The following is a 115,343-nucleotide window of genomic DNA, read 5'->3' on the forward strand; positions in this document are numbered from 1 at the left end:
TTCATGAAAAATACTAAATAAAATAACTATATATTTATAGTCAAAAAAGGTTGAGTTTATAAGATTTTAGAGAGATAATACGCCACCTTAAATGAGGATGCTTATAAAAACGGGCTCATATAGCTCAGTCGGTAGAGCACTTGCTTGGTAAGTAAGAGGTCACCGGTTCAAGTCCGGTTATGAGCTCCAATTTAAATTAATAATTTCAGAGAGGCAGAAAAATGGCTAGAGAAAAATTCGAAAGAACCTTACCACATGTGAATGTGGGAACAGTCGGTCACGTAGACCATGGTAAAACAACGCTTACAGCTGCATTAACAAAAGTAGCTGCAGAAGTTTTCGGCGGCGATGCTGTAGATTTTGCAAATATTGATAACGCACCTGAAGAAAGAGAAAGAGGTATTACTATTGCTACTTCTCACGTGGAGTATGTATCAACTGCTCGTCACTATGCTCACGTTGATTGTCCAGGTCACGCCGATTATGTCAAAAACATGATTACAGGTGCTGCACAAATGGATGGTGCTATATTGGTAGTTAGTGCTGCAGATGGCCCAATGCCTCAAACAAGAGAACATATTCTGCTTGCAAGACAAGTTGGTGTTCCATACATTGTTGTTTACATGAATAAAGCAGATCAAGTAGATGATGCAGAGCTTCAAGAACTCGTAGAAATGGAAATTAGAGAACTACTAAACGAATACGATTTTCCTGGTGACGATACACCTATCATCGTTGGAAGTGCTCTTAAAGCATTAGAAGGAGATACTTCAGAAATTGGTGTGCCTTCGGTTCAAAAACTTATTGAAACACTAGACACTTATGTACCAGAACCAGAAAGGCCTGTGGATGGAGCATTTTTAATGCCAATTGAGGACGTATTTACAATCTCTGGAAGAGGAACAGTTGTTACAGGAAGAATCGAGACTGGTATAGTAAATACTGGTGATCCATTAGAGATTGTGGGTATTAAAGATACAACAGAAACAACATGTACCGGTGTTGAAATGTTCAGAAAATCACTCGACGAAGGTCGTGCCGGTGAAAATTGTGGTATTTTGTTAAGAGGCGTTGAAAGAGAGGCTGTTGAAAGAGGTCAAGTCTTATCAAAACCAAAATCAATTTCACCTCATACAAAATTTGAAGCAGAAATATATGTCTTAAGCAAAGATGAAGGTGGAAGACATACACCATTTATGAATAACTACAGACCTCAGTTCTACTTTAGAACTACTGATGTCACTGGAGCATGTGAGCTACCAAGTGGCGTAGAAATGGTCATGCCAGGTGACAACATAAAAATGAATGTTGAGCTAATTGCTCCAATTGCTATGGATGAAGGACTTAAGTTTGCAATTAGAGAAGGTGGAAGAACAGTTGGTGCTGGTGTAGTATCAAAAATTATTGAGTAAAAATTGACTAAATAGCCGAGGCCAAAGTGTCTCGGCTTGCTTGTCTGTAGAGAATATGAAAATTAGTTTTAGGCCAGTAGCTCAATTGGTAGAGTACCGGTCTCCAAAACCGGGGGTTGTGGGTTCGAGACCCTCCTGGCCTGCCAAGTTTAACTTGCTGGCAAAATAGGAATTATATGGCTAAAGAATCTGGTTCAAATACATTAGATACTCTTAAATGGGTATTTGCTTTAGCAATTTTCGGTTTAGCTGTATTTGGAAATAGTTATTTTGTAGAGGTTGCTTTTTTATATAGAGTTATTGGTGTTTTAATCTTATTTGTATTTGGTCTTGTAATATTAGCTGCAACGAACTTTGGTTCAAATTCCATAAAATTAATAAAAGAATCTAGAACTGAACTTAGAAGAGTTGTTTGGCCTACTAGAATGGAAACTACTCAAACTTTTTTGGTAGTCTTTGTTTCAATTATATTATTATGCTTATTTTTTTGGGGTCTTGAAACGCTTTTGAGTTTTTTAACAAGACTAATATTAGGGTAAATTTATGGAGTGGTATGTAATACAAGCTTATTCGGGCTATGAGCAAAAAGTAAAAGTTGCTCTAGAAGAAAAAATAGCTTTAAACAATCTTTCAGATAAATTTGGAGAGATACTTATACCTACCGAACAAATAGTTGAGTTAAAAGGTGGAGCGAAAAAAACTACCGAAAGGAAGTTTTTTCCAGGTTATATATTAATACAAATGATTCTTGAAGATGATTCTTGGCAGCTTGTTCAATCAACTCCGAGAGTATCTGGTTTTGTTGGAGGTACTAGAGAAAAGCCTCTCCCAATTTCTGAATCCGATGTTAATAACATTATTAATAGAATTGAAGTTGGTGAAGATGCTCCTGCTCCAAAAACAATTTATGAACCAGGTGAAGTTATCAGAGTATGCGACGGTCCCTTTAATGATTTTAATGGAGTAGTTGAACATGTTGACTATGAACGAAATATGGTTAAAGTGTCTGTTCAAATTTTAGGTAGAGCAACACCAGTAGATCTAGAATTTATGCAAATAGAGAAAACATAATGGCAAAAAAGTTAGCAAATGTTTTGAAATTACAAATACCGGCTGGAGGTGCTAACCCCAGTCCTCCTGTAGGGCCAGCGCTTGGCCAAGTTGGCGTAAACATTATGGATTTTTGTAACGCTTTTAACAATGAAACTCAAGAAGCTGAAAAAGGAATACCTTTACCTGTTGTCATAAATGTTTATGAAGATAAATCTTTTGACTTTGTTGTAAAAACTCCACCCGCAGCAGTACTTATAAGAAAAACTCTTGGTATTGAAAAAGGTAGTGGCGAGCCTAACAAGGAAAAAGTAGGTAAATTGAATAGAGCACAATTAGAAGATATTGCTAAACAAAAAGGGCCCGATCTTAATTCAAATGATATTGATGCAGCAGTTAAAATTATTGCAGGAACTGCAAGAAGTATGGGTGTTGAGGTTGACCTATGAGCAAAATGACAAAGAAACAAAAAATAATTGTGGATAAAGTAGATCCAGAAAAAATTTATTCACTCGAAGAGGCAATGGAAATTATGCAATCTGTAAAATCTAAAAATTTTGAAGAATCTCTTGATATTGCAATAAGGCTTGGAGTAGATCCAAATAAATCTGATCAAAATGTTAGAGGAGCAGTAACACTACCAAATAGTCTTGGTAAAGATGTTAATGTTGCAGTTTTTGCTGATGGGGATCAAGCTAATGCTGCAAAAGAAGCAGGGGCAGAACATATTGGTATGGAAGATTTAGCTGACAAATTTAAGAAAGAAGAGATTCAAGCAGATGTAGTGATTGCAACAAATGCTGCCATGAAAGTGGTTGGAAAATTAGGACAAGTATTAGGGCCTAAAGGGCTTATGCCAAATCCTAAAGTTGGAACTGTTACTGATGATGTTGCTGTTGCAGTTATGAATGCTAAAGCAGGTCAAGTCAGATTTAGAACAGATAAAAATGGAATAATTCATGGAAGTATTGGCAAGGTATCTTTTGACAAAGATAAGATAAAAGCAAATGCATCTGTTTTATTAGAAGAAATAAAAAAATTAAAACCAGCGTCTGCTAAAGGAATTTTCATAGGCAGTATTGCTCTAAGCAGTACAATGGGGCCAGGAATTAAGGTAAATTCTGCAGATTTGCTATAAGTTTTAGCTTTGTAAGAAATTACAAAGCTAGATAGTTGCGTTTACGCAGCCGTCAAAGACCGTAGGTGTTGAGAGACTTAATTTCCTACGCAGGTGGTGTTCAAATTGTAATTTTACAATTTGTCACCGAATAGCCGAAAGGCTTAATAAGGAGAATTGCTGTGGCGTTGTCAAAGAGTGAAAAGGAAAAGATAGTTGGAGAAGTCAAAGAAGTTGCATCTAATGCATCATCTCTTGTTATATCCGACGCTAGAGGTCTGAAAGTTTCGGAGTTATCTGAAATCAGAACCAAGGCAAGCGAATCTGGTATCCATATTCAGGTTATAAAAAACTCTCTTGCCAAATTGGCATTTGAGGGAACTGATTTTGGATGCTCAGATGAAGTATTGTTTGGACCGTCTTTATTTGCTTTTTCTTTTGATGAACCAGGTGCAGCAGCGAAGTTGCTTAAAACCTATGCTAAGAATTTTGATGAATTAGAAATTAAAGCATTAGTTGTTGAAGGGCAATTGCTTGACGGGGGCCAGATAGATATCTTAGCTACCTTGCCTTCTAAAGAAGAGGCTTACGGTCTCATCGCTAATGTACTCCAAGCTCCAATTTCTAAATTTGCAACTTTATTAAATGAAGTTCCAAGTAAGTTAGCAAGAGTTTTATCAGCAGTTCGTGACAAAAAAGAGGCGTCAGCCTAAATTATAAGGAGAATAAGAAATGGCAACTAGTAAAGATGATATCCTAAAATCAATTGAAGAAATGTCGGTAATGGAACTTGTCGATTTGATTTCAGCAATTGAAGAAAAATTTGGAGTGACAGCAGCAGCAGCAGTTGCAGCCGCACCTGCAGCAGCAGGAGCTGGTGATGCACCCGCTGAAGAAGAAAAAGATGCTTTTGATGTTGTATTATCGGCAGCTGGAGATCAGAAAGTACAAGTTATTAAAGCTGTAAGAGCTATAACAGGTCTCGGATTGAAAGAAGCAAAAGATATGGTTGATGGAGCACCTTCTACTTTGAAAGAAGGCGTTGCAAAAGATGATGCCGAAGCAATGCTTACTCAATTAACTGAAGCCGGAGCTACAGCAGAACTAAAATAATAATTAAACACATATAAATAAGGGCGCATTTATGTCATACAGCTACACTGAAAAGAAAAGGATAAGAAAGAATTTTGGTACTTTTGCTAAAGTTATGGATTTACCAAATCTTATCGAGACTCAAACAAATTCTTATTCTGATTTTCTTCAAGCTGATATTGCGTCTGATGCAAGAAAAAAACAAGGATTGGAAGAGGTATTTCAATCCTTGTTTCCAATTAAAAGCGTATCAGGTAATGCTGCTCTTGAGTATGTATCTTATGAGCTAGGTAAAAATACTTATGATGTGCAAGAATGTCTTATTCAAGGTCTTTCTTACTCAGCACCTTTAAGAATCAAAGTTAAATTGGTCTTATATGATAGAGAAACTAATTTTAAAGAAGTTAAAGATATAAAAGAAGGTGAAGTATTTATGGGAGAGGTTCCTTTAATGACAGATGATGCTTCATTTGTTATTAACGGAACGGAGAGAGTTGTTGTATCTCAACTTCATAGATCACCAGGTGTTTTCTACGACCATGATAAGGGTAAAACTCATTCTTCCGGTAAAGTACTTTATTCTGCAAGAATAATTCCTTATAGAGGCTCATGGTTGGATTTTGAATTTGATCCAAAAGATATTTTATTTTCAAGAATTGATAGAAGAAGAAAAATCCCTGCAACCATAATGTTGCGTGCCCTTGATATGGGAACTGAAGAAATTTTGTCTGAATTTTATGATGAAGATTTATTCACGATAGATAAAGATTCCGTTAAATTAAAATTAATACCTGAAAGACTTAGAGGCGAAACTCTCTCAGTTGATATAAAAGTTAAAAATAAAATATATGTTCAAGCTGGAAAAAGAATAACAGCAAGACATATTAAGGAACTTACTAATTCTAAGGCAACTGAGATTTCACTTTCTGATGAATACCTTTTGGGCAAAGTATTATCAAAAGATATCTTTGATAAAGAAACAGGAGAGGTTCTTTTTTCTGCTAATACTGAGATAGATACTGAAATATTAACTACTTTTAAAGAAAAAGATATTAATGAAATCAATTGTTTATATATAAATGAATTAGATAAAGGTCCTTATATTTCAAATACTTTAAGAGCAGACCCTACCTCTAATAGGCTTGAGGCTCTTGTTGAAATATACAGAATGATGAGGCCTGGCGAACCACCAACAAAAGATTCTGCTGAAACGCTATTTACAAATTTATTTTTTAATGAAGAGAGATACGACTTATCAGAAGTTGGAAGAATGAAGTTCAATAGAAGACTCAAACTTAATTCTCAAAAAGATCAACCTCATGTTCTTGATAAAGAAGATATTATCGAAGTAATGAAAGGTATTGTAAATATTAGGGATGGTCACGATATAGTTGATGATATTGATCATTTAGGTAATAGAAGAGTTAGATCTGTTGGAGAAATGACTGCAAACCAGTTTAGAGTAGGATTAATAAGAGTAGAAAGAGCAGTTAGAGAAAGACTAAGTATGGCTGAGGCCGATGAACTAGGTCCACAAGATCTTATAAATGCAAAACCAGTAACAGCAGCAATCAAAGAGTTTTTTGGATCAAGTCAACTTTCACAATTCATGGATCAGAATAATCCTCTCTCTGAAATCACTCATAAAAGAAGAGTATCTGCTCTTGGGCCAGGAGGACTTACTAGGGAGAGAGCTGGTTTTGAAGTAAGGGATGTTCACCCAACACATTATGGAAGAGTATGTCCAATTGAAACACCAGAAGGTCCCAACATTGGATTAATTAATTCTTTTGCTTCCTATTCAAGAACAAATCAATACGGGTTCATAGAAACTCCCTATAGAAAAGTTGTAAATGGAAAAGTTACTGATGAAATTATTTATTTGTCTGCAATTGATGAAGCTGAGCATGTTATTGCACAAGCAAATGTGATGCTAGACAAAAATAATAGATTTATTGATGATCTGGTTGCTGTTCGTCATGCAAGTGAATTTGAGCTTATGTCGCCTGATAGAATTGACTTGATGGATGTTTCACCTCAACAAGTTGTTTCTATTGCTGCTTCTCTAATACCATTTTTAGAACACGATGATGCTAATAGAGCATTGATGGGCTCAAACATGCAACGACAAGCAGTACCAGTTTTAAGATCTGAAAAACCTTTAGTTGGAACTGGATTAGAGTCTGTTGTTGCAAGAGATTCAGGAGTGTGCATTGTAGCTAAAAATCCTGGCGTAGTAGAAAACGTTGATGCATCAAGAATTGTTGTTAGGGTTACTGACAAGAAATCAAAGTCTGCTTCTGATGTCTACAGCTTAATAAAATATACAAGATCGAATCAAAATACATGCATTAATCAGAAGCCTATAGTTAAAATTGGAGATGTTGTAAAAAAAGGTGATGTCCTTGCAGATGGACCATCTATTGATAATGGTGAATTAGCTTTAGGGCAAAATATTAGAATAGCCTTCATGCCCTGGAATGGCTATAACTTTGAAGACTCTATTCTAATTTCAGAGAAAGTTGCAAGAGAAGATAGATTTACTTCTATTCATATCCAAGAAATTGTTTGTGTTGCTAGAGATACAAAGCTTGGATCAGAGGAGATTACTGCAGATATTCCAAATGTTGGGGAAGGCTCTTTAAATAAATTAGATGAATGTGGAATAGTTTATGTAGGTGCAGAAGTAGAACCAGGAGATATATTAGTTGGAAAAATAACTCCAAAAGGCGAAACTCAACTTTCTCCTGAAGAAAAACTACTTCGAGCAATATTTGGCGAAAAAGCATCTGATGTCAAAGACACATCTCAAAGATCTAGTTCAAAAGGAACAGTTATTGGAGTGGAAGTATTCACTAGAGATGGAGTTGAAAAAGATGACAGAACTCAAGCAATTGAGCAAGATCATCTAGATCAATCAAAAAAAGATGCTGATGATGAATCTGCTGTAATAGAACATGCTACTAAATCAAGAATGCTAGAAATTCTTAAAGACTCAAAAGTTTTAAAAGGAAATGATCTAAAAAAGGGTGAGCTATTAACAAGAGAAAAATTAGAGTCCATAAAACTAAATGATATTTTTTCAATCAGAGTAAGCTCAGATTCAATAAATGCAACTATAGAAGATACTGAAAAAACATATAAGGAATATATCAAAGATATTAAAGAAAGATTTGAGGAAAAAAAGGCGAAGATTATTAGAGGCCATGATTTAGCACCCGGAGTAATAAAAATAGTTAAAGTCTATCTTGCTATCAAAAGAAGGATTCAGCCTGGAGATAAAATGGCAGGCCGTCATGGTAATAAAGGTGTTATTTCCGAAATTATGCCTGTTGAAGATATGCCTTATGACACAGATGGAAATCCAGTCGATATTGTTTTAAACCCTTTAGGTGTCCCATCTAGAATGAATGTGGGCCAAGTATTAGAAACTCATATGGGTTCAGCGGCAAAAGGCATTGGTTTGAAAATTGATCAAATGCTCAAAGCTAATGCAAAGCCTGCAGAGCTAAAAGATTATTTAGATAAGCTATACAATAAAAATGCAGCAAATAAAGAAGATATAAGCTCTTTTTCTAACAACGAAATTATGGAATTAGCAAATAATTTGACTGACGGACTGCCTATAGCAACTCCAGTTTTTGATGGGGCTAAAGAAAGTGAGGTCAAGGGTCTACTTAAATTAGCTGATCTTCCTGAATCAGGTCAGATTACACTTTACGATGGTAGAACCGGAACTAAATTTGAAAGACCGGTTACTGTTGGTTATATGTATATGATTAAGCTCAATCATTTAGTTGATGACAAAATGCACTCAAGATCAACAGGATCATATAGTTTAGTCACTCAACAACCATTAGGCGGTAAAGCACAATTTGGAGGACAGCGTTTCGGTGAGATGGAGGTTTGGGCTCTCGAGGCTTATGGAGCATCTTATACATTACAAGAAATGTTGACAGTTAAATCTGATGATGTTTCCGGTAGAACAAAAATGTATAAAAATATTGTTGATGGAAGTTACGAAATGGATGCAAATGTTCCTGAATCCTTTAACGTTCTTAGCAAAGAGATTAAATCTTTAGCTATAAATATTGAACTAGATTCTGAAAATTAGGAGATAAAATTGAGAGATTTATTAAATACATTAAAACAAGGACAAGAGGATTTCACTACTATTTCTGCAGGATTAGCTTCTCCTCAAGTCATTAAGTCATGGTCTTTTGGTGAAGTAAAAAAACCAGAAACAATTAACTATAGAACCTTCAAACCAGAAAGAGATGGCTTATTTTGTGCAAAAATATTTGGTCCAATTAAGGACTACGAATGTATTTGTGGTAAATACAAAAGAATGAAGCACAGAGGAGTAGTTTGTGAAAAATGTGGTGTAGAAGTAACTTTAGCTAAAGTAAGAAGAGAAAGAATGGGGCATATTGATCTAGCTGCTCCGGTTGCTCATATATGGTTTCTTAAATCTTTACCCTCAAGAATAGGTCTTCTACTTAACACAACCTTGAGAGAAATCGAGAGAGTTCTTTATTTTGAAAGTTACATTGTTACAGATCCTGGCCTTACTGAATTAGAAAAAGGACAAATACTTACAGAAGAGGAGTGGGTTGAAAAATATGAAGAATACGGAGATGAGTTTTCAGCAGGAATGGGTGCAGAAGCAGTTCAAATTTTGTTAGAAGAATTAGATGTAAATGAAGAAATAAGAATCATAAGAGAAGAAATACCTAAAACTAATTCTGAAACAAAGCTTAAAAAACTTTCAAAAAGGTTGAAACTTTTAGAAGCATTTAATGATTCAGGTAATAAGCCTGAGTGGATGGTCATGAATGTTTTGCCAGTACTTCCTCCAGATTTGAGACCACTTGTACCTCTTGAGGGAGGGCGTTTTGCCACCTCAGATCTGAATGATTTATATAGAAGGGTAATAAACAGAAATAACAGATTAAAAAGATTACTCGAACTAAGTGCACCTGAAATTATTGTTAGAAATGAAAAAAGAATGCTGCAAGAATCTGTAGATGCTTTACTAGACAACGGAAGAAGAGGCAGAGTCATAACAGGTACCAACAAAAGACCACTTAAATCTCTCGCAGATATGATTAAAGGTAAAGGTGGAAGATTCAGACAAAACTTATTAGGAAAACGTGTTGATTATTCAGGTAGATCTGTAATTGTATCAGGACCAAATCTTAAACTTCATCAGTGCGGCTTACCAAAAAAAATGGCATTGGAATTATTTAAACCATTTGTTTATGGAAAACTTGAACAAAGAGAACTAGCCACTACTATTAAGGCAGCTAAAAAATTAGTCGAAAGAGAAACTCCAGAGGTTTGGGAAGTTCTAGAGGATGTTATAAGAGAACACCCAGTCATTTTAAACAGAGCACCAACCTTGCACAGACTTGGTCTTCAAGCATTTGAACCAAAGTTAATTGAAGGAAAGGCAATTCAACTTCATCCTCTTGTTTGTGTAGCATTTAATGCTGATTTCGATGGCGATCAAATGGCCGTGCACGTGCCTCTAACCCTAGAAGCTCAACTAGAAGCCAGAGCGCTTATGATGTCTACGAACAATATTTTATCTCCAGCTGACGGCTCTCCAATAATTAACCCGACTCAAGATGTGGTGTTAGGTTTATATTACATGACAAGAGAAAATGTTAGTGCTATAGGGGAAGGGAGAGTATTTAGCAATCCTGATGAAGTTCTAAGGGCATATGAAACTGAAACCCTTGAGATCCATTCTTCAATTAAAGTGCGTATTAAAGAAAATGAAAATGAAAGTAAGATTTATAATACAACAGTTGGTAGAACATTAATTTGGAGAATTACTCCATCTGAGGTTGGATTTGAGAATATTAATCAGATTTTAACAAAAAAACTTGTTTCAAAATTAGTTGATATCTCCTACAGAAAAGCTGGATTAAAAAAGACAGTAATTTTTGCAGATCAACTAATGTATTTAGGTTTTGATTTTTCAACAAGATCAGGATCTTCAATTGGTGTTAATGATTTTGTAATTCCCGAAGAGAAAGCAAAAATAATTGATGATTCTGAAAAAGAAGTAAAAGCAATTGAAAAGCAATTTGATTCGGGTCTCGTTACCAGAGGTGAGAGGTATAATAAAGTTATTGATATATGGTCCAGAGCAAATGAACAAATTGCCAAGGCTATGATGGAAAAAATAAGCGTTGAAACCGTTGAAACTCCAGATGGTAAAAACGAAGAGCAATCATCTTTTAATTCTGTTTACATTTATGCTGATTCTGGTGCAAGGGGCTCTCCAGCTCAAATCAGACAACTGTCAGGAATGAGAGGATTAATGTCAAAACCTGATGGTTCAATTATTGAGACGCCTATAACAGCAAATTTTAGAGAAGGTTTGTCTGTACTTCAATATTTCATTTCTACTCACGGAGCAAGAAAAGGATTAGCGGACACTGCTTTAAAGACTGCTAACTCTGGATACCTCACCAGAAGATTATGTGATGTTTCTATGGATTCTGTGATAAACATTGAAGATTGTGGTACAAAAGAATCAATCACAGTTACTTCAATTATTGATGGTGGAGAAATTATTCAAGGCTTAACTGATAGAATTTTAGGAAGAGTAATTGCAGAGCCAATTTTTGATAGCGAGGGTAAAGAAATTTTCCCTGTAAATACGATGCTTGATGAAGAAGCTGTTGATGTAATTGAATCTTTAAATTTGTCGTCACTTAAAGTTAGATCACCTATGACTTGTGAAGCATCAATTGGCGTTTGTGCCAAATGTTATGGAAGAGATTTGGCTAGAGGACATTTAGTTCACAGAGGTGAAGCTGTTGGTGTTGTAGCAGCACAATCAATCGGAGAACCTGGCACCCAGTTAACTATGAGAACTTTTCATATAGGCGGTGCAGCGTCTAGTTCTTCTGAAGAAAACGCGATTTTCAACAAGAATTCAGGGAATGTTTCATATTCCGATGATATTAAAACTGTAACTAATAAGGATAAACTTGAAGTTGTTGTTTCAAGAAATGCTATGTGTACTATTACAGACGTAAATGGAAAAATAACAGAGCAATATAAAGTTCCTTACGGAGCAACCTTAGAAGTTAAAAATAATCAAGAACTTAGTGAGAGCATAAGAATTGCATCATGGGATCCGTACACAAGACCAATTGTTGGTGAAACGTCTGGAAAAGTTAAATTTTCTGATATTGAGGATGGTGTCACTGTCAGAGAGCAGATGGATGATCTAACAGGGCTATCGAGCATCGAAGTCATAGAAGTATCTGATAGACCTTCAGCTGGAAGAGAGCTAGTCCCAACAATATCTATAGTGGATTCTAAAAATAAACCAGTTCTAATTGGTGAGTTTAAAGTACCAGCCACATATACTTTGCCAGCAGGAGCGCTTGTAAATCTCAGAGATGGTCAGAAATTAACTGCAGGTGAAATAATCGCAAGGATGCCGCTGGTTGCATCAAAAACAAAAGATATAACAGGAGGCTTGCCAAGAGTTGCTGATCTATTTGAGGCAAGAAAACCTAAAGATGCCGCAGTTTTATCTGAGGAGACTGGAATTATTTCCTTTGGTAAAGAAACAAAAGGAAAAATTAGACTGGTCATATCACCAGAGGGAGCAACCAAGAAAACTCAAAATACAGAAATGTTAATACCTAAACATAGAACATTATCAGTATTTGAAGGCGAAAGAATCTCAAAAGGAGATATCATTTCTGATGGTCCTCTAAGTCCTCATGATATATTGCGCTTGAAAGGAATTCCTGAACTTACAAATTTTATTGTCAACGAGATTCAAGATGTTTACAGATTACAGGGTGTATCTATAAACGATAAGCATATAGAAACAATCTTAAGACAAATGTTGAGAAAAGCATTAATAATAGACGGTGGTGATACCAAGTTTATTCAAGGTGATCAAGTGAGTTATGCTGAATTGGTAGAAGAAAATGAAAAAGCTAATGCTGATGGTAAAACACCAGCAGAATATGAGAGGGTGCTATTAGGAATTACTAAAGCATCTTTAGCAACAGATTCTTTTATTTCAGCAGCCTCGTTCCAAGAAACTACAAGAGTTTTAACAGAAGCAGCAGTTACTGGGAAAAAAGATCAGTTACGAGGATTGAAAGAAAATGTTGTTGTTGGCAGATTGATCCCAGCTGGAACTGGTATGGATTTCCACGACAAATTGAAGAATAAAAAACAGAATGACATTGAAGAACAGACTTTATCTGCAGAAGATATTGAAGCAGCACTAAGACAGGAGCTTCAAGAAAATGATGAATAGTATTGACCATACACTGTCTGCTATATAAAATCGCGACCAGAGTAATAAAATTATGGCAACAGTTAATCAATTATTAAAAAAATCAAGAAAGCCTAAGGTTAAAAAAACTGATGTTCCGGCTCTTAATGCCTGTCCACAAAGAAGAGGTGTTTGTACAAGGGTTTATACAACAACTCCAAAAAAACCAAACTCGGCTCTAAGAAAAGTTTGTAGAGTAAGGCTTACAAGTGGTTTTGAAGTAACTTCTTATATAGGTGGAGAAGGTCATAATTTACAAGAGCATTCACTTGTCTTAATTAGGGGTGGAAGAGTTAAGGATTTGCCTGGAGTGAGATATCACACTGTCAGAGGAACATTAGATACCTCAGGTGTAGCTAATAGGAAACAAAGAAGATCTAAATACGGTGCAAAAAAAGGTAAGTAATTATGCCAAGAAGAAGAAGTCCTGAAAAAAGAAAAGTATTACCTGATCCAAAATTTAATGATGTTATTCTTGCAAAGTTCATGAATAATCTCATGAAGAATGGAAAAAAATCTACAGCTGAAAAAATAGTCTATGGTGCTTTTGATCAGATCACTAAAACTACTAAAGATGATCCATTAATGATTTTTATGAAGGCATTAGAAGAAGTAAGCCCTTTTGTTGAAGTAAAATCAAGAAGAGTAGGTGGAGCAAATTACCAAGTCCCGATTGAAATAAGACCATCACGAAGACAAGCTTTAGCTATGAGGTGGATTGTTGAAGCTGCAAGAAAAAGAAGTGAAAAATCAATGGATTTAAGATTAGCAGGGGAACTTCAAGATGCTTCTCAGAAAAAAGGATCTGCCTTTAGAAAAAGAGAAGATGTTCATAAAATGGCTGAAGCAAACAAAGCTTTCTCTCATTTTAGATTTTAATTTTTACCTATAAATTATGGCAAGAGAAATTGTTTTAAATAAATATCGTAATGTTGGTATATGCGCTCACGTTGATGCAGGAAAAACAACGACAACTGAAAGAGTTCTTTTCTACACAGGATTGTCACACAAAATAGGCGAAGTTCATGATGGTGCTGCAGTTATGGATTGGATGGAACAAGAACAGGAAAGAGGTATTACAATTACATCAGCCGCAACAACTTGTTTTTGGAGTGGGATGGAACAACAATTCCCACAGCACAGAATTAATATTATTGATACACCAGGTCACGTCGATTTTACTATTGAAGTTGAAAGATCTCTGAGAGTTCTTGATGGAGCAGTTGTTGTATTTTGTGGAACCTCTGGTGTTGAACCCCAGTCTGAGACAGTTTGGAGACAAGCAAATAGATATGAAGTTCCAAGAATAGTTTTTGTAAATAAAATGGATAGAGCCGGCGCAAATTTTGATAAGGTTGTTGATCAAATTAAGGATAGACTAGGCGCCAACATTGTCCCAATTCAATATAACATCGGTGCCGAAGAAGATTTTAAAGGTGTAGTAGATCTTATTAATATGAGAGCAATATATTGGAATGAAGATGATAAAGGCCTCACTTTTGATTCAAAAGACGTTCCTGAAGAACTTATGGATAGATGTTCTAAGTTAAGAGAAGAGATGGTTGAGGCTGCTGCAGAAGCAAACGAAGAATTAATGGATGCTTATCTTGAGTCTGGTGAATTAACATTAGACCAAATAAAAAAAGGACTTAGAATTAGATCTCTTTCAAATGAAATTATTGTTGCGCTTTGCGGTTCTGCCTTCAAAAATAAAGGTGTACAGGCGATGCTAGATGCTGTTGTTGATTTCCTTCCAGCTCCGGATGAAGTTAAGGCTATAAAGGGTGTTATACCAAATAATAATCAGGAAGAAGAAGTTGAAGATGAAAGAATATCATCTGATGAAGAGCCCTTTTCAGCACTTGCTTTTAAAATTGCAACAGATCCTTTTGTTGGTACTCTAACATTTATAAGAGTTTATTCAGGAGTTCTTTCGGTTGGTGATGCTGTAATTAATTCAACTAAATCAAAAAAAGAAAGAGTAGGACGAATGGTTCAAATGCACTCTAATAATAGAGAAGAAATTAAAGAAGTTCGAGCTGGAGATATAGCTGCATGTATTGGTCTTAAAGATATAACTACTGGCGACACTCTGTCAGATTCAAATAAACAAATTGTTCTCGAAAGGATGGATTTTCCAGAACCTGTCATATCAGTAGCGGTAGAGCCAAAATCAAAACCTGATCAGGAAAAAATGTCATTAGCCCTTGGTAAGCTTGCACAAGAGGACCCATCATTTAGAGTTCAAAGCGATGAAGAGTCTGGTCAAACTATCATATCAGGAATGGGGGAGCTTCATCTTGATGTTCTTGTAGACAGAATGAAAAGAGAGTTTTCAGTTGAAGCTAATATAGGTAAACCACAAGTTGCATACAGAGAAACTATCAAAGAAACCGTAGATGTCGAGGGAAAATTTGTTAGACAAAGTGGCGGAAAAGGACAATATGGACATGTTTGGCTAAAATTGGAGCCACTTGGTTTAGATGATGAGTATGAATTTGTAGATAAAATTGTGGGAGGAGTTATTCCTAAAGAATATATTCCAGCTGTTAATAAAGGTATACAAGAACAGATGCAGAATGGAGTAATCGCAGGATATCCTTTGTTAGCATTAAGAGCTACTTTGTATGATGGATCATTCCATGATGTTGATTCAAATGAAATGGCTTTTAAGATTGCAGGCTCAATGGCTTTAAAAGATGGTGCAAACAAGGCAAAACCTGCTCTTCTTGAGCCAATAATGAAAGTTGTAGTTGTAACACCAGAAGAACACATGGGAGACGTTGTTGGAGATTTGAATAGAAGAAGAGGCATAATTTTGGGTATGGACGATATTACTTCTGGTAAAGAAGTTTCTTCAGAAGTCCCACTTGCTGAAATGTTTGGATACGCAACTGATTTAAGGTCACAAACTCAAGGAAGAGCTACTTTTACCATGGAATTTAACAAGTACGGCGAAGTTCCAAATAACATAGCCGAACAATTAAAAACGTCGTAAATTTTATTTTATAAATCTTCTCATTTAAAGTTGACAGTTCACCTCTAAGAGGCTTAGAATACGCCACATTTTGCGTTTTGCACTATGTAAAAAATTGGTAAAAAATAGGATTAAAATGGAAAATCAATCGATAAGAATAAGACTTAAAGCTTTTGATTACAGATTGATTGATGCTTCGGCAAAATTAATAGTAGAAACTGTAAAAAAAACAGGTGCTGTTATTAATGGACCAATTCCTCTGCCAGTAAAAAAAGAAAGGACAACAGTTTTAATATCTCCGCATAAAGATAAAGATGCTCGAGATCAATATGAGATTGTTACTTATAAAAGACTTATGGATATAATTAAACCTACTGATAAAACAGTTGATGCGCTTATGAAGTTAGATTTATCTTCCGGAGTAGACGTACAAATTAGCTTAGGTTAGTCCATATTAACGCATAAAGCGGCCATAGAGGGTTACAAGCCCCGTATTTAGGAGAGAAAATTGAGCATAGGCTTAATAGGAACAAAATCAGGAATGTCTCGTCTTTTTCTAGAAGATGGAGATTCAATTGCAGTAACTGCTGTTTCTGTCTGTGGAAACTTCATAGCAGACATAAAGACCCATGAAAAAAATGGCTATGATTCTATTGTAATTTCTAAAACAAAAAAATCTAATAGTATTAACAAACCAAAAAAAGAATATTTTAAAAAAGTGAATCTTCAACCCGGTTCATTATTAGAATTTAAAGTTTCGTCAGATGAAATTACAGATGATATAAAAATTGGTAAACATCTTACCGCTGAGTTATTTGAAATTGGTCAATATGTAGACGTCACAGGAACCTCAAAAGGTAAAGGTTATGCAGGTGTGATAAAAAGACATAATTTTTCTATGCAGGATGCCACCCATGGCAATTCATTATCACATAGAGCACATGGTTCAATTGGCCAATGTCAAACTCCAGGAAGAGTATGGAAAGGCAAAAAAATGTCAGGGCATATGGGTAATGAAAGAAAAACAGTGCAAAGTTTAAAAATAGTTGATTTAGATGTTGCAAATAATGTTTTATATATCAAAGGAGCAGTACCTGGTTTTAATGGTTCAGAATTAAAAATAAAACCAGCACTTAAAAAATAATGAAAATAGAACTCCTATCTACAAAAAAAAATACAGGAATAGATATTTCTGACTCTATCTTTGGTAAAGACTTTAATGAATCTTTAGTGCATCAAGCTGTAGTTAGTTTTATGGCAGGATCTAGACAAGGTTCTGCAAAACAGAAAACTAGATCTGAAGTCAGAGGCGGAGGAAAGAAACCATATAGGCAAAAAGGAACAGGTAGAGCAAGAGCTGGAACAATTAGAAGTCCAATATGGAGGGGTGGAGGTGTTACTTTTGCATCGAGACCGAGGGACTATAGTAAAAAGATCAATAAAAAAATGTATAGAGCTGCAATCAGATCAATATTTTCTGAGTTGCTTCGCCAAGAGAAGCTAGTTGGGATTGAGAAACCTGTTTTAGAAAAACCAAAAACAAAAGAGATAGCCAATTTATTAAAGCAATTCTCTCTAACAAAAGTTTTGATAATCACGGAAGAGCCAGATATTAATTTATATCTATCAGCTAGAAATATTCCAAATGTAGATGTAATTTCTGTAAGAGAAATAAATCCAGTTATATTATTAAAATCAAATAAAGTTGCAGTTACTGCTGATGCTCTAAAACAAATTGAGGAATGGATTAATGGATAACGAAAAATTATATACATTAATTAAAACTCCATTGGTAACTGAAAAAACATCAAGATTGGGTGAAGCTTTGAAGCAAATAGTGTTTAAGGTTGATATATCGGCAAATAAAAGAGAAATAAGAAAAGCAGTTGAAATGATGTTTAAAGTCGAAGTAATTAAAGTAACAACTTCTATTGTAAAAGGTAAAACAAAAAGAAATAGGTTTGGTATTTATAAAAGATCTAATTACAAAAAAGCCTTTGTCTCAATTAGTGAAAATTCTGACATTCAGTTTGAGGGAATTAACTAAAAATGGCTATTATAAAAGCAAAACCAACTAGTCCAGGAAGAAGAGGTGTCATATCTATCAAAACTGATTTGCATAAAGGCAAACCAGAAAAATCTCTTATACAGTCTAAATCTAAAAATGGTGGAAGAAATAACAATGGAAGAATTACAGTAAGACATAAGGGAGGCGGACACAAAAAGCATTATCGTATAATTGATTTTAAAAGAGATAAATTAGACATTCCTGCTGTTGTTGAAAGAATAGAATATGATCCAAATAGGTCAGCTCATATAGCTTTATTATTGTATAAAGACGGAGAAAGACGATATATCATTTCTCCTTCTAAATTAAAGATCGGTGATGAAATCATTTCATCTGATAATTGTGAAATTAAAACAGGTAATTCAATGAAATTGAAAGATATACCTCTTGGAACAAATATTCATTGTGTTGAGCTAAAACCTCTCAAGGGAGCTCAAATTGCACGAAGTGCTGGTACATCTGCAAGATTAATTGCTAAGGAAGGCATTTATGCAACACTTCGTCTTCAGTCAGGCGAGACTAGAAAGGTTCTTTGGGAATGCCGTGCAACATTGGGAACGGTTTCTAATCAGGAAAATAATCTTAAATCATTAGGAAAAGCTGGTGCAAAAAGATGGAGAGGTGTTAGACCAACAGTTAGAGGAGTGGCTATGAATCCGGTAGACCATCCTCATGGAGGTGGTGAAGGAAGAACTTCAGGAGGCAGACATCCTTCAACGCCATGGGGAACACCAACTAAAGGCTATAAAACAAGAAAAAATCCAAGAACTGACGAGCTGATTATAAGAAGAAGGACTAAAAGGAAATAAATTATGCCAAGATCATTAAAAAAAGGACCATTCATAGATATTTCTCTTGAAGAAAAGGTTGAGGCAGCTGTTTCTGCAAATGATAAAAGACCAATAAAAACATGGTCAAGAAGATCTATGATAAATCCTTCAATGGTTGGTTTAACTATAGCAGTTCATAACGGAAGACAGCATGTTCCTGTTTATATTAACGAAGATATGGTTGGACATAAATTAGGAGAATTTGCTATTACAAGAACATTTAAAATGCATTCTGGAGATAGGAAGGTTAAATAATGGATACTAGAGCATATTTGAAAGGTACAAGACTATCTCCTCAGAAGGCAGGGCTGGTTGCTAATGCTATTAGAGGAAAATCTATTCAAGAGGCTATGGATTTTCTTGATTTTAATAAGCAAAAAGGCTCATCTGTTATAAAAAAACTGCTCGAATCTGCGATTGCAAACGCCGAAAATAATAATAAATCTGACATTGATTTACTTTCAGTAAAATCAATAATTGTAAATCAAGGAATGAGACTTAAGCGTATGAAGCCAAGAGCAAGAGGAAGAGCTGACAGAATAATTAAGCCAACTTGCCATATAGAAATAATTCTAAGTGAAGGTACAAAATAATGGGACAAAAAGTTAATCCAAATGGTTTTAGATTAGGTGTTTCTTTGAAACAGAATGCTAATTGGTATTCAAAGGGTAAAGACTTTTCAAAAAATTTAATTCAGGATCTTAAAGTTAGAGAATATTTTAAGAAGAAACTCAAGAATTCTTCTATTAGTAAAATTGAACTTGAGAGATCTGCAGAGAATTTTGTAGTTTCAATACATACAGCAAGACCTGGAATTATTATTGGAAAGAGAGGCGAGGAAATTGAAAATCTAAAAAAAGCTGTTGAAAAAATTGTAAAAAAACCAACTCAAATCAATATTAAAGAGGTTAAAAAACCTGACTTAGATGCTCAAATTTTAGCAGAGGGGGTTGCCCAACAGCTTGAAAAAAGAGTTATGTTCAGGAGAGCTATGAAAAGAACTGTTCAAAGTGCTTTAAGGCAAAGTGCAAAAGGCGTGCGTATTGAAGTTTCAGGAAGATTGAATGGTGCTGAAATAGCAAGAACAGAATGGTATAGAGAAGGCAGAGTTCCTTTGCATACATTAAGAGCTGACATTGATTATGGAACAGCAGAAGCATTAACAACATATGGAATTATTGGTGTCAAGGTTTGGGTTTATAAGGGTGAAATAACTGAAGATCCATATAAAGTAGATTTGGGAGCTAGTTAATATAATGTTACAACCAAAACAAACAAAATTTAGAAAAATGCATAAGGGCAGAAATCGCGGCCTTGCTCAAAACGGAAATACAGTTGCATTTGGTAGGTTTGGTTTAGTGGCTTCTGACAGAGGAAGAATAACTGCAAGACAAATTGAATCTGCAAGGCGAGCAATGACGAGACATATTAAAAGAGGAGGAAATATCTGGATAAGAATATTTCCAGACAAACCAATTACTAAAAAACCACTTGAAGTACGTATGGGTAAAGGCAAAGGTAATGTTGAGTATTGGGTTGCCCTTGTTCAACCTGGAAAAGTAATGTTTGAGATGGCTGGTGTTGAAGAAGATTTAGCTAGAGAGGCTTTCAAATTAGCAGCAGCAAAGCTTCCAATAAAAACACATTTTATAAGTAAGGATGTATAAATGAACAAAGAGATTACAGACTTAAGAAAGAAAAATGTTGATCAACTCAATGCTGAATTACAAGCATCAAGAGAATCACAATTTTCTTTAAGAATGAAACATAAAACTGGACAATTAAATGAAACTAATCAGATTGGTCTTTTAAGAAAAAAAATTGCACGAATAAAGACTCTTTTGAATGAAATCAAGGACAACAAGTAATGAAAAATACAAATCCAAGAACATTAAGTGGAATAGTTACAAGCAACAAAGCAGATAAAACTATTACTGTAAAAATTGAAAGGAAAGTGAAACATCCTTTATATGGAAAAGTTATGAAAAGAGCAACTAAGGTTCACGCTCATGATGAATTAAATAGTGCTTCCGAAGGCGATTTTGTAACTGTAAAAGAGTGTGCACCTTTTTCAAAAACTAAAACTTGGATTTTAGTTAGCGAAGAAGAACATAAAATGGGGTCTGAATAATGATACAAATGCAATCGCTTTTAAAAATTGCTGATAACAGTGGTGCGAGAAGCGTCATGTGTATAAAGGTATTAGGCGGATCTAAAAGAAGATATGCAAATATTGGTGACGTAATCAAGGTTGCCATAAGAGAAGCTATTCCTACTGGCAAAGTTAAAAAAGGACAAGTTGTTGACGCCCTTATAGTTAGAACAAAGAAAGGAGTAAGAAGACGGGATGGATCATTAATTAAATTTGATGAGAATGCTGCAGTTCTTATTAATAATCAAAAAGCACCAATTGGAACAAGGGTCTTTGGACCAGTTACAAGAGAGTTAAGAGATGGCAAACACATGAAGATTTTGTCATTAGCTCCTGAGGTTATATAGAATGAAAGAGAAATTTAGTTACAATTCAAAATTAAAAACTGGTGACGAAGTGATTGTCGTTTCTGGTAAAGATCTGGGAAAAAAAGGAACACTTAGAAAGATTATTAAAGGTAAAAATCGTGCATTTGTTACTGGAATTAATATGGTAAAAAAACATACTAAGCCCAATCCTGATATGGGAGTAACTGGCGGCGTGGTTGAACAAGAGGCCGCTATTCATCTTTCAAACCTTGCGATTTGGAATTCAAATAAAAAAGCCAAAGACAAAATTATGTACTCTACAAATAGCGATGGTAAAAAAATAAGATTATATAAATCTGATAGTAAAGAGATTAAATAAATGCCAAATTTAAAAGAAAAATATACAAACGAATTAAGAGCACCTCTTCAAGAAAAGCTTGGCATACAAAATGTTATGGCTCTCCCAAAATTAACAAAAGTTGTTATTAATATGGGTGTTGGTGAAGCTGCCAATGACAAAAAATATCTTGAATCAGCAGTTCAAAATTTAACTGCGATCTCTGGTCAAAAACCAGTAATCACTAAAGCAAGAAAATCAGTTGCTAGTTTCAAAATTAGAGAGGGTTGGCCAATTGGATGCAAGGTTACTCTGCGTGGTAACAAGATGTACGAATTTATGGAAAGATTGATTAATATTGCTATACCTAGAGAAAGAGATTTTAGAGGCCTAAATTCTAAATCCTTTGATAATCAAGGAAATTATTCTTTTGGCATTAAAGAGCAAATTATTTTTCCCGAAATTAAATACGATAATATAGACACAATAAGAGGTATGGATGTATGTATTAATACATCTGCAAAAAACAAAAACGAAGCTAAAGCGTTACTGGAAGTTTTAGAGTTCCCGTTTAAGAAATAGGAAAGAAAAATGGCAAAAAAATCAATGATAGCAAGAGAAGTAAAAAGAATTAAGACAGTTGCAAAATATGCAGAGAAAAGAGCTAGTCTTAAGTTGGCAATGAATGATATGAATCTTTCATCGGAAGAAAGATATGAAGCTTCAGTAAAATTTCATTCTTTACCTAGAAATGCCAGTCCATCAAGAGTTGTAAGAAGATGTCAATTAACTGGAAGACCGCATGCAGTTTATAGAAAATTTGGTTTAAGTAGAATCAAATTACGTGAAGCTGCAATGAGAGGCGATATTCCAGGATTAGTAAAATCAAGTTGGTAATATTATGAGTTTTCAAGATCCAATATCAGATTGTTTAACCAGAATTCGCAACGGTTTAATGCGCGGAAAAGAGCATGTTCACGTTCCTCACTCCAAGTTAAAATTTGAACTAATTAACTTACTTAAAAACGAGGGATACCTTAAGGGCTGCGAAAAAATAGATATTGGTGGCAAGTTAAATATACAAGTTGATCTTAAATACTATAACAATTTGCCAGCAATAAAAAATATTAAAAGAATTAGTAAACCAAGTTTAAGAAAATATTCATCATCTTCTCAATTAGATTTAGTCAAAAATGGTTTAGGTGCATATATAGTGTCTACAAACCAAGGATTAATGACTGACCATCAAGCAAGAGAAAAAAATATTGGTGGTGAAATTTTGTGTGAGGTATTTTAATGTCAAGAGTAGCAAAAAATCCAGTTCAAATACCCGACGGCGTTAGTGTTTCATATGAGAGCAATATTGTTAATGTTAAAGGTAAAAATGGTGAAATGAATTTAAGCATGCCAGAATCTGTTGAGATAGAAATTAATGAAAGTTTAATTCAAGTAAAATACGATGAATCAAGTCAACAATCTGTTGCTTTAGCTGGCACAACGAGAGCCAATATAAATAATATGGTCATTGGTGTATCAGATGGCTTTGAAAAAAAACTAGAGCTCAAGGGCGTCGGTTATAGAGCCAAGGCTTCAGGACAATTACTAGAATTAACTCTTGGATTTTCTCATCCAGTTAAGTATCAACTACCTGAGGATGTAAAAGTCGAAACTCCATCTCAAACTGAAGTAGTTTTAAAGAGCTTTAATAAACAAATTCTAGGTCAGGCAGCAGCTGAAATCAGATCATTTAGACCTCCAGAGCCTTACAAGGGTAAAGGGGTTAGATATTCAGATGAAAACGTGAGAAGAAAAGAGGCTAAAAAAGCAGCAGGAGCTTAAATATGAGTATTAAAAATAATTCAAGATTAAGAAGAGCAAAGAAGAATCGAATGAATATTAAAAATCAAGATACCCCCAGGCTATCTGTTTATCGATCTTCAAAACATTTTTACGCTCAAGTATTTAATAGCCTTGGAGATAAGGTATTAGCTTCAGCATCAACAACGGAAAAAGATTTTGAAACAAAATCAAATAATGTTGAAAGTGCCGAAGCAGTTGGAAAAAAAATAGCAGAGCGAGCTCTTGAAAATGGTCTTAAAAAAGTTGTTTTTGATAGATCGGGATACAAATATCATGGACGAATTAAAGCCCTGGCAGATTCAGCTAGACAAGCAGGGCTGGAGTTTTAAATTATGAATGAAAAAAATAATATAGTTGATCAACAAGTTGATGCTCTTGAAGAAAAATTAGTTCAAGTTAATAGAGTTGCAAAAGTTGTAAAAGGGGGAAGAATTTTTGGCTTTACTGCCCTCACAGTTGTGGGCGATGGAAATGGAAGAGTTGGTTTTGGAAGAGGTAAAGCAAAAGAAGTCCCAATAGCAATTCAAAAAGCAATGGAAAATGCTAGAAGAAGCATGGTAGAAGTTGAACTTAACAATACTACTCTATGGTATCCAATTAAAGCAAAACATGGTTCATCTAATGTATACATGCAGCCTGCTGCTGAGGGAACAGGTATTATTGCAGGTGGTGCTATGAGAGCGGTTTTAGAATTAGCAGGCGTTCAAAATGTTTTAGCCAAATGTTACGGATCTACTAATCCAGTAAACGTAGTTAGAGCAACCATAAATGCTCTAAAAGATATGGAATCTCCTGAAACAGTTTCATTAAGACGAGGCAAAAAAATAGAGCAAACAGTAGCATGAATAAGAGCAAATTATTAAAAATTAAACTTATTAAAAGCGGAATTGGCAGAATGAACAAACATAAGTTGTGCATTAAAGGCCTAGGATTTAGAAAGCTAAATCAAGTTGTAAGCATTGAAGATACTTCAAGCAATAGAGGCATGGTTAATAAAATTAGAGACATGATAGAAATTTTGGATAATTAAAATGAGTACTAAACAAGAAAATATTTTAGCTTTGAATTCACTTTCCAGTGAAGCTACCAAAAAATCCAGAAAAAGGGTTGGGAGAGGAATTGGCTCCGGCTTTGGAAAAACTTCTGGAAGAGGACACAAAGGACAAAAATCTAGAAGTGGAGGCAATATTAGGGCAGGTTTTGAAGGAGGCCAAATGCCACTTCAAATGAGACTACCAAAATTTGGTTTCTCATCTAGAGTTAATAATAAGCTCAAAGAAATTAACTTAAAACATCTAGACGGCATAAAAAAAATAAGCCTCGAGACATTAAAGGAAAATAAAATTATTTCTAAAACAACAAATAAGGTAAAAATATTTGGAGCTTTTGATTTAACTTCAAAAATAGAAGTTGAAGGAATCAAAGTTTCTAAAGGCGCAAAAAAGTCTATTGAAAAAGCAGGTGGAAAAGTTATTGAGCTTAATGAAATGAAGAACACTTTAAAAGAAGAAAAAAAAGAGGATGATAAATAATAATGGCTGATAAGGGTAGTAGCATGAGTGACCTCTGGAAAAGATTGCGATTTGTATTGTTCGCTATTTTGATCTACAGAATTGGAACTCACATACCTATCCCCGGTATTGATCCAGATAGACTTGCTGCTTTATTTGAACAGAACCAAGGAACTATTCTCGATATGTTTAATTTGTTCTCAGGCGGTGCCTTAGAGAGAATGAGTATTTTTGCTTTAAATGTTATTCCTTATATTTCGTCTGCAATTATTATGCAGTTATTTTCTAACTCTATTCCTTATTTACAAGAGCTCAAGAAAGATGGTCAAGCAGGAAGAAATACAATCACTCAATATACAAGATATGGAACAGCATTATTAGCTTTTATTCAGGCTTCCGCTTTGGCCGTGACATTGTCTAGCAGTGGCTTAGCATACAATCCTGGAGCATCATTTTTTATATCTGCAGTTTTTTCAGTTGTTGCAGGTACCATGTTTTTAATGTGGCTTGGAGAACAAGTATCTGAAAGAGGTATTGGAAACGGAATTTCAATTATCATAGCAACAAGCATACTTACTGGTATTCCTGGGGCTATTGGCCAAGCTCTTGAGCAATCTAGACAAGGTGATTTAAATATCTTGTTGCTCATCGGAATTGGAATATTAGCAATGGTTGTTATAGCAGTTGTTGTATTCATAGAAAGGGGCCAAAGAAGAATTACTGTTAATTACGCTCAAAGACAACAAGGTAGAAAATTAATGCAAGCTCAAACTAGTCATTTGCCTTTTAAGGTTAATATGGCAGGTGTTATTCCAGCAATCTTTGCAAGCACCTTTTTACTATTTCCTGCATCCTTAACAACCTGGTTTGGACAAAGCGATACTACTGGTATAGTAAATTCAATATCCTTGGCTTTAGATCCAGGCCAACCCCTTTATATATTAGTGTTTTCAGCCTTAATTATTTCTTTTTGTTTTATTTGGCTTGCCTTAACATTTAATACGCGAGAAGTTTCAGATAATTTAAAACGTTCCGGAGCATATATTGCAGGAATCAGACCAGGAGAACAAACAGCGAGTTATATTGACACAGTTTTAGCGAGGCTAACTGTTTTTGGAGCAATTTATTTAACATTAATATGCTTATTGCCTCTTGCTTTAATAAATTTTGCAGGTGTTTCTTTTTATTTTGGTGGAACTTCTGTTCTAATTATCGTTGTTGTTTTAATGGACTTTATGGCACAAGTTCAGTCGCATATGATGTCAACACAATATGCATCATTAATGAAGAAGGTAAATCTAAAAAATTATAAGAGATAATAATGAAAGTAAAAGCATCAGTTAAAAAAATCTGCAGAAATTGCAAAATTGTAAGGCGCAACGGTGTTTTATTTGTTATTTGTAGCGCTGATCCTAAACATAAACAAAGGCAAGGATAATAATTATGGCAAGAATATCAGGTGTAAATATTCCAGAGAACAAGCATGTAGAAATCTCGTTAACACATATATTTGGCATTGGAAGAAAAACAGCACAGGAAGTATGTAAAAAGTTAAATATTGATTACACAAGAAAGATTTCAGATCTTACAGAGGATGAAGTTGAAAAAATTAGAACTGCTTTATCAGAATATATTTTGGAAGGTGATTTAAGAAGAAATATAAGTACAAACATTAAGAGACTTATGGATTTAGGTAGCTACAGAGGAATAAGACATAGAAGGAAACTACCAACAAGAGGTCAGAATACAAAGAATAATGCAAGAACTAGAAAAGGCCCTAAAAAGCCAATGAGAGGGTAAATAATGGCAGGTAAAAAAACTAAAAAGATTGTTACAGATGGTGTGGCACATATTCATTCATCATTTAATAACACAATAGTTACCATCACTGATAAAGAAGGCAATACAGTTTGTTGGGCAACATCAGGCGGATCTGGTTTTAAAGGTTCAAGAAAAAGTACTCCTTTTGCTGCACAAATTGCTGCAGAAAAAGCTGGAAATGCTGCAAAAGAGTTTGGGATGATTAATCTTGATGTAAAAGTCAAAGGGCCAGGAGGAGGAAGAGAATCGGCTATTAGATCTCTAAATTCTTGTGGTTTGAAAATTAAAAGCATAACAGATGTGACGCCTTTACCTCATAATGGCTGTCGTCCATCTAAAAAAAGAAGGGTATAAGGAGATATAATGGCTAGATATAGAGGACCATCATTAAGGCTTTCAAGAAGAGAAGGCACTGACTTATTGTTAAAAAGTGGCATAAGAGCTATTGAATCTAAATGTAATATGGATTCCCCTCCAGGAGCTCAAGGTGGAAGAAGAGGCAGATTGTCAGATTACGGACTTCAGCTAAGAGAAAAACAAAAAGTAAGAAGGATGTACGGCGTACTTGAAAAACAGTTTAGAAACTATTATAAAAAAGCAGCTTCATCAAAAGGTAATACTGGTGAAAATTTGTTAAGTTTTTTAGAAAAAAGACTTGATAATGTCGTTTACAGAATGGGTTTTGGATCAACTAGAGCTGAAGCTAGACAAATGGTAACTCACAAAGCTTTTTCCATTAATGGAAATACGGTTAATATCCCATCTTATCAAGTTCAAGCAGGAGACGAAATAGAGGTAAGAGAGAGTAAAAAAGGGCATTTACGAATTCAATCAGCATTAAAAATAGCTTCAACGCGAGAAGCTTGTGATTGGATTGAGGTAGATGAGAAAAATTTAAAAGGTGTATTTAAATCTGTTCCTGATAGAACTGATTTAAGTTCAGAAATTAACGAAAATCTTATTGTTGAGCTTTACTCAAAATAATTAACTAAAAAAGGCGGATAAATATATGCAAACATCAGTAATAGATCTTTTAGTACCAACTGAAATACAAGTAGATGATATATCACCAAACTTGTCGAAAGTAACTCTTGAGCCACTTGAGAGAGGTTTTGGCCATACGCTTGGTAATGCATTAAGAAGAATTTTATTGTCATCAATGCCTGGAGCAGCTGTGACAGATGTAGTAATAGATGGAATATCTCATGAATATAGTACAATCGAAGGAATTAGAGAGGATGTAATAGATATTCTTTTAAACATTAAAGATATGCCAGTTAACTTAATCGAAGGCAATACAGCTGAAATTTCACTTGATATTACCGGTCCCTGTGATGTAACAGCTTCTTCGTTTGAGGTGCCTGGTAACGTTGAATTAGTAAATCAAGATTTTCACATAGCTACTATAGTAGATAAGGTAAATTTAAAGATGACATTAACTGTGAAAACTGGAAGAGGTTATGAGCCAGCTGATCTTAGAGATGATGAAGATAGAGTTGTTGGTGGTTTAAAAGTTGATGCATCCTTCAGCCCTGTAAGACGTGTTTCATACACTGTAGATAACGCAAGATTTGAAAAAAGAACAGACCTTGACAAACTTTTAATTGAGCTTGAAACAGATGGAACTCTTGATCCTAAGATGGCCATTGAACACGCAGCGACAATCATTCAACAACAATTAGGAGCATTTGTTGATCTTGATGCTATTGCTGAACAAGAGGCTAAAAAAGATCAGAATGATTTCGATCCATTATTATTAAGATCAATTGAAGAACTAGAATTAACTGTTCGATCAACAAATTGCCTAAAAGCAGAAAGTATTTTTCTCATTGGAGACTTAATACATAGATCAGAATTTGATTTACTTAAAACGCCTAATTTAGGAAAAAAATCCTTAAATGAAATTAAAGATGTCCTGGCATCAAAAAACTTATCATTAGGTATGAATGTTGAAAACTGGCCACCAGTGGTATAAAAAATGAGACACAAAAAATCAGGAAGAAAATTAAATAGAAATTCTTCGCATAGAAAAGCCTTATTTAAAAACCTAGCGATTGCATTAATAGAAAGAGAGATTATCAAAACAACTCTTCCAAAAGCTAAGGAGCTTAGAAAGTTTATTGAACCTTTAGTAACTCTTGGTAAAGATGATTCAGTCGCACATAGAAGAATCGCATTTAATCGTTTAAGATCTGATGATGCTGTTGGAAAATTATTTACAGTAATTTCCGTTAATGCAAAAGATAGGAATGGAGGCTATACGAGGATTATTAAAGCAGGCTTTAGACCAGGAGATAAAGCAGATATGGCGTTCATTGAATTTGTAGATAGAAAATCTGATGAAGAATCAGATGTTGAAAAGGATTCTGCTGCTTAATTAAGGATTTTCTTTAGAAATTGTCCTGTATAAGATTTCTTGATTTTTGAAATTTCCTCTGGACTTCCACAAGCCACTGTATCGCCTCCGTCTGTTCCACCCTCCGGCCCTAAATCAATAATCCAATCAGCTGTTTTAATTACATCAAGATTGTGCTCAATAACAATAACTGTATTGCCTTGATTTTTAAGCCTTTCTAAGACTTTCAATAATAACTCTATGTCAGCAAAATGAAGACCAGTTGTTGGTTCGTCTAGAATAAATAATGTTTTACCAGTACTTCTTTTGGATAATTCTTTAGCTAATTTAATTCTTTGAGCTTCACCACCAGATAATGTTATTGCAGATTGCCCAAGAGTTATATAGCCTAATCCGACATCATTCAATGTATCGAGCTTTTTTTTGATAGCTGGTATAGCTTTGAAGAAATCTAAAGCTTCCTCAACAGTCATATTTAATATGTCACTTATATTTTTATCTTTGTATTTAACTTCTAGTGTTTGTTCGTTATACCTGTGACCTTTACAAACCTCACAAGTCACATAAACATCTGCTAAAAAATGCATTTCAACTTTTGTAACGCCATCTCCCTGACAAGCCTCACATCTTCCTCCCTTTACATTAAAACTAAATCTTCCTGGCTTATAGCCTCTTGATTTTGCTTCAACAGTTTGAGATAACAAATCTCTTATATGCGTAAACAAACCAGTATAGGTAGCAGGGTTTGATCTAGGTGTTCTTCCAATAGGAGATTGATCTATGCTAATAACTTTGTCTAAAAAATCTAGTCCTTCAATCTTTTCACACTTTACTTCTTTATTTAATTTAGCTTTATTTAAAATAAAAGAACTCATTGGAAGTAATGTTTGATTAATTAATGATGACTTTCCTGAACCAGATACCCCAGTAACGCAGGTTAATAAACCAATTGGTATATCTACAGATATGTTTTTAAGATTATTTTCATAAGAATTAATTATTTTTATTTGTTTACTTGATGGAGATAGTCTTTTTTTTGGGATATTAATTTTCTTCATACCATTTAGGTATTTAGCAGTTAAAGAATTATGATTATTAAGAATACTTTCAAGGTTTCCTTCTGCACAGATTTCACCACCATGTCTACCTGCTCCAGGTCCTATATCAATGATATGATCTGCACATCTTATAGCTTCTTCGTCATGCTCAACGACAATAACTGTATTTCCAAGATTTTTGAGATTTTTTAATGTTCTAATTAGTTTTTCATTATCCCTTTGATGAAGTCCAATGGATGGTTCATCAAGAACATATGTAACACCTACTAACCCTGAACCAATTTGACTGGCAAGTCTTATTCTTTGTGCCTCACCACCTGACAATGTGTCAGCACTTCTTTCTAATGTTAAATAACTCAAACCAACATCTTCAAGAAAAGTTAATCTATCTTTAATTTCTTTCAAGATTTTTTCAGCAATCTTCTTCTTTGATCCTTTTAAATTTAAATTTATTATAAAATTTAATGCGTCATTAATTTTCATATTTGTTATTGAATGTATTTGCATTTTGTTAATGAAAACATTTCTAGATTGTTTATTTAATCTAGATCCGTCACAATCGTTACAAGAACTTTGTGACATAAGTTTAGATAATTCGTCTCTTATAAAATCAGAATCTGTTTCTTTAAATCTTCTTTCAGTGCTTGGAATTATTCCTTCAAATTTATGCTTTCGAATTATTCTACTCCCACTTCTAAACCTATGCGAGAAATCAATTTTTTCATCAGACCCCCATAAAATTATGTCTTTTATATTTTGTGGATAATCCTTCCATTTAGTTGTAAGTGAAAAATTATAATGAGCAGACAAACATCTTAACTGGTAGTAATAGAATCTATTCCTTCTAGTCCATCCTTTTATTGCGCCATTAGATATAGAGACTTCGTGATCTTGTATTAATCTGTTTTCATTAAAAAATTGTATGACACCTAAACCATCGCATTTTGAACATGCTCCAAAAGGATTATTAAATGAAAACATTCTTGGTTCTAATTCTGGAACAGCATAACCACATTTAGAACATGAATAATTAGATGAGTACAATTTAGTTTTTCCACTATCAATAGATTCAACTTCTACAAGTCCATCAGCTAACAAAAGAGATGTTTCAATAGATTCAGATAGCCTAGATCTATTTTCATCATCTTTTTTAATTACTAATCTATCCACTACAGCAGCAATTTCGTGTTTTTTATTCTTTTCGAGGTCAGGAAATTCTTCAATGGGATAGATAACTCCATTTACCTTCACACGAACATAACCACTCTTCATTAAATCTTCGTATATTGCAAGATGCTCACCTTTTTTACCTCTAACTATTGGAGAAAGAACCATAATTTTTGAACCTTCTTTCATCTTTAGGATTTCGTCAGAAATTTCAGAAACAGTTTTAGCTTTAAGTTCCTCTTTATGATCAGGACAAATTGGAGTGCCTATTCTTGCAAATAACAATCTTAAATAATCGTAGATTTCTGTTACTGTCCCGACAGTTGATCTTGGATTATGAGAAGTTGACTTTTGCTCGATTGAAATAGCAGGAGAGAGACCTTCAATTTGATCAACATCAGGTTTTTCCATAAGGGACAGAAACTGTCTAGCATAAGTAGAAAGTGATTCTACATATCTTCTCTGACCTTCCGCATAAAGTGTATCAAAAGCCAGTGATGATTTTCCTGATCCAGAAAGACCTGTTATGACAACTATTTTATTTCTAGGTATCTCAAGACTAATATTTTTTAGATTATGAGTCCTTGCACCTTTTATAGTAATATTATTCATGAGAATTTAAAAATTATCCGTGATGAAAAAATTAAATTAGGTTAAACTTTTACTTATTATAAGAGGTAATTATGAGCAGAGGAGTAAATAAAGTTATTTTAGTTGGAAATTTAGGTCAAAAACCTGAAATGCGCTATACGGCAACACAATCAGCAGTTGCAAATCTGTCTATAGCCACAACAGAATCATGGAAAGATAAAGAAAGTGGTGAAATGAGAGACAAAACAGAATGGCATAGAGTAGTATATTTTGGAAAACTTGCAGAAATTGTTGAGAAATATTTAGATAAAGGCTCAAGTGTCTATATTGAAGGAAAATTGCAGACTAGAAAATGGCAAGATAAATCTGGAGCTGATAGATGGACTACAGAAATTGTAGGTAATGAGCTTACAATGCTTGGTTCAAGGCCATCAAACAATGCACAAGCTCAAACTGAATCGGAAGCTCCTTTTTCAGATGAATCAAGCGCAGAATTAACTGACGACGATATTCCTTTTTAGTATTTATTAAGTATTAAACTAGCGTTAGTTCCCCCAAATCCAAATGAATTGCTCATAATTGAATTTAGTTTTTGATCAACCGCTTCAGTGATTACATTTATATCTTTTGCTTCATCACATAAATCATGAATATTTATTGATGGCGCTATAAAACCCTCTCTTAACATCATTATCGAAAAAATAGTCTCATGCACGCCTGTAGCTCCAAGAGAATGCCCAGTCATAGACTTTGTTGAACTGATTGAAGGAATTTTTTGTTTAAAAACATCCTTTATGGCATTTAGCTCAGCAATATCACCTACAGGAGTACTAGTGCCATGCGTATTTATATAATCAATATCTGAATCTAAATTTTTTAATGCGCCTTCCATACATCTTTTTGCGCCTTCGCCGGATGGAGCAACCATGTCATAACCATCAGAAGTAGCAAAATAACCTTCAAGTTTAGCAAGAATATTCGCACCTCTTTTTTTTGCAAATTCTTCACTCTCAAGCACAACTATCCCTGCACCACCAGATATTACAAAACCATCTCTTTTTTTATCATACGGCCTAGATGCAGATGTTGGACTATTATTAAAGTTAGATGATAGAGCTCCCATCGCATCAAAGAGACTAGATGAACTCCAATGCTCGTCTTCACCTCCACCAGCTAAAACGATGTCTTGTTGACCTGATTTTATTAATTCTGCTGCATGCCCAATACAATGAGCGCTTGTTGCACACGCAGATGAAATCGAATAATTTATTCCCTTTAATTTCAATGCCGTTCCGAGAATTGCTGAAATAGAGCTCCCCATACTTTTTGTAACTGCATATGGACCAATTCTTTTTGGACCTTTTTCTCTTGCAATATCTGCAGTTTGAACCATTACTCGAGTTGAAGCACCTCCAGAACCCGCAACAATACCGACTTTAGGAGAACTTATATCCTCTTCATCCAAACCTGCCATTTCTAGCGCATCAAGTGCAGCCAAATATGAATAAGCTGAACCTTCACCCATAAATCTTAATAGTTTCCTATCTATAAAATCAGATAATTCAATACTTATTGATCCAGCAACTTGGCTTCTAAACCCCATTTTAGAATAAGTTTCATTTTTTGTAATACCAGATTTACCAGCTTGTAGATTTTTGAGAACTTCACTATATGTATTACCTATACAAGATCTTATTCCCATTCCAGTTATTACAATATTTTTCATTAAAAATTACTAGGATCTTTAAAAAGCCCAACTTTTAAATTTTCAGCTGTATAAACTTCTTTTCCATCTACAAACATCTTACCATCAGCAAGTCCGACAATTGCACCTCTTGAAAATACTCTTTTTATATCGAGCTCATATTTTACAAGTTTTGAGGTTGGAAGAACTTGACCAAAGAACTTTACTTTTTCAGCACCAAGGGCCCTGCCTATTCCAGGTAATCCAGACCATAACAAATAAAAACCAAGTAATTGCCACATAGCATCTAAGCCAAGACAACCTGGCATAACAGGATCTTCTTTAAAGTGGCATTTAAAAAACCATAACTCAGGATCAATATTTAAAGATGCTATTATTTTTCCTTTTTCGTAATTTCCTGATGAAGAATTTATCTCAGATATTTCATCAAACATTAACATTTGATCAGAAGGCAATCTACCATCACCATCTTTTGTGAATAATTTTCCATCCGAACAATTTATAAGTTCATCTTTTGTATATTTTTTTTGTGGAAGGAAATTCATTTATCTCTTAATATAGCTAGCTCAAGCAATTCTAACATTTCTTTTCTTATTTTATTGTCTTCAAGTTTTTTGATGTAAAAATTTGCGTTTTTGTAATGTTCATTAAGTAGCTTTTTTGTTTCAACAATACCATTCAAGGAATCTATAAGTTTATAAGATTTAGATTTATTAATGCTTTTGTTGCCTAAAAAACTCCTTAAAGTTTTTTTTTGTTGAAAATTTGCATTTTTATATGCAAAGTAAAATGGATAAGTAATTTTACTTTCTTTTATATCTTGAAATGATGGTTTGCCAAGTTTTTTTTCATTAATTTGATAATCAAGCAAGTCATCTTTAATTTGAAAAATTATACCTATGTACTTGGCAGACTTAGAGATTTGTTTTGTGTATTTTAAATTTGAATCAATTAAATATGCAGCACTTTTTGCTGCTGCTTCAAATAATCTTCCGGTCTTGTAATAACTAATTTTTAATAAGTCATCTAGCTTAATTTTAATATTATTTATGGCATCTAACTGGATTAACTCTCCTTTTGAAATATCATTAGTTGCAAAAGACAACTCTTCTAAAAGTTTTAAATTTTTAATTTTTACCATTAATATAAATGCTTTTGAATATATAAAATCACCAATAAGCACCCCATGTGAATTAGACCATAAATTGTTTATAGATTTTTGACCTCTTCTGATACTGGACTCATCTATAACATCATCATGAACAAGAGTTGCAGAATGAAGAAGTTCAATAACTGCAGCTAGAGCGATTCTTTTTTTATAATTTTGTTTATTTGCTTTTAAAGAGGATGATATTAAAGATAGTTTTGATCTTATTTGCTTACCACTGGTTTTAAAAACATGACCATATAGTTTAGAAATAGATTTGTCTTTAATAACTTCATTTTTTATCAATAACTTGACTTCTTTAAGTTCATTTTTTAGATTATTTTTAATTCTCATAGATAATTATTTTTTAAAGCAAAATTATACATAACTATTGATAAATTCTTCATTAAAGCGTATATTTTGCCACCTTTAGGTAACTTTATTATGTATGCAGTTATAGAATCAGGCGGAAAACAACACAAAGTCGAAAAAGGTATGAAATTATCCGTTGATCTTTTGCAGGATGAGCCTGGAAAAAAGATTATTTTTGATAATGTTCTTCTTTATGTAGATGGCGATAATGTTGAAATAGGGCAACCTTATTTGTCTAATGTAAAAGTCTCTGCAGAAATAATTGATAAGATTAAGGCAAAAAAAATATCTATATTACGTTTTAGAAGAAGAAAACATAGTATGAGAAAAATTGGCCATAGAGCTAAATATTCTCAAATTGAAATAAAAGATATCAAAGTGAGTTAATAATGGCACATAAAAAAGCAGGTGGTTCCAGTAAAAATGGTAGAGATTCTAACTCTAAAAGGCTAGGCGTTAAAAGATTTGGTGGACAAGTAGTTAAGGCTGGAGAAATATTAATACGCCAAAGAGGAACTAACACTCATCCTGGCATTAATGTTGGCATTGGCAAAGACGATACTCTTTTTGCAAAAGCAGCTGGTGTTGTAGAGTTTTCCTACAAAGGCCCTAAAAGCAGAAAAACCGCAAACGTAATTCCTCAATAAGTATTAGATCATGAATTATATCGACGAGGCCTTTCTCGAAGTTAGGGCTGGTAGTGGTGGCTCTGGTGCATCCAGTTTTAGAAGAGAAAAATATATACCTTTTGGTGGTCCTGATGGTGGAGATGGTGGTAAAGGCGGAGATGTATTTTTTAAAGCAAATGAAAATAAAAATACACTTGTAGATTTTCAAAATAAGAAATTATTTGAAGCTAAAAATGGAAAATCTGGGTCTGGAAAAAATAAATCTGGTTCCGCAGGCAGTGATTTAATTATCGAAGTTCCTCTTGGTACTGTTATTTATGATGAGGAGTTACAAGAAGAGCTTTTAGATTGTTGTGATAAAGATAAGACCTACTTGATTGCCAAAGGAGGGGATGGAGGTCAGGGCAATGCAAGATTCAAGACAAGCACTAATCAAGCACCAAGAAAATTTATGAAAGGATTTGAAGGTGAAAAAAGAGTTTTAAGACTAGAATTAAGATCATTAGCTAATGTTGGCTTAGTTGGTTTTCCAAATGCAGGTAAATCAACTTTCTTGAGAAAAGTTTCTTCTGCAAAGCCTAAAATAGGTAATTATCCTTTTACAACACTAAGACCAAATCTAGGTACTGTTAAAACAAGTTACTCAAGTTTTGTTATTGCTGATATTCCTGGATTAATTGAAGGAGCGTCAGAGGGAGCAGGTTTGGGTATAAAATTTCTTCAGCACATCTCGAGAACGGGATTATTATTAATATTTATTGATTTATCGCCAGATGTGGAAAATAATCCAATAAATCAAATAAAGCTTTTAAAGAAAGAATTGAGCCTGTATAAGAATGATCTTACTCAAAAAGAGATGTGGGTTGTACTAAATAAAGAAGATATTTCAGATAAAAAATCCATAGCAAAGTTCGAAGATGAAATTAAAAATAAATTTAATTTTTCAAAAAAACAAATTTATTCAATTTCTTCCCTAACAGGCAATGGTGTTGATAAATTAATTTCTGCCCTTGCTAAGAAAGTATAGAAAAATTTAAGAAAAAGCTTTTAAGGCCTTTATTAGTTTGCTTTTTGTTCGTGCAGCAGCGTTTTTATGAATAACTTTTTTTGAAGCTGAAATATCTAGAATTTTTTCTGCTTTTTGTATTAATTCTTTTGCTTTCGAGGAATCTTTTGTTTCAATACTTGTTCTTGCAGCTTTTATTGCTGTTCTAACAACAGATCTCTGAGCATGCCTTAATTTGTATTTTTGAGCATTTTGTTTAGCTCTTTTAATTGCTTGTTTTGAGTTTGCCATATTATATATATTCTTTAAGAGTGCGTAGTTTAATAATGAAATCACGATATGTCCATTATTATTTATATGGTGGAGGCGGCGGGAATTGAACCCGCGTCCATTAATCCTTCAGCCTAACTTCTACATGCATAGCTCACTCAATTGGCTTTTTAACGTTTTCGACCCGAGGAGCAGGGTGAAAAAGCGAGCTTGATTTAGTTTAACCAAACTGTGTCCAAGCAACACAGCTTGGCTAGACTATGTGTTTTGCCGATGCTTCGAACCATAGTCAAATCTGGCATCGGTTAGCATTAAGCTGCTAAAGCGTAGTTGTCGTTATTTGCAACTAAATTTTTTGTAGTATGTTTTACAAGAATTACCACAATCTTGGCATGCGTTTCGGAGTCCAGTAGAAATGTCGAACCCTATTCGCCCCCATTGGGGCATGAATTATACAATATTACTTGAAATTTTTAGAAGAATAACTATTGTTTCTTGAATTTTTTAAAATTCTTCCCTGATCTCTCTCCCAGTCTCTTTTTTTAATATCTTGCCTTTGATCACGAATTTTCTTTCCTTTTCCTGAAGCAATATCACACTTTATAAGATTATCTTTCCAGTAAATTGAGGTCATAATAACTGTTAAACCTTTTTCATTCTTTTGTTTTTGTAATTGAGCAATTTCTCTTTTTTTTAGAAGAAGCTTTCTGGTTCTTAGTGGATCTATATTTGCCTCTATTAACGAAGCTGGGGGATCAATTTTTATACCAAATAACCATGCTTCATTATTTTTGAAGTTTACATAACTATTTTTAACATCAATTTTTCCATTTCTTAGAGATTTTACTTCCCAACCCTCCAAAACTATGCCTGCTTGAAAGAATTCACCTAGAATATAGTTTCTAGATGCTGTTTTATTCTTTACAATTAATTCAGATTTTTCATTTGTCATACTTTATTATGTATTTTGATAAATTAAGTGCAATGATTTTTTTTATAATAAATTGAATATAACTAATATAAAATCGACATATGGTTACATAGGTTTTATTCCGTTTGCTTTTTTTTCTGTAATGCCTTGGATTGTTGGAGGAGAAATAAGTAAAACCTTTATAATCATTCAGCTGAGCTATGGAGCAATAATAATCTCTTTCCTAGGTGGATTCGCATGGGGCTGGAGAGATAATCAAAAAAATCAAAAAATTAACTTATCTCTTGGAATCGGATTTAGCCTAGCAGGCTGCTTAATTCTATTATTAATTTTTTTAAAAATGATACTAATCTCATTAATCATCTCAATAATAGCTTTTTATAGTTTTTATATTTTTGAAAAGTCTACTGAAGATTTTAAAAAAAAAGATATTGATTATCAGAAATTTAGAAAAATTTTAACTTTACTTGTATGCATATCTTTTCTAATATCTTCATGGTATTGGATCAACCCATATAGCTACCCTTACTTATAAAATAATGGAAAAAAAACTCAAATCTCACGGTGCATGGATTGGAAAATGGACTTTTATTCTTGCTGCTACCGGTTCTGCGGTTGGATTAGGTAATATTTGGGGATTTCCATATAAAGCTGGTACTAATGGGGGAGGCGCTTTTGTCCTAATTTATCTATTATGTATTGTCATTATCGGTATCCCAATTATGATAAGTGAGATTATTATTGGAAGAAGGGCAGGAAATAGTCCAATAAATGCAATGAAAAAAACTGCGTTAGATTCCAATACTAGTTCCTTATGGAGATTTGTTGGTTGGAGTGGGATAACTGCTGGAATTCTAATTCTATCTTTTTATAGTGTAATCGCAGGAATATGCCTTAACTATATTTTTATTTCAGCATTACCATCACAAATTTTAAGTTCTTCAGATCAGTTTGGTGAAGTGATAGCATCACCTATTAACCTTTTATTTTGGCATACAATTTTTATATTCCTAACTTTTCTTATAGTCTCAGCAGGTGTAAAGAATGGTATTGGCAGAATGGTTAAAATTTTAATGCCAATGCTTGGATTCCTTTTAATTTTTATGGTGATTTATTCAATGATTAATGGCGCGTTTATAAAAACTTTAGATTTTTTATTCGCTCCAGATTTTTCAAATGTAACTTCTGAAACTTTTCTAAGTGCCATGGGCCAGGCTTTTTTTAGTTTAAGTCTTGGAATGGGCTCCATAATGGCATACGGGGCTTATATGCCAAAAGATCAAAAGGTAGTAGAAACCTCATTTACGGTAGCCTCATTAGATACTTTAGTTGCAATGTTGGCAGGTCTAGCAATATTTCCAATTATCTTTGCTTTCAATCTTGAACCCAACAGCGGGCCTGGTCTTGTTTTCGTATCAATGCTTTCTGCTTTTCAGCAAATGCAATTCGGTCAAATTATTGGACCTTTCTTTTTTATATTATTATCAATTGCTGCCTTGAGTTCTTCAATTTCTTTACTGGAGCCAGGTGTTGCATATTTGTCTGAAGAAGGTTTTTTATCAAGAAAACGTTCAGCGCTTGGTATTTCTTTCTTTGCATGGACCTTAGGAATAGGGACAGTGCTCAGTTTTAATTTACTTTCTGATTTTAATTTAACACCTGGTAGAAATTTTCTTGATTCTATGGATTTTATTTCGAATCAAATTTTACTTCCTCTTGGAGGAATGTTAATTGCAATTTTTGTTGGCTGGTTCATGAATCACAATTTAATTTCAAATGAGATAGGGCATATAAATTTTTATATTTACAGACTTTGGAAATTTTTCATAAAATTTATTGCTCCAATTAGTGTAGCGTCAATATTTATTTCTCAAATTCTATAAAGTGTTAAGAAAAATTAGTTTTTCAAAAACAATAAATGAAAACTTTTCAAAAGTTTACGAACAAGTAGCAAATTTTGAAAATTATTATTTGTATATTCCTGGATGCTCAAGCTCTCGATTAATTGAAAAGAATGATGATTTTGAAATTGGGGAGCTAGAATTCAGTTTTATGTTAAAAAGTTACTCAATTAAATCTAAAAACATTTTACTTGATAGAGTTATTAATATCGAACAGATCGAAGGCCCCTTTGATTTATTTAATTGTAAATGGATCCTTTATCAAGTTGATGATGATTTAACGGAAATAACTTTTGAATCAGACTTTAAGCTTCCTTTCCTTTTAAATAAGCTAGTATCGGACGAATTATTAAATATTTTTCTTGAAAAAGCTTTAGAAGCATTCATAAAAAGGCTATCTAATGATAAATAAAGCTAGTCCTCTTTAGAAGAGTTAGTATCTTCAACAATCCAATTATTCAGCAGATCATCAGAATCAAAAAATAACGTGAGTTTTTTTTGACCTAATAATTTTTCACCAATTTGGATTGAGTTATAGTAATTCCACTGTGATTTATGAAACGGATCTTTTATTACAGGAGTACCCAATATAAATTGAACTTGATCTTTAGTTAAACCTTGTTGTAATTGATTAAGATCTTCTTCTTCATATATGTTACCTTGGATTATCGGAACTTTGTATGGGGCAAAATATGAACAAGAGCTCAATAATACTATAAAAGTAGCAATAAATATTTTCTTTGAATATTGTTTCATAATTTAGATCAATTATACTTTGTCATGAGTATTTTATCCTATAAAGATATATGCTTGTGTTTAAAATAGGTTTTATAATTTTTATTATTAAGAAAAATGTTGAATCAAAACGACGAACTTAAAAAAGCAGGGCTTAAAGCTACTCTTCCTAGAATAAAAATTATGCAAGTTTTAGCTTCAACTTCATATCAAGATGTTCATTTTAGTGCTGAAGATATCTATAAAGAGCTTCTAAAAATGGAGGAGGATATTGGCCTTGCAACTGTATATAGGGTCCTTACACAGTTCGAGTCGGCTGGTATAGTTAAAAAGCATCATTTTGAAGATAGTAGAGCAGTATATGAAATTATTTCTGATGAGCATCATGATCATATGGTCTGTGTTGATACTGGTGATGTTCTTGAATTTAATGATGAAATTATAGAAAACCAGCAAAAAGAAATAGCAAGAAAAGCTGGATACGAGATTGTTGACCATAGCATGATACTTTATGTAAAAAAAATTAATACGTAAATTCCTTGCACTTGAACTAAAAAATTAAATCCTTATATACCTAACCAATTGGGATTAATTATGTCAAAAAAGAAGAATACTAAAATTTCAAACAAAGATTTGAATAAAGAGACTATTTCAAAAGCTGAAGATCAAGCAATTAATAACTTAGATGATAGTATAGGCACGCCCTCATATGAGGAGCTTATAGAGATTAATGAGGGCTTAGAAAAATCTATTTTGAGATATAAAGCAGACTTAGACAATGCACTCAAAAGAACTATTTCGGAAGTTGATAAAGCTCACAAATATGGCATAGAAAAACTACTTTTTGAACTGCTACCTGTTATTGATAATCTTGAAAATGCTCTTGAAAATTCAAGTGAAGATGATAAAGAAGGCATTAAATTAACATTAAAGTCTTTTGAGTCTGCTCTTGATAAATTTGGAATGATACCCATTTATCCAGAAGATGAGTCTTTTAATCCAGAAAAGCATGAAGCAGTTTCAATGGAAAAAGATAAAAAAAAGAAAGATGGGGAAATAGGAAATATCTTTCAAAGAGGCTGGGAATTAAACGGAAGAGTTATTAGACCAGCTAGAGTGACAGTTATAAAAAATTAGAGGAATAAAATGTCAAAAATAATAGGAATAGATTTAGGAACAACCAACAGTTGCGTTGCGGTCATTGAGGGTCAGCAGCAAAAAGTAATTGAAAATTCTGAGGGCGGTAGAACCACACCCTCAGTAGTAGCTTACTCAGACAATGATGAAGTTTTAGTAGGATTACCTGCTAAAAGGCAAGCTGTTACAAATCCAGAGAATACTCTATATGCAATTAAAAGACTTATAGGGAGAACTTTTGATGATGATGTTGTTAAAAAAGATGCCGATATGGTTCCTTATAAGATCGTTAAAGCTGATAACGGTGATGCTTGGGTAGAGGCATCCAACAAAAAATTAGCACCTCCACAAATTGCTGCAGAAATTCTAAAGAAAATGAAAAAAACTGCAGAAGACTACTTAGGTCATGATATAAAAGAGGCAGTCATTACTGTTCCAGCTTATTTTAATGATTCACAAAGACAGGCTACCAAAGATGCCGGAAAAATAGCAGGACTTGAAGTTAAAAGAATTATCAACGAACCAACTGCAGCTGCACTGGCTTATGGACTTGATAAAAATAAAGGCGATTCTACTATCGCAGTATATGACTTGGGCGGTGGAACTTTTGATATATCAATAATAGAGATCTCAGATGTTGATGGTGAGCACCAATTTGAAGTTCTTTCAACTAATGGAGATACTTTCTTAGGAGGCGAAGATTTTGATTTAAGGCTAATAGACTACTTTGTTGATAAATTTAAAGAAGAATCTGGTTTCGATTTAAAAAGTGATCCCCTTGCTCTTCAAAGACTTAAGGAAGCAGCTGAAAAAGCTAAAATTGAATTATCATCATCTGAACAAACGGAAGTGAATCTTCCATACATTACTGCTGATAGTAGTGGCCCAAAACATTTTGTTCATAAAATAACTAGAGCAAAACTAGAATCTCTTGTTGAAGACTTGGTTGATAAAAGTCTCGAACCTCTTAAGCTAGCTCTTAAAGATGCAAAAATTTCAAAATCAGATATCTCTGAAGTTTTATTAGTTGGTGGCCAAACAAGAATGCCATTAGTTCAAAAGAAAGTTACAGAATTTTTTGGAAAGGAGCCTCGAAAAGACCTAAATCCTGATGAAGCTGTTGCAGTAGGAGCTGCCATTCAAGGATCAGTACTATCTGGGGATACTACAGATGTATTACTACTAGACGTAACACCTCTCACACTTGGAATTGAGACATTAGGAGGCGTTGCTACACCTTTGATTGAGAAAAATACAACTATACCTACCCAAAAATCTCAGATTTTTTCAACAGCAGAAGACAACCAAACAGCTGTCACAGTTCATGTTATTCAAGGTGAAAGAACTCAAGCTGCTCAAAATAAATCTCTTGGACAGTTCAATTTAACTGATTTGCCACCTGCAAGTAGAGGTACACCACAAATTGAAGTGTCCTTTGATCTTGATGCTAATGGGATTTTAAACGTATCTGCTAAAGATAAAAATACAGGTAAGGAGCAATCTATTGTCATTAAAGCTTCCAGTGGATTATCTGATGAAGATATTGAGAAAATGGTTAAAGATGCTGAAGCAAATGCTGAAGATGATAAAAAATTTGAAGAGTTGGTTAAAAATAAAAACAATGCTGATATGCTTGTACATGCTACAAGAAAAACTGTTGAGGAGTCTGGCGATAAGCTTACAGAAGATGAGAAATCTGAGATAGAGAAGTCAGTTGTTAGTTTAGAGGAAGCAATTTCAAAAGAGGATAGTGATGCAATTGAATCTGCTACAAAAAGTCTTAATGATGTGTTGACACCATTAACACAAAAACTTTATGCCCAGGATGCTACTGCTGCTGAAGCAGGTTCTCCTGAAAACGATGAGCCTAAAGACGATAATACTGTTGATGCTGAATTTGAAGAAGTCAAAGAAGAAGAAAAGAATTAATTTTAATTAAAATGTCAAAGAGAGACTATTATGAGATTTTAGAGGTCTCTCGCAGCGCATCAGATAGTGAATTAAAAAAAGCCTTCAAGAAAAAGGCTATGAAGTTTCATCCTGATCGCAATCCTGATAATCCAGAAGCTGCATCTAAATTCAAAGAGGCTGCGGAGGCTTACGATGTTCTATCAGATCCTCAAAAGAAATCTGCATATGATCAATTTGGTCATTCTGGAGTTGAGGGTATGGCAGGTGGCGGTCCCAATTTCAATGATATAAATATTAACGATATATTTGGAGATATATTTGGAGATGTCTTTGGTACAAGATCGTCATCTAGAAGATCTAGACGAGGCTCAGATCTTCAATACAATATTGAGTTGTCTCTTAAAGAGGCTGTACTTGGAACGCAGAAGAAAATAAAGATTCCTTCACAAAGAGAATGTCCTGATTGTAACGGAACTGGTGCTGCAAAAGGATCAAGTCCTGTTACATGCATGAATTGTAATGGAACAGGCCAAGTAAGAATGCAACAAGGTTTTTTTTCTGTCCAGCAAACATGTTCAGTATGTTCTGGTACAGGTCAAGTCATTAAAGATAAATGTAGAACCTGTGGTGGAGTAGGAGCAATTAAAGAAAATAAGACGCTTTCTGTTAATATCCCTGCTGGTGTTGACACAGGTGACAAGGTTAGACTTTCAGGTGAAGGTGAATGGGCAAAAGGTGGTCAATCTGGAGATCTATATGTAGCTATTCGTGTAGAGAATCATCCAATCTTTGAAAGAGATGGAAGAAATTTGTTCATAGAGGTTCCAATCTCCTTTGACATATCTGTTGAAGGCGGATCTGTCACAATACCTACTTTAGAAAATTCTGTTTCATTAAAAATACCCTCTCAAACCCAAACTGGTAAAATTTTTAAAATTAGAGGTAAAGGCGCTGCTATGGTTAGAGATAGCAGAAAGGGTGATTTGCTTTGTAGAATTGTTGTCGAAACGCCATCAAACCTTGATGCAAAGCAAAAAAAATTATTAAAAGATTTTAAAGACTCGCTTAATGTTAACAAAAATTATCCTGGTACAGATGCCTTCAGCAAAGCTATTAAAAAAATTAATGATCAATGATAAATATTTATATTAATGGCTTGTCTGGAAAAATGGGCACTTCTTTAAAAGGAATAGTAGATAAAAATAAAGATTTTAAACTTGTGCCACAATTCAACATTAATAATTTTATAGATGTTGTTATTGATTTTTCGAGACCTGAATCATCTATAGGCGTGTTAAAAGAATGCTCAAAAAATAAAATTCCATTTATTACAGGTACTACTGGTTTCACAGAAAATGATCAAGAAATGATAAAAAAATTCTCAAAAAATATACCCGTCCTTATTTCATCAAATTTTAGTTTAGGAATTTTTCAATTAAAAAAATCAATTATTAATTTTCTTAAAAAAAATAAAACAAAAATAACATGCCGCATTGATGATATTCATCATAAACAAAAAGTTGATTCACCCTCAGGCACAGCAATGGACTTAAAAAAAATAGTTGAAAAATTTGACAAAAATAATATTGTTGATTCAATTTGTATTAATTCACAGAGAATAGGCAATCATTTTGGTATTCACGCAGTTACATTTTTTAATGAAAACGAATCTATTAAATTTTCACATGAAGCATTATCAAGAGAAATTTTTTCACAAACAGCATTAGATGTTTCAAAAGAGTTAATAAATAAAGATTCAGGACTCTATATTTTAGAAGATTTCATATTTTTAAAATAACTTTAAATATTTCTAATTTTTCTATAGAATACACAAACTTTTAACACGAAAGCCCTATTTATTAAAGCAGGGGTGCTCTATAGAGTTTGCTTTAAATGGGCTGGAGAATTAACCCTACGGAGAAATAAATTGAGTATAGTTTCAGTCAAAGACCTGCTGCATGCAGGAGTTCATTTTGGTCATCAACAACGTTTTTGGAATCCAAAGATGTCGCAATATATTTTTGATACTAGAAAAAAAATTAGCATCATCAATTTAGATTTAACTCAGGAATGTTTGAGCGCAGCCGCATCAAAAGTTGAAGATATTTGTTCTAAAGGTAATAAAGTTTTATTTGTTGGAACAAAAAGATCTGCAAGTAAGATAATTAAAGAGGAAGCTTCTAGCCTTGGGCTTCCATATGTTGATAAACGTTGGCTCGGAGGCACTCTTACAAACTGGAAGACTATCAGAGGATCAATTAGAAGGCTTCAAGACATAGAAGAAATGATTTCTTCTGGTAGGATAGAAAAACTTATAAAAAAAGAGGCTGTTGAGATCCAAAAAGAATACACAAAACTTCAAGCTAGTGTTGGTGGGATTAAAGATATGAAAGGTTTGCCTGATGCTTTATTTGTGGTGGATGTAAAATATGAAAAAATTGCCGTTCTAGAAGCAAAAAAAATGGGCATACCTGTAATAGCATTAGTTGACACAAATTCTGATCCAGATGGTATAGATACTATTATACCTGGTAATGATGATGCTATAAGATCAGTAAAAATAATTACAAAAATTATTTCAGACGCATGTTCAAGAGGACTAGAATCATATAAAGGTTTTGCTCCAAAAGATTCTGATAGCCCTCAAATTAAGACGGTAAAAAAAGAAAAAGAAGCAGAAAAAAATACAGTTGAAACTGATGCAAAACTTGAGACTATTGGAATTAGTAATGCTGATAAAAAAGAAGATGAAGATCTATCAGACGTAAACGGTTCCTATAATGACGATGATACAGAAAAAAAAGATGGAAATTAAAGCATCACAAGTTAAAGAGCTTAGAGAAAAATCTGGTGTTGCAATGATGGATTGCAAAAAAGCACTTCTTGAATCTGATGGTGACATTGAAAAAGCTTTAGATTTACTTAGATCAAATAGTGCATTAAAGGCTGAAAAAAAAGCAACAAGAACGGCTGCAGATGGAATAATAACGACCCATCTCGATCATGATTATGCATCCTTAATTGAAATTAATTCTGAAACTGATTTTGCAGCTAAAGACTCTAAATTTTTAGCTTTTGTAGATGAAGTTAACTTACTAATTTCTAAACAAAAATATAATGATATCGGTGCTATTAACAATTCTGGAATAGAGTATAAAAGAAATGAATTAGTTCAATCTATTGGAGAGAATATCCAGCTTAGACGAATAATTACTGTAGAATTTTCAGCTAAAGAAAACTGCGGTATATATTTGCATTCTGACTCAAAGCTAGCATCTGTTGTTGTTTTATCCGGTGGGGATAAAGACTTGGCTAAATCAATAGCAATGCATGTTGCAGCTTTTAATCCTTTATGTCTATCTGAAGATGATATTGATAAAGACTTACTTAAAAGAGAAAAAAATATTTTTGAAACACAAGCAAAAGAGTCTGGTAAGCCTAGAGAAATAATGGAAAAAATAGTTGAAGGAAAAATTAAGAGATTCCTTTCAGAAGTATCCTTACTTTCTCAAGATTTTGTTAAGGATCCAGAAATAAGTGTAGGAAAATTATTAGAAAAAAATAATGCAACTGCCACAAAATTTTTTAGGTTAAAAGTTGGTGAGGGTGTTGAAATTGAATCTAAAACATTTGCTGAAGAGGTTGCAGAGCAATTAAAGTAATATGGTCTCTACTGAATATAAAAGAATACTTGTAAAATTTAGTGGAGAATCTGTTGCTGGTGATGATGATCATGGCATTGATCCAAAAATTTTGGATAATATGGCTTCCTCTATAAGAGATTGTAAAAATCTTGATGTTGAGATTGGTATCGTTATTGGAGGTGGTAATCTTTTCAGAGGCGAAAAGCTTAACAAAGCCGGTATGGATAGAGTTGCTGGTGATCATATGGGAATGTTAGCTACTGTGATGAACGGAATTGCATTAAGAGACTCTTTAGAAAGAGCAGGGCTCAAAACTAGAGTTATGTCTGCTATACCAATGGAAGGTCTAGTAGAACATTATGACAGAAGGCTAGCTATACAATTATTAAATGACGGATATGTTGTTATTTTTACTGCAGGAACTGGAAATCCTTTTTTTACAACTGACACTGCAGGCTGCTTAAGAGCAATTGAAACTCAATCTGATTTAATGTTAAAAGCAACTCGAGTTGATGGTGTATTTGATTCCGATCCTGAGATAAATAAAGATGCTATATTCTTTAAAAATCTTAGCTTTGATGAGGCTATTGTTAAAAATTTAAAAGTTATGGATTCAACAGCTTTAACTTTAGCAAGAGATCACAAGCTTCCAATAAAAGTTTTTAATACTAATGAACCAGACTCACTAAGAAAAATAATATGTGGAGAAGATATTGGTACATTAATATCATGAATCATGAATGAAATAATAAATACAACATCTGAAAGAATGCAAAAGTCGATAAGCTCTCTTAAATTTGCTTTCAATAAAATTAGAACAGGTAGAGCTAGCCCATCTCTGCTAGATGATATTAAAATTGATTATTATGGTAACCCAACACCATTAAATCAAACATCTAATATTAGCGTTGAGGATAATAGATCTTTAGTAATTTCACCATGGGACAAAACACTAATTCCAGTAATAGAAAAAGCTATTATTATTTCTGATCTAGGCTTAAATCCAAGTACAGCATCTGACTTAATTAGAATATCTTTGCCTGCCCTTACCGAAGAGACCAGACAAACTTATATCAAACAAGCAAGATCAGAAGCTGAAAACACAAGAGTGTCAATAAGAAATATTCGTCGCGACGCAAATAATCTCTTAAAAGATAAAAATTCAAATGGCGAAATTTCTGAAGATGAATTAAGAAGGGGCGAGGACTTAATTCAAAAAGAAACAGACCTATATATATCTCAAGTAGATTTTGAACTTAAAAATAAAGAAGCTGATTTGCTTGAAATATAAGCCAAAATGGCTGTCAACGCAAAAAAAAATCCATTAAATACTAGAAGAATTAATGTTGCCATTATTATGGATGGTAATGGAAGATGGGCACTTAAAAATGGTTTTAATATTAGCAAAGGTCATAAAAAAGGTGTTGAAGTAGTAAGAAAAATTGTTGAAGAATCTATTAAACAAAATGTTGCATCTTTAACACTATATGCATTTAGTTCAGAAAATTGGTCAAGACCAAAAAAAGAGATAAATGCTATTAAAAGTTTAGTTATCAGTGCGATAGATGGGCAGACACCGGAATTAATTGAACAAAAAGTAAGATTAAATTTTTTTGGTCATTTGGAAGATTTTGGTGAAAAAATTATAAATAAAATCAAAAGCGCTGAAGCAGAAACTTCGTTCAAAAAGGCTAAATTAGATTTAAATGTTGCTTTGGGTTATGGAGGCCAACAAGATATTTTAGATATCGTTAAAGATATATCAGCCAAAGTTTTACTTAAAGAAATTAAATTAAAGGATATTAATAATGATACTATTTCAAGTGCATCTTCGGTGCCAGTCAACAATATAGATTTATTAATCAGAACGGGTGGAGACAAGAGAATTAGTAATTTTCTTTTGTTGCAAATAGCTTATGCTGAAATGGCTTTTATAGAAAAATATTGGCCTGATTTTACAGCTGAAGACTTTAGAGAATGTTTAGATAATTTTAAAAAAGTGAGCAGACGGTTTGGAAAAAGAATATAAAAACAATTTAATTTTGAGACTATTTACATCTGTTGTAATGATCTTTTTTGTATTGTTGATAACTTTGTCTGCAAATTTGTTGATATTTGGTTTATCAATTACTTTAATTTGTGGATTTTCAATATATGAGTGGAAAAAAAATAATTTTGGTAAGCATTTTCTTGGGTTATTTATAATTAGCAATTTTGGTTTTTGGTCAATTTTTTTTGTTTCTTATTCTGGTATTACATCTCCAATTGCGGATGCTAAAAATGACTATTTTTTTTATTATATTTACTTGCTAATTATTATGAATACTTCAATTTTTGATACAGCAGCCTTTCTCATTGGATCAAATTATGGAAAAACTTTTATAACAAAAAAAATAAGTCCAAAAAAAACATTAGAAGGTTTGATTGGCGGGCTATTTGGAAACTTGATAATAGGCGTAACTTTATTCATGATATTTAATACTAATTTATGGGTAATCTTTATTTGTGTTATTGGCGGACTATTTGCATTTTTAGGCGACCTCTTAATTAGTTATTTGAAGAGACAAAATGGAATAAAAGATGCTGGAGATGTTCTACCTGGTCATGGCGGCATTCTTGATAGGCTTGATTCACATCTACTATCTACACCAATAACTATTATGTTGATTTTAGTATTAACAAATATTTCGACCGTATAAATTATGAAAAATATTCTTTTGCTAGGTGCAACAGGAAGTATAGGAACCAGCGTTTTAAGCGTCATTAAACAGAATAAAGAAAAATTAAATCTTTATGGAATTGCCCAAGAATCAAATATAGACAAAGCGCTTGCGATTTCAAAAGACTTCTCACCAAAGTATATATACTTCAATGAGAAACATAATTTACCTGATTGTGAATTCTTAGATAAGAAAACAAAATTACTATTTGAAAAAGAGGAACTTGAGACATTAATTAATGACCCAAACATTGATTATATAGTTTCAGCTATTTCTGGTTTTGCTGGTCTTGAAAGCACACTCATGGCAGCTAAAACCGGCAAAAAGATATTGCTTGCCAACAAAGAAAGTATTGTAGTTGCTGGTGAATTAATTATTCCAATAGCTGAACATTATCAATCAAAAATTATTCCAATTGATAGCGAACACAATGCTATCTTTCAATGTTTAGATGATGATAAAAATATTGATGATGTTTCGAAAATAATCATAACAGCATCTGGAGGACCATTTGTTTATAAAGATCTAAAAGATCTTGTAAATGTTACTAAGAGTGAGGCTTTAAAACACCCTAATTGGAATATGGGGTCTAAAATTTCTATTGATTCAGCAACACTCGTAAATAAATGCTTAGAGCTTATTGAGGCAAGATATTTATTTAATTTAAATGAAAAATATTTTCAATTAGTAATTCATCCCGAAAGCATAATCCATTCGATTGTTACTTACAAAGACGGTTCGAGTATTTCACAAATGAGCAATCCAGATATGAAAGTTCCAATTGCAAATGCCTTTTCTGATAATAAAAGACTTCACATTAATTTTGAGGAGATAAATTTTTCTGATCTCAATCTATCATTCAAGAATTTTCCTGAAGACAGAAAATTTCTAGAAGATATGGCAAGAGAAATATGTAACTTAGGAGGATTATCTGGAACAACATTTAATGCATCAAATGAGATTGCAGTTGAAAGTTTTCTTAAGGATCAAATAAAGTTTTATCAAATTTATGATGTTATATGTAGAACTTTTGAAAGTGTTTCCATGTCAAATGATATAAGTATTGAAAGCATATATGAAATGGATAAACTAACACGCATCGAAGCAAAGAAGGTGGTAAAATCAATTTCTTAATTAATTAAATCATGACAGCAGTAATATACATATTATCCTTTTTAGTCCTTCTGGGTGTTTTAGTGACTATTCATGAGTTTGGCCACTTCATAGTTGCAAGAATGTGTAATGTCTATGTTCAAAGCTTTTCTATTGGGATGGGGCCTGTAATTTATAAAAAATTAGATAAGCAGGGAACCGAATTTAGAATTTCAGCATTCCTACTAGGTGGATATGTCTCAATGATTACTAACAAATTAATTGAAGTAGAGCCTGAAATCAAAGAAAAACTTACTGAAGAGCAAATTAAAAACACTTTTGATTCTAAGCCTAAATGGCAAAGAGCATGCATAATGTTTGCAGGCCCTTTAGCTAACTTTATTCTTTCTATTTTTATTTTTTCTTTAATATTTCTTGGTACGCCTGATCCTCAAACTGTTGCAGTTATAAAAGATTCAAGTTCTCAAATTCAATTCCAAGAAAACAGTGGTCAATACATATCTCAGGGAGACGAAATAATTTCAGTAAATTCTAAAAAGATATCTGATCCAAAAGATCTAAATCTTGAATTGTTAACGTATGCAGGTTTTACTGGATTTATAAATCTTTCTTTAAAAAGAAATGACATTCAAAACCCTGTTGAAGTTAATATCTATGTTGAGGATTTCTTACCTTCAGCAATAGAACAGGCAAATCCATTAGATAATCTCGGTTTGGAAGTAGAATATAGATCAAAACCAATTATTGGAAATATTATCAAAGATGGACCGGCTGATATTGCAGGATTAATGAAAGATGACGAAATTTTATTTATCGATGATAATGAAATTTCTTATGCTGAAGACATTAGATCTTCTATTTCCAAAATTCCAGATAGTTTTGTTAGCATTACCTTGCTCCGAGAAAATCAAAAAATGGTTATTCCTTTGCAAACAGGACTTGTAGAGGCAAATGATGGCACAAAAATTGGCATTCTTGGGATTTCTTTTGGTACTCAGAGAACTTTGATAAGTGCGATTTCAAAAGGTATATATGAAACATATAACTTAAGTATTAAAACTCTTCAGTTTATCGGAAAAATGTTAACTGGAAATATGGGTGCCGAAAACTTAAGTGGTCCTATCGGCATAGCACAAATGGCTGGAAATACTGCACAGGCAGGATTTATACCATTTATGTATTTAATGGCGCTCTTAAGTATAAGTTTGGGTGTTTTAAATTTATTGCCAATACCTGTTTTAGATGGTGGACAACTAACAATGCTTGGAATAGAGGCCATAAGAGGTAAACCTTTGCCTGAAAAAGCAGAAAGCATTATTTATACTACTGGTGGCTTTCTAGTAGTACTTTTAATGATATTTGCAATTTTTAACGATGTTGCAAGATTTCTATAGGCACCAACTTGAAACATCTTAGAATTTATATTATTTCTTTATTAATTTCATTTAACCTTTTTTCATTTGATGAATTTTTTGTAAGTGATATCAGAATTATTGGGCTTCAAAGAGTATCAACTGGTAGTATTTTTAATGTAATACCAATAAGTGTAGGCGATAAAATAGATTTGAGAAAATCATCAGATATAGTTAAATCTCTCTTTTCAACAGAACAGTTTAATGATATTCAGATTGGAAAAGATGGAAATACATTAATTATTATTGTCTCTGAAAGACCATCTATTACCTCAATTGAAATTTCTGGGAATCAAGCCTTAAAAACTGAGCAGCTTCTTGAAAGCCTTGATGGAGTTGGTATTAAAGAAGGAGAAGTCTACAAAAGGTCAACTTTAGAAAGAGTAAAATCAGAGTTAGTAAGATCATATTCTTCAAATGGAAGATATGGAGCTAGCGTTGAAATAGAAGAAATACCTCAACCAAGAAATAGACTCGAAATTAGTATTGAAGTTGATGAAGGTAAAAGTGCAAAGATTGAGAAAATTGATATTATTGGAAATGAACTCTTTTCTACTGAAGATCTATTGAAAGGTTTTGAATTATCTGAGGGTTCTTTCTTTTCTTTTCTATCTAATAATAATCAATATTCTAGAGAAAAACTTAAAGGTGACATAGAAACTCTTGAATCATTTTACTTAGATAGAGGGTATCTAAAGTTTTCAATTGAATCTTCTCAAATCAGTCTCTCAAGAGATAAAAAATCTATTTACATTATTTTTGGTGTTTCTGAGGGTACACAATATAAAATAGACGATGTTAAAGTAATTGGTGATATACCATTTGAAAAAGAGATTTATGAAAATATTATAAATTCTCAAAAAGGACAGATTTATTCCCAAGCACAAATAACAGCAATTGAAGAATTTTTAATTAATACGCTCGGAAATCAAGGATATGCATTTGCTGAAGTAACAGGTTCACCAAATATTGATGATGAAACCCAAAATGTAGAACTAATATTTTCAATTGAACCAGGAAAAAAAACTTATACAAGAAAGATATTGTTTGCGGGTAATTACATAACTCAGGATTATGTATTAAGAAGAGAAATGAGGCAATTTGAAGGGGCCTGGACCTCGGATAATCTTATTGAATCTGGAAAAATAAGGCTAGAAAGACTTGGCTATTTTAAAGAAGTAAATGTAGAAACTATCCCCGTTCCAGGCACAGATGATCAGATAGATGTAACTTACACAGTTGAAGAAGAGTCCACAGGTTCTGTTGGTGGAAATATTGGATATAGTGATTTTGGTTTGCAATTAGGCTTTAATCTATCTGAAAATAATTGGCTTGGAACAGGCAATACAGTGGGTATTGGAATTACAAAGACTATATATAGTGAAATGTATAATCTTTCTTTCTTAGATCCATATGCAACAAAAGATGGCGTTAGTCTTGGATATAACATTTATTTTCGAGAAACGGATTATGGTGAGTTCAATATAGCTAATTATTTAACAAATTCTATGGGAGTTGGGGCGCAATTTGGATATCCCATCTCAGATATAGAAAGATTGGGTTTAAATATAACGTTAGATAAAACTGATATAGATATTGGTTCTATGCCTGCAAGAGAGATTTGGGATTTTGTTAATGCTGAAGGAAATGTTTACGAATCTATCAGTGCACAAGTTTCTTGGCAGAGAGTAACCCTTAACAGAGGAACTTTTCCAACAGACGGTTCTTTAACATCATTTAGTATTTCATCCACTCTTCCCTTTAGTGATTTAAATTATTACAGAGCAAATATTATTCAAAAGTTCTATCAACCATTAAATTTTGGAAATTTAGTTTTTGGATTTAATGGTGAAATTGGTTATTTGGACAGTTATGGAGATACAAAAGAAACTCCTTTCTTCCAAAATTTTTATGCTGGCGGACCAAGATCCCTTAGGGGTTTCGAATCTAATACATTGGGACCAAGAAGTACAGATGCTCCATGTTATGAATTTAATTACTCTGAAGGTACATGCCCTAATTTAATAGATACCGATGGCGATTCAATTTTAGATACACCTTATTATAATCCTTATGCAAACACATACAGTAGATATAGAGACGCACCAATAGGAGGAAATATTAAAGTAGAAGGAAGCTTACAATTAATTTTTAGACTCCCATTTATCGAAGATCAGCGCTCAATGAGGTCTGCTTTTTTCTTTGATTTCGGCAATGTTTTTTCAGATAATTGTAAAGAGTACCAAATAAATTGCTCCAAACCATCGCTAGAAGAATTACGATATTCATATGGTGTTGGAATTACATGGATCACAGGATTTGGTCCCATGAGTTTTGCAATTGCTCAACCTGAAAACGCAGGACCTCGAGAGAGAACTGAAGAATTTCAATTTACCGTAGGCAATGTATTCTAATTAATATAAAATAAACAAATCTTATTAAGGGGTATATATGAAAAATTTTAATAAAATTACAGTATTAGCTATATTTTTATTTTCATTTCCTGTCTTTGCAATTGATGGCGTAGCAGTAATTGATATGCGTACAGCTATTCTTTCAACACAAGTTGCTCAAGAAGCATTTAAAGCTATGGCTGAAGATGAGGACTATGCAACAAATCTTGAACAAGCTAAATCTCTTGAAGCTAGCAGACAATCTACTGCAGAAAAACTTCAGAAAGAAGCGGAAACTTTATCTCAAGACGAAATTATTGACTTGCAAAAAGAATTTCAAGAACAAGGCAAAGATTTAGAATTTATTGCTGGCAAACTCCAACAAGCTCAACAAGATACTGTTAATAAGGTTTTAGCAGAGAATGCTCAAACAATGCAAAAGATTGTAGGTGAGTTAATACAAGCAAAACAAATTCAGGTACTGCTTGCTCAGTCTGAGTCAATAATATTTAGTGATCCAGCGTTAAACATTACTGACGATGTGACTTCAATGCTAGATATTGCTTTATCTGATACAAGTACTCAATCTGAGTAGTGTCAGAAACAAAAAGTTTCACACTTAAAGAATTAGCGAAGTTAACTGATTCTATTGTTATTGGTGACGAAACTATAGTCATTGACAACATATCAGCATTAGACAAATCAAATAAAACTTCAATATCTTTTTTAGCAAATAAAAAGTACGAAAAATATCTTAATTCGACAAAAGCTGCAGCCATTGTTGTTCACAAAGATACCGAATTAAAATCTGGTTTAACGTTTCTACTATCTAGCGATCCATATTTAGTTTTTGCAAAACTAAGCTCAATTTTCAAAACAAATTCTGATGACCAAAAAAAAATAGCCATAAGTTCAAATGCTTTTATTTCAGATTCTGCTGAAATTTCGAAAAATGTATGTATTGGACCAAATTCATACATTGGACCTAATTGTAAATTAGATGAAGGAGTAGTAATTAAAGCAAATGTAAGTATCGCAAAAGATACGTCTATAGGAAAAAACTCTATTATTCACCATGGTGCAATTATTGGTTCCGATGGATTTGGTTATGCAATGAGCGGAGGTGAATATTACAAAATTGAACAAAATGGATTTCTTATTATTGGAAATAATGTAGAAATAGGTGCGGGGTGTACTATTGATAGAGGTGCTTTAGGAGATACTGAATTACATGATGGTGTTAAATTAGATAATCAAGTGCATGTAGCTCATAATGTAATTATTGGAAAAAATTCAGCAATAGCTGCATGTTGTGCAATAGCAGGATCAACAGTAATTGGAAAAAACTTTAAAATGGGTGGTTTGTCAGGTATTTTAGGCCATTTATCTATCTGCGAAAATGTAACTGTAGGTGCTCATACACTGATCACAAAAGATATTCTTAAACCTGGTGAATATATTGGTATTATGCCTGCTCAAGATAGAAAAGATTGGGCAAAGTCCTCAATTTTTATTAAGAAAAGAAATGAAAATGAATGAAAATTATTCTGAAATAACTAAACACCTACCTCATAGAAAACCATTCTTATTTATCGATGAAATTGTATCAATTGAACTTGGAAAAAATATCCATGCAATAAAAAAGCTTTCAGAAAATGATAAGTTTTTTGCTGGGCATTTTCCCAATAATCCAATTATGCCTGGAGTAATAATTCTTGAAGCGTTAGCACAAGCCTCTGGAATATTAGGTTTTAAAACAATGAACAAAACACCGGAAGAAGGATCAATATATGTTTTTGCTGGAGTAGATAATGCACGTTTTAAAAAAAGAGCAATACCAGGAGATACCCTTCATCTGTTTAGTGAAGTTTTAGGAAGTAAGAGAGGTATATGGAAGTTTGAAACGAAAGCTGAAATTAATGGAGATTTAGCATGTACTGCTACTATCCTATGTGCAGATAGGCCAGCATGATGAATATACACCCCACGGCAATTATTAGTGAAAAAGCAAAAATTGCTACATCAGCAACAATTGGACCATATTGCATTATTGGTGCTGACGTAGAAATTGGGAATGATTGTTCATTTTTAAGCCATGTAGTAGTGAAAGGCCCAACTATTATTGAAGAGGGCAATATCTTTTATCAATTTTCTACAATTGGTGAAGATACCCCAGATAAAAAATATAAAGGCGAAAAAACAAAACTATTAATAGGTAAAAAAAATATTTTTAGAGAGGGTGTAACTATACATAGAGGCACTATTCAAGATAAAAATGAAACAATAATAGGTAATGAAAATTTATTTATGGCCTACACTCATGTAGCTCATGACTGTATTGTTGGCGATAAAAATGTTTTTGCAAATAATGCTGGTATCGCAGGTCACGTTGTTGTTGGAAATAATATTACTATTGGAGCCCTCACTACTATTCATCAATTTTGTAAAATAGGAGATTTTAGTTTTGTAGGAATGAATACCTCCATCACTATGGATGTACCTGCCTTTGTAAAAGTTGCTGCTGATCCCGCAAGAGTTGTTGGTTTAAATTCAGTTGGAATGACTAGAGGTGGAATTGATCAAAAAACAATTGCTTTGATTAAAAAAGCATATAAGGTTTTATACAGGCGCAACTTAAAAATTCAGGAAGCCTTATCAAAGCTTGAAATTATTTACAAAGAGACATCAAATGAAAATCTGAATGTTTTTATTAAATCCATTTCATTATCTGAAAGAGGCATTTTAAGATAAGTGTCCGATGAAAATAAAATAAAAATAGGTATCGTTGCTGGTGAACATTCAGGTGATGCTCTTGGTGCTGAATTAATAAAAGCACTAAAAAAAAATGCTAAATTAGAAGTATGTGGTGTTGGAGGACCAAAATTAGAATCTTTAGGACTCCAATCAATTTTCGATTTCTCAATACTTCATATGATAGGTCTTGTAGACCCAATTCTTAATTATAGAAAGCTTATCAAGGCAAGAAAGAAGATAATAGATACCTTTATAAATAAAAAAATTGATTTCTTTATTGGAATCGATTCCCCTGATTTTAATATTGGCATTCACAAAACTTTAAAAAAAAATAACATTGCTAAAAATATTCAAGTGGTAAGTCCCTCTGTATGGGGGTGGAGACAGGGAAGAATAAAAAAAATTAAAAAGTATATAGACTATACGGCATGTTTATTTAACTTTGAGCATGAATTTTATAAAGAACAAAAATTAAGAAGCATTCATCTTGGACATCCATTAGGTAATGCATTAATTGAAACAAAAGATCAGATATGCAGTAAGCTATCAATGGATTCAAATCTAAATTATATCTCTGTATTACCTGGCAGTAGATATTCAGAACTGAAATATATGCTTCCAGTTTTCATTGAATTTATAAAAATGCATTCAATCAAAAACAATGGTTATGAATACTTGATTCCTGCCTCTGACGAAAAAAATGAGGCTACTATAAAAAAAATATTATCTAATGAAAATATTCATGAAGGAATCAAAATTATAGTAAAGTCTGGATTATCAAGAGAGTTTTTTTTAGTTTCTGATTTTTCAATAGTAGCTTCTGGAACAGCCTCTCTTGAAGCAGCAGTATTTGGTGCAAATCCAATAATTTGCTATAAAACAAATTTTTTAAATTATTCAATAATTTCAAAGATGTTAAAAGTTGATCATATAGGATTACCTAATTTATTATTCAATAAGAGGTTATTCCCAGAATTATTGCAAAAGAACTGCAGTGCAAAAAAAATATTATCAGCTGTAAACTCTTTAAGTGTGAGAGACGATTCACTACAAATGTCTTTAATTCGATTATTAAAAGGTAAAGGCTTTGATAAAACCTCTAGAGAAATATTATCATTGTAGGAACAAAAATTGCTGGAGTTGATGAAGTTGGTCGTGGTTGCTTAGCTGGACCGGTGGTTGCAGCTGCAGTGATTTTAAAAAAAAATATTGATGGACTCAAAGACTCAAAAAAATTAAATCAAAACCAAAGAAAGAAATTTTCTAAGATAATTATTGAAAACTCGTATTTTGCATATGGTAGTGCATCAGAAAAAGAGATAGATCAAACAAATATTCTTAATGCAACATTATTAGCAATGAAAAGAGCTATACTTAATTTACCAATAAAACCTAGTAAAATTTTTGTTGATGGCATTCAAAAACCTGACGTAGAATATGAAATAGAGTCGGTGATTAAAGGAGACTCTATAATAAAACAAATTAGTGCTGCCTCAATAATTGCTAAAGTACGAAGAGATAATTTAATGCAAATGTTAGATAAAGAATATCCAGAATATCAATTTTCTAAAAATAAAGGATATGGAACAAAGTCACATTTTGAAGCTCTAAAGACCTATGGATATTGTCCTATTCATAGAAAAACATTCAAGGGAGTTTTGTAAGAAATGGCAGAAGCTTTTTCTCATTTGAGAGTCTCCTCAGAATATAGTATTTCACAGGGATTACTAACGATTGATCAAATAATACAAAATGCTATAAAACATTCAATTCCATCTGTTGCACTAACAGATAAATCAAATATGTTTGGTTTAGTAAAATTTTTTCAAAAGTGTGAATCAAATGGTATTAAACCAATTTCAGGATCTTCAATTAATGTTATTTTTGATTCAGATGATATGTCTCATGAATTGTTATGCTTAGCTAAAAGCAATGAGGGACATAAAAACTTAATGAAATTGATAAGCCACGCGCACAATAATTATTCATATAATAATCCTATTATTTCTTTTAGTGATTTAAAAAATTTTGCAAATGACATAATAGTTATATCTGGCGGAAAAGGAAGTCACATATTTGAACTAATAAAAAGAGAAAAAATTAGTGAGGCTGAAAACAAACTTGATAATTTTTTAGAAATCTTTAAAGATGATTTCATTTTAGAGGTTCAAAAAACTGACAGAGAAGATGAACAAGAATATTTTTCAAAAATATTGCCATTAGCATTCTCAAAAAGTATTCCTCTTGTAGCTACAAATGATGTTTTATTTTCAGAAGCTAATGACTTTGATATTCATGAAACAAAAGTATGTATAAATACTGGTAAAACATTAAACGACCCGAACAGAGAAAAAATTTTTTCAAGAGAACAATACTTTAAATCATCAAGTGATATGGTGGATATTTTCAAAGACTATAGCGAGTTAATTGGTAATACTAATGAAATTGCCAAAAAGTGTAATGTTTCATTGCATAGTTCAAGTTATTTTTTACCAGAGTATCCTGTACCGCAAGAACATAATTTTGATTCATTCTTAAGAGACTTAGCCCATAAAAAATTGAAGATACATATAAAAAAATATAATGAAAGTACAAAAAAAGATTATAAGAAAAGAATTGACTATGAGCTAGATCAGATTAAATCAATGGGTTTCTCAAGCTATTTCTTAATAGTTTATGATTTTATTCAATGGTCTAAAGACAATAATGTACCTGTTGGTCCAGGAAGAGGATCTGGAGCAGGCTCATTAGTGGCTTTTTCTTTGGGAATTACCAGTCTTGATCCTATTAAGCATGGATTACTATTTGAAAGGTTTTTGAATCCAGAAAGACTATCCATGCCAGATTTTGATATAGATTTTTGTATGGAAAAGAGAGATCTTGTAATAGATTATGTCAGTGAAAAATATGGAGCTGATGCAGTATCACAAATAGCTACATTTGGAACAATGAAAGCAAGAGCAGTTGTAAGAGATGTCGCTAGAGCAATGGGAAAGCCATATGCAGTCGGTGATAGGATCTCGAAAATGATTCCTTTTGACCCAACAATGACTCTCAACAGAGCAATAGAAGAACAACCAATATTTGCTCAAGCTATAAAAAATGATTCTGAAGTAAGAGAAGTAGTTGAGCTTTCTTATAAGCTTGAAGGAATATCCAGGAATGTCGGAAAACATGCAGGTGGCGTTGTTATTGCACCAGGAAGTATTTCTGACTTCTGCCCAATATACAATGATAGACAGTCCTCATCAGTCATGACTCAATATGATAAAGATGATGTTGAAAAAATTGGCCTTGTCAAATTTGATTTCTTAGGATTAAGAACCCTAACTGTTATCGATAGAGCATTAAAATCAATAAATCTATTAAGGCCTGAAGATAAAAAAATTGATTTAGATAACATATCTTTGGATGATCAAAAAGTTTTTGATTTATTGGCATCTGGAAAAACAATGGCGGTCTTTCAGCTTGAATCTTCAGGAATGCGAGACTTAATTAAGAAATTAAAGCCTTCAAAGTTTGAGGAAATCACGGCATTACTAGCTTTGTATAGACCGGGTCCATTAAATTCTGGCATGCATGATGAATTTGTTAACAGAAAACATGGAAAAAGTCCTGTAACCTACCCCCACAAGTTACTTGAGGGAGTCCTAGAAGAGACATATGGAGTCATAGTGTATCAAGAACAAGTAATGGAAGCTGCAAGAGTTTTAGCTGGTTTTTCTCTTGGCCAAGCAGATATATTAAGAAGGGCTATGGGAAAAAAGAAGAAAGAAGAAATGGAAGAGCAAAGAGAAATTTTTGTGAAAGGGTGTGAGAAAAATTCAATATTGCCTGCTAAGGCTGAAAAAATATTTGATCTTATTAATCAGTTTGCTGAATATGGTTTTAACAAGTCACATTCAGCTGCATACGCATTGATTTCATATCAAACCGCGTACCTTAAAACTCATTTTCCTGAACATTTTATGTCTGCTGCTTTGTCAACAGAACTTGGAAATACTGACAAAATATATGCATTAATTCAAGAATGTAAAAGAATGAAAATAAAAGTACTAAGTCCAAATGTCACCACAAGTAGAAAGAGATTTTATGTCAATAAAAATGCAGAAATAGAATATGGACTTGGAGCAATTAAGGGTGTTGCTGATTCTTTTATACAACACTTATGTAGCATTAGAAATCAAAAAGTTTTTAATGATTTGTGGGATTTTTCAAAAAAAGTGGATATAAAACTAGGCGGCAAAAAATCACTTGAAGCGCTATCTTATTCCGGTGCTTTTGACTGTATAGCACCATCAAGAACTATAGCTATAGCATCAGTTGAAGACATGCTAAAAGATGGCTCATCAACAACTGCTGCGATCGGAAATGCCTCTGGAGATTTATTTCAAGATCTAAATTCAAAGTTTGATCCCTATGAAAAATATAAAAATATTAATGAAATGAATCTCAGCGAAAAGCTTTTACTAGAAAAAAAATCTCTTGGCTATTATTTATCTGGCCATCCTGTAAGTGCTATTGAGACAAAAATTAAAAAAGTAAGATCAGCGTTAATTAAAGATATCACCAATGACACAAAAAAATTATCAACAGTTTCTTTAATAAACAACATTAGACAAATTAAAGACAGAAAAGGGAATCCGCTTACCTTTATTAATTTTGATGACGGTACTGGCATTATGGACGGTATTATTTCAAGCGATGTCCATGAAAAATGCCATTCTGTTTTAAAAGAAGGAAAAATAATCATCATAAAAGGACTTGTTGAAATTGATGACTATAGATCTAAGGAAGTTGGCAACGCAATGTACAGGATGAGGGTCAAAGATATTGAAGAACTAGATGATGCTCTTAATAAAAATATAAAAAAAATAGTAATAGAAATGAAAAACTCCAATGCACTCACATTAAATGAAATGTCTGAAAAAATTGAACAAATTGAAAAAGATTTTTGGATCGATGGAAACTGTAAGATAAATATAAAGGTCAATGCTAACAATTCAGAGGCTTTAATAGAATTGGGCCAGAGCTATTTATTTAGACCAACACTTGCAAATTTAAATTTTCTTGAAGACATATTTGGAAAAGAATCTATAGAAGTAGGAATTTGATGCTAAATATTCAAAGCATAATAGATAAAATAAATCTTAAAAAAAAAGTATATGTTGCCTATAGCGGTGGTTTAGACTCAAGTGCTTTGCTTTATTTAATGAATAATTTAAAAAAAGAATTTTTCTTTGAATTAGAGGCTATACATGTAAACCATAACCTTTCAAAACAAAGTTTAGATTGGGAAAACCATTGTATTAATTTTTGTAAAAGATTAGGTATACCATTAATTGTTAAAAATATTAAGGTAAAAAAAACTAAAGGGGGGTTTGAATCAAATGCCAGGAAGGCTAGATATATTGCTTTTAAAGATGTAGTAAAAAAAAATGAACAAATTCTTCTTGCTCATCATGCAAATGATGTTGCGGAAACATTTTTACTTAGATTGTTTAGAGGTACTGGAATAGAGGGCCTTGAAGGCCCTGTAAAAAAAAGAAAACTTGGCAAGGGTTATATAATTAGACCACTTTTAGATTTTTCAAAACAAGATTTAATGAAGTATATTTCAGAAAATAAAATTTCATATGTCGACGACCATTCTAATTTTGAGGTCACTCAAGACAGAAACTTCTTAAGAAATATTTTATTGCCTAAAATTGAAGAAAGGTGGCAGAATGTTTCAAATCGAATAAACAGAACAACAAACATAATTCAATCAAGAAATGAATCCTATTTAAATTTGCTTCATAAAAATTACTCAGATTTAATTGGAGCTAAGATTAAAATAAACGATTTAAAAGAATTGCCAAAACCAATTGCAGTTGATTTGATAAGAAATTCAATTAAAAATTTTAACATTGCAGCTCCAAGCAAAGGGGTTATGGATGAAATTTATAATGTTTTCATTTTATCTAATCCAACTGACAAATCTGAAGTTAATTGGTCAAGAGCAGACAATGATGAATTTGGTGGAAGAGTAATTTTTAGAGATCTGTCGATTGTTATAAAAAAAAATAAACTATAATCTATAACATAAAAATATTATGAAATTTAAAACTCTTACCCTAACCGAAGGAAATAGCATTGCCACTATTGAATTCAATAGACCTGAATCATTGAATGCTGTGAATGAGCAACTTGTTTGGGATTTTCAAGAAGCAACGTCAAGTGTAAGAAATAATGATTCAATAAAGATTTTAGTTATTCAAGGAGAGGGAAGGGCTTTTTGTGCTGGCGCTGATCTTTCAGAAAAAAATTCTTCATGGAATGGTTCCAAAGATGCTTTAATAAGAGGTTATAAACCATTTTTTGAAAATATTATTGAAATGTCAAAACCCGTCATTGCATCAATTAATGGTCCCGCAGCTGGAGTAGGTGCTTCGATTGCCATGGCATGTGACTTAAGAATAATGTCAAAGGATGCTTATATTTTGTCAGTATTTAGTAATATTGCACTTGTTCCAGATGGTGGATTGTCCTGGATGCTTACAAGATTTTTAGGATATGCAAAAGCCTATGAATATGCGATTGAAGCAAAAAAAATTGATTCAGAAGTTTGTCTAAAGTATGGTATTGCAAATAAAGTTGTAGAAAAAAATAATTTAAAAGAAGAGACATTAAAATGGGCAAATGAGCTTATTAAAAGACCATCTCAATCATTAAGTCTTACAAAAAAGCTTATGCGTGAATCATTTAATAATAGCTTCTGGGAAATATATGCCAAAGAAGCCGAAATTCAAAATAATCTAACAAAAAGTGAACAAAATCATGAAGCTGTGAAAGCGTTCTTTGAAAAAAGAAAACCTAATTTTGATTAGACAAGTTTACTAATTCCAACAACTATAGCTTCAAAAGATGCTTTTGTTGTACTAGAATTTATGCCAACTCCCCAGCTTGTTTTGCCATTCATTTCAAGTTCAATATATGCACCGGCTTTAGCATCAGACCCTGATGAAATTGCAGATTGATTGTAATCTGAGACTTTTAGATCAAGATTTAAATTAGTTTTTAATCCATTTATGAAGGCATCAATAGGACCATTTCCTGAACCATTAATAATCTCTTTAGAGTTATTAAAGATCATTTCTAACTCTAAATTATTAGTGTCATCTTTCGAAGAAGATGAATGCTTAATGTACTTATAGCCATTTTTAGGAATCAAAAAATTTTTTTCAAATATTTCCCAAATTTCTAATGTTGATATTTCTTTCCCCGTTTGATCTGCAAGCCTTTGTATTTTTTGACTCATTGAAATTTGTAACCTTCTAGGTAAAGATACTCCATGGTCCTTTTCCAATAAAAATGCAACTCCACCTTTTCCTGATTGTGAGTTAATTCTTACAACTGCTTCATAACTTCTGCCAAGATCTGCTGGATCAATAGGAAGATAAGGAACCGCCCATTTAGGGTCATTAGAGGTTTTCATTGCCTGGAAACCCTTTTTTATTGCATCTTGATGAGAGCCAGAAAAAGCTGTAAATACAAGGTCGCCAGCATATGGATGTCTTGGATGAACCGGTAACTGATTACAAAATTCAACTTCTCGCATTACAGAATTTATATTTGAAAAGTCTAATTTTGGATCTATTCCTTGAGTAAGCATGTTCAATGCAATTGTAACGATATCAACGTTTCCAGTTCTTTCACCATTTCCAAAAAGAGTGCCTTCTATTCTATCTGCTCCGGCCATGACACCAAATTCAGCCGCTGCAACCGCTGTTCCTCGATCATTATGAGGATGAAGACTAAGACAAATATTATCTCTTTCTTTAAGATTACAATGCATCCATTCTATTTGATCTCCATAAATATTAGGAGTGGACATTTCTACTGTAGCTGGAAGATTTATAATGATTTTGTGATTAGTTGAATCTTTAAGAATTTTCACAACAGAATCACAAATCTCTGCAGCATAATCTATTTCAGTACCTGTAAAACTTTCCGGAGAATATTCAAAAGACCAATCAGTGCTTGGATTTTTTTCAGCTAAGTCTTTAATTTTTAATGCTGCATTCATAGCAATATTTTTAATGCCTTCTTTATCTTGATTAAAAACGACTCTTCTTTGTAGTGTGGAAGTTGAATTATAAAAATGTATGATTGCATTTTTAGCTCCCTCAAGTGATTGAAAAGTTTTCTCAATTAATTCATTTCTTGCCTGAGTAAGAACTTGAATATTGACATCGCTTGGAATTCTTTTTTGTTTAATTAAATCTCTTACAAAATCATAATCTGTTTGTGATGCAGACGGAAAACCAACTTCAATTTCTTTAAATCCAAGTTTGCAAAGCAATGCAAACATTCTATTTTTTCTCTCAGAACCCATTGGTTCTATAAGCGCTTGATTGCCATCTCGTAAATCAACAGAACACCAAATTGGTGCTGCGCTAATTACTTTAGTTGGCCATTTTCTATTTTTTAGATTTATGGTCTTAAAAGCCTTATATTTATTTATTGGATTGTCCATTTTACATCAGTAAATGTTAATATTTTTATATATGATAACCCCTTCAGTAAAAACTAACCTAATATTAAAAGAAATGGGCCTTACAAGGTATGAGTTGCGCCCTAAGACTATTAATAACCAAGAAAAAACAATTCATATATATCAAAAAGGAAACATTCTAACATTACTTAATGTTTCGTTTAAGGATTTGGTGAATGAAGAAAAGAAATTATTTGAAGCAATATTAAACTCAATACAAAAAGACAATTTTGATATAGTTAAATTATATTCAGGAAGGATTAAAGATTTATATGACTGTTTAGAAAAACTTACAGATATTAAAGCAGTAATTTCATTTGGAGTTAAGCTTAAACCAAGTTTTAAAAATATTATAAATTCACATGATTTGTATAAAATTCTTGAAAATCCAGCTCTTAAAAAACCTTTATGGCAGCAAATAAAAAATTTGTAAACATAGATGTATAAAATTAGTTTGTTAAGCAAAGCTGATCTTATTGAATCATATGATATCGAAAAAAATATCAATCCCAAACCATGGACTTTTAAAAATTTTATGTCGTCTTATGAAATTGGCCATAAAGGTTTAATTTGTAGAGAAAATAAAGAAATCCTTGGGTTCATTATTTTTTCACCAATTCAAAAAGAGGCACACTTATTAAATATTGGTGTAAAAAAAAATTATCAAAAAAGAGGTGTTGGAAAACTATTAATGCATTCAATGATTTCTCAATGTAAAGCTATGAGTATAAGAAATATATATCTTGAGGTAAGAGTTGGTAATAAAAATGCAATTAATTTTTATTTAAACTTTAACTTCAAGAAAGACGCAATAAGAGAAGGGTATTACTCTGGAAAAAATCCAGAAGATGCATTGTTAATGTCATTGCAAATTTAATTTAAAGAATAGCAAGTATATCTTTTTGAATTTCTTTTGGCTCAATTCTGGGACTAAACCTTTTAATAACCTCACCATTTTTATTTACTAAGAACTTTGAAAAATTCCACTTAATTGATTGAGTACCAAAAGCTCCTGGTTTTTTTCTTTTTAGGTAACTAAACAAAGGATCAGCATTTTTTCCATTAACGTCTATTTTACCAAAAACCTCAAATGTAACTTTAAAGCTCGTTTCACAAAAATTTTTAATATCGTAATTATTTCCAGGTTCTTGTTTGGCAAATTGATTACATGGAAATGCCAAAACTTCAAAATTTTTATCTTTTAATTTTTCATAAAGTTGTTGAAGACCTTTATATTGATATGTAAGTCCGCAATAACTTGCAACATTAACAATTAACAAGGTTTTGCTATTATATTTTGATAAAGATATTTCATTATTATCAATATCTTTTACGTTAAAATTAAAAATGTTATCCATTGAGTGATTATGCTATCAAGAAAATATTCAGTTATTATATAGATAATAAGATCCAAGGCACAAAATAATGAAAAAACTAAACAAATCATATGAAAGAAAATATTAAGTTCTCGTGGAAATCTTTTCACGAATTATCTAATGATGAAATTTATGAAATTTTACATTTAAGACAAGAGGTCTTTGTTGTTGAGCAAAATTGTCCATATTTGGATGCCGATTATTGTGATCAAGATGCTTTTCATCTAATAGGCCGTGAAAGTAACAAATTAGTAGCTTATATGCGAGCATTTGGTCCAAAATTAAAATATGTTGGATCTTCTTTAGGAAGAGTAGTGATCAAAAAAGAATACAGAAATAAGTCATTAGGTAAAAGACTAACTAATATGGGAGTAGCTTTTTTAAATGACAAATTTCCTAATTGTGAAGTTGTTATTTCAGCACAATATCGTTTAAAGGACTTCTACAAAAAACTTGGTTTTACTATCAGAGGTAAAAAATATTTAGAAGATGAAATAGATCATATTCAAATGTACATCTAATTTATATAAAAATTTTTTCTTTAAAAATTACATCACTAATTTCTTCTGATATAAAAGGTGCAAAAGGATGCAATATATATAGTATTTCTTTTAAAAGAGGTTTTAAATTTTTAGTTTTGCCTGATTTTTTACACTCCTCAATATATACGTCACAGAACTTATTCCAAAAAAATTCGTACAACTCATTAATTGCAAAGTCTAGTCGATAGTCACTTATATTTTTGTTAATTTGTTTTTTTGTCTTAGTAAACTCTTCATAAATCCAGTCGTCATTTTTATTTTGGGATTTATATGTTTCATTTGATTCAGAATAGCCCTCTATGAAACGAGCTGCATTCCATATTTTTGTACAAAAATTTCTATATCCTTTAAGTCTTCCAAATTCAAAACTAATGTCTTTGGTATGGGTAGCCAAGGAAAAGAAAGTCATTCTTAAAGCATCTGTTCCGTATGATTCAATTCCATTTGGAAATTGTTTCCTAGTCTTTTTTTCAATTTTTTCTGCAGTGCCTTCTTGCATTAGATTCGCAGTTCTTTTTTTGACTAAATCTTTAAGAGAAATTCCATAGATTAGATCAAGTGGATCTATGATGTTGCCTTTTGATTTTGACATCTTCTGCCCATTTTCGTCTCTTATAAGACCGGTTACGTAAACATTTTTGAAGGGTATTTTTCCGGTAAACTCTAGACTCATCATCATCATTCTTGCTACCCAAAAAAAGATGATATCAAAACCGGTAACTAAAAGTGAGGTAGGAAAAAAATCTTTAAAATCTTCCGTATCTTTGGGCCATCCCAAAGATGCAAACGGCCACAGGCTTGATGAGAACCAGGTATCTAAGACATCCTCGTCTTGAGAAAGATCTTCATTTTGAAGATTATAAAAATTCCTCACGTCAGCTTCATTTTCACCAACAAAAACATTTCCATCTTTATCATACCAAGCAGGTATTCTGTGACCCCACCATATTTGGCGACTAATGCACCAATCTTCAATATTATCCATCCAATTAAAATATGTTTTTATCCAATTTTTCGGATAAAATTTTATATTGCCATTGTTAACTTCTGCATTTGCTTTTTCAGCCATTTCTGAAGTTTTGACATACCATTGACTGCTTAATTTGGGTTCAATTACTATGTTGGATCTTTCCCCTCTTGGCACACTAATTTCATATGCCTCTTCTTTAACTAAGAGTTTTAATTTCGTTAGTTTCTCAATAACTAATTTTCTTACTTTAAACCTATCAAGATTAGTAAATGGCTCAGGTACATTATTATTTGTCCAAGCCTCATCTGTAAAAATATTAATTGGCTCAAAATCATTGATATTTTTTGAACTTAAGACAACATTATTTTTTTCATGAAGTGAATATTTTTTACCAATTTCATAATCATTAAAATCATGCCCAGGAGTAATTTTTAAACATCCCGTACCGAAATCAATATCAACATATTCGTCTCCGATAATTGGAAGTTTTCTTCCAACAAAAGGTAGCAATGCATATTTTCCAATCAAAGATTTATATCTCGAATCATTAGGGTTTACCGCAATAGCCATATCCCCAAACATTGTCTCGGGTCTTGTTGTAGCAACAATTATAAATTCGTTAGAGCCATCTATTGGGTATTTTATAGACCATATTTTGCCCATTTTTTCTTGACGAACAACTTCCAAATCTGACACAGCAGTCTTAAGAGATGGATCCCAGTTAACTAATCTGTAACCTCTATATATTTTCTTCTTCCTGTATAGATCAATAAAAGCTTTTTTAACAGAATCGGAAAATTCATCATCCATTGTAAATCTGTACTTTTTCCAGTCTACGGATGAACCTAGTCTTTTAATTTGCGATTGAATTTCTTCTTCCGAAAAATTCTTCCATTTCCAAACTTCATTAACAAATTCTTCACGCCCAATTTCTTTTCTATAAATATTTTTTTTAACAAGATTATTTTCAACTACAAGTTGTGTTGCAATTCCAGCATGATCTGCGCCGACCTGCCAATGCGTTTTTACTCCAGACATATGATTATATCTAGTATAAAAATCCATTATTGCATATTGAAAACTGTGTCCCATGTGAAGGGTACCAGTAACATTAGGCGGAGGTATTACTTGAGAAAAACTATCTTTACTATCGTTTTTTTCAAAAGTACTTTTTGACCAAATATCAACCCATTTTTCTTCAACTAAAGTTGGGAAATATTTTTTGTCCACAGTCTTTGGTTATTTTAGTTTATTGCTCAACAATAGTTCGCTTATTAATGGCACAGGCCTTCCTGTACCTCCTTTAGGAGAACTATTCCAGGCCGACGCAGCAATATCCATATGAGCCCATTTATAATTCTCAGTAAATTTAGAAAGAAATGCAGCTGCATGAATTGTTCCTGCTTCTCTCCCTCCACCAATATTTGCTAAATCAGCAAAGTTAGTTTTTGTACATGTCTTATATTCGTCCCAAAGTGGCAGTTGCCAGGCTCTATCTCCTGTATCTTCTCCTGATTCAAGAATTTTATCTGCAAGAAACTGATTGTTAGCCATAACTCCGCTTGCATGACTTCCTAGTGCAACTACAACTGCACCTGTGAGCGTTGCCATATCTATTACATAAGAAGGTTTATATTTGCCAACATATGTAAGCGCATCACATAATACAAGGCGTCCTTCAGCATCAGTATTTAGTATTTCTATTGTTTGTCCTGACATTGAAGTGACCACATCTCCAGGTTTTGTGGCTCTCGCAGAGGGCATATTCTCTGCACATGCCATTATTCCTACTACATTAACTTTTGCGTTTAGTCTTGCAAGCATGCTCATTACACCAAAAACTGAGGCTGCACCACACATATCCCATTTCATTTCATCCATAGCTGGACTTGGCTTAATTGAAATTCCACCAGTATCAAATGTTATACCTTTGCCAACTAGCGCAACAGGTTTTTCACTTGCGGAGCCTCCTTTATATTCAATTACCATCATACGAGAAGGTTCATCACTTCCATGACCAACACTAAGAAAAGATCCCATTCCTAACTTAGCAAGATCTTTTTCATTAAAGGATTTTATTTTAAGGCTAGGAAAATCTCTTTTCATAGCTTTTACCTTTTTTTCAATAATTCTTGGTGTGCAGTGATTTGCAGGCAGATCACCAAGATATTTTGCAGTATTTACACCTTCTCCAATTGCAAAACCTTTTTTTGCATATTGTTTGCCCTTTAATATTTCTTGATTTGAAAAGTCTGATGTTAATATTTGTAATCTCTTAAGGGTTGGCTTAATTGCAGTTTTATTTTTTGTTTGAGAAAAAATATATGCATTTGATTCAACAACACGCGCAATTGTCTCAATTACCCAAAACTTGTTCTTACTCTTTGGAGCAACTGCATCTATTAAAATTGAAATATCGTTACATTTATATTGATTTGCAGTTCTTGTAATCGATTGAAAATGTTTTAACCATTTGTATATTTGATCTTCTTTTGACAAAGATTTGATCAATAAAATATTTTTAGCTTTAACACCCTGTATTTGAGGCAGCAAAACGGTATTTGTTTTATCTCTTAATTGATTGGCTATTGTTTTAGAAATATAGCCATTGGAAACGCCATCAATTTCTTTAAACACTTTATTTTTTTTTGTATTAGTATTTACTGGAATAACAAGCATAGACGTATTTAGATTTGCAATACGCATTGATGAAGTATCTTTTAATGAAACAGAATTTAAAACTTTATATGCCATTTAAGGTCTCCTAAATATATTTTTTATTGATATGATAAATATTGTAATGCATCATAGTTCTTAAGGCATGTATAAAAAAGATATTCTTTTGAAAAGTTTAAATACTGAGGTATTTAAATCAACTTTTGGTATTCTATTAATCTTTTTTTTATTAGTAGTAGGCACAAGAGCAGTAGGATATTTTGAACAAGCTTCTGAAGGTATTATTAATCCAAATCTAATATATAAGATAATTTTTTTAAGAATTCCAGATTTCATCACCTTACTGATTCCGCTATCTTTTTTTTTAGGAGTTTTACTAACTATAAGCAGAATGTACGCAGATAGAGAAATTTACGCATTTTTTTCAGTTGGTCTGTCATCAATAGATCTTATAAAGTTTCTAATACCGCAAACAGCCCTATATTTTTTTTTAACACTTTTGTTGAGCGTATACATTGCACCACATTCAAAATTTTTATCTGAAGAATTACTTAATCAGGAAAAAATATCAGATCAGATTCTTTCTATAAAGTCTAATGATTTAGTAAATTTAAAGGGAATTAATGGATTTATTTACTCAAGAGCAAACAAAGAAGATTTTCTAGAAGAAGTTTCATTGTTTGTATCGAATGAAAGTAACACAACTTTTGTGACGGCAGAAAAGCTGTTTCTTGATGAAGAAACATCTACCTCAAATAAATTTTTATTAGAAAACGGAACTTTATATAGCGGTATTTTTACAAACAATACCAGACTAACCTCAAAATTTGAAAAATTTAATTTTGTTATCGATTCAAAATTAGAAAAGACTAACAACTTAAGTTTTTCAAAAATATTTGATTTTAATGATTCTTCTATAAAAGCATCTACACAATGGAATATATCAATTCCTATAACAATAATAGTTTTAATGATTTTGAGTATTTATTTGGGAAGAGTAAATCCAAGACAAGGAAGGCTATCAATAATAATTCCTGGAATGCTTATATATGTAACATATTTAAGCCTATTAATATTAAGTAGAGAGCAGATTTCAAATGGAACCAATTTTGAAATGTGGTATGTTCATTTAGCATTTATTTGTTTTGGACTCATATATGCAAATAAAGAATATTTTAAAATAAGTAGATCTGGGATTATCTTCGATAAAAATAATCTTCATTTTAAATATGCCCTTGGATTCATTTTATTGTTGCTAATTTTTTGGTTGGTTTAGTTATGGGAATATTTACAAAATATTTAATTAAAAGATCTTTTATAACAATACTAATAGTTCTATTAATTTTTACTTTTTTAGACTTATTATTTAATTTAATATCAGACCTTGAAAATGTAAGTCAAACTTATTCATTTATGTCCTCTTTAAAATATGTTTTATTATCAGCACCATATAGGTCAATTACTTTTTTGGAGGCATCATGTTTACTTGGAACAATTGTTGCTATGGGTATATCTCAGCTTGAGGGAAATTTAAATGTTCTTAGATCAAGCGGCATGTCACCATTTAAAATTGTGTCCATAACAAGCATAAGCGCCTTATTTATTTCATTATTTTTCTTAAGTCTAAATGAGATATCTTTTAATAAAATATACTTAGATGCAAAAATAGATAGGGATGAAAATATAAATAAAACAAGCCTATCAAGTTCAGATCTTAAATGGATAAAAGATGGAGATTCTTTTCTAGGGTATACCCATATTTATGAAAATATCATATATAACCCTATGTTTATAAAGAAACTTAATAATGAAATTCAGTATGCTAAAAAAGCTGATACTGCTGAATTCGAGGACTCTAAATTGACCTTTTTAAATAATTATAGTTTTCATGCATACATTCTTTCTAATGCTGATTCAAAAAAAGAAGAATTTACTCTTCCTTATTTTGCAAAAGTTAATATAAAAAATGTTAATAACCTTAGCCTTAAAAAATTACTAGTTCATAATAAAAATGTTGATGCAAACAATATTTATAATGATAATTTGTTAAAAAAACATCTCCAAAAAGCCATATATGAGATACTGTTTGCACCAATTTCAATTTTTATATTAATTGTCTTTTGTGGTTCTTATATATTTGGTTCTTTAAGAGAGTCAAATCCATCTTCAAAAATTATATTTGCTGTGATAGTTAGTTTCTTGTACAAGACCACTCAGGATTTCTCAATTAGTTTTTTTATCTCCTATAACTTACCCCTAATAATAGGTGTAATTTTACCCTCAACTGTAGTTGGACTCATTGCAATTAATTTATATAAAAAAATCTAGATATTTCTTAGTCTTGTTTTAGATATCAAATCACTTAAAGTAATCCCATCCCTAGAAAAGTAAATTTGTAACATTGGTATGCCCAAAGTTATTATAACGAATATATTTGCTACAAATCTTAGAAATGTTTGATAAATTTTTATTTTTTTATTATTTTTTGCATATATTTCTATTTTCCATACAGACATCCCAAGTGTTTTGCCTCCAACTATCCAAAAATAACTATAAAATGCCCATGATGAAAAGAAAACTAAAGTTAATCCAATCCATGGATTAATTATCTCGCCGCCATTTATTAAAAGCGCTGCTGAGCCTACTGCAAACCAGACCCCAAGAAGAAGAAAAAAATCATATATTGTTGACGCAACTCTTTTAAATATTAAAACTTTGTGTGATTTTTTTGACATTTTGCTATAGTACTTAAAAGAATTATAAATATAAACATTTATGCAAGTTTCCTCTGATTTTTTAGGTCATCCAAAAGGACTATATGTTTGTTTTGCCACAGAAATGTGGGAAAGGTTTTCATACTATGGTATGAGGGCTCTTTTAATCTTTTATCTTACTCAACATTGGGAATTTTCTGATGGTGTAAGTTATTTAATTTATGCTGCATATACATCTTTGGTATATATAACACCAGTTTTTGGTGGAATTATTGCTGATCAAATTTTGGGTTCAAAGAAATCAGTTACCTATGGTGCAATTCTTTTAGTATTGGGCCATTCGGGGATGGCAGTAGAGAGCAATGTTCAAATCTTTTATATTTCATTAGCTCTTATTGTTGCGGGAGTTGGTTTTTTAAAACCAAATATCTCTACAATGGTTGGTTCTTTATATAAAGAAGGTGATCCAAGAAGAGACTCAGGTTTTACTATTTTTTACATGGGTATAAATATTGGTGCTTTCAGCGCATCATTATTATGTGGATATCTTGGCCAAACATTTGGTTGGGCATATGGATTCGGTGCAGCTGGTATAGGCATGTTGCTTGGGTTAATAATCTTTTTATGGGGTCAAAAATACCTGGAAGGTTTAGCTGAGCCACCTTCAAACAAATATAAAGAGATAAAAATGGGATTATCTTATGAATATTGGGCTTATTTATCAGGTGTAGCGATAGTATTAGTTGCATGGTTTTTAGTTCAAAATCAGCAAGTTGTTCAAAATCTTTTAAGTGGCTTTGGATTAATATTTATTGGAGCATGGTTGGGCTATGCCTTGTTTAAATGTCCTCCACAAGAACGCGACCGATTGATTGCTATTGGAGTATTAATATTATTTTCATTAATATTTTGGGCGCTTTTTGAACAAGCGGGGTCTTCACTAAATATACTTACAGATAGAGGCGTCGATAGAACCTTATTTGGATATGAAGTTCCTGCATCAATGTTTCAATCTTTAAATGCTGGTTTTATATTTACTATTGCACCACTTTTTGCAATGTTATGGATTTCATTAGCAAAAAAAGGAATGGAGCCGTCAACACCTATTAAGTTTGCAATGGGATTAATTTTTGTTGGTTTGGGCTTCTTAGTTCTGGTTTTTGGAATGCAATCCTCCTCTGGTCTTCAAACAGGCCTAGTTTGGATAGTTTTAATTTACTTATTACATACTATTGGTGAACTTTGCTTATCTCCTGTTGGATTATCTTCTGTTACAAAACTTTCTCCTCAAAGAATTGTTGGTTTTATGATGGGAATGTGGTTTTTTGCATCTGCTGCTGGAAATTTTGTTGCTGGCAAAATTGCTCAGGCAACATCAAGTGATGGATCAAGCGTAACTGGCGAAGTATTCTCTATATCTCAAAAAATATCTTTTATGGATGTCTATACAAGTGTTGGACTAATAGCAATAGGTTGCGGCATTTTCCTAATACTAATAACTCCAATTTTGAAAAAATTGATGCATGGTGCAAGTTAAAAACAAAAAAGATCCTGTTAAGAAAAATATGGATAAGTTTCATAAGCCAAAAACACATAAAGATAAAACAAAATATGATAGAAAAAAGAATTTTAAGAAACTTGATTAAGATTAACTAGAATTTTTTTATAAATATCTTTTAAAGTCCAAAGTTCACTAATTTTTATATTTTCATCTATTTGATGAATGGATTCATTCAGCGGACCTAATTCAACAATTTCTGTATCCATTTTTGCAACAAATCTTCCGTCTGAAGTTCCACCTTTTGCGTTTAAATCCGGTAGATAACCTGTAATAGACTCAATTGAATTTACCACTATATCTTTAAGTTTATTTTTTGTTGTAAGATATGGGAGACCACTTAATTTCCAATCAATTTCATATTCCACTTTAAATGAATTAAGAATACTCTCAAATTCATTTACTAAACTTTCTTTAGATGACTCTGTAGAGTATCTAAAATTAAATAACATCTCTAAATGACCTGGAACTATATTTTTTGCTCCAGTTCCAGAATGTATATTTGAGATCTGGAAACTGGTTGGTTGAAAAATAGCATTACCATTATCCCAAACTGTATTTTTTAATTTAACTATTATGTCGCTAGCAGAAAAAATTGGATTATTTACATTTTCTGGATAAGCAATATGACCTTGTTTACCAATAATCTTTAGGAATCCTCCAAGTGAACCTCTTCTTCCAATCCTAATACTATCACCAATTTTTTCATATGATGTTGGCTCTCCAATTAGACAAAGATCAATTTTTTCACCTTTAGAAAGCATGTCATCAACGATTTTATCTATAAAACCATCTTTTGCATCACCTTCTTCATTACTAGTGAGTAAGATAGCTATCTTAAAATTTATATTTTTATTTGATTCAAAAAACTCTTCAAGTGATTCTAAAAAGGCAGCTATTGATGCTTTCATGTCTGCCGTACCTCTTCCATACATAATATCTCCATCGATATGTGCAGAGAAGGGATGATGTTTCCATTGTTCCTCAGGACCTGTTGGGACTACATCTGTATGTCCTAAAAAACAAAATAACTCACCTTTGTCACCAAATGTTGCGTAAAGGTTTTCGACATTCGAATAGTTGATTCTTTCACATTGAAAATTTAATTTTTGTAATCTTTCTTCTATTAAATCAAAGCATCCTAAATCTTTGGGTGAAATCGACTCTATTCTGACCAACTTTTGAAGAAATTCAATCATTTTTATGCAGCTCCTCATTAAGAGAAATGTTATTTTTGTTATATTTGGCGGTTACTTTACCATTAAGAGAATTTCTTATAAACGTAAGATTTGAAAGACCGGATAATTCAGATGCTTTAGATATACCTTCGGAGATATTCTTTTCATTAAAAAGTTCAACCTTTGTGCCGCTTGTTAAATAAAGACCAGCTTCAACTATACAGTTATCACCTAGCGGAATACCTAGCCCAGAATTTGCCCCTAGCAAGCAATTTTTACCAATTGAAATTTTAACATTGTTTCCTCCAGACAAAGTGCCCATAGTACTGCATCCACCTCCAAGATCTGAGCCATCACCAACAATTACTCCAGAAGAAATTCTACCTTCTATCATTGCTTTACCCAAAGTGCCAGCATTAAAATTCACAAATCCTTCGTGCATAATTGTTGTTCCTTCACTTAAATAAGCACCTAATCTGACTCTTGAAATATCAGCTATTCTTACATTGTTTGGAACTATGTAGTCTGTTAGACAGGGAAATTTATCTAAAGATCTAATGTATAAATCATTCATATTAAGTCTTGATTCACGCATACACGATTCTATTTCATCAACAGCAATAGGACCTTTATTTGTCCAAGCAACATTTGGAAGAATTGAGAAAAGACCATCAAAATTTAGACTATTTGGTAATACTAGTTTATGTGAGATTAAATGAAGCTTTAAATATGCATCTTCAATAGAGCTGATAGAGTTTTGCAGTTCAGATCCTGATACATTTATTTCTATAAGTTCTTTATCATCAGTATTAATTTCTTGAATATCTTTACCTATATTTGTGCCATTAAAGTCTATAAAATGAAAATATACATCAAGTACTTTTCCATTTTTAGATTTAGTTGCAATGCCTTTGGCAGTAATTTTCATAGCCATATTATAATTTGAGAAAAAAGTTATTTATATAACTTCTCGCAACTGTTTTGAAATTTTACTTATGTTACTTTGTGTTATTAATGAAGAATTATTACTACTTATCTCAAAGGTATCTTCAACCTTTTCTCCTAAGGTATTTATTCTCGCCGCATAAATAGATGCTTCATTTTCCAATAAAACTTTTGCAATTCTGGACAATAAAAAAGGTGAATTAGATGTTTCTATAGTTAAAAAATTTCTTTTATTTTTTTTATCTTCAAAATTAGATATTTTTGTTATTTGTTTGAAGTTCGATTTTTTATAATTTAATCTTTTAGGATTTTGGGGAGGTTTATTTTCGTGATAGCTTTTTTTAATTCTCCTAATAATGTCATCAATCTCTTGTTTGCTTAACCCTCTATCATGATGTAAAAATTTAGTAATAAATGTATTTACCGCGATAGCATTATCTGTGCTTGTAGATATATTTGCATCTATTATCTCCAAACCAGAAGATTCTATAGCTTTCACTAATTTTAAAAATAATCCATCTCTATTTGAGACTTTTATGAATATTTCTATCAGATTATCAAATGATTTTTTACAATCTACTATAAAATCCTGTTTTGATTTAAGAATAAGTTCCGCATGCCATTTTATTTTATCCGATTTATATTTATTAAAATAATCTTCATCAAAGACAGACCAAAATTTATTTATAATTTTTGCTTTTTTGGCATCAAAATCTTTAAGAACAGAATTTTTTCTATCTTGAGATATTTCAATAGATTTTTTTATTGGCTCTTTGTTAATTTTAGAGCGAGCTAAAAGGAATAAATCTTTGAGTAATTTATGCTTCCATCCATTCCAAAGTGCAGGATTTGTTGCTTTTATATCATTAATTGTTAAAAGGTATAGATAGTCTAACTTTTCTGTATTCTCAACCAATTCAACAAAGTGATTAATAATTTCGCCATCGTAAATATCTTTTTTTTGAGATATTGATGACATTAATAAATGATTTTCTACTAACCAAGAAATAAGTTCTCCATCTGACAAAGACAAACCCATTCTTTTTGCAAATTTTATACTTGACTCAGCTCCTATGATTGAATGATCACCGCCTTTTCCTTTCCCAAGATCATGAAAAAAGCCAGCCAAATAAAGAATTTCGATTTTTGGTAATTTATTGATTAGTTCGTATTCTAATTTAAACTCTTTTGATTCATAAAGCTTCATCTGCCTCATGTTTCTTACTAATTTAAATGTATGCTCATCAACTGTATATGCATGAAATAAATCAAATTGCATTTGTCCAACAACTTCATCAAACTCAGGAATATATTTTTGAAGAATTCCAATATCTTTCATGGTTTTTAAAATTGACGATAAATTATATTTAGACTTAAGAATTTCAATAAATTTATTTGCATAAACTTGGTTATTCTTAAATTTATGGTCAATTAAGGTTAAGTTTTCACGAAGCAAAGAAGAGGAAAATGTATCAATTTTATTTATTTTCTTATTATTACCAATAAATATAAATATATCGAAAATCAAGTTTTTGTTGTTCATTAAGTCAACATTATTTAAACCAATCTTTTTTCCGTATAAGTAAAAATCTTTATATTTTCTTTTTATAGACAAAGTATTTTTTTCTTTGAAGCTTTCAATTACAAAGTTATTAAAATTAGATAAATTTGATGCATTTTCGTAATATTTTTGCATCATTAATTCTACAATTTCTTTATTTTTAGCTTTTTTTACTTTGGCTTTTTTTGAAATTTCTATTTGAGATTCAAAGCCAAGCGTATTAGATTTTGTAATTAAATTAGTCGCATATCGTAAAGTTTTAATAAAGTTATAAGAATTAATTGTTCCTTTATAAAGTGATCCAAAATCACTAGACTGTAATATTGAAACACCATCCCACAATTCGAAACAGTGATGTAAAATCCATAAGGCATTTTGAAAGTCTCTTAGGCCGCCAGGCGATTCTTTTAAATTTGGCTCTAAATTATATTGAGTTGAGAAAAAACTTTTATGTCGAAGTTCTTGTTCCAATATTTTTGCTTTAAAAAATTTCTTTTTAGGCCATTTATCTAAAAGTGTTTTCTGCAATTTAGTGTTTATCTTTTGATCAGCTATTATCGGTCTATTTGTAAGATAAGAAGTAAATTCTTTTGGATCTTGTTTACTAATTTGATTTACTTCTTTAATTGTTCTAACGGAATGACCAATCTTAAATCCAGAGTCCCAAAGTTTAGCAATAAATTTTTCAATAGCATCAAAGTTTTTAATATCGTTAGAATTCTTAATTATTGATATATCAATATCAGAAGATGGAAACATTTCTTGTTTACCAAACCCTCCATTTGCATATAATGAATATTCCTGATGAAGATTATTTTCTTTAAATAATGTGGCCACCATCCTTTCTATTTTTTTTGAATTTAATTCTAAAGCTTTATTAATTTTTTCTGGAGTAGAATAAAATTCTGGAAAGTTATCCCAAAAATCATATTGTGAATTTTGAATTAGCACGCTTAGATATTTTCTTCGGCTCTCAATGTAAGAATTTCAACCCCATCTTCAACCACTGCAAGTGTATGTTCCCACTGAGCAGAGTTTCGGCCATCTTTTGTTTCAACGGTCCATCCATCTTTCAGAGATTTACAATATTTTGACCCTTGATTTATCATTGGCTCGACTGTGAAGCACATACCCTCTTTGATTTCTAACCCAGTGCCTTTTTTTCCATAATGTAGAATTTGAGGTTCTTCATGATATGTTTGTCCAATTCCATGCCCACAATAGTCTTCGACAACGCTGTAATAATTTGATTCGGCATAATTTTGTATTGCATAACCTATATCTCCAAAAAATGCTCCTGGTTTAATTACTTTGATAGCTTCATAAAGACATTCCTGAGTAATTTTTACAAGACGCTCATTATGGGGTTTACATTTCCCAACTAAAAACATTTTTGATGTATCTCCATGCCAACCATCTTTCAGGACTGTTACATCAATATTAACAATATCACCCTCTTTAAGAATTTTTTTATCGTCTGGTATTCCGTGACAAATGACCTGATTTATACTTGTACAGAGTGTTTTTTCAAATCCTCTATACCCAACATTTGCAGGTATTGCTTTTTGCTCATTTACAATAAATTCGTGACATATTCTATCTAATTCTCCAGTAGATACTCCAGGTATAACATGAGGACCGATCATATCTATTACATCAGCAGCGAGTTTGCCAGCAATACGCATTTTTTTTATATCTTCTTTATTTTTAATAGATATTTTCATCTTTTTTCAACATTTATGTAGACATATTGTTTTTAAGTCTATAAAGTACAATTTTAATGCCAGCACAATATTTAAGCTCATTAAAACACAAATTTTCTTTCATTAGTTTTCACAAAATATTCTCTTTTAAAGCTTCAATCGGAGTTGTTTGTCTATGACATTCCCTGCCATTTTAGCTCTTGAGGATGGAAGTATATTCTATGGTGACGGATTTGGCGAAAAAAAAGTTGGAGTAGGTGAGATTGTCTTTAACACTTCTATTACCGGATACCAAGAAATAATTACGGATCCATCATATAAAAAACAAATAATTACATTTACTCATCCACATATAGGAAATACTGGCATTAATGAAGAGGATTTGGAATCTCATGACATTCATGCGTCTGGCGTAGTAATCAATAAACTTTGTGACTCTCCAAGTAACTGGAGATCTTCCAAAAGTCTAGATATTTTCTTCAAAGAACAAGGTATTTTAGGTATCAGTAATATAAATACCCGTGAACTTACTCAATTATTAAGAGATAAGGGTTCTTTAAGTTGCTATATATCACCTTTATCAATGACTAATGAAAAAGAAGCATTAGAGAACTCAAAAAAATTTGTGGGATTAGAAGGTTTAGATTTAGCTAAAGAGGTCTCATCAAAAACCAAATATGTATGGAATGAGGGTACTTGGCCAGAATTTAAACAATCTTCCATTAAAATGCCAATCGTTGCTTTTGATTTTGGCATTAAAAGAAATATTTTAAGACTTCTTTCAGATCATCTAGGTGAAATAGTTGTTGTTAATGCCGAGACATCATATGAAGAAATAATGAAGCTGTCACCTAAGGGAATTTTTTTATCTAATGGACCAGGTGATCCAGAGCCATGCTTATATGCAATTGAAAATATAAGAAAATTTTTAGATCTTAAAATTCCAATTTTTGGAATATGTTTAGGGCATCAACTTCTAGCCTTAGCTGGCGGAGCTAAGACTTTTAAAATGAAATTTGGACATCACGGGGCTAATCATCCTGTTCAAGAAATAAAATCCAAGGAAGTTTTTATAACAAGTCAAAATCATGGATTTGCAGTTGATCCTTCAACTCTTCCAACAAATATTGTTTCCACACATATTTCTCTTTTTGATAATACTCTTCAAGGCATAGAATTTTCAGATAGGCCAGCTTTTAGCTTTCAAGGTCATCCAGAAGCAAGTCCTGGACCACAAGAGATTCAAATGCTTTTTAAAAAATTTAAAGATATGGTTGAAGACTATGCCAAAACGTAAGGATATCTCATCAGTTTTAATTATTGGTGCTGGCCCTATAATTATTGGTCAAGCATGTGAATTTGATTATTCCGGTGCCCAAGCTTGTAAGGCTTTAAAAGATGAAGGATTTAGGGTTATTTTAGTAAATTCTAATCCAGCTACAATTATGACTGATCCAATCTTAGCTGATGCAACCTATATAGAGCCTATTCATTGGCAATCAGTAGAGAAAATTATTGAAAAAGAAAATCCAGATGCCATTCTCCCAACTATGGGCGGTCAGACAGCTTTAAATACTGCCTTAACGCTTGATAAAAAAGGAATTCTAAAAAAAAATGATGTGATATTAATTGGAGCTAACCGAGAAGCAATTGATAAAGCAGAGGATAGACAATTATTTGATGAAACTATGAAAGGTATAGATATTGAAACACCTAACTCTGGAATAGCACATTCAATGAAAGATGCATATGAGGTACAAAAAAGAATTGGATTCCCATGTATTATTAGACCATCTTTCACTATGGGAGGGACTGGAGGAGGAATTGCTTACAACATAGACGAATTTAAAAATATTTGCAAAAAAGGCCTTGAATTATCTCCAACAAATGAGCTTTTAATAGATGAATCTTTAATTGGATGGAAAGAATATGAAATGGAAGTAGTTCGCGATGTCAAAGATAATTGCATAATAATATGCTCAATTGAAAATTTAGATCCTATGGGGGTTCACACTGGTGATTCAATAACAATTGCTCCTGCCCAAACGTTAACTGATAAAGAATATCAAATAATGAGAAATGCATCTTTTAAGATTTTGAGAGAAATTGGTGTTGAAACTGGGGGCTCAAATGTTCAATTTGCCATAAATCCAAAAACTGGAAAAATGGTAGTAATTGAAATGAATCCAAGGGTAAGCAGATCTTCAGCATTGGCATCAAAGGCAACAGGTTTCCCAATTGCAAAGGTTGCTGCATTGCTTTCGGTTGGATATACGCTCGACGAATTAAAGAACGATATTACAGGCGGTCTTACTCCAGCATCCTTTGAACCAACTATCGATTATATAGTTACTAAAATTCCTAAATTTGCTTTTGAAAAATTTCCTGAAGCAAATAACAGACTTACAACTCAAATGAAATCTGTTGGAGAAGTTATGGCAATTGGATCAAATTTTCAAGAATCTCTTCAGAAAGCCTTGTGTAGCATGGAAGAAGACTTAGATGGATTAAATTCAATTTTGGATATTAAAAATAAATCAATCGACGAAGAAGAAATTCAATATGAGTTATCCTTTCCAGGTGCGAAAAGAATATTTTACATTGCAGATGCTATGCGAATGGGTTGGCCTAAGGAAAAAATTTATAAATTAACTCAGGTTGATTATTGGTTCCTTGACCAAATTGCAGAAATTATAGAAATTGAAAAAAATCTAAAAAAATCCTCAAAAGATAAAATAACAAAAGAATTGCTTTTTAGTTTGAAGTCAAAAGGTTTTTCCGATAAACGTATAGGAAAAATGATTAATGAGGAAGAATCATCCATAAGAAATCTAAGATTAAAATTTCATGTATTACCCATATTTAGGAGGGTAGATACTTGTGCTGCTGAATTCTTAACTTCAACTTGTTATATGTATTCGACATATGGTGGTAAATGTGAGAGCTTGCCTTCAAAAAATAAGAAGGTATTAGTTTTAGGAAGCGGCCCCAACAGAATTGGCCAAGGCATTGAATTTGATTATTGTTGTGTTCATGCTTCATTGGCAATGCAAGAAGAGGACATTGAATCTATTATGGTAAATTGTAATCCTGAGACTGTATCAACTGACTATGATGTTTCAAATAGACTATATTTTGAACCGATTACAGCAGAAAAAATTTTGGACATTATAGATATTGAAGATCCTTATGGAGTGATAATTCAATTTGGAGGCCAGACTCCGTTGAAACTTTCAAATATTTTGTCCAAACATGGTATTAAAATTCTTGGTACAAATGTTGATGCTATTGATAGATCAGAAGATAGAGAAAGGTTCCAAGAATTAATAGTTAAGTTAAATTTGAAGCAACCTCTTAACGCAACTGTAAAAACACAGAATGAAGCTTTGGAGAAAGCAGATGAAATAGGGTTTCCAATTGTTGTAAGGCCATCATATGTTCTAGGAGGACGCGCTATGCAGCTTGTTCATCATAAGAAAGAATTAGCTTTATATTTATCTAAGGCTGTTGAAGTCTCAAATAGTAAGCCTATTTTGTTAGATAGCTACTTAACTGATGCTATTGAAGTTGATGTTGATGTTGTTTCGGATGGAAAAGACATAGAAATTGGGGGTATTTTGCAACATATTGAACAAGCTGGTGTACATTCTGGTGATTCCGCCTGTTCTCTTCCACCATATAGTCTATCAAGTGAAATCCAAAATAAAATTAAGGTTCAATCAATTAACATTGCAAAGGAGTTGGAAGTCATTGGATTGATGAATATTCAGTTTGCTGTTAAAAATAATGATATTTATATAATTGAAGTCAATCCAAGAGCTTCTAGAACAGTTCCGTTTATTTCAAAAGCAATTGGCAAATCTATAGTGAAAGTTGCTTCAAAAGCCATGATTGGAATTAGTTTAAAAAATCAGTCTTTTTCAACAAAGTTACCAAATGGATTATCATTTGTAAAAGAGGCTGTTCTACCTTTTGATAAATTTCCTCTAGTTGATCCCATACTCGGGCCTGAAATGAAGTCAACCGGTGAAGTCATGGGCATTGGACCTAATTTTGGAGAAGCTTATGCAAAAGCTCAAAAAGGAGCTAATAAAATCTTACCCAAAAAAGGTAAAGTATTTTTAAGCGTAAAAGATAATGACAAAAAATATTTGAAAAAGTTAGTACCATTATTAATAAAAAATGATTTTCAAATTATTGCTACGGATGGAACGGCCCAAAAGATTCGTGAACTTAAATATGACGTCACAAGAATTAATAAAGTTTTAGAGGGAAGACCTCATACAGTTGACAGTCTTTTAAATAACGAAATAGATCTTGTAATAAATACCACAGAGGGCAAACAATCAATTGAGGATTCTGCTTCAATTAGAAGGACCGCTTTACAGAATAAAATATTTTGCACAACTACAATGTTTGGAGCATTTGCAATAATGGAGTCTTTAAAAAATGACGAGCAAGACTGGTCTTATACCCCTCTTCAAGAAATAAATAATTAGATTTAATAAATTGCTATAATTCTCAAATGAGCAGAATTCCTATCACAAAAGATGGCGAGATATCTTTAAAAAAAGAACTAGCAACTTTAAAATTTGAAGAAAGGCCTAAAATTTCATTGGCTATTGCTGAGGCAAGAGCTCATGGAGATCTCAAAGAAAATGCTGAATATCATGCAGCTAAAGAGCTTCAAGGCTTAATGGAAGCAAAGATTTCTGATATAGAAAGTACTCTTTCAAACGCACAAGTTATTGATGTTAAAGAAATACCTGAAAGTGGAAGGGTAATATTTGGCTCTACTGTAAAAATTATAAATATCGAAGATCAACATGAAACTATCTACAAGATTGTTGGGAATTTGGAATCTAATCCTGATATTGGAAACATTTCAATTGAAACACCAATAGCAAAAGGACTAATTGGAAAATTTGTAGATGACGAAGTTAAAATTATCACTCCTTCTGGTGAAAAAATTTTTGAAGTGGTTGAAGTCAAACATATTTAAATTGAAATGTACGCTGATAATTGGTCAATAAAGGCAAAAAACGCAGGTTACAGATCAAGAGCAATATATAAACTTGAAGAAATATTACAAAAAACAAAATCTACAACTGGCATAAGAAATGTTCTTGATATTGGATCGGCTCCGGGTGGTTGGTCACAACTTATTAGATCAAAGATAAAAAACTCAAATGTATATGCAATAGATATTTTAGATATGCCAAATATCGAAGGAGTTAGATTTTTTAATGTGAGCATTGAGAACATAGACTCAATTACTGAAATTCGTGAGTTAAAGGATAAATTTGATCTTGTAATTTCAGATTTAGCCCCAAATATTAGTGGTATTGCGGCTGTAGATAATGAAAATATATATGATCTAAATGTTTTAACACTCAATACTGCTATAAAATATTTAAACAGCAATAAAGGAAGTTTAATAATGAAAACGTTTCAAAATAATAAATTAAAAAGTCTAAGAAAAAAAATGGAACTTTCATTCGAAGTAGTGCAAACTCTTAAACCTGCAGCATCAAAAAAACAATCTGGAGAAATTTTTTTATATGGAGCTATTAAATAATGAATAATATGATGAGAAATTTACTAGTATGGGTCGTTCTCGGATCCTTAATTATGTTTGTTTTCAACAGTGTTGAAAGCACTTCTGCCAGAGAACAAATAAGTTACACCCAATTCAGAGAGGAATTGTTATCTGACAGAATAGCAAAGGTCGTATATAAAGGTGATCAGATGACAATAATTGGAGATCGTTTAGATGGCTCTAAATTTGAGACTACACATCCTATATTCAAAAAAGACGAAGCAGTAGATAATGCCATTGAAGAAAATGGTGTCATAGCAGTCTATGAAAAAATTGAACAACCGTCTATATGGTCACAACTTCTTGTTGGTGCATTTCCGATAATACTGCTTTTAGCAATTTTCTTTTTCTTTATGCGACAAATGCAAGGTGGAATATCTGGTAAAGGTGGTCCTATGTCATTTGGTAAAAGCAAAGCCAAACTTATGGAAGGTGGTAATGTAAAAACAACCTTCAAAGATGTGGCTGGATGCGAAGAAGCTAAGCAAGATGTTCAAGAATTAGTTGACTTTCTTCGTGATCCTTCAAAATTTCAAAAGCTTGGTGGAAAAATTCCAAGGGGTGTACTTATGGTAGGTCCTCCAGGTACTGGTAAAACACTTTTGGCAAGAGCTGTAGCAGGTGAGGCTAAAGTTCCTTTTTTTACCATTTCAGGCTCTGATTTTGTTGAAATGTTTGTAGGTGTTGGAGCTTCAAGAGTAAGAGATATGTTTGATCAAGCAAAAAAGCAATCTCCATGTATTGTTTTCATTGATGAAATAGACGCTGTTGGACGTCATCGGGGTGCCGGTCTTGGAGGAGGACATGATGAAAGGGAACAAACTCTAAACCAGTTACTTGTTGAAATGGATGGTTTTGAGGGAAACGATGGTGTAATTGTCATTGCAGCAACGAATAGACCAGATGTTTTAGATCCAGCTCTATTAAGACCTGGAAGATTTGATAGACAAGTTGTAGTTGATCTCCCTGATATCAGAGGTAGAGAAGCAATCCTCAAAGTACATATGAGGAAAGTACCTCTAGCTGCAGATGTCGATCCTTCAGTGATAGCCAGAGGCACTCCTGGATTTTCTGGAGCTGACTTAGCAAATTTAATTAATGAAGCAGCATTATTTGCAGCCCGATACGCAGATAAAAAAATTGACCAGTCACACCTTGACTTAGCAAAAGATAAAATCATGATGGGTGCTGAGAGAAAATCAATGATTTTAAGTGAAGAACAAAAAAGAATTACAGCCTATCATGAAGCAGGCCATGCGATAGTTGGAAGGTTGTGCCCAACACATGATCCTGTATATAAAGTAACTATCATTCCAAGAGGAAGAGCTTTAGGTGTGACAATGTTTTTACCTGAAGAAGATACATATATGCAAAGTAAAGAATATCTCCTAGGCAGAATTGCTACTTTATTTGGAGGAAGAATTGCTGAAAGTATTATCAATGGCCATCAAGGTATTACAACTGGCGCATCAAATGATATTGAAGTAGCTACAGGTATTGCAACAAATATGGTGACTAAATGGGGCTTCTCTGATGAACTAGGCACTATAAAATATGGCGAAGATGAAGGAAGTCCTTTCTTAGGAAGATCTGCAACAAACCCTGCTCAAATAAGAAGTGATCAAACATCCAAGTTAATTGACTCAGAAGTCAAGGCAATAATTGACTCATGTTACAAAAGAGCTGAGAATTTGTTAAAAGAAAATTTAGATAAGCTTAATGTAATGGCTGATGCCTTACTAAAATATGAAACGATTGATGCTCCTCAAATTGATGATATTATGGCAGGAGCTGAACCTAGAGAACCAAAAGGTTGGTCTGATGATTCACCTCCAAGTAAACCAGATAGTAAATCTTCAATAAAAGGACCTGCTGAAGAGTTATAATACTTTACTATGGATCTAAAATTCGGTACTGACGGTATTAGGGGACCCGTCGAATCCGTCATAACCCCAGAAGTTTGCCTTAAAATTGGTCACGCCACTGGTTTGGTTATGAAAGAGTTTGGCTGGAATACCGTTTTAATAGGAAAAGATACTAGAGTTTCAGGTTATATGCTTGAATCTGCTCTTCAAGCTGGTTTCATTGCAGCTGGAGTAAATGTAAGATTACTGGGACCTATTCCTACTCCAGGAGTAGCATATCTAACAAAATCTCTTAGAAAACAATTTGGACTTGTCATTAGCGCTTCTCATAATGATTATTTAGATAACGGTATAAAAATTTTTGATTCTAACGGTGAAAAGTTAAGTAGAGAAGTTGAAAAAAAAATAGAAAAACTTCTTAATCAAAATCTTGATTCTGTTGAAACTTCTAAATTAGGTAAGGCAAGACGGTTTGATGAATCGGGAGATAGATATATTGAATTTTGCAAAGGAACCGTTCCAGATGAAATATCTTTTTCATCATTAAGAGTTGTTTTAGATTGTGCAAATGGTGCTTGTTATAAAGTTACTCCAGCTGTTTTCGAAGAACTAGGAGCTGAAGTTATATGTATTGGAACAGATCCTGATGGATTTAATATTAATAAAAACTGTGGTTCAACTTTTCCTGAAAATATAAAAAAAGAAGTATTATCACGAAGAGCAGACTTTGGAATTGCACTAGACGGCGACGGCGATAGAGTTGTCTTAATAGATAAAGACGGAAATGAGCTTGATGGCGACGATTTGTTATATATTCTTGCTTTCTCAAATCCAAATAGAACTGGAAAATGGTCAGGAGTAGTTGGAACCCAAATGAGTAATCTAGGTCTTGAAGATGGCCTTAAAAAATTAGGATACAAATTTGCTAGGGCAAATGTTGGAGATAAGTATGTTTCTGAGATGCTCACAAAAAAAGGTTGGTTATTAGGAGGAGAATCTTCTGGACATATTATATGCAAGGATCTTGTTAGCACCGGAGATGGAACTGTTGCGGCACTAAAAGTAATTTCATCGTTGTTATTGCTCAAGAAAGATCCACAAGAAGTTCTATCAAGTTACAAAAAAATGCCACAGGTAAATTTAAATTTAGAAGTTACAAATAAAGACTTAATTAATGATAAAGATATAATAGAATCAGTAAAAAAAATAGAGTCAGATCTTACAGTAGGTAGAGTATTGATTAGGCCATCTGGTACTGAAAATAAAATTAGAATTATGATAGAGGCTAACCAAGAAAAAGTTGCATCAAAATATGCGAATGATCTCCTTAAATTATTTAAATCAAAACTATAATGATAATCGCAAACTGGAAATGTAATGGAAGCAAGGCCATGATTGATGATTGGTTTAATTCTTATAGAAAGACAATACAAAACAAAGGATTTGATGCAGGAATTATTGGTATCGCTCCCCCATTAATATTTTTAAATGAATTAGATCTGCATATTAAAAAATACGATATGGACATTGATTTATGTTCTCAAGATATTTCTGGGTCAGTAAGAAGATGTACTGGAGCAATTTCAAGTGATATGTTAAAAGATAATAATACTTTTGGTTATTGCATAGTTGGCCATTCAGAGAGAAGAGCTTTATACAAGGAGGATAATGAAATAATTCAAGATAAGGTTTTTGAATGCTTATCATCAGATATTAATCCTATAATATGTATTGGTGAATCCGAAGAAGAAAACAATCTTGGTAAAACCGAAGAAATTTTAAAAGAACAACTAAATATTTTAAGAAATGTTTCTTTAAGTGATTCGACAACAATAGCATATGAGCCTATTTGGGCAATTGGTACTGGTAAAACTCCTGACCCAAAAGATGTAAATGAAATTCATAAATTCATTAAAGATGTTGTACAATCGATTTCTGCAAATTCACGTGTACCTTTGGTTTTATACGGCGGCAGTGTTTCAAAAGAAAATGCTGAAAGCTTTTTAAAAGAAGAATATGTAGATGGAGCATTAATAGGTGGAGCTTCATTAGATGGTAAGAATTTTGCTGAAATTATTAATACAATGAGAAATATAAAATGTTAGCTTTAATTACAATTACTTGTATAGTCTTATCAGTAGTAATAGTCGCACTAGTTTTGTTACAACAAGGAAAAGGATCTGATTTGGGTTCTGCCTTTGGTGGAGGCTCTTCAAACTCTATGTTTGGAGCTCTAGGCCCTTCAAATTTTATGGGAAAATTAACATATTTAATTGTAGCAATATGGTTAATTCTTACACTTTTGCTTGCTTATTTGTATAAATCACAAAATACAGATCAATTATTTGAGACTCCTCTTATAGAGGAGGCTATTGAGGAAAATCTTATTAACAACGTTCCTGAGGAATAAATTATTTAATGGTGCCGAAAGCGGGACTTGAACCCGCACGAGCTTTCGCTCACTAACCCCTCAAGCTAGCGTGTCTACCAATTCCACCACTTCGGCATTTTTATTGCATTATATCAAGTATTATTTATAGAAATTAAAAATAATCTACTTGACCAAGATAGCCCCATTATTTAAACTGCACCTTCGCTGCGTTGCGGGGTGGAGCAGTCTGGTAGCTCGTCGGGCTCATAACCCGAAGGTCGTTGGTTCAAATCCAGCCCCCGCTACCACGATGATGTTATAATGACTTAATGTGGGGGCTGTTGCCCCTTTTTTATTAAAAAAATTATGATTGAAGAAATAAAAAAAATTATTGAGCCTGCAATTATGCAGAATAATTGTTTTTTATGGGGAATAGAAATATTGAGAGGTAAAAAAAATCCAACACTAAGAGTTTTTATTGACTCTTATGAAAATGCTAATATTGAAGATTGTGAGAATATCTCTAAAGATCTAAATTATGAAGTCTCGCTAGAATCAATACTAGGCGACGATTTTATACTTGAAGTTTCTACTCCTGGTATTAATAGAAAATTTTTTTATAAAGAGCAACTTAATGAGTATATAGGTGAAGAATTTGAATTAAGATTAAGAAAACCAATAAATGGAGATAAAAATATTAAAGGACACCTTATTAATATGAGTAACGACATACTATCCATAAAAAATAAAAAAAGGGACTATGAATTAGATTTTAATGACTTAGATTTATGCAAATTAAATCCTAACTATTCAAAATTAATAAAGGAAATAAATTATGCAAAGTAATGAAATATTAACAGTTGTAGATTCTGTTTCTACAGAAAAAGGTCTTGATAAGGAAGTTATATTTTCTGCTATTGAATCAGCAATAGCGTCAGCCTCACAAAGACACTTTCATGAAGATGCAGAACTATACGTATTAATAGATAGAAGTTCGGGCGATTATACAACTTATAGAAATTGGCATGTCTTCGACGAAAATAATGAAGAGTTTCATATTGAAACTCATATATCTGAAAAAGATTCATCTCTTAAAATTGGAGAAGTCTTTACTAAGCAAGAAGATAATATTGTATTTGGAAGAATCGAGACACAAGCAGCAAGACAAGTAATGCTTCAAAAAGTTAGAGAGGCTGAACGAGAAAAAATTGTTTCTCAATTTAAAAATAAAAATAATACATTAATAAATGGAACAGTTAAAAGAGTAACAAGAGACAATATAATAGTTGATATTTCTCAGGATGCTGAAGCTATTTTACCAAGAGACAGATTAATGCCTGGTGAGATTTACAAAATAAATGACAGAATTAGGGCTATTCTTCAAATAACTGATGTTGAGGGAAGGGGAGCTCAACTAATGTTAAATAGATCTTGCCCTGAAATGGTTACAGAACTATTTGCTATTGAAGTACCAGAAATCAATGAAGATATTATTGAAATCAGAGGTGTTGCAAGAGATCCGGGATCTCGATCAAAAATTGCAGTCAAAACAAATGATGGAAGAATTGATCCTGTTGGAGCTTGTGTTGGAATGAGGGGCTCAAGAGTTCAAGCAGTATCTTCAGAATTAGGTAATGAGAGAATTGATATTATTATTTATGATGATAATCCTGCTCAGCTTGTTATAAATGCTTTAGTCCCAGCAAAAGTTGATTCTATTGTAATGGATGAGGAATCAAGATCTATGGAAATTGCAGTCAATCAAGAAAATTTAGCTCTTGCTATTGGTTCGAGGGGGCAAAACATACGGTTAGCCTCAAAATTGGCAGGGTGGAACCTTAATGTTATTAGTAGCGATGAGGCTGAAGCTAAAGTAAAAGTTGATGAAACTGAGTTTCTTGCTAAATTAACCGAGACTCTTAATATTACTGATGATAAAGCTGAAGCTATTATTTCCTCCAAATTACTCTCTTTTGATGAAATAGCATATGCAGATGCAACATTGCTTAAAGCTATTTTTGAAGATGAGGATGAAATAAAAAGGATTCAAAGCTATTCTGAAGATGCTGCATTACTTGATGCTATGGGAGTTGTAACCGAAGAAGAGCAAGATAATGAATCTTTGATTGGTTTGAATCTTGATGAAGATAATATTACAAAATTAAGTTCAAATGGAATTAAAAATAAGGATGATCTTGCGGAGCTTTCAATTGATGAGTTAAAAGAAATAATTGAAATCACTGATGATGAAGCATCAGTAATGATTATGAAAGCAAGGGAAGATTGGTTTAAATAGGTACAAATTTTGACGAATACTGTAAAAGATTTTGCGAAAACTTTAAAAATTACTGAGAGTATTTTGCTTGAAAGATTGCAAAATGCTGGGCTTTCTCATAAAAAAGCCTCTGATGAAATAACTACTCAAGATAAACAAGCTCTTCTAAAGTCACTAAAATCAAATAAATCTTCAGTAACAAAATCAGTTACTTCTGATTCAGGCGTAAAAGTCACTTCAAAAGGCAGAACTATAACTGAAAATGAAGGCTTAAAAAGTTATTCTGACAATATTGAAGCAAAAAGAGCTGCAGCTTCAGAACAACTCAAAGAACAGCAGATAAAACGTGAAAATCAACTTAAAGAAGCTGTCAAAGAAAAAGCAGAAGCAAAAAAGAAAGCCAAATTAAATACTTCAAATAATATTCAAGAAAAAATTGATGTCAAAGCACAATTATCCTCAGCTGTAAGTGCATATAAAAGTAAAGAAGAAAAATTTTTTGACGATAACAAAATACATAAATTTGAAGCTCCTACTGAAACTATAAAAAGAGATATTGAAATTCCCTCAACTATTCAAGTTGGTGAGCTTGCTAAGCTCATGGCCGTCAAAGGAGGAATAGTTGTCAAGAATTTGATGAGTCTTGGAGTGGTTGCAACTATAAATGATGTTATTGATCAGGAAACAGCAATTCTAGTTGTTGAAGAAATTGGGCACAATGGAATTGCTTTAGTAGAAGAAAACTTTGAAGAAAATTTAGCAAACCTAATAACATATTCTGATGAAACTTCACCAAGATCACCTGTTATTACTGTAATGGGACATGTTGATCATGGCAAAACGACTTTACTTGATTTTATAAGGAAAACAAAAATAGTTGATGATGAAGCTGGAGGAATCACACAACATATTGGTGCATACGAAGTTGAAACCTCTAAAGGGAATATTACATTTATCGATACTCCGGGTCATGCTGCTTTTTCTTCAATGCGTGCAAGAGGTGCTAATACAACAGATATCGTGATTTTGGTTGTTGCAGCTAATGATGGAATAAAACCCCAAACCGAAGAAGCAATTAATCATGCAAGAGCTGCAAACGTTTCCATTGTAGTCGCTATTAACAAAATTGACTTAGATGGAGCTGATATAGAAAAAGTTAAAGGTGATTTAGCTGGAAAAGACTTGGTACCAGAAGATTGGGGCGGCTCTACACAAATGATTCCGATTTCAGCGCTAAAAGGAACAGGTATAGAAGAATTATTAGAATGCGTATCACTAGAAGCTGAATTATTGGAATTGAAAGCTCATATAAAAGGACCAGCACAAGGAGTTGTTATTGAATCCGAATTAGATAAATACAGAGGGCCTGTAGCTACTTTCTTAATTCAAAATGGAACATTAAACATAGGCGATCTAGTCGTATCAGGTAATTCAGTAGGAAAAATAAAAAATATTATCAACAGTAGTGGCTCAAAAATAAAATCTGCTGGACCTTCATCAGCAATTGAGATTCTTGGCTTAAATCACGCTCCATCTGCTGGAGAAACATTTCAAGTTGTTGAAAATGAAAAAAAAGCTAGAGAAATTTCTGAATATCGAATTAATAGAGAAAAAGATAAAAAACTCTTGAAACAAAAAAATGATAATTCAGAAGACTTATTTGAAAGCTTTAATGAATCTTCCAAAAAAATTCTTAACGTGATAATTAAGACAGATGTTGCTGGAACATGTGAAGCAATTGTTAATTCATTAAATGACATAAATAGTGACTTAGCAAAAGTAAAAATTGTTTCAAGTGGTATAGGGGGCATAACAGAATCTGATGCAAATTTAGCAGTAGCAGTCAATTCAATAATTTTAGGCTTTAATGTAAGAGCTGACAGTAGTGCGAAAAAAATAATAGAAAAAGAAAATATTGCACTTAGTTACCATAGTATTATTTATGAACTTTTAGATGATATTAAATTAAGAATGAGTGGTCTTTTAGATCCAATAATTAAAGAGGAGATTATAGGAACAGCAGAAGTTTTAGAAGTTTTTAATTCTCCAAAATTTGGTCAAATTGCGGGATGTAATGTTGTTGAGGGAAATGTTACAAGAAATAGACCTGTAAGAGTTTTACGTGATGATGTTGTAATTTTTGAAGGTGAACTTGATTCATTAAGAAGATTTAAAGATAACGTTAATGAGGTAAAAAACGGAAATGAATGCGGAATGGGTATTAAAAATTATAAAGATGTAAAACCTGGTGATAAGATTGAGGTTTATGAAAGAAGAGAAGAGTCTCAATCAATATAGATATCAATGTCTTCTATAAGACCTCAAAAAATTGCTGACGTCCTTAGAAAAGAAATATCTTTGATTATTTCACAGGATACGAAGGACCCAAGATTAAAAAATATTAATATTACAGCCGTAAAGGTTTCAAATGATATCAGCTCAGCGGTAGCTTATTATTCTATTGTTGGTAAATCAATTGATTCTGATAAAAGCAAAATTGACGATGCGGTTTTGAGAAAATTTTCTGGAATGGTAAGAACAAAATTATCAAAAATCATGATGATTAGAAGAGTTCCTAAAATTCATTTTAAATTTGATGAAAGTATTAAGTACTCTAAAAATATCGAAAAGCTTTTAAAACAAATTTAATTATGGATGGTTTTCTTTTATGCGAAAAAACAATTGGCATAAGTTCAAATCATCTTGTTCAAAATGTTAAAAAAAAATTAAAGCTAAAAAAAGTTGGACATCTTGGAACTCTTGATCCAATGGCAGAAGGTCTTTTAATATTAGCAATTAATAAAGCAACAAAATTTTCATCTTATTTTTTAGAAGCTGATAAAAAATATTTTGCTAAGATTAATTTTGCTTTTTCAACAAATACCGATGATGCATTTGGTGAAGTTTTACATAAAAGCAAAATAATACCTAAAAAAAAAGATATCAAACTAGCAATTGACTCATTACAAGGTATTTCATTTCAAAAACCTCCCTATTTTTCTTCATTAAAATTTAAAGGAAAGCGATTATATAAATATGCGAGAGAGGGCATCTTAATTGAAAAACCTAAAAGAAAAATTGAGATTTTTTCTATAAAAAATATTGAAATTACAAAAGGAAAATGTTCTTTTTTAGTTCATTGTTCAAAAGGCACATATATAAGGTCTATCGCAAGAGATCTTGGCGAATCTCTTGGTTGTCATGCGCATTTATACTATTTAAAAAGAGTCTCTCAAGGAAATTTCTGTCTTAAAAATAAAACTATCACACAGAATTTAAAAGATATCATTCCAATTGAAGAGGCATTTTTAAATTACAAAAAAATAAAACTCAATGCAAGCGACACAAAAATTTTTGTAAATGGCGGTCGAGTACTCAATAAAAATAAAACAGATGGTCTATACAGGGTTTATGACAGCAAACTAAATTTTCGAGGATTAGGTAAAGTTATCGATAATGAATTGAAGCTTAAACAACTTGTTTAATAACGAAATTAGTTATAAGCTACGCACGCTTACTTTAGTTGCACGAGGTAAGTTTTATCAATATATTGTGTAACAAGGATATTAAGAATGGCACTTTTAGCAGAAGAAAAAGAAGTTATAGTTGGAAAATTCCAAAGATCTAAAAATGATACGGGTTCACCCGAAGTCCAGATTGCTCTACTAACTGAAAATATTAATAAATTGCAGGAGCATTTTAAAGAACATAAAAAAGATCATCATTCTAGAACAGGATTAATTCGAATGGTAAATTTAAGAAGAAAGCTATTAGCCTATTTAAAAAGAAAAGATAACAAAAGTTATGCTGAAATTATTAAAAATTTAAATCTTAGAGGATAAGCATAATTAATATAAAAGGAAAATTGTGGAAAATAATAAATTAGAATCTACTTCGGTAGAATTCCAGTATGGAAATCAATCAGTAAAAATAGAGACAAATAAAGTCGCAAGACAAGCAACTGCTGCTGTAGTTGTGACCATCGGAGATTTAGTAGTATTAACAACAGTAGTTGCAAAAAAAGAAGCAGATCCTGGAAAGGATTTCTTCCCCTTAGCTGTTTTTTATCAAGAAAAATTCTATGCAACAGGAGTTATACCTGGAGGCTTTTTTAAAAGGGAAGCAAGACCAACAGAAAGAGAAACACTCACCTCAAGGCTTATAGACAGACCTATTAGACCTTTATTCCCAGATAATTTTAAGAATGAAGTACAAGTTTTTTCAACTGTTATGTCATCTTCAAAAGATCAAAATCCAGATATAGCAGCTATGATTGGAGCATCTGCGGCTCTATGCGTTGCGGGAGTTCCATTTGATGGGCCCATGGGTGCAGCTAGAGTAGGTTTTATTGATGGTAATTATGTACTTAATCCATCTTTTGCTGAGTTAGAAGAATCATATTTGGATATGGTCGTTGCGGGAACAGAAAAAGCAGTTTTAATGGTTGAATCGGAAGCAAAAGAACTTAATGAAGATTTAATGCTGGGCGCAGTATTGTATGGTCATCAAGAAATGCAAGCAGTTATAAAAGCATGTTCAGAACTTAAAAATATAGCAGGAAAAGAAGATTGGATTGTTTCATCTGATGAAGAATCTCCAATTTATTATGAAAAACTTAGAGAAAAATATACTGATCAGATTTCATCTGCTTTTAAAATTAAAAATAAATCAGAGAGATCAGCAGCCATAAGTGTAATCAAGGAAGATATAGTTAACTTCTACTCAGAAGCTGATGATATTCAGCTGGGTAAAGTTTTAGGCGCTTTTAAGAATCTTGAGAAAGATATTGTTAGAGAAAATATACTTAGTAATCAACCTAGAATAGATGGAAGAGATACAGATACCGTAAGACCAATCTTTATAGAAACAGATGTTTTGCCAAGTGCTCATGGTTCTTCATTATTTACTAGAGGTGAAACTCAGGCAATAGTTGTTGCAACATTGGGATCTTCAAGAGACGCCCAAAGAATTGAAGCAATTGAAGGACAAAGTTCCGATAATTTTATGCTTCACTATAATTTTCCAGCATATAGTGTTGGTGAGATTGGTATGCCTATGGGTCCTAAAAGAAGAGAAATCGGGCATGGTAATCTTGCTAAAAGAGCAATTAAAGCAGTACTGCCTGATATAACTGATTTTGGTTACACTATGAGAGTAGTATCAGAAATTACAGAATCAAATGGCTCAAGCTCAATGGCTTCTGTCTGCGGTACTTCATTATCATTAATGGATGCTGGTGTTCCAATATCAAGTCCGGTAGCTGGTATAGCAATGGGTTTAATTAAAGAGGGCGATGATTTTGCAGTTTTAACTGATATTTTAGGTGATGAAGATCATTTAGGTGACATGGATTTTAAGGTTGCCGGAACGGAAAATGGCATTACAGCCTTGCAGATGGATATTAAGATACAAGGTATTACAGCTGACATCATGGAGTCAGCTTTGACAAAAGCTAAGACTGCCATTAATCACATTTTAGGTATTATGAATGAGGCTATCGACGTGCCAAGAGAGCTTTCAGAAAATGCACCAGCTATGAAAACATTTATGGTTGACAAAGATAAGATTAAAGAAATCATTGGTAAGGGTGGAGCAGTAATAAAAGGCATGCAAGAAAAAACAGGTGCAACTGTTGATGTTGAGGATGATGGAAAAGTATCGGTGTTTGGCCAAAATCAATCCTCTATGAAGGAATGTTTAGAAATCATTGAAGGAATTTTAGAAGAACCTGAATTAGATAAAGTTTATAAAGGTACTGTGGTAAAAATTGTTGAATTTGGTGCTTTTGTAAATATTCTTCCTGGTAAAGATGGGTTATTACACATCTCAGAAATTGCTCATGAAAGAACTGAAGATGTTTCTTCAGTCTTATCAGAGGGTCAAGAAATTGAAGTTAAGCTTATAGGTTTCGATAGAGGTAAAATGAAATTATCAAAAAAAGCTCTCTTAAAAAAAGAAGAAAACGCCGCAGAATAAGCCATATATAAAAATTCCATCAAAGTCAAATTTCAACTTCACATGATTTGATAGATTTCTCTTTTTGTGTTTCTATGTAATTTGCTAAACATAAATAAACCTAATAGGGGGGAATTATTATGGATAATGCATTTAGAATGATAAGCGATATAGTAACTAGTCTAACTGGGATCCTTGTTGGTCTTGTAGGCTTGGGTGTTGTAGGCGGTGTAGTATTCGGCGATATGGCATTTGTCGGTGATGTACTTGGCAACCTAGTTGGCCTTGTTTCACAACTTGGTGATGCTGGTGTTGTTGGCTTAATTGCAGCAGCTATTTTACTTAATCTTCTTAAGTAACCATTTGGTTAGTTGAGAAGGGATTATTCTCTTCTCAACTTTTTTAATCTTATGAAATTTAAATTAACATTTTCAGACTTTAAATCTTTCCTAAATAAATTACTTGATGTTCTCACACCATTAATAGCTGTTTTGTTATTGTTAGGTATTTTATTTGGACCAGATGCTGCAGTTGTTGGCGATGTATATACTAATGTTATAAAAATCGTTGATATGCTTGGTACTGATGGGATTATTGGATTGATTTCAATAATCATTATCTTTGCTTATTTAAAAAAATAGCTTTTTTAAGTGGTGGCTATGGGTGGAATTGAACCACCGACCCCAGCGTTATGAGTGCTGTGCTCTAACCATCTGAGCTACATAGCCAATCGTTGAATGATAAATACTATAATTTAAGAGTCAATATTTTATTTGACTTTAGCTTAAACGTTAAATTTAAAATGAATTACATCCCCATCTTTTACGTGATATTCCTTTCCTTCAAGTCTAAGTTTACCTTTCTCTTTAGAACCTAATTCACCATTACATAAAAGATAATCATCAAAACTTATAACTTCTGCTTTAATAAAGCCTCTTTCAAAATCTGTATGAATAACACCTGCAGCATTAGGCGCTAATGCATTTTTTTTGATGGTCCATGCTCTAATTTCTTGAGGGCCCGCAGTAAAAAATGTTTGAAGACCCAAAATTTCATAACCTTTAAAAATGATTTTATTTAAAACTGGTTCATCAATATCCAATAGTTCAAGATATTCAATTTTTTCAACTTCATTCAGTAACGAAATTTCTTGTTCAATTTTGATTGATGTTGGTATTACGGTAATGTTGCTTTTCTTCGCGAATTGGATCAAATTATTCAATGCCTCATCTGAAGAATCATCATCTGATATATTTGCAATATAAAAGGTTGGTTTTGTACTAAGCAGCTGAAAGCTTTTGATAATTAATTTTTCTTCGTCACTAAATGTATCTAGTTTAATTAAATTTCCTTTATCTAATTCATTTTTTATTTTTAGTAAAATTTCATGTTCAACTTTATTTTTTTTATCATTAGTCTTCAAAAGTTTCTCAGTTTTCAACAATTTCTTTGATAAAGTATCTAAATCAGACATGATTAGTTCAAAATTAATAATTTCAGCATCTCGAACAGGATCAATACAACCATCCACATGAGTTATGTTCTCATCTTTAAAACATCTCACAACATGAGCTAAAGCATTCATTTCCCTAATATTTGACAAAAACGCGTTACCTAAACCCTCTCCATCAGAAGCTCCTTTTACAAGACCAGCTATATCAACAAGATCAAGGCTGGCAGGAATTATTTTTTTTGAATCAACAATATCATTAATTTGTTTCAACCTTTTATCAGGAAGAGGAACTTTCCCAATGTTTGGTTCAATAGTGCAAAAAGGAAAATTTTCAGCAGGTATTGATGATTTTGTTAGAGCATTGAAAAGGGTAGATTTACCTACGTTAGGTAATCCGATAATACCGCATTTGAATCCCATTTTAAGAAGTATGTAGTTTTTTTTGAACTTCAGAGAATTGACCATCACATATTTGATCAAAACTATAAGCAAACATTTCATATGCTTTATCTATTTGATTTATTTCATGCGGATGGAATTTATTTAAAACCCAATCTGATACTTCTTTTTTATTACCAGGATGACCAATTCCAATTCTTATTCTCATATAATCTTTTGAAGCAGTCTTTTCAAAAATGTCTCGCAAACCATTATGCCCACCGTGACCCCCACCTTCTTTCAATCGAACTTCACCCGCATTTAGATCAAGGTCATCATGCAAGATGATTATTTTGTTTTTTGGAAGTTGAAAATTTTTTGTTAATTTACTAAGTGATCTACCGCTATTATTTACATAATTATTAGGAATAACCCAAAGCACTTCTTTTGATCTTGAATAAGTTATATTGGCTTCAAACTTAGTTTTAATAAAAAATTCTTCACAATAAGATTTGCTTAATCTTAGTAACCAATCTTTACCAATATTATGTCTTGTATTGTTATATTTTGATCCAGGATTACCCAAACCAACAAAACAAAGCTTAAGCACGTTTTCTAATTCTCTGAGGAACCCTCGTTTTCAGAATCTTCATTACTTTTATCATCATCTGAACCTTCGTTTTCTTCAGATGCTCCTTCCTCAAACATTTCAGCTTCATCGCCTTCTTCAATAATTGGCTCTTCTTCAATCGCTTTTGGAGCATTAACAGAAACTACCATTTGATCTGTTTCATCTGTAAGGCCTGGAATTTCAGAGCCTTCAGGTAAAACTACTTCTGTTAGTCTTACGGACGATCCAAGTTCTAAATTAGTAACATCAACATCTATGGATTCAGGAATATTACCAGCAAGACACATTATTTCAACTTCTCTAATTGCTTTTGTAATAAGACCACCCTCATTTTTAACACCAATACATTCCTCTTCATTTATGAAGTTCATTGGTATAACAACTTTCAATTTCGTTTTTTTAGATACTCTTTGAAAATCTGCGTGGAGGAATTTACCTTTAGCTGGATCTCTTTGTAGTTCTTTTAGTACAACTTTTTCTTCTAATTCACCATTTTTAATAAGAAGAACTTGAGTATAAAAAAGGTCATTTTGAGATGCTTTTGTTAACTCATTTAAATATAATTTTAAGTTTAGAGACTCTTTTTCATCACCATAAACTATGGCAGGAATCATTCCATCAACTTTTCTTATAACCCTGGCTTTGTTAGAGCCAGTTCTTTCTCTTGTTTCAGCATTTAAAATTATTTGATCACTCATAATTTCCTCTTATATAAACATCTCACTCAGAGATTCTTCATTGTTTAATCTTTTCATGCATTCAGCTATCGTCGCACTCAAAGAAATGACGCGTATTTTACTGCATTTTTTTCCTTCTTGTGACAATGGGATCGAATTTGTTACAACTAGTTCATCAATTTCTGAATTATTTAGCCTCTCGATAGCAGGTCCAGAAAGGACAGGATGAGTAATGTAAGCTTTAACTTCTAAAGCACCTTGATCTTTAAGGGCTTTCGCAGCGTTACATAAAGTTCCTGCAGTATCAATGATATCATCTGGAACTATGCATACTTTGTCTTTAATATCTCCAATTATATTCATAACTTCAGATTGATTAGCTGCCGCTCGTCTTTTATCAATAATAGCAAGGTCAGCATCATTTAATTGTTTTGCTAATGCCCTTGATCTTACAACTCCACCTACATCTGGTGATACAACAACTATATTATTTTTTGGATTATTTGATTTAATATCTTCAACCATTAATTTAGTTGCATATACGTTATCAGCAGGCATATCAAAGAACCCTTGAATTGTTTCTGAATGTAGATCAACGGTTAGAACTCTATCAATACCCACGGAAGAAAACATATTTGCAACAACCTTAGCACTTATTGGAACCCTTGCTGATCTAACTCTTCTATCTTGTCTTGCATAAGCATAGTAGGGAATTATCGCAGTTATTTTTGAAGCAGAAGATCTTTTCAAGGCATCTGCAAGTAACATTAACTCCATAAGGTTTTTATTTTGTGGAGTACAAGTTGATTGGATAATAAAAGTATCATGCCCTCTAACGTTATCTTCAATTTCAACTCTAATCTCTCCATCTGAAAAATAACCAACATCTGCTTTTGAAATTTCAATTCCTAGAATTTTAGAAATATCATTGGCAAGTTCAGGATTGGCAGTTCCAGTAAAGATATCAAATTTATTATTCATAAGCTTTCACCAATTTGTTGGCTGGGGTGGTAGGATTCGAACCTACGCATGACGGGATCAAAACCCGTTGCCTTACCGCTTGGCTACACCCCAATTTCATATAAACTCCCTTAGGGGCGAATATTGTAATGGTTTACATAAAAAGAATCTCCAATTATTTGGAATTATTTTTAAAATTTTATTTAATTCATCTTCATTTTCATATTTGATGAACATCGACGAACCACTCCCAGACAAATTAATATTAAAGTTATCAATGTTCTTATTATAAAAATTTTTTAAAATGTTATCTTGATTTAATAATACGTCCCAAAATGAATTTTGAGTATTTTTCTTATATTTATCATCAAGCAAGTCGAACTTCTCAAACATCTTTTTAGTTGAACAAAAAATATTAGGACATATCAATACATATTTTTGTGTTTTAGATTCAATTACTGATAACTTATTACCAATTCCCTCGCCAATAGCATTTTCACCATTTATAAAAAATGGTATGTCAGCTCCAAAGCTTTTTCCTAGTTCTAGCATATCTGTCTTTGATAACTTTAAATCCCATAATCTATTTAAAATAATAATTGTAGTTGCTGCGTTAGAACTTCCACCACCAAGCCCGGCACCAATAGGTATATTTTTTTTAATATTAATTTCAATGCCATTACTTGTGTCTCTGCTATGTAATTTTTTTGCAATTTTATAGACTAAATTTTTCTTTTTTTCTAATACAAAATTCTCACATCTTATAGAAATAACCTTTTTAACTTTTTTGAACTCAAGTTCATCAAATAGATCGATTAACTGAAAAGAGGTATTAATATTATGGTATCCGTCATTCAATCTCTTTAATATCTTTAGATATAAATTTATCTTTGCTGGAGACTTGAAACTAATTCTACTCATAAGATTATGTAAGTTTTTAAGAAGTTATTTTACCTTGAATATAATAATGAGAATTTTTAATATCTAGGTTTATATTACCAAATTCGTCACAATTTATTCTAATTAAATCATCATCAAAACTAACAAGGCGTTTGTTGAGACATTCATATAATTCTTTGAAATAATTATTACTAAGATATTGATCAACATTAACATTACTTTTTACAAAAGAAGTTGAGCGTATGTTGCCATTTTTAGAAAATTCTACTTTTACAAGATTTCCTAATATACTTTGATATACCTGTATAATGAACTTATCTTTGTAAATATTAATTTTAGCCTTATATAAAGGTGAGGTTGATGAAACTTTAAACGAAGAATTATATGATTTTAAAAGCTCATCACCACGATTGATACTTGAACAAGATGCAATAAAAAATAATAAAATTACAAGATAAAATTTACTCAAAATGGAATTGCAATTATTTGGCATAAATCATAAAACTTCTAATGTTTTCGAAAGAGAAAATTTTATTATAAACGAGTCCAGTCAAATTATTTTAGATGATTGTTTTAAAAAAAATTTTGGGGATGATATTAATTCTTTTTTTGGTATTTCTACATGCAACAGAACTGAAATATATTTATTAGGAAAAGCTAACATTGCAAGAGAAGCTCTCGATTTAACCATTAAAGAATTAAATATTAAAAATATTCAACAAGATAGTTATTATTTCTTAGACAAAGAAGATGCCTTTATACATATGTGCAAAGTCGCTTCTGGTATAGATTCTCAAGTTTTAGGCGAACAAGAGATATTTGGACAATTCAAAAAAGCTATTAAAGTTGCGAAAGATTTAATGATACTTAAACCTAATTTAAATTATTTTTGCAATAAAGCCTTTGAGATTGTTAAAAGAGTAAGAACTAATACAGGCATTGGATTGAATTCTCTATCTGTCAGTGGATTATCTTTAAAACTAGTCAAAAAAATCTTTGAAAAACCTCAATCACAAAATATCTTAATTATTGGAGCAGGTTCACTGGCTCATTCTATTGTAGAAAATTTATATAATAATGATGTAAGTAATATAAGAGCCATTAATAGAAGCATTAGAAATATTAAAGTTACTGATGATTATGAAATAATTTCATCATCACTTGACAACTTACATTATGAACTTGAAAAAGCTGATATTGTAATCTCTTCAGCGTCATCAGAAGTTCCGTTTATTGGAAAAGGTGCAATCGAAAGTTGTCTTAAAACTAGAAAAAATAAACCTTTATTAATAATTGATTTAGCAGTACCTAGAAATGTAGAAGAGGAAGTAAAGTTTCTTGAACATTGTTACCTATTTACAATAGATGATATAGAAAAAATTACTCAAGAAAATTATGGTCAAAGAACCATTGAAGCTGAAAAGGCCATCAACATGATTGTAATTGATTCACAAGATGCAATTAATGAAATTAATGATAAATTCATAAAAGATAATTTACAAAATCAATTACATATTTTCATTAATTCACTTTCAAATGAAGATAAAGATGAATTAATGAATACAAAGAATACTAAAAAATATCTATTGAATATCTTAGATGAAAAAAAGAATAAGAAGTTTCTAATTGATCTATCAGTATTAAATGAACTTGAGTCTCACATTATTAAATCAATGATAAAAAGGCAGAGTTAAAATGCATGATTCAATGCAACTAAAACTTGAAAAACTTGAACAAAGAATTAATGAAATTCAAGAATTATTAATTGACTCTGATACTGTTAAAGATATTGAAAAATATACAAATCTTAATAGAGAGTTCTCTGATATTAAGCCCATAGTTGAAAAATTTGTTGAATATAAAGAATTAAATCAATCCATTAACGAGGCTAAAGAAATGATTAATTCCTCAGATCAAGATCTTGTAGCTTTAGCTGAAGAAGAACTTAAAGAAATTTCTGACAAACCATCTAATTTAGAACAAGAACTTAAATTTATGCTGTTACCAAAAGATAGTGCAGATGATGGTTCTGCCTTCATAGAAATTCGAGGCGGAGCAGGGGGCGATGAAGCAAATATTTTTGCAGGCGATCTTTTTAGAATGTATTCGAGGTTGGCTGAAAGAGAAAATTGGATAATGGAGATTATTGATATAAAACATGCTGAACAAGGTGGATTAAAGGAGGTTGTTGCAAAATTAATTGGAAAAAGTGTTTTCAAGGTTCTAAAATTTGAATCTGGAGTACATAGAGTGCAAAGGGTTCCAGAGACAGAGTCACAAGGAAGAATACATACTTCAACTTGTACTGTTGCAATATTACCTGAAGTTGGTGAGATTCAGGATGTAATTATAGATAAAAGTGATTTGAGAGTTGATACTTTTAGAGCCTCAGGAGCTGGAGGACAGCATGTGAATAAAACAGATTCAGCAGTAAGGCTTACACATATTCCATCTGGTTTAGTTGTTGAATGCCAAGACGGAAGATCTCAACATAAAAATAAAGAAAAAGCATTATCATTGCTTGCTGCTAAACTAAAACAAGCGGAAATAGAAAATCAACAACAAACAATTGCAAGCGAAAGAAAAATATTAGTTGGAACTGGCGATAGAAGTGAAAAAATAAGAACTTATAATTTTCCTCAGGGAAGAATGACAGATCACAGGATTAAACTTACTCAACATAACCTTGATCAAATAATGGATGGTGATATTAAAAGCATTTGTGACGCTTTACTATCTGAAAATCAGCTTGCAATGTTATCGGAGATAGAATCAGAATAATTGGATAAAAAATTAAGCCACTACATAGAGAGAATCAAAGATTCATTTGCTCGAAATACAGATATCAATAAAGAATTTATTTTCTTTTTAAAAGAGAAATTAAAAATCGCAGATTTAGACATCTTATCTAAAAATTTTGAAATCTCTAATTATCAAATTGATCTTATACATAAATTTATTGATGATAAAAAAAAAGGTATACCAATTGATTATATTTTAGAATCATCATTTTTTAATGGAAGAAAGTTTATTGTTGATAACCAAGTCTTAATTCCAAGACCAGAAACAAAATTATTAGTAGATTATATAAATAATTTATACCTTAAGAAAAATGCAAAAATTCTAGATGCTGGATCAGGATCTGGCTGTATAGGAATATCACTTGCATTAGATAATCCGAAAATTTTAGTATATGCAAATGACATATCTTTCCAGTCATGTGAAATATCAAAAGCAAATAAAATCATGCATGAAGTTAAGAACTATTATTTGATAAATAGTAATTGGTTATCTTGTTATCAAGAAAACATTTTTGATTTAATAGTAAGTAATCCTCCTTATATTGATAAGAATGATGTTCATCTAAAAAAACTTATACATGAACCAAAAATTGCACTTATTGCAGAGGAAAAAGGACTTAGAAATTTTAGATTAATCACTAAGCAGGCATATGGCAAATTAAAAAAAGATGGAATTTTAATATTTGAGCATGGATATAATCAATCTAAAGATGTTAAATTAATACTAAAGGAAAATGGATTGCATGATATAAAAACTATCAAAGACAATAATTCGAATTTTAGAGTAACTTTTGGAAAAAAATAAGATTAATACTACACGGTTCAATAATGAAATTTAAAGGATATATCGAAGGTTACTATGGCAGGATTTTATCCTGGGAAGAAAGAAAGTTTATTGTTGACCAACTTTCAATTAATAATTTAAATACTTACTTTTATTGTCCGAAAGAAGATCCGTTTCACAGACTAGATTGGAAAGAACCTTATTCTATAGATTGGCTTAGCTCTTTTTCAAATTTTCATTCTTATTTAAAAGATAAGAATATAAATCTTATTTTTGGCATATCACCAGGTATTGATTTTACTAATTCTTTTGAAGAATTAAAGAATAAAATTCAATCTTTAGTTGATTTGGGAGTAAATAATGTAGCAATTTTATTTGATGATTTATCAACTACAGAGGATGGCGAAAAACACGCAGAGATTATAAATGAATGTATCAAAATGTTTATGGAAGTTAAATTTTATTGTGTACCCTCTGAATATTCATCTGATCTATGTAAACCTAATTTAAAAGGAAGTATATATATAAAGAAACTAGTATCGACTCTTAATTCAAAGACCACAATCTTTTGGACTGGCGACAATGTAATATCCGATGACTTTTCTGATAATAAAATTAATGACTGGCGCGAACATTTAAAACATCCATTAATTATTTGGGATAATTTTTATGCCATTGATTATTGCATGCCAAAGATAGTTATTGACGATTATTATTCAATAAAAGATATGTCTTTAGACAAACTAGAAGGAATTCTAATTAACCCAACTGGGTTTACACAAATTGATCAAATTATATTAAATCTATTTGCAAATAGGGTAAATAGAAATGACAAAACGTTTGACGAAATTATCAATAATTCAGATTTGCCAGAAGATTTCAATTCTGTTGAAGATTTTTTTAGATTTAAAGCAAAAGCAAGTGGCACCAAAGAAGAAATACAAGCACTAGAAAAAATCTTATGGAATTGGACTGGAAAGTTAAAGACAGAATTGTATCCTTATTTACATATTTTAGTAGGCTTATTGAAAAACAGATCAAATGCTAAATTTATGTTTGATAGATTTAAAATTGAATTTAAAGAGTAGTTGCATTAATAAATAATCTGACTAGTCAACAAATTTTACAAACGAATCAATAGGCTCTCTACTAGTTTTATAATTATTTATTGGATGATCCGAGTTGGGATAGCCTAACGCTATACCACACCAAACAATCTCGTTATTTGGATGTTTAATAACTGATCTCACAGTTTGTGGATATATTGACCAAGATTCCTGAAGACACATGCCAAGACCCTCATTAACTGCTAACAACCACAGATTTTGAAGAAACATTCCAACATGTCCCCAGCCATTTTTTGAGAAAGACTTATCAATTGTAATAATCATTGCTGTAGGGGCTCCAAAAAATTTAAAATTTTCTTTAATTTGATCCAATCTTTTATTAATGTCATTTCTTTCTATAGACAATGCTTTATACATATCAGAAGCACATTGAGATCTTCTTAATCTGTATTTTTCTTCTAACGGTTTTGGATATATTTCATATTCAACTTTTTCTTGAATGCCATCATTATAATTTTTTAAAGCTTTAGATATTAATTTATTTTTTGATTTCTTATTTAGTACATAAACATTCCAGGGCTGAATATTTCCACCTGATGGTGCTTTGTTTGCAGTTTCTAGTATGTTTATAATAATTGACGTATCTACTTTTTTTTCCAGAAAATTCCTTACTGAAAATCGAGATTCAATTAATTTTTTAATGTTCATAATTAAAATTTTTTGTCACAATTTACCTTTCCTTCTTATATAATTTATAAAAATCAATTAATGGGGACAATCAAATGATAGCAGATATGCAAAAATGGACACCAAATATAGCTAGCATTATTGAGCATGCTAATCAGTTTCATCCAAATACTGAAGTTGTAAGTAGAATGGTTTCAGGAAACATTCATAAAACTAATTATTCTGAAGTATGTACTAGATCAAGAAAGCTTGCTTCTGCGTTAGAAAAAGATGGATATAAAGAGGGTGATGTCATAGCAACACTAGCACTAAACACCTATAGGCATTTAGAAATGTACTACGGCATATCAGGCATGGGTGGAATAAATCATACTTTAAACTTTAGATTACATCCTGAGCAAGCTGTATACATAATCAACCATGCAGAAGATAAAGTAATTTTTTGTGAAACACCATTTATACCGATACTAGAAGGATTACAAGAAAATCTAGAGTGTGTCGAAAAATATATTATTCTTTGTGATACATCAGAAATGCCTGATACCAAATTAAAAAATGCTATTTCATATGAAGAATATATAAAAGATGGAGATGAAAACTATGAGTGGCCTGCATTGGCAGATGATGCCGCATGCGCGCTATGTTATACCTCAGGAACAACTGGAAATCCAAAAGGTGTTCTATATTCACATAAATCAAATATTTTACATGCTCAAGCTGCATTGACTGCAATGAGAATTGATCCTGAAGAAACAATTCTTATGGTAGTACCTTTATTTCATGTTCTTGGTTGGGGAATTCCATATTTTGGTCCAATGTATGGATCTAAGCTTGTCATGCCAGGAATGCAAATGGAGGGAGAACCCTTATATGAGCTTATTGAAAAAGAAAAAGTTACTTTAGCTTTTGGTGTTCCAACTATATGGATGGGTCTTTTAGCATACTGTAGGGACAATAATAAAATTTTAGACTCAGTAAATAATACAATTATTGGTGGATCTGCATTGTCTCTATCTACGCTTCAGGAGTTTGATGAAGTCCATAATGTAAATGCTATCCACGCTTGGGGTATGACTGAAATGAGCCCATTAGGCGTAACGAATCTTCCAACGTCAGCTATGGAAAATATGAATAAACAAGATAAATATGCTATCCAATTAAAACAGGGTAGACCAATATATGGCGTTGAACTAAAAGTCGTAGATGATGCAGGAAATGACCTACCTCACGATGGTGAATCTCAAGGACATTTACTTGTAAGAGGCCCTTGGATACTTCAAAAATATTTTAAAGCTGAAAATGATTGTGTTGATAAAGACGGCTGGTTTGATACTGGTGATATTTCTGTTTTAGATGAAGATGGCTATATGACTATCAAAGACAGAGCAAAAGATGTTATTAAATCAGGAGGAGAATGGATTAGTTCAATTGATCTAGAAAATGCTGCTTTTGGTCATCCTGAGGTTGCTGAAGCGTGTGTAGTTGGGTTACCTCATCCAAAGTGGGATGAAAGACCAATGTTATTTGTTGTTACTAATACAGGCGAACCAATTGAAAAAGATAGCATTATTAATTTTTTAAGTGACAAGGTTGCTAAATGGTGGTTACCAGATGAAATAATTTTTTTAAAAGAACTTCCACATGGCGCAACAGGTAAATTACAAAAATTTGAGTTGAGAGAAGAATATAATAATCATTACATGGAGCAATAACATGTTGAAAGTTATAAAACCATCAGAAATAGACTCTGTTAAGGGAACTGAAATAGGCATTTCAGATTGGATTACTATTGATCAAGAGAGAATTGATAAATTTGCAGACGCAACAATGGATCATCAATTTATTCATGTTGATTCTGAGAAAGCAACAGCAGTTTTTGGATCAACCATAGCTCACGGATTTTTATCGTTATCATTAGTTGCAGGAATCCCATTCAGTCAAGGCATCGGTATGATTCTTGAGGGTACAAAGATGGGATTAAATTATGGATTAGACAAGGTAAGATTTTTAAGTCCAGTTCCAGTAAATTCAGAAGTTAGAATTATAATGAAGTGTATTGATGTAACTGAAAAAAATCCGGGACAATACCTCGCCAAGACAGAAGTAACTATGGAGATTAAGGGTATTGAAAAACCTGCATTCGTTGCTGAAACTTTAAGTATGTTTATTGTTTAGTTAAGAATATTTTTAAGAATATCATTTACGCTTTTTGGATTAGCTTTTCCTTGAGTTTCCTTCATAACCTGTCCTACAAAGAAACCAAATAGCTTATCTTTTCCACCTTTGTATGCAGCAACCTGATCTGGATTTGAATCAATAACCTTTTTAGCTATTTCCTCTAGCAATGATTCATCTTGAATTTGAACAAGACCCTTAGATTTGATTATCTCATCAACATCAGAACCATTATCCCAGATTTCCTCAAGAACTGATTTAGCAATTTTTCCAGAAATAGTACTATCTGTGATTCTCTCAATTAACTTTCCAAAGTTTTCTGGAGATAAATTTGATTCGTCAATTTCAATATTATCTTTATTAAGCAAAGCACTAACATCACCAACTAGCCATTTAGCTACCAACTTAGTGTCATCTGTTTTGCTTGAAGCTGCTTCAAACATGTTAGCCATTGTTTTAGACGAAGATATAATTTTTGCTTCGGACTCCTCAAGCCCAATTTCAGAAATATATCTATGTTCTTTTTCTTCTGGAAGCTCAGGAATATTATCTTTTATTTCTTTTAACTCCTTGTCTGAAATTACTACTGGCAGAAGATCAGGACAAGGAAAGTATCTATAATCATTTGCTTCTTCTTTAGACCTCATAGACCTAGTTTCATTTTTTTCACTATCATACAATCTAGTTTCTTGAACAACAGAATCACCATTTTCAATAACTCTAATTTGACGATCGATTTCATAATTAATTGCTTTTTCGATAAACTTAAAAGAGTTTATATTCTTTAATTCTGCTCTTGTACCAAGTTCGGCGTCATCTATTCTTTTTACAGAAACATTTACATCACATCTCATAGAGCCTTGTGCCATATTTCCATCACATATATCTAAAAAAGTTACCAGTTGTCTTACAGCTTTAAAATAAGCAACAGCTTCTTTAGCATTTGAAATTTCAGGCTCTGAAACAATTTCCAGAAGAGGTGTACCTGCTCTATTTAAATCTATACCAGTTTCGCCCTCAAAAAGATCATGTATTGACTTTCCTGCATCTTCTTCTAAATGAGCTCTGGTAATATTTATAACTTTTTCTGTATCATCGATTAAAATTTTGATAGATCCTTTTTCAATAATTGGCTTAGTCATTTGAGTAATCTGATAACCCTTTGGCAAATCAGGATAAAAATAATTCTTTCTATCAAAAGAAGATATTTGATTAATTTTAGCTCCAGTAGCAAGACCAAATCTAATGGCCTTATAGAATGCTTCCTTATTTGCAACTGGCAGAACACCTGGCAAACCCATATCGACTAGGTCAACATGTGTATTTGATTCAGCTCCAAATTTAGTAGAACCTCCTGAAAATAGCTTTGATTTGGTTGAAAGCTGAGCATGAATTTCCAAACCTATTACTGTTTCCCAGGTCATTTTTTCATGCCTTCAGGTGTATAAAGATGCCAATCTGTTTTAGTTTGATACATATGAGCAAAGTTCAAAATTGAAGGCTCATCCAAAAAATTACCAATAATTTGTAGGCCAATTGGTTTATTATCAATATTACCATTAGGAAGAGACATTGCTGGTAGCCCTGCAAGATTGGCTGATATTGTGAAAAGATCCTCAAGATACATTTGAATTGGATCACTACCTTTAGATCCAATCTCAAAAGCAGCACCCCTGGTTGTTGGAGTCATAATTACATCAACGTTAGAGAATGCATTATCAAAATCATTTTTAATTAACCTTCGAACTTGTTGGGCTTTTTTATAATAAGCATCGTAATATCCGGCAGACAGTACATATGACCCTATAAGAATTCTTCTTTTTACTTCATCTCCAAATCCCTCGGAACGCGTTTTCACATATAACTCCTCAAGATCTTTTGTATTCTCAGATCTTCTGCCAAACTTAACTCCGTCAAATCTCGATAAATTAGATGAACACTCTGCTGGTGCTACAACATAATAAGTTGGAACAGAAAGCGAAAGATTAGGAAGTGAAATGTCTACTAGCTTAGCGCCTAAAGATACAAATTCTTTTAAAGAATTTTCATAAACTTGAATTACATTATCATCTAGACTAGATAAATCTAAATCTTTTACTATTCCAATTTTTTTCCCATCTAATGGATTGCTTAAGTTCTCTTCAAAATTTGGAATTTCTTCATCCAGTGAAGTTGTATCTTTACTATCATGTGAACACATTTCATTAAGAAGGAATGCACAATCTTCAGCAGTTCTTGCCATTGGACCTGCTTGATCAAGACTTGATGCAAATGCAATCATCCCCCATCGGGAAATCCTTCCATATGTAGGCTTTATACCAGTAATTCCGCAAACGGAAGCTGGCTGCCTTATTGATCCGCCTGTATCAGTTCCAGAAGCCGCAGGTACAATTCCAGCTGCTATTGCGGAAGCAGAACCTCCAGAACTCCCTCCAGGAACAAGATTCTTACCCCATGGATTATGAACATTTCCATAAAAACTTGTTTCATTTGATGAACCCATAGCAAATTCATCCATATTAGTTTTTCCAATGGAAATACACCCCGCATTTTCTAGATTTTCTATCACAGTAGCTGAATAAGGTGGAACAAAATTACTAAGCATATTTGAACCACACGTTGTTCGTATACCCTTTGTACAAAAGAGATCTTTTTGCGCAATAGGAATTCCAGCTAAAGGAAGATCTGAGGGATTATTATCATAATCTTCAGCTTTTTTTATAGCATCTTCTTTATTAAGTGTAATAAATGCATTTAAATTTTTATTTTCTTCAATTAGTTTATATGCTTCAAGTGTGATTTCTCTATTTGATATCTCTTTTGAAGAGATCATTTTTTTAATTTCTTTAATTGTTTTATATTTAATTGTCATTCAACAACCCTTGGAACTAAAAAGTAGTCTTCGTTAGCAGATGGAGCAACTTCTAATAACTCTTTCTTGAGATTTTTAGCACTAACATGATCTTCTCTAGTTTTTGCCGTTTTTTCTAGTGGATTAGTAAGGGGATTAATTTTAGATGTATTGACGTCATTTAATTGGTCAACAAATTTGATTATATTCTTAAGATCTTCTGTGATTTTATCCTCTTTTTCAACATCAATCTTTAGTCTTGATAGGTAAGATATTGTTTCAACTGTTTTCTTGTCCATATATAGGATATTATTATAGATCAGTTGCAGAATATTAACTCAACTG

The 115,343-nt window shown here is 32.3% G+C and carries 125 protein-coding genes, 6 tRNA genes and 1 other RNA gene; 102 read left to right on the forward strand and 30 right to left on the reverse strand.

Annotation, left to right across the window (positions count from 1 at the left end; genetic code table 11):
* Positions 1-113 precede the first annotated feature (113 nt).
* From M9C80_00890 to rplQ, 42 genes are all read left to right on the forward strand, one after another.
* Positions 114-189: transfer RNA gene (locus tag M9C80_00890), tRNA-Thr, on the forward strand.
* A 32-nt stretch (positions 190-221) separates the two neighbouring features.
* The gene (gene tuf, locus M9C80_00895; protein URQ69743.1) at positions 222-1,412 is read left to right on the forward strand and encodes an elongation factor Tu; all 1,191 of its coding nucleotides are present in this window, start codon (positions 222-224) and stop codon (positions 1,410-1,412) included.
* A 70-nt stretch (positions 1,413-1,482) separates the two neighbouring features.
* Positions 1,483-1,558, forward strand: a tRNA-Trp gene (locus tag M9C80_00900).
* 30 nt (positions 1,559-1,588) lie between these two features.
* Positions 1,589-1,951 (forward strand): preprotein translocase subunit SecE, encoded by a 363-nt coding sequence (secE, locus tag M9C80_00905; protein ID URQ69744.1) that lies wholly within the window; start codon positions 1,589-1,591, stop codon positions 1,949-1,951.
* Between the two features lie 4 nt (positions 1,952-1,955).
* Positions 1,956-2,483 (forward strand): transcription termination/antitermination protein NusG, encoded by a 528-nt coding sequence (gene nusG / locus M9C80_00910; protein URQ69745.1) that lies wholly within the window; start codon positions 1,956-1,958, stop codon positions 2,481-2,483.
* Positions 2,483-2,911 (forward strand): 50S ribosomal protein L11, encoded by a 429-nt coding sequence (rplK, locus tag M9C80_00915; protein ID URQ69746.1) that lies wholly within the window; start codon positions 2,483-2,485, stop codon positions 2,909-2,911. Before nusG ends, rplK begins: the two co-directional genes overlap by 1 nt.
* Positions 2,908-3,600 (forward strand): 50S ribosomal protein L1, encoded by a 693-nt coding sequence (rplA, locus tag M9C80_00920; GenBank protein URQ69747.1) that lies wholly within the window; start codon positions 2,908-2,910, stop codon positions 3,598-3,600. Before rplK ends, rplA begins: the two co-directional genes overlap by 4 nt.
* Positions 3,601-3,761: 161 nt before the next feature.
* Positions 3,762-4,292 (forward strand): 50S ribosomal protein L10, encoded by a 531-nt coding sequence (gene rplJ / locus M9C80_00925; protein ID URQ69748.1) that lies wholly within the window; start codon positions 3,762-3,764, stop codon positions 4,290-4,292.
* Positions 4,293-4,311: 19 nt separating this feature from the next.
* Positions 4,312-4,692, forward strand: a complete 381-nt coding sequence (gene rplL / locus M9C80_00930; GenBank protein ID URQ69749.1) for a 50S ribosomal protein L7/L12 — start codon at positions 4,312-4,314, stop codon at positions 4,690-4,692.
* A 31-nt stretch (positions 4,693-4,723) separates the two neighbouring features.
* Positions 4,724-8,785 carry a DNA-directed RNA polymerase subunit beta gene (gene rpoB, locus M9C80_00935; protein URQ69750.1) on the forward strand — a complete coding sequence of 1,354 codons (4,062 nt, stop codon included), beginning with the start codon at positions 4,724-4,726 and terminating at the stop codon, positions 8,783-8,785.
* A 9-nt stretch (positions 8,786-8,794) separates the two neighbouring features.
* Positions 8,795-12,976, forward strand: coding sequence for a DNA-directed RNA polymerase subunit beta' (gene rpoC, locus M9C80_00940; protein ID URQ69751.1), 4,182 nt, complete (start codon positions 8,795-8,797; stop codon positions 12,974-12,976).
* Positions 12,977-13,028: 52 nt separating this feature from the next.
* Positions 13,029-13,400, forward strand: a complete 372-nt coding sequence (rpsL, locus tag M9C80_00945) for a 30S ribosomal protein S12 (GenBank protein ID URQ69752.1) — start codon at positions 13,029-13,031, stop codon at positions 13,398-13,400.
* Between the two features lie 2 nt (positions 13,401-13,402).
* On the forward strand, positions 13,403-13,873 hold the full coding sequence (rpsG, locus tag M9C80_00950) for a 30S ribosomal protein S7 (protein ID URQ69753.1): 471 nt from the start codon (positions 13,403-13,405) through the stop codon (positions 13,871-13,873).
* 16 nt (positions 13,874-13,889) lie between these two features.
* The gene (gene fusA / locus M9C80_00955) at positions 13,890-15,992 is read left to right on the forward strand and encodes an elongation factor G (protein ID URQ69754.1); all 2,103 of its coding nucleotides are present in this window, start codon (positions 13,890-13,892) and stop codon (positions 15,990-15,992) included.
* Between the two features lie 115 nt (positions 15,993-16,107).
* Positions 16,108-16,419, forward strand: a complete 312-nt coding sequence (rpsJ, locus tag M9C80_00960; protein URQ69755.1) for a 30S ribosomal protein S10 — start codon at positions 16,108-16,110, stop codon at positions 16,417-16,419.
* Between the two features lie 60 nt (positions 16,420-16,479).
* Entirely contained in the window at positions 16,480-17,115 is a 636-nt protein-coding gene (gene rplC / locus M9C80_00965; protein ID URQ69756.1) for a 50S ribosomal protein L3, read from the forward strand.
* Positions 17,115-17,729: a 50S ribosomal protein L4 gene (gene rplD / locus M9C80_00970; protein URQ69757.1), complete on the forward strand. Its 615-nt coding sequence runs from the start codon at positions 17,115-17,117 to the stop codon at positions 17,727-17,729. The genes rplC and rplD overlap by 1 nt, the downstream gene beginning before the upstream one ends.
* Entirely contained in the window at positions 17,722-18,018 is a 297-nt protein-coding gene (rplW, locus tag M9C80_00975; GenBank protein URQ69758.1) for a 50S ribosomal protein L23, read from the forward strand. The genes rplD and rplW overlap by 8 nt, the downstream gene beginning before the upstream one ends.
* Positions 18,019-18,020: 2 nt before the next feature.
* The gene (gene rplB, locus M9C80_00980; protein URQ69759.1) at positions 18,021-18,848 is read left to right on the forward strand and encodes a 50S ribosomal protein L2; all 828 of its coding nucleotides are present in this window, start codon (positions 18,021-18,023) and stop codon (positions 18,846-18,848) included.
* A 3-nt stretch (positions 18,849-18,851) separates the two neighbouring features.
* Positions 18,852-19,124 (forward strand): 30S ribosomal protein S19, encoded by a 273-nt coding sequence (rpsS, locus tag M9C80_00985; protein ID URQ69760.1) that lies wholly within the window; start codon positions 18,852-18,854, stop codon positions 19,122-19,124.
* Positions 19,124-19,462 carry a 50S ribosomal protein L22 gene (rplV, locus tag M9C80_00990; GenBank protein ID URQ69761.1) on the forward strand — a complete coding sequence of 113 codons (339 nt, stop codon included), beginning with the start codon at positions 19,124-19,126 and terminating at the stop codon, positions 19,460-19,462. The genes rpsS and rplV overlap by 1 nt, the downstream gene beginning before the upstream one ends.
* Positions 19,462-20,121, forward strand: a complete 660-nt coding sequence (rpsC, locus tag M9C80_00995) for a 30S ribosomal protein S3 (protein URQ69762.1) — start codon at positions 19,462-19,464, stop codon at positions 20,119-20,121. Before rplV ends, rpsC begins: the two co-directional genes overlap by 1 nt.
* A 4-nt stretch (positions 20,122-20,125) precedes the next feature.
* On the forward strand, positions 20,126-20,536 hold the full coding sequence (gene rplP, locus M9C80_01000) for a 50S ribosomal protein L16 (GenBank protein URQ69763.1): 411 nt from the start codon (positions 20,126-20,128) through the stop codon (positions 20,534-20,536).
* The gene (rpmC, locus tag M9C80_01005; GenBank protein ID URQ69764.1) at positions 20,537-20,737 is read left to right on the forward strand and encodes a 50S ribosomal protein L29; all 201 of its coding nucleotides are present in this window, start codon (positions 20,537-20,539) and stop codon (positions 20,735-20,737) included. It begins immediately after the preceding gene.
* Positions 20,737-21,000 carry a 30S ribosomal protein S17 gene (rpsQ, locus tag M9C80_01010; protein URQ69765.1) on the forward strand — a complete coding sequence of 88 codons (264 nt, stop codon included), beginning with the start codon at positions 20,737-20,739 and terminating at the stop codon, positions 20,998-21,000. The genes rpmC and rpsQ overlap by 1 nt, the downstream gene beginning before the upstream one ends.
* Positions 21,000-21,368 carry a 50S ribosomal protein L14 gene (gene rplN / locus M9C80_01015; protein URQ69766.1) on the forward strand — a complete coding sequence of 123 codons (369 nt, stop codon included), beginning with the start codon at positions 21,000-21,002 and terminating at the stop codon, positions 21,366-21,368. Before rpsQ ends, rplN begins: the two co-directional genes overlap by 1 nt.
* Before the next feature lies 1 nt (position 21,369).
* On the forward strand, positions 21,370-21,708 hold the full coding sequence (rplX, locus tag M9C80_01020; GenBank protein ID URQ69767.1) for a 50S ribosomal protein L24: 339 nt from the start codon (positions 21,370-21,372) through the stop codon (positions 21,706-21,708).
* Entirely contained in the window at positions 21,709-22,248 is a 540-nt protein-coding gene (rplE, locus tag M9C80_01025) for a 50S ribosomal protein L5 (GenBank protein URQ69768.1), read from the forward strand.
* Positions 22,249-22,257: 9 nt separating this feature from the next.
* A complete protein-coding gene (gene rpsN / locus M9C80_01030) occupies positions 22,258-22,563 on the forward strand; it encodes a 30S ribosomal protein S14 (protein URQ69769.1) in 306 nt (101 codons plus the stop codon).
* 4 nt (positions 22,564-22,567) lie between these two features.
* Positions 22,568-22,963 carry a 30S ribosomal protein S8 gene (gene rpsH / locus M9C80_01035; protein ID URQ69770.1) on the forward strand — a complete coding sequence of 132 codons (396 nt, stop codon included), beginning with the start codon at positions 22,568-22,570 and terminating at the stop codon, positions 22,961-22,963.
* Positions 22,963-23,505: a 50S ribosomal protein L6 gene (rplF, locus tag M9C80_01040; protein URQ69771.1), complete on the forward strand. Its 543-nt coding sequence runs from the start codon at positions 22,963-22,965 to the stop codon at positions 23,503-23,505. The genes rpsH and rplF overlap by 1 nt, the downstream gene beginning before the upstream one ends.
* 2 nt (positions 23,506-23,507) lie before the next feature.
* Positions 23,508-23,855 carry a 50S ribosomal protein L18 gene (gene rplR, locus M9C80_01045; GenBank protein URQ69772.1) on the forward strand — a complete coding sequence of 116 codons (348 nt, stop codon included), beginning with the start codon at positions 23,508-23,510 and terminating at the stop codon, positions 23,853-23,855.
* Positions 23,856-23,858: 3 nt separating this feature from the next.
* Complete coding sequence (gene rpsE / locus M9C80_01050) at positions 23,859-24,371, forward strand: 30S ribosomal protein S5 (protein ID URQ69773.1); 513 nt, start codon at positions 23,859-23,861, stop codon at positions 24,369-24,371.
* The gene (gene rpmD / locus M9C80_01055) at positions 24,368-24,556 is read left to right on the forward strand and encodes a 50S ribosomal protein L30 (protein ID URQ69774.1); all 189 of its coding nucleotides are present in this window, start codon (positions 24,368-24,370) and stop codon (positions 24,554-24,556) included. Before rpsE ends, rpmD begins: the two co-directional genes overlap by 4 nt.
* Before the next feature lies 1 nt (position 24,557).
* Complete coding sequence (gene rplO / locus M9C80_01060; protein ID URQ69775.1) at positions 24,558-25,058, forward strand: 50S ribosomal protein L15; 501 nt, start codon at positions 24,558-24,560, stop codon at positions 25,056-25,058.
* Positions 25,059-25,060: 2 nt separating this feature from the next.
* Entirely contained in the window at positions 25,061-26,356 is a 1,296-nt protein-coding gene (gene secY / locus M9C80_01065; protein URQ69776.1) for a preprotein translocase subunit SecY, read from the forward strand.
* 2 nt (positions 26,357-26,358) lie between these two features.
* Positions 26,359-26,475, forward strand: coding sequence for a 50S ribosomal protein L36 (gene rpmJ, locus M9C80_01070; GenBank protein ID URQ69777.1), 117 nt, complete (start codon positions 26,359-26,361; stop codon positions 26,473-26,475).
* A gap of 5 nt (positions 26,476-26,480) precedes the next feature.
* Positions 26,481-26,837 carry a 30S ribosomal protein S13 gene (gene rpsM / locus M9C80_01075; protein URQ69778.1) on the forward strand — a complete coding sequence of 119 codons (357 nt, stop codon included), beginning with the start codon at positions 26,481-26,483 and terminating at the stop codon, positions 26,835-26,837.
* A gap of 3 nt (positions 26,838-26,840) precedes the next feature.
* Positions 26,841-27,212 (forward strand): 30S ribosomal protein S11, encoded by a 372-nt coding sequence (rpsK, locus tag M9C80_01080; protein URQ69779.1) that lies wholly within the window; start codon positions 26,841-26,843, stop codon positions 27,210-27,212.
* 9 nt (positions 27,213-27,221) lie between these two features.
* Positions 27,222-27,842: a 30S ribosomal protein S4 gene (rpsD, locus tag M9C80_01085; GenBank protein URQ69780.1), complete on the forward strand. Its 621-nt coding sequence runs from the start codon at positions 27,222-27,224 to the stop codon at positions 27,840-27,842.
* A gap of 25 nt (positions 27,843-27,867) precedes the next feature.
* The gene (gene rpoA, locus M9C80_01090) at positions 27,868-28,833 is read left to right on the forward strand and encodes a DNA-directed RNA polymerase subunit alpha (GenBank protein URQ69781.1); all 966 of its coding nucleotides are present in this window, start codon (positions 27,868-27,870) and stop codon (positions 28,831-28,833) included.
* 3 nt (positions 28,834-28,836) lie between these two features.
* Positions 28,837-29,235: a 50S ribosomal protein L17 gene (rplQ, locus tag M9C80_01095; GenBank protein URQ69782.1), complete on the forward strand. Its 399-nt coding sequence runs from the start codon at positions 28,837-28,839 to the stop codon at positions 29,233-29,235.
* Here the strand turns inward: rplQ and uvrA are convergent.
* Positions 29,232-32,051: an excinuclease ABC subunit UvrA gene (gene uvrA / locus M9C80_01100; GenBank protein URQ69783.1), complete on the reverse strand. Its 2,820-nt coding sequence runs from the start codon at positions 32,049-32,051 to the stop codon at positions 29,232-29,234. The genes rplQ and uvrA overlap by 4 nt on opposite strands.
* Before the next feature lie 68 nt (positions 32,052-32,119).
* Between uvrA and ssb the strand changes: the two genes are divergently transcribed.
* The gene (ssb, locus tag M9C80_01105; GenBank protein URQ70184.1) at positions 32,120-32,551 is read left to right on the forward strand and encodes a single-stranded DNA-binding protein; all 432 of its coding nucleotides are present in this window, start codon (positions 32,120-32,122) and stop codon (positions 32,549-32,551) included.
* Here ssb and M9C80_01110 read toward each other — a convergent pair.
* The 3 genes from M9C80_01110 to M9C80_01120 are packed head-to-tail and all read right to left on the reverse strand — an operon-like array spanning position 32,548 to position 35,236.
* Positions 32,548-33,756, reverse strand: coding sequence for a beta-ketoacyl-ACP synthase I (locus M9C80_01110; GenBank protein ID URQ69784.1), 1,209 nt, complete (start codon positions 33,754-33,756; stop codon positions 32,548-32,550). The genes ssb and M9C80_01110 overlap by 4 nt on opposite strands.
* Positions 33,756-34,280, reverse strand: coding sequence for a bifunctional 3-hydroxydecanoyl-ACP dehydratase/trans-2-decenoyl-ACP isomerase (gene fabA / locus M9C80_01115; protein URQ69785.1), 525 nt, complete (start codon positions 34,278-34,280; stop codon positions 33,756-33,758). The genes M9C80_01110 and fabA overlap by 1 nt, the downstream gene beginning before the upstream one ends.
* Positions 34,277-35,236, reverse strand: a complete 960-nt coding sequence (locus tag M9C80_01120; GenBank protein ID URQ69786.1) for a polyprenyl synthetase family protein — start codon at positions 35,234-35,236, stop codon at positions 34,277-34,279. Before M9C80_01120 ends, fabA begins: the two co-directional genes overlap by 4 nt.
* Positions 35,237-35,326: 90 nt before the next feature.
* Between M9C80_01120 and rplU the strand changes: the two genes are divergently transcribed.
* The 3 genes from rplU to cgtA are packed head-to-tail and all read left to right on the forward strand — an operon-like array spanning position 35,327 to position 36,910.
* On the forward strand, positions 35,327-35,641 hold the full coding sequence (gene rplU, locus M9C80_01125) for a 50S ribosomal protein L21 (GenBank protein URQ69787.1): 315 nt from the start codon (positions 35,327-35,329) through the stop codon (positions 35,639-35,641).
* Between the two features lie 2 nt (positions 35,642-35,643).
* Positions 35,644-35,901, forward strand: coding sequence for a 50S ribosomal protein L27 (gene rpmA, locus M9C80_01130; protein URQ69788.1), 258 nt, complete (start codon positions 35,644-35,646; stop codon positions 35,899-35,901).
* 10 nt (positions 35,902-35,911) lie between these two features.
* Positions 35,912-36,910, forward strand: coding sequence for an Obg family GTPase CgtA (cgtA, locus tag M9C80_01135; GenBank protein ID URQ69789.1), 999 nt, complete (start codon positions 35,912-35,914; stop codon positions 36,908-36,910).
* 6 nt (positions 36,911-36,916) lie between these two features.
* Here cgtA and rpsT read toward each other — a convergent pair whose 3' ends face one another.
* The 3 genes from rpsT to smpB form a co-directional block, all read right to left on the reverse strand.
* The gene (rpsT, locus tag M9C80_01140; GenBank protein URQ69790.1) at positions 36,917-37,180 is read right to left on the reverse strand and encodes a 30S ribosomal protein S20; all 264 of its coding nucleotides are present in this window, start codon (positions 37,178-37,180) and stop codon (positions 36,917-36,919) included.
* A 67-nt stretch (positions 37,181-37,247) separates the two neighbouring features.
* Positions 37,248-37,596: a transfer-messenger RNA gene (gene ssrA, locus M9C80_01145) on the reverse strand.
* Between the two features lie 23 nt (positions 37,597-37,619).
* Positions 37,620-38,111, reverse strand: coding sequence for an SsrA-binding protein SmpB (gene smpB, locus M9C80_01150; GenBank protein URQ69791.1), 492 nt, complete (start codon positions 38,109-38,111; stop codon positions 37,620-37,622).
* A gap of 52 nt (positions 38,112-38,163) precedes the next feature.
* Here smpB and M9C80_01155 point away from each other — a divergent pair, with 52 nt between their 5' ends.
* The 3 genes from M9C80_01155 to M9C80_01165 are packed head-to-tail and all read left to right on the forward strand — an operon-like array spanning position 38,164 to position 40,403.
* Entirely contained in the window at positions 38,164-38,625 is a 462-nt protein-coding gene (locus M9C80_01155) for a DUF3429 domain-containing protein (GenBank protein URQ69792.1), read from the forward strand.
* Between the two features lie 4 nt (positions 38,626-38,629).
* Positions 38,630-39,973 carry a sodium-dependent transporter gene (locus tag M9C80_01160; GenBank protein URQ69793.1) on the forward strand — a complete coding sequence of 448 codons (1,344 nt, stop codon included), beginning with the start codon at positions 38,630-38,632 and terminating at the stop codon, positions 39,971-39,973.
* A gap of 1 nt (position 39,974) precedes the next feature.
* Positions 39,975-40,403: a hypothetical protein gene (locus M9C80_01165; GenBank protein URQ69794.1), complete on the forward strand. Its 429-nt coding sequence runs from the start codon at positions 39,975-39,977 to the stop codon at positions 40,401-40,403.
* A gap of 2 nt (positions 40,404-40,405) precedes the next feature.
* On the opposite strand, the gene M9C80_01170 is transcribed toward M9C80_01165, so the two are convergent.
* A complete protein-coding gene (locus M9C80_01170) occupies positions 40,406-40,747 on the reverse strand; it encodes an outer membrane protein assembly factor BamE (GenBank protein URQ69795.1) in 342 nt (113 codons plus the stop codon).
* A gap of 96 nt (positions 40,748-40,843) precedes the next feature.
* Between M9C80_01170 and fur the strand changes: the two genes are divergently transcribed.
* The 23 genes from fur to M9C80_01285 all read left to right on the forward strand — a co-directional run bounded on the left by fur (position 40,844) and on the right by M9C80_01285 (position 64,679).
* Positions 40,844-41,260 (forward strand): ferric iron uptake transcriptional regulator, encoded by a 417-nt coding sequence (gene fur / locus M9C80_01175; GenBank protein URQ69796.1) that lies wholly within the window; start codon positions 40,844-40,846, stop codon positions 41,258-41,260.
* A 60-nt stretch (positions 41,261-41,320) separates the two neighbouring features.
* Positions 41,321-41,863 (forward strand): nucleotide exchange factor GrpE, encoded by a 543-nt coding sequence (gene grpE / locus M9C80_01180; GenBank protein ID URQ69797.1) that lies wholly within the window; start codon positions 41,321-41,323, stop codon positions 41,861-41,863.
* 9 nt (positions 41,864-41,872) lie between these two features.
* Entirely contained in the window at positions 41,873-43,792 is a 1,920-nt protein-coding gene (gene dnaK, locus M9C80_01185) for a molecular chaperone DnaK (GenBank protein URQ69798.1), read from the forward strand.
* Between the two features lie 11 nt (positions 43,793-43,803).
* Positions 43,804-44,910, forward strand: coding sequence for a molecular chaperone DnaJ (gene dnaJ / locus M9C80_01190; protein ID URQ69799.1), 1,107 nt, complete (start codon positions 43,804-43,806; stop codon positions 44,908-44,910).
* Positions 44,907-45,572, forward strand: a complete 666-nt coding sequence (locus tag M9C80_01195) for a 4-hydroxy-tetrahydrodipicolinate reductase (GenBank protein ID URQ69800.1) — start codon at positions 44,907-44,909, stop codon at positions 45,570-45,572. Before dnaJ ends, M9C80_01195 begins: the two co-directional genes overlap by 4 nt.
* A 129-nt stretch (positions 45,573-45,701) precedes the next feature.
* Positions 45,702-46,589, forward strand: coding sequence for a 30S ribosomal protein S2 (rpsB, locus tag M9C80_01200; protein URQ69801.1), 888 nt, complete (start codon positions 45,702-45,704; stop codon positions 46,587-46,589).
* Entirely contained in the window at positions 46,561-47,436 is an 876-nt protein-coding gene (gene tsf, locus M9C80_01205) for a translation elongation factor Ts (protein URQ69802.1), read from the forward strand. The genes rpsB and tsf overlap by 29 nt, the downstream gene beginning before the upstream one ends.
* 1 nt (position 47,437) lies before the next feature.
* Entirely contained in the window at positions 47,438-48,151 is a 714-nt protein-coding gene (gene pyrH, locus M9C80_01210; GenBank protein URQ69803.1) for a UMP kinase, read from the forward strand.
* A gap of 3 nt (positions 48,152-48,154) precedes the next feature.
* Complete coding sequence (gene frr / locus M9C80_01215) at positions 48,155-48,709, forward strand: ribosome recycling factor (GenBank protein ID URQ69804.1); 555 nt, start codon at positions 48,155-48,157, stop codon at positions 48,707-48,709.
* 6 nt (positions 48,710-48,715) lie between these two features.
* Complete coding sequence (uppS, locus tag M9C80_01220; GenBank protein ID URQ69805.1) at positions 48,716-49,447, forward strand: polyprenyl diphosphate synthase; 732 nt, start codon at positions 48,716-48,718, stop codon at positions 49,445-49,447.
* The gene (locus M9C80_01225) at positions 49,431-50,117 is read left to right on the forward strand and encodes a phosphatidate cytidylyltransferase (GenBank protein URQ69806.1); all 687 of its coding nucleotides are present in this window, start codon (positions 49,431-49,433) and stop codon (positions 50,115-50,117) included. Before uppS ends, M9C80_01225 begins: the two co-directional genes overlap by 17 nt.
* A 3-nt stretch (positions 50,118-50,120) precedes the next feature.
* Positions 50,121-51,272 carry a 1-deoxy-D-xylulose-5-phosphate reductoisomerase gene (dxr, locus tag M9C80_01230; protein URQ69807.1) on the forward strand — a complete coding sequence of 384 codons (1,152 nt, stop codon included), beginning with the start codon at positions 50,121-50,123 and terminating at the stop codon, positions 51,270-51,272.
* A gap of 11 nt (positions 51,273-51,283) precedes the next feature.
* Positions 51,284-52,645, forward strand: coding sequence for an RIP metalloprotease RseP (rseP, locus tag M9C80_01235; GenBank protein ID URQ69808.1), 1,362 nt, complete (start codon positions 51,284-51,286; stop codon positions 52,643-52,645).
* An 8-nt stretch (positions 52,646-52,653) separates the two neighbouring features.
* Entirely contained in the window at positions 52,654-55,077 is a 2,424-nt protein-coding gene (gene bamA / locus M9C80_01240; protein ID URQ69809.1) for an outer membrane protein assembly factor BamA, read from the forward strand.
* A gap of 37 nt (positions 55,078-55,114) precedes the next feature.
* Entirely contained in the window at positions 55,115-55,651 is a 537-nt protein-coding gene (locus M9C80_01245) for an OmpH family outer membrane protein (GenBank protein URQ69810.1), read from the forward strand.
* Positions 55,651-56,595, forward strand: a complete 945-nt coding sequence (gene lpxD / locus M9C80_01250) for a UDP-3-O-(3-hydroxymyristoyl)glucosamine N-acyltransferase (GenBank protein URQ69811.1) — start codon at positions 55,651-55,653, stop codon at positions 56,593-56,595. Before M9C80_01245 ends, lpxD begins: the two co-directional genes overlap by 1 nt.
* Positions 56,588-57,028 (forward strand): 3-hydroxyacyl-ACP dehydratase FabZ, encoded by a 441-nt coding sequence (fabZ, locus tag M9C80_01255; protein ID URQ69812.1) that lies wholly within the window; start codon positions 56,588-56,590, stop codon positions 57,026-57,028. Before lpxD ends, fabZ begins: the two co-directional genes overlap by 8 nt.
* Positions 57,028-57,807: an acyl-ACP--UDP-N-acetylglucosamine O-acyltransferase gene (gene lpxA / locus M9C80_01260; protein ID URQ70185.1), complete on the forward strand. Its 780-nt coding sequence runs from the start codon at positions 57,028-57,030 to the stop codon at positions 57,805-57,807. The genes fabZ and lpxA overlap by 1 nt, the downstream gene beginning before the upstream one ends.
* The gene (lpxB, locus tag M9C80_01265; protein URQ69813.1) at positions 57,808-58,932 is read left to right on the forward strand and encodes a lipid-A-disaccharide synthase; all 1,125 of its coding nucleotides are present in this window, start codon (positions 57,808-57,810) and stop codon (positions 58,930-58,932) included. It begins immediately after the preceding gene.
* Positions 58,920-59,474, forward strand: coding sequence for a ribonuclease HII (locus tag M9C80_01270; GenBank protein ID URQ70186.1), 555 nt, complete (start codon positions 58,920-58,922; stop codon positions 59,472-59,474). The genes lpxB and M9C80_01270 overlap by 13 nt, the downstream gene beginning before the upstream one ends.
* A gap of 3 nt (positions 59,475-59,477) precedes the next feature.
* Positions 59,478-62,924 (forward strand): DNA polymerase III subunit alpha, encoded by a 3,447-nt coding sequence (gene dnaE, locus M9C80_01275; protein URQ69814.1) that lies wholly within the window; start codon positions 59,478-59,480, stop codon positions 62,922-62,924.
* The gene (gene tilS / locus M9C80_01280) at positions 62,924-63,886 is read left to right on the forward strand and encodes a tRNA lysidine(34) synthetase TilS (GenBank protein ID URQ69815.1); all 963 of its coding nucleotides are present in this window, start codon (positions 62,924-62,926) and stop codon (positions 63,884-63,886) included. The genes dnaE and tilS overlap by 1 nt, the downstream gene beginning before the upstream one ends.
* A gap of 19 nt (positions 63,887-63,905) precedes the next feature.
* Entirely contained in the window at positions 63,906-64,679 is a 774-nt protein-coding gene (locus M9C80_01285) for an enoyl-CoA hydratase/isomerase family protein (protein URQ69816.1), read from the forward strand.
* Here M9C80_01285 and leuA read toward each other — a convergent pair.
* Positions 64,676-66,328, reverse strand: a complete 1,653-nt coding sequence (gene leuA, locus M9C80_01290; protein URQ69817.1) for a 2-isopropylmalate synthase — start codon at positions 66,326-66,328, stop codon at positions 64,676-64,678. The genes M9C80_01285 and leuA overlap by 4 nt on opposite strands.
* Positions 66,329-66,359: 31 nt before the next feature.
* Here leuA and M9C80_01295 point away from each other — a divergent pair, with 31 nt between their 5' ends.
* Positions 66,360-66,779 (forward strand): DNA polymerase III subunit psi, encoded by a 420-nt coding sequence (locus M9C80_01295; protein URQ69818.1) that lies wholly within the window; start codon positions 66,360-66,362, stop codon positions 66,777-66,779.
* Positions 66,780-66,785: 6 nt separating this feature from the next.
* Positions 66,786-67,223, forward strand: a complete 438-nt coding sequence (gene rimI, locus M9C80_01300) for a ribosomal protein S18-alanine N-acetyltransferase (GenBank protein ID URQ69819.1) — start codon at positions 66,786-66,788, stop codon at positions 67,221-67,223.
* A 1-nt stretch (position 67,224) separates the two neighbouring features.
* On the opposite strand, the gene M9C80_01305 is transcribed toward rimI, so the two are convergent.
* Positions 67,225-67,704 carry a glutathione peroxidase gene (locus M9C80_01305; protein URQ69820.1) on the reverse strand — a complete coding sequence of 160 codons (480 nt, stop codon included), beginning with the start codon at positions 67,702-67,704 and terminating at the stop codon, positions 67,225-67,227.
* Between the two features lie 89 nt (positions 67,705-67,793).
* On the opposite strand from M9C80_01305, the gene M9C80_01310 reads away from it, so the two are divergent.
* Positions 67,794-68,243 (forward strand): GNAT family N-acetyltransferase, encoded by a 450-nt coding sequence (locus M9C80_01310; GenBank protein URQ69821.1) that lies wholly within the window; start codon positions 67,794-67,796, stop codon positions 68,241-68,243.
* Between the two features lies 1 nt (position 68,244).
* On the opposite strand, the gene M9C80_01315 is transcribed toward M9C80_01310, so the two are convergent.
* Both M9C80_01315 and M9C80_01320 read right to left on the reverse strand, forming a co-directional pair.
* Positions 68,245-70,464, reverse strand: a complete 2,220-nt coding sequence (locus M9C80_01315; GenBank protein ID URQ69822.1) for a valine--tRNA ligase — start codon at positions 70,462-70,464, stop codon at positions 68,245-68,247.
* 9 nt (positions 70,465-70,473) lie between these two features.
* The gene (locus M9C80_01320; GenBank protein URQ69823.1) at positions 70,474-71,988 is read right to left on the reverse strand and encodes a leucyl aminopeptidase; all 1,515 of its coding nucleotides are present in this window, start codon (positions 71,986-71,988) and stop codon (positions 70,474-70,476) included.
* 88 nt (positions 71,989-72,076) lie between these two features.
* Between M9C80_01320 and M9C80_01325 the strand changes: the two genes are divergently transcribed.
* A complete protein-coding gene (locus M9C80_01325) occupies positions 72,077-73,186 on the forward strand; it encodes an LptF/LptG family permease (protein ID URQ69824.1) in 1,110 nt (369 codons plus the stop codon).
* Positions 73,187-73,188: 2 nt separating this feature from the next.
* The gene (locus tag M9C80_01330) at positions 73,189-74,238 is read left to right on the forward strand and encodes an LptF/LptG family permease (protein URQ69825.1); all 1,050 of its coding nucleotides are present in this window, start codon (positions 73,189-73,191) and stop codon (positions 74,236-74,238) included.
* Here M9C80_01330 and M9C80_01335 read toward each other — a convergent pair.
* Positions 74,235-74,645, reverse strand: a complete 411-nt coding sequence (locus M9C80_01335) for an RDD family protein (protein ID URQ69826.1) — start codon at positions 74,643-74,645, stop codon at positions 74,235-74,237. The two genes, M9C80_01330 and M9C80_01335, sit on opposite strands and share 4 nt — an antisense overlap.
* Before the next feature lie 40 nt (positions 74,646-74,685).
* On the opposite strand from M9C80_01335, the gene M9C80_01340 reads away from it, so the two are divergent.
* A complete protein-coding gene (locus M9C80_01340) occupies positions 74,686-76,161 on the forward strand; it encodes a peptide MFS transporter (GenBank protein ID URQ69827.1) in 1,476 nt (491 codons plus the stop codon).
* Positions 76,162-76,253: 92 nt separating this feature from the next.
* On the opposite strand, the gene dapE is transcribed toward M9C80_01340, so the two are convergent.
* From dapE to map, 4 genes are read right to left on the reverse strand one after another with little or no spacing between them, the layout of a single operon-like run.
* Positions 76,254-77,381, reverse strand: coding sequence for a succinyl-diaminopimelate desuccinylase (dapE, locus tag M9C80_01345; GenBank protein ID URQ69828.1), 1,128 nt, complete (start codon positions 77,379-77,381; stop codon positions 76,254-76,256).
* Positions 77,374-78,288 (reverse strand): 2,3,4,5-tetrahydropyridine-2,6-carboxylate N-succinyltransferase, encoded by a 915-nt coding sequence (locus M9C80_01350; GenBank protein ID URQ69829.1) that lies wholly within the window; start codon positions 78,286-78,288, stop codon positions 77,374-77,376. Before M9C80_01350 ends, dapE begins: the two co-directional genes overlap by 8 nt.
* A 30-nt stretch (positions 78,289-78,318) precedes the next feature.
* Positions 78,319-80,817, reverse strand: a complete 2,499-nt coding sequence (gene glnD / locus M9C80_01355) for a [protein-PII] uridylyltransferase (protein ID URQ69830.1) — start codon at positions 80,815-80,817, stop codon at positions 78,319-78,321.
* 2 nt (positions 80,818-80,819) lie between these two features.
* On the reverse strand, positions 80,820-81,590 hold the full coding sequence (gene map, locus M9C80_01360) for a type I methionyl aminopeptidase (protein ID URQ69831.1): 771 nt from the start codon (positions 81,588-81,590) through the stop codon (positions 80,820-80,822).
* Between the two features lie 154 nt (positions 81,591-81,744).
* Here map and carA point away from each other — a divergent pair, with 154 nt between their 5' ends.
* Genes carA through secG form a run of 8 tightly spaced genes read left to right on the forward strand, consistent with a single transcriptional unit; the run spans position 81,745 to position 91,443 of the window.
* Entirely contained in the window at positions 81,745-82,866 is a 1,122-nt protein-coding gene (gene carA / locus M9C80_01365; protein URQ69832.1) for a glutamine-hydrolyzing carbamoyl-phosphate synthase small subunit, read from the forward strand.
* A complete protein-coding gene (gene carB, locus M9C80_01370) occupies positions 82,853-86,068 on the forward strand; it encodes a carbamoyl-phosphate synthase large subunit (GenBank protein ID URQ69833.1) in 3,216 nt (1,071 codons plus the stop codon). The genes carA and carB overlap by 14 nt, the downstream gene beginning before the upstream one ends.
* 26 nt (positions 86,069-86,094) lie before the next feature.
* On the forward strand, positions 86,095-86,571 hold the full coding sequence (gene greA / locus M9C80_01375) for a transcription elongation factor GreA (protein URQ69834.1): 477 nt from the start codon (positions 86,095-86,097) through the stop codon (positions 86,569-86,571).
* 6 nt (positions 86,572-86,577) lie between these two features.
* Positions 86,578-87,147, forward strand: coding sequence for an RlmE family RNA methyltransferase (locus M9C80_01380; protein URQ69835.1), 570 nt, complete (start codon positions 86,578-86,580; stop codon positions 87,145-87,147).
* Positions 87,147-89,054: an ATP-dependent zinc metalloprotease FtsH gene (gene ftsH / locus M9C80_01385; protein URQ69836.1), complete on the forward strand. Its 1,908-nt coding sequence runs from the start codon at positions 87,147-87,149 to the stop codon at positions 89,052-89,054. The genes M9C80_01380 and ftsH overlap by 1 nt, the downstream gene beginning before the upstream one ends.
* Before the next feature lie 9 nt (positions 89,055-89,063).
* Positions 89,064-90,386, forward strand: coding sequence for a phosphoglucosamine mutase (gene glmM / locus M9C80_01390; protein URQ69837.1), 1,323 nt, complete (start codon positions 89,064-89,066; stop codon positions 90,384-90,386).
* Entirely contained in the window at positions 90,386-91,138 is a 753-nt protein-coding gene (gene tpiA, locus M9C80_01395) for a triose-phosphate isomerase (protein ID URQ69838.1), read from the forward strand. The genes glmM and tpiA overlap by 1 nt, the downstream gene beginning before the upstream one ends.
* The gene (secG, locus tag M9C80_01400; GenBank protein ID URQ69839.1) at positions 91,132-91,443 is read left to right on the forward strand and encodes a preprotein translocase subunit SecG; all 312 of its coding nucleotides are present in this window, start codon (positions 91,132-91,134) and stop codon (positions 91,441-91,443) included. The genes tpiA and secG overlap by 7 nt, the downstream gene beginning before the upstream one ends.
* Before the next feature lie 9 nt (positions 91,444-91,452).
* Here secG and M9C80_01405 read toward each other — a convergent pair.
* A tRNA-Leu gene (locus M9C80_01405) sits at positions 91,453-91,539 on the reverse strand.
* Between the two features lie 96 nt (positions 91,540-91,635).
* Between M9C80_01405 and M9C80_01410 the strand changes: the two genes are divergently transcribed.
* From M9C80_01410 to M9C80_01455, 10 genes are all read left to right on the forward strand, one after another.
* A tRNA-Met gene (locus tag M9C80_01410) sits at positions 91,636-91,712 on the forward strand.
* 55 nt (positions 91,713-91,767) lie between these two features.
* Positions 91,768-92,250, forward strand: coding sequence for a BCR family protein (locus tag M9C80_01415; GenBank protein URQ70187.1), 483 nt, complete (start codon positions 91,768-91,770; stop codon positions 92,248-92,250).
* Positions 92,240-93,700 carry a transcription termination factor NusA gene (gene nusA / locus M9C80_01420; GenBank protein URQ69840.1) on the forward strand — a complete coding sequence of 487 codons (1,461 nt, stop codon included), beginning with the start codon at positions 92,240-92,242 and terminating at the stop codon, positions 93,698-93,700. Before M9C80_01415 ends, nusA begins: the two co-directional genes overlap by 11 nt.
* A gap of 9 nt (positions 93,701-93,709) precedes the next feature.
* Positions 93,710-95,977, forward strand: coding sequence for a translation initiation factor IF-2 (gene infB, locus M9C80_01425; GenBank protein ID URQ69841.1), 2,268 nt, complete (start codon positions 93,710-93,712; stop codon positions 95,975-95,977).
* A 6-nt stretch (positions 95,978-95,983) separates the two neighbouring features.
* Entirely contained in the window at positions 95,984-96,328 is a 345-nt protein-coding gene (rbfA, locus tag M9C80_01430; GenBank protein ID URQ69842.1) for a 30S ribosome-binding factor RbfA, read from the forward strand.
* Positions 96,329-96,330: 2 nt separating this feature from the next.
* Positions 96,331-97,164, forward strand: a complete 834-nt coding sequence (gene truB / locus M9C80_01435; GenBank protein URQ69843.1) for a tRNA pseudouridine(55) synthase TruB — start codon at positions 96,331-96,333, stop codon at positions 97,162-97,164.
* 87 nt (positions 97,165-97,251) lie between these two features.
* Positions 97,252-97,521 carry a 30S ribosomal protein S15 gene (gene rpsO, locus M9C80_01440; protein ID URQ69844.1) on the forward strand — a complete coding sequence of 90 codons (270 nt, stop codon included), beginning with the start codon at positions 97,252-97,254 and terminating at the stop codon, positions 97,519-97,521.
* A gap of 25 nt (positions 97,522-97,546) precedes the next feature.
* Complete coding sequence (gene pnp / locus M9C80_01445; protein ID URQ69845.1) at positions 97,547-99,655, forward strand: polyribonucleotide nucleotidyltransferase; 2,109 nt, start codon at positions 97,547-97,549, stop codon at positions 99,653-99,655.
* 119 nt (positions 99,656-99,774) lie between these two features.
* Positions 99,775-99,993 carry a hypothetical protein gene (locus tag M9C80_01450; GenBank protein ID URQ69846.1) on the forward strand — a complete coding sequence of 73 codons (219 nt, stop codon included), beginning with the start codon at positions 99,775-99,777 and terminating at the stop codon, positions 99,991-99,993.
* 51 nt (positions 99,994-100,044) lie between these two features.
* Complete coding sequence (locus M9C80_01455) at positions 100,045-100,275, forward strand: hypothetical protein (GenBank protein URQ69847.1); 231 nt, start codon at positions 100,045-100,047, stop codon at positions 100,273-100,275.
* Positions 100,276-100,285: 10 nt separating this feature from the next.
* Here M9C80_01455 and M9C80_01460 read toward each other — a convergent pair.
* From M9C80_01460 to M9C80_01495, 8 genes are all read right to left on the reverse strand, one after another.
* Positions 100,286-100,362: transfer RNA gene (locus M9C80_01460), tRNA-Met, on the reverse strand.
* A gap of 56 nt (positions 100,363-100,418) precedes the next feature.
* Positions 100,419-101,507, reverse strand: a complete 1,089-nt coding sequence (ychF, locus tag M9C80_01465; GenBank protein URQ69848.1) for a redox-regulated ATPase YchF — start codon at positions 101,505-101,507, stop codon at positions 100,419-100,421.
* Between the two features lies 1 nt (position 101,508).
* On the reverse strand, positions 101,509-102,075 hold the full coding sequence (pth, locus tag M9C80_01470; GenBank protein URQ69849.1) for an aminoacyl-tRNA hydrolase: 567 nt from the start codon (positions 102,073-102,075) through the stop codon (positions 101,509-101,511).
* Positions 102,076-102,080: 5 nt separating this feature from the next.
* The gene (locus M9C80_01475) at positions 102,081-102,794 is read right to left on the reverse strand and encodes a 50S ribosomal protein L25/general stress protein Ctc (GenBank protein URQ69850.1); all 714 of its coding nucleotides are present in this window, start codon (positions 102,792-102,794) and stop codon (positions 102,081-102,083) included.
* A gap of 9 nt (positions 102,795-102,803) precedes the next feature.
* On the reverse strand, positions 102,804-103,754 hold the full coding sequence (locus tag M9C80_01480) for a ribose-phosphate pyrophosphokinase (GenBank protein URQ69851.1): 951 nt from the start codon (positions 103,752-103,754) through the stop codon (positions 102,804-102,806).
* A gap of 18 nt (positions 103,755-103,772) precedes the next feature.
* Positions 103,773-103,847, reverse strand: a tRNA-Gln gene (locus M9C80_01485).
* A gap of 3 nt (positions 103,848-103,850) precedes the next feature.
* Complete coding sequence (gene ispE / locus M9C80_01490; GenBank protein ID URQ69852.1) at positions 103,851-104,654, reverse strand: 4-(cytidine 5'-diphospho)-2-C-methyl-D-erythritol kinase; 804 nt, start codon at positions 104,652-104,654, stop codon at positions 103,851-103,853.
* Positions 104,655-104,670: 16 nt separating this feature from the next.
* Positions 104,671-105,102 (reverse strand): hypothetical protein, encoded by a 432-nt coding sequence (locus M9C80_01495; protein ID URQ69853.1) that lies wholly within the window; start codon positions 105,100-105,102, stop codon positions 104,671-104,673.
* A 1-nt stretch (position 105,103) separates the two neighbouring features.
* Between M9C80_01495 and hemA the strand changes: the two genes are divergently transcribed.
* Genes hemA through M9C80_01515 form a run of 4 tightly spaced genes read left to right on the forward strand, consistent with a single transcriptional unit; the run spans position 105,104 to position 109,306 of the window.
* Positions 105,104-106,327 (forward strand): glutamyl-tRNA reductase, encoded by a 1,224-nt coding sequence (gene hemA, locus M9C80_01500; protein ID URQ69854.1) that lies wholly within the window; start codon positions 105,104-105,106, stop codon positions 106,325-106,327.
* Between the two features lies 1 nt (position 106,328).
* Positions 106,329-107,414, forward strand: coding sequence for a peptide chain release factor 1 (gene prfA / locus M9C80_01505; protein URQ69855.1), 1,086 nt, complete (start codon positions 106,329-106,331; stop codon positions 107,412-107,414).
* Complete coding sequence (gene prmC / locus M9C80_01510; protein ID URQ69856.1) at positions 107,415-108,239, forward strand: peptide chain release factor N(5)-glutamine methyltransferase; 825 nt, start codon at positions 107,415-107,417, stop codon at positions 108,237-108,239.
* A gap of 23 nt (positions 108,240-108,262) precedes the next feature.
* Positions 108,263-109,306, forward strand: a complete 1,044-nt coding sequence (locus M9C80_01515; GenBank protein URQ69857.1) for a protein O-GlcNAcase — start codon at positions 108,263-108,265, stop codon at positions 109,304-109,306.
* Positions 109,307-109,327: 21 nt separating this feature from the next.
* On the opposite strand, the gene M9C80_01520 is transcribed toward M9C80_01515, so the two are convergent.
* Positions 109,328-109,993, reverse strand: a complete 666-nt coding sequence (locus tag M9C80_01520; GenBank protein URQ69858.1) for a nitroreductase — start codon at positions 109,991-109,993, stop codon at positions 109,328-109,330.
* Between the two features lie 74 nt (positions 109,994-110,067).
* Here M9C80_01520 and M9C80_01525 point away from each other — a divergent pair, with 74 nt between their 5' ends.
* Complete coding sequence (locus M9C80_01525; protein ID URQ69859.1) at positions 110,068-111,684, forward strand: long-chain fatty acid--CoA ligase; 1,617 nt, start codon at positions 110,068-110,070, stop codon at positions 111,682-111,684.
* Position 111,685: 1 nt separating this feature from the next.
* Complete coding sequence (locus tag M9C80_01530; GenBank protein URQ69860.1) at positions 111,686-112,147, forward strand: MaoC family dehydratase; 462 nt, start codon at positions 111,686-111,688, stop codon at positions 112,145-112,147.
* Here M9C80_01530 and gatB read toward each other — a convergent pair.
* Genes gatB through gatC form a run of 3 tightly spaced genes read right to left on the reverse strand, consistent with a single transcriptional unit; the run spans position 112,144 to position 115,297 of the window.
* Positions 112,144-113,571 carry an Asp-tRNA(Asn)/Glu-tRNA(Gln) amidotransferase subunit GatB gene (gene gatB, locus M9C80_01535; GenBank protein URQ69861.1) on the reverse strand — a complete coding sequence of 476 codons (1,428 nt, stop codon included), beginning with the start codon at positions 113,569-113,571 and terminating at the stop codon, positions 112,144-112,146. The genes M9C80_01530 and gatB overlap by 4 nt on opposite strands.
* On the reverse strand, positions 113,568-115,019 hold the full coding sequence (gene gatA, locus M9C80_01540) for an Asp-tRNA(Asn)/Glu-tRNA(Gln) amidotransferase subunit GatA (protein ID URQ69862.1): 1,452 nt from the start codon (positions 115,017-115,019) through the stop codon (positions 113,568-113,570). The genes gatB and gatA overlap by 4 nt, the downstream gene beginning before the upstream one ends.
* Positions 115,016-115,297, reverse strand: a complete 282-nt coding sequence (gene gatC / locus M9C80_01545) for an Asp-tRNA(Asn)/Glu-tRNA(Gln) amidotransferase subunit GatC (GenBank protein URQ69863.1) — start codon at positions 115,295-115,297, stop codon at positions 115,016-115,018. The genes gatA and gatC overlap by 4 nt, the downstream gene beginning before the upstream one ends.
* Between the last annotated feature and the right edge of the window lie 46 nt (positions 115,298-115,343).

The organism is SAR86 cluster bacterium, from assembly GCA_023703615.1.
Classification (GTDB): domain Bacteria; phylum Pseudomonadota; class Gammaproteobacteria; order Magnimaribacterales; family D2472; genus MED-G85.

Coding starts and splice junctions, on each gene's coding strand:
- rimI (URQ69819.1), top strand. CDS start 66,786: ATGTATAAAATTAGTTTGTTAAGCAAAGCTGATCTTATTGAATCATAT.
- M9C80_01450 (URQ69846.1), top strand. CDS start 99,775: ATGGATAATGCATTTAGAATGATAAGCGATATAGTAACTAGTCTAACT.
- rpsQ (URQ69765.1), top strand. CDS start 20,737: ATGAAAAATACAAATCCAAGAACATTAAGTGGAATAGTTACAAGCAAC.
- ftsH (URQ69836.1), top strand. CDS start 87,147: ATGAATAATATGATGAGAAATTTACTAGTATGGGTCGTTCTCGGATCC.
- rplB (URQ69759.1), top strand. CDS start 18,021: ATGGCTATTATAAAAGCAAAACCAACTAGTCCAGGAAGAAGAGGTGTC.
- secY (URQ69776.1), top strand. CDS start 25,061: ATGGCTGATAAGGGTAGTAGCATGAGTGACCTCTGGAAAAGATTGCGA.
- rplU (URQ69787.1), top strand. CDS start 35,327: ATGTATGCAGTTATAGAATCAGGCGGAAAACAACACAAAGTCGAAAAA.
- rpsG (URQ69753.1), top strand. CDS start 13,403: ATGCCAAGAAGAAGAAGTCCTGAAAAAAGAAAAGTATTACCTGATCCA.
- M9C80_01320 (URQ69823.1), bottom strand. CDS start 71,988: ATGGCATATAAAGTTTTAAATTCTGTTTCATTAAAAGATACTTCATCA.
- M9C80_01455 (URQ69847.1), top strand. CDS start 100,045: ATGAAATTTAAATTAACATTTTCAGACTTTAAATCTTTCCTAAATAAA.
- pyrH (URQ69803.1), top strand. CDS start 47,438: ATGGTCTCTACTGAATATAAAAGAATACTTGTAAAATTTAGTGGAGAA.
- tilS (URQ69815.1), top strand. CDS start 62,924: ATGCTAAATATTCAAAGCATAATAGATAAAATAAATCTTAAAAAAAAA.
- glmM (URQ69837.1), top strand. CDS start 89,064: ATGGATCTAAAATTCGGTACTGACGGTATTAGGGGACCCGTCGAATCC.
- M9C80_01330 (URQ69825.1), top strand. CDS start 73,189: ATGGGAATATTTACAAAATATTTAATTAAAAGATCTTTTATAACAATA.
- map (URQ69831.1), bottom strand. CDS start 81,590: ATGAAAATATCTATTAAAAATAAAGAAGATATAAAAAAAATGCGTATT.
- M9C80_01160 (URQ69793.1), top strand. CDS start 38,630: ATGGAAAAAAAACTCAAATCTCACGGTGCATGGATTGGAAAATGGACT.
- rpsC (URQ69762.1), top strand. CDS start 19,462: ATGGGACAAAAAGTTAATCCAAATGGTTTTAGATTAGGTGTTTCTTTG.
- rpsT (URQ69790.1), bottom strand. CDS start 37,180: ATGGCAAACTCAAAACAAGCAATTAAAAGAGCTAAACAAAATGCTCAA.
- rplL (URQ69749.1), top strand. CDS start 4,312: ATGGCAACTAGTAAAGATGATATCCTAAAATCAATTGAAGAAATGTCG.
- dnaK (URQ69798.1), top strand. CDS start 41,873: ATGTCAAAAATAATAGGAATAGATTTAGGAACAACCAACAGTTGCGTT.
- fusA (URQ69754.1), top strand. CDS start 13,890: ATGGCAAGAGAAATTGTTTTAAATAAATATCGTAATGTTGGTATATGC.
- secG (URQ69839.1), top strand. CDS start 91,132: ATGTTAGCTTTAATTACAATTACTTGTATAGTCTTATCAGTAGTAATA.
- M9C80_01120 (URQ69786.1), bottom strand. CDS start 35,236: ATGAGAATTAAAAATAATCTAAAAAATGAACTTAAAGAAGTCAAGTTA.
- tsf (URQ69802.1), top strand. CDS start 46,561: ATGATACAGAAAAAAAAGATGGAAATTAAAGCATCACAAGTTAAAGAG.
- rpmC (URQ69764.1), top strand. CDS start 20,537: ATGAACAAAGAGATTACAGACTTAAGAAAGAAAAATGTTGATCAACTC.
- dnaJ (URQ69799.1), top strand. CDS start 43,804: ATGTCAAAGAGAGACTATTATGAGATTTTAGAGGTCTCTCGCAGCGCA.
- gatA (URQ69862.1), bottom strand. CDS start 115,019: ATGACAATTAAATATAAAACAATTAAAGAAATTAAAAAAATGATCTCT.
- uvrA (URQ69783.1), bottom strand. CDS start 32,051: ATGAATAATATTACTATAAAAGGTGCAAGGACTCATAATCTAAAAAAT.
- greA (URQ69834.1), top strand. CDS start 86,095: ATGAGCAGAATTCCTATCACAAAAGATGGCGAGATATCTTTAAAAAAA.
- dxr (URQ69807.1), top strand. CDS start 50,121: ATGAAAAATATTCTTTTGCTAGGTGCAACAGGAAGTATAGGAACCAGC.
- gatB (URQ69861.1), bottom strand. CDS start 113,571: ATGACCTGGGAAACAGTAATAGGTTTGGAAATTCATGCTCAGCTTTCA.
- M9C80_01340 (URQ69827.1), top strand. CDS start 74,686: ATGCAAGTTTCCTCTGATTTTTTAGGTCATCCAAAAGGACTATATGTT.
- fabA (URQ69785.1), bottom strand. CDS start 34,280: ATGAATTTCCTTCCACAAAAAAAATATACAAAAGATGAACTTATAAAT.
- M9C80_01520 (URQ69858.1), bottom strand. CDS start 109,993: ATGAACATTAAAAAATTAATTGAATCTCGATTTTCAGTAAGGAATTTT.
- hemA (URQ69854.1), top strand. CDS start 105,104: ATGGAATTGCAATTATTTGGCATAAATCATAAAACTTCTAATGTTTTC.
- rplQ (URQ69782.1), top strand. CDS start 28,837: ATGAGACACAAAAAATCAGGAAGAAAATTAAATAGAAATTCTTCGCAT.
- fur (URQ69796.1), top strand. CDS start 40,844: ATGTTGAATCAAAACGACGAACTTAAAAAAGCAGGGCTTAAAGCTACT.
- ispE (URQ69852.1), bottom strand. CDS start 104,654: ATGAGTAGAATTAGTTTCAAGTCTCCAGCAAAGATAAATTTATATCTA.
- tpiA (URQ69838.1), top strand. CDS start 90,386: ATGATAATCGCAAACTGGAAATGTAATGGAAGCAAGGCCATGATTGAT.
- M9C80_01305 (URQ69820.1), bottom strand. CDS start 67,704: ATGGATAACATTTTTAATTTTAACGTAAAAGATATTGATAATAATGAA.
- rplP (URQ69763.1), top strand. CDS start 20,126: ATGTTACAACCAAAACAAACAAAATTTAGAAAAATGCATAAGGGCAGA.
- rplN (URQ69766.1), top strand. CDS start 21,000: ATGATACAAATGCAATCGCTTTTAAAAATTGCTGATAACAGTGGTGCG.
- M9C80_01310 (URQ69821.1), top strand. CDS start 67,794: ATGAAAGAAAATATTAAGTTCTCGTGGAAATCTTTTCACGAATTATCT.
- M9C80_01245 (URQ69810.1), top strand. CDS start 55,115: ATGAAAAATTTTAATAAAATTACAGTATTAGCTATATTTTTATTTTCA.
- rpsN (URQ69769.1), top strand. CDS start 22,258: ATGGCAAAAAAATCAATGATAGCAAGAGAAGTAAAAAGAATTAAGACA.
- rplV (URQ69761.1), top strand. CDS start 19,124: ATGGATACTAGAGCATATTTGAAAGGTACAAGACTATCTCCTCAGAAG.
- M9C80_01170 (URQ69795.1), bottom strand. CDS start 40,747: ATGAAACAATATTCAAAGAAAATATTTATTGCTACTTTTATAGTATTA.
- rseP (URQ69808.1), top strand. CDS start 51,284: ATGACAGCAGTAATATACATATTATCCTTTTTAGTCCTTCTGGGTGTT.
- rpsS (URQ69760.1), top strand. CDS start 18,852: ATGCCAAGATCATTAAAAAAAGGACCATTCATAGATATTTCTCTTGAA.
- dnaE (URQ69814.1), top strand. CDS start 59,478: ATGGCAGAAGCTTTTTCTCATTTGAGAGTCTCCTCAGAATATAGTATT.
- M9C80_01335 (URQ69826.1), bottom strand. CDS start 74,645: ATGTCAAAAAAATCACACAAAGTTTTAATATTTAAAAGAGTTGCGTCA.
- cgtA (URQ69789.1), top strand. CDS start 35,912: ATGAATTATATCGACGAGGCCTTTCTCGAAGTTAGGGCTGGTAGTGGT.
- M9C80_01475 (URQ69850.1), bottom strand. CDS start 102,794: ATGAGTGATCAAATAATTTTAAATGCTGAAACAAGAGAAAGAACTGGC.
- secE (URQ69744.1), top strand. CDS start 1,589: ATGGCTAAAGAATCTGGTTCAAATACATTAGATACTCTTAAATGGGTA.
- rpsJ (URQ69755.1), top strand. CDS start 16,108: ATGGAAAATCAATCGATAAGAATAAGACTTAAAGCTTTTGATTACAGA.
- rplX (URQ69767.1), top strand. CDS start 21,370: ATGAAAGAGAAATTTAGTTACAATTCAAAATTAAAAACTGGTGACGAA.
- rpsL (URQ69752.1), top strand. CDS start 13,029: ATGGCAACAGTTAATCAATTATTAAAAAAATCAAGAAAGCCTAAGGTT.
- rpoB (URQ69750.1), top strand. CDS start 4,724: ATGTCATACAGCTACACTGAAAAGAAAAGGATAAGAAAGAATTTTGGT.
- carB (URQ69833.1), top strand. CDS start 82,853: ATGCCAAAACGTAAGGATATCTCATCAGTTTTAATTATTGGTGCTGGC.
- nusG (URQ69745.1), top strand. CDS start 1,956: ATGGAGTGGTATGTAATACAAGCTTATTCGGGCTATGAGCAAAAAGTA.
- rbfA (URQ69842.1), top strand. CDS start 95,984: ATGTCTTCTATAAGACCTCAAAAAATTGCTGACGTCCTTAGAAAAGAA.
- rpsD (URQ69780.1), top strand. CDS start 27,222: ATGGCTAGATATAGAGGACCATCATTAAGGCTTTCAAGAAGAGAAGGC.
- rplF (URQ69771.1), top strand. CDS start 22,963: ATGTCAAGAGTAGCAAAAAATCCAGTTCAAATACCCGACGGCGTTAGT.
- rpoA (URQ69781.1), top strand. CDS start 27,868: ATGCAAACATCAGTAATAGATCTTTTAGTACCAACTGAAATACAAGTA.
- rplA (URQ69747.1), top strand. CDS start 2,908: ATGAGCAAAATGACAAAGAAACAAAAAATAATTGTGGATAAAGTAGAT.
- M9C80_01525 (URQ69859.1), top strand. CDS start 110,068: ATGATAGCAGATATGCAAAAATGGACACCAAATATAGCTAGCATTATT.
- truB (URQ69843.1), top strand. CDS start 96,331: ATGGATGGTTTTCTTTTATGCGAAAAAACAATTGGCATAAGTTCAAAT.
- fabZ (URQ69812.1), top strand. CDS start 56,588: ATGAATGAAAATTATTCTGAAATAACTAAACACCTACCTCATAGAAAA.
- M9C80_01515 (URQ69857.1), top strand. CDS start 108,263: ATGAAATTTAAAGGATATATCGAAGGTTACTATGGCAGGATTTTATCC.
- rplO (URQ69775.1), top strand. CDS start 24,558: ATGAGTACTAAACAAGAAAATATTTTAGCTTTGAATTCACTTTCCAGT.
- carA (URQ69832.1), top strand. CDS start 81,745: ATGACATTCCCTGCCATTTTAGCTCTTGAGGATGGAAGTATATTCTAT.
- frr (URQ69804.1), top strand. CDS start 48,155: ATGAATGAAATAATAAATACAACATCTGAAAGAATGCAAAAGTCGATA.
- M9C80_01110 (URQ69784.1), bottom strand. CDS start 33,756: ATGAAAAATATTGTAATAACTGGAATGGGAATAAGATCTTGTATAGGT.
- rpsM (URQ69778.1), top strand. CDS start 26,481: ATGGCAAGAATATCAGGTGTAAATATTCCAGAGAACAAGCATGTAGAA.
- M9C80_01285 (URQ69816.1), top strand. CDS start 63,906: ATGAAATTTAAAACTCTTACCCTAACCGAAGGAAATAGCATTGCCACT.
- M9C80_01530 (URQ69860.1), top strand. CDS start 111,686: ATGTTGAAAGTTATAAAACCATCAGAAATAGACTCTGTTAAGGGAACT.
- rplK (URQ69746.1), top strand. CDS start 2,483: ATGGCAAAAAAGTTAGCAAATGTTTTGAAATTACAAATACCGGCTGGA.
- dapE (URQ69828.1), bottom strand. CDS start 77,381: ATGATTGAATTTCTTCAAAAGTTGGTCAGAATAGAGTCGATTTCACCC.
- rplR (URQ69772.1), top strand. CDS start 23,508: ATGAGTATTAAAAATAATTCAAGATTAAGAAGAGCAAAGAAGAATCGA.
- rpmD (URQ69774.1), top strand. CDS start 24,368: ATGAATAAGAGCAAATTATTAAAAATTAAACTTATTAAAAGCGGAATT.
- rpsE (URQ69773.1), top strand. CDS start 23,859: ATGAATGAAAAAAATAATATAGTTGATCAACAAGTTGATGCTCTTGAA.
- M9C80_01480 (URQ69851.1), bottom strand. CDS start 103,754: ATGAATAATAAATTTGATATCTTTACTGGAACTGCCAATCCTGAACTT.
- rplE (URQ69768.1), top strand. CDS start 21,709: ATGCCAAATTTAAAAGAAAAATATACAAACGAATTAAGAGCACCTCTT.
- M9C80_01295 (URQ69818.1), top strand. CDS start 66,360: ATGATAACCCCTTCAGTAAAAACTAACCTAATATTAAAAGAAATGGGC.
- uppS (URQ69805.1), top strand. CDS start 48,716: ATGGCTGTCAACGCAAAAAAAAATCCATTAAATACTAGAAGAATTAAT.
- M9C80_01380 (URQ69835.1), top strand. CDS start 86,578: ATGTACGCTGATAATTGGTCAATAAAGGCAAAAAACGCAGGTTACAGA.
- tuf (URQ69743.1), top strand. CDS start 222: ATGGCTAGAGAAAAATTCGAAAGAACCTTACCACATGTGAATGTGGGA.
- ychF (URQ69848.1), bottom strand. CDS start 101,507: ATGGGATTCAAATGCGGTATTATCGGATTACCTAACGTAGGTAAATCT.
- rpsH (URQ69770.1), top strand. CDS start 22,568: ATGAGTTTTCAAGATCCAATATCAGATTGTTTAACCAGAATTCGCAAC.
- nusA (URQ69840.1), top strand. CDS start 92,240: ATGCAAAGTAATGAAATATTAACAGTTGTAGATTCTGTTTCTACAGAA.
- rpmJ (URQ69777.1), top strand. CDS start 26,359: ATGAAAGTAAAAGCATCAGTTAAAAAAATCTGCAGAAATTGCAAAATT.
- M9C80_01350 (URQ69829.1), bottom strand. CDS start 78,288: ATGAAAATTACTGCCAAAGGCATTGCAACTAAATCTAAAAATGGAAAA.
- prfA (URQ69855.1), top strand. CDS start 106,329: ATGCATGATTCAATGCAACTAAAACTTGAAAAACTTGAACAAAGAATT.
- rpmA (URQ69788.1), top strand. CDS start 35,644: ATGGCACATAAAAAAGCAGGTGGTTCCAGTAAAAATGGTAGAGATTCT.
- gatC (URQ69863.1), bottom strand. CDS start 115,297: ATGGACAAGAAAACAGTTGAAACAATATCTTACCTATCAAGACTAAAG.
- rplW (URQ69758.1), top strand. CDS start 17,722: ATGGATAACGAAAAATTATATACATTAATTAAAACTCCATTGGTAACT.
- rpsO (URQ69844.1), top strand. CDS start 97,252: ATGGCACTTTTAGCAGAAGAAAAAGAAGTTATAGTTGGAAAATTCCAA.
- M9C80_01195 (URQ69800.1), top strand. CDS start 44,907: ATGATAAATATTTATATTAATGGCTTGTCTGGAAAAATGGGCACTTCT.
- leuA (URQ69817.1), bottom strand. CDS start 66,328: ATGGACAATCCAATAAATAAATATAAGGCTTTTAAGACCATAAATCTA.
- rpsK (URQ69779.1), top strand. CDS start 26,841: ATGGCAGGTAAAAAAACTAAAAAGATTGTTACAGATGGTGTGGCACAT.
- rplD (URQ69757.1), top strand. CDS start 17,115: ATGAAAATAGAACTCCTATCTACAAAAAAAAATACAGGAATAGATATT.
- smpB (URQ69791.1), bottom strand. CDS start 38,111: ATGACAAATGAAAAATCTGAATTAATTGTAAAGAATAAAACAGCATCT.
- lpxA (URQ70185.1), top strand. CDS start 57,028: ATGAATATACACCCCACGGCAATTATTAGTGAAAAAGCAAAAATTGCT.
- grpE (URQ69797.1), top strand. CDS start 41,321: ATGTCAAAAAAGAAGAATACTAAAATTTCAAACAAAGATTTGAATAAA.